The sequence below is a fragment of the Vibrio sp. E150_018 genome, assembly GCF_053544035.1.
Map to the genome: position 1 here is coordinate 1 of NZ_JBHGNY010000008.1, position 115,343 is coordinate 115,343.

Sequence of the window (115,343 nt, forward strand, 5' to 3'; positions counted from 1 at the left end):
TGGCTTCAGCGCAAGTGGCAAGCGCCCTGAGTTATAGAATTCCAAAACGATTCGACCAGACCAACCTGGATCAATACGGTGTGCAGTAACATGTACCATTAAACCTAAACGCGCTAATGAAGATCGTCCATCTAACCAGCCAACGATATTGGCAGGTAAATCAACCGACTCATAGGTTACGGCTAAAGCCAATTGCCCGGGATGTAAGTAAAATTCTTCATCATCGGAAATTTCAATTTCATCACTCATTACTTTTTCAAGTTGAGCAGTAACATCCGATTTTTTACCAGACAAATCGATATATGGAGCACTGTGATCATTAAAAACACGAAATTGATGTCCTAAACGAACGTCAACTGTCAAACCACTAATGCTTTCTTCTGACGGCGCTGGAGACATGGCAATCTTGCCTTCAGCTAAATACTTCTTTATATCCCTATCACACAATCTCACGGGCGTTTCTCCTAAAACCACCTTGGTGATTACCAGGTGGGGATTTCATATCAATACTTTAATTGTCTATTCTTACGATGTCAGCAATTTAGCAATATGCGCTTTTAGAACATCAATCGCAATACGGTTTTTACCACCACGAGGTACAATGATATCCGCATGTTGCTTTGATGGTTCAATAAACTGCATGAACATAGGGCGAACGGTTTTTTGATATTGCTTTAATACCGACTCCATCGTACGACCGCGTTCTTCAACATCACGTTTCACACGACGTAATAAGCAGATATCTAAAGGTGTGTCCATGAAGACAGATGCATGCATTAAATTACGTAAACGAGGCTCAGTTAATAGCAAAATACCCTCTAAAATGATCACCTTTTTCGGTGTCATCAAGGTAGTTTGTTTAGTGCGGGTATGCTCTGAGTAACTGTATTCAGGAATTTCAACAGATTCACCTTGAACCAGATTCTCTAATTGTTCGCATAATAAGTCATGGTCTAAGGCGTTTGGATGGTCATAGTTGGTTTTAACTCGATCTTCCATGCTCAAATGACTTTGGTCACGGTAGTAACAGTCTTCTGTAATAACGCCAATTTGATGATCACCAACTTTTGCACGTAACTCTTTATAAATGGTGCTTGCAATTAAGCTCTTCCCTGAAGCCGATGCGCCGGCAATTCCTACAATGACGCATTTGTTTTTTTCAGGCATGTTTTGTTGTTCTGACATGTAAAGCACCCAGCTTAATAGTGACAAGGAATTCCAAATATGACCAAGCGTCATGAAAGCATGATGACTTGGGGAAATTGAAGATTTAAACCGCTAGATTATATACCCAAACGCTTGCAAGGTGCGAGTTTCAAGAAGAAATTATTAACCTATAATACAAATGAAGATTGAAAAATAAGCAGCTTGAGATCAAGCGCTTATTTCTCAATCAATTCTTTTATCAGCTAACATCAACAAACATAATATTTTCTGCTCGCGGCTTACCTTGCCAGAATAAATTGGCTGCAACATGTGAAGCCAATTGGAGATAGATCTGAGTATGATCACTATCCGGTCTTGCAGCGACAGTTGGGCAACCATTATCAAGATCACTTCTTAGATTGATATGCAGTGGAATTTGGGCAAGTAAGGTTAAGTTGGCATCTTGCGCCATTTTTTGCGCCCCCCCCTCACCAAATATAGCTTCATGATGACCACACTGAGAGCAAATGTGGTAACTCATATTTTCAATAATACCAAGCACTGGTACATCAACTTTATCGAACATAGTAACACCTTTACGAGCATCTGCGAGAGCTAGATCTTGTGGCGTAGTAACTACTAGCGCAGCCGTAACAGGAACTTGCTGAGATAAGGTCAACTGAATATCGCCTGTACCCGGTGGCATATCGATCACTAGATAATCAAGATCCGGCCACAAGGTTTCATTCAATATTTGGGCTAATGCTTTTGAGGCCATCGGGCCTCGCCAGATTGCGGCATCTTGGTCGGCAATTAAATAGCCAATCGAATTGGTATATAAACCATGAGCTTCAACAGGAATCATCCACTTATTGTCACGGACGCCAGGCTTTTCACCTTGAGTACCTAACATTAAAGGAACCGATGGGCCATAAATATCAGCATCAAGCAAACCAACTTTGGCTCCTAAAGCTTGTAATGCAAGAGCAAAATTAACCGCTGTCGTCGATTTACCTACCCCACCTTTTGCCGAGGTCACTGCAATAATATTTTTCACCCCTTTCACTGCTTGTCCGTGAGGGGTTTGCAATGGCTTCACTCGTACTGAAACTTGTGTGCTAGGAAAACGTGCATCTTGTTGAGCTTGTAAATCACACCAACTCTGAAGATCCGCTTTTAAATCTTGATAATAAAAAGGCAAAGCAAGATTCACATAATCATCACTAAAGTGAACCAGGTTTGGCATATCTGCCCAGCCTTCAATCAACGCTTCGTGCTCAAACTGATTTAAGCGATGTAAATACTCATCTTTTGATAATAGTGAATGTGATGAAAAATCAGACATGAAACCTCTCTATCATATGGCGTCAATTCAATCCTAGCAGTTATATACTGAAATAACTTCAAAATGCATCAACGAATAGGCTTTTCTTAGTTATAGAAAAAATAAATCATTAGCAAGCTTATGCGTTCTTGAAGTTAGTTGGGTATCGGGTAGAATCAAAGGCAAAGTTTTATGATGATAATGCACTCTTTACTCCCTTACTTTATCTGTTCATCTCCAGCTAAAAATAATGAGTAATTGTGCTTTGTCTTTCTCCAAGAATAAGAAGCGAAAATATAATATGGCAACTGATCCAAGAAAAATTTTAGTAACCTGTGCACTTCCATACGCTAATGGTTCTATTCACCTCGGCCACATGCTTGAGCATATTCAAGCGGATATTTGGGTCCGTTACCAACGCTTACGTGGTAATACCGTAAACTTTATCTGTGCGGATGATGCCCATGGTACGCCGATCATGCTGAAAGCTCAGCAACTTGGTATCAAACCTGAAGAGATGATTGCAGAAGTTCAAAAAGAACATGAACAAGATTTCTCAGGTTTTAACATCAGCTTTGATAACTACCATAGCACTCATAGTGATGAAAACCGCGAATTAGCGTCAATGATTTATCTTCGCTTAAAAGAAAATGGCTTTATTACTAGCCGTACTATTTCTCAACTTTTCGATCCAGAAAAAGAAATGTTCCTACCAGACCGTTTCGTAAAAGGTACTTGCCCTAAGTGTAAAACTGAAGATCAATACGGTGATAACTGTGATGCTTGTGGCGAAACTTATAGCCCAACCGATCTTATCAATCCAAAGTCTGCGGTTTCTGGTGCGACTCCAATAATGAAAGATTCTGAGCATTTCTTCTTTGACTTGCCACAGTTCCAAAGCATGTTAAAAGAGTGGACACGTTCTGGCTCTCTGCAATCTGAAACTGCAAACAAAATGCAAGAATGGTTTGAATCCGGTCTACAACAATGGGATATCTCTCGTGATGCACCTTATTTTGGTTTTGAAATTCCAGGTGAGAAAAACAAATTCTTCTACGTATGGTTAGATGCGCCAATTGGCTACATGGGTTCATTCAAAAACCTATGCAACAAGCGTGATGATTTAAGCTTTGACGAATACTGGAAACAAGACAGTACCACTGAACTTTACCACTTCATTGGTAAAGATATTGTGTATTTCCACAGCTTATTCTGGCCAGCAATGCTTGATGGCGCAGGTTTCCGTAAACCAAATAACGTGTTTGTACATGGTTATGTCACAGTTAACGGCGCAAAAATGTCAAAATCAAAAGGCACATTTGTTAAAGCGAGCACTTACCTTAAACACTTAGATCCTGAATGTTTACGTTATTACTACGCCGCTAAACTAAACAGCCGTATTGATGATCTTGACTTGAATCTAGAAGATTTCACTCAACGTGTAAACTCAGATGTAGTAAACAAAATTGTTAACCTAGCTTCTCGTAACGCAGGTTTCATCACTAAGCGCTTTGAAGGCAAGCTTTCTAGCAACTTTACTGAAATGGCCCTATATCAAGAGTTTGTTGATGCAGCGGAGGGCATTGCAGAGCTTTATGAAACTCGTGAATTTGGTCGAGCCATTCGTGAAGTGACCGCACTTGCAGATAAAGCCAACCAATACGTTGATGAAAAAGCCCCTTGGGTGATCGCGAAACAAGAAGGCAAAGACCAAGAGCTACAAGATATTTGTACGGTTGGTATTAACCTATTCCGCGTATTAATGACTTACTTAAAGCCTGTTATGCCAGAACTTGCAGCACGTAGTGAAGCCTTCTTAAATGATACCTTGACATGGGAAACAATGACTTCGCCATTAACCGATCACGAAGTCACCAAGTTTAAAGCACTATTTAACCGTATCGATCCAAAGCATGTTGAAGCAATGATCGAAGCGTCAAAAGAAGATGCGGCTGCAGAAATGGCAGCGAAAGAGCAAGCGGAGGCGTCTGCACAATCAGAACTAGATAAAGAGCCGATTGAAGCTGAAATTGAGTTTGATGATTTTGCTAAAATTGATATGCGTATTGCTAAAATCGTTTCCTGTGAAGCGGTACCGAAAGCCAACAAACTACTTAAATTCCAGTTAGATATTGGTGGCGAAACTCGTCAGGTATTCTCGGGAATCAAGTCTGCTTATACACCAGAAGAACTAGAAGGGAAGTTAACCGTAATGGTTGCTAACTTGAAGCCACGTAAAATGAAGTTTGGCATGTCTGAAGGCATGATTTTAGCCGCTGGCCCTGGTGGTAAAGATCTTTGGATTTTAGAACCACACGAAGGTGCTCAACCTGGCATGCGTGTGATGTAATCACTTCATAGTAAGGATTTCCATCCAGAATCATATAACCCCCAATATTGGCGACCAGTATTGGGGGTTATTTCTATGTAGTTGTCTACATCTATCCTCTTCATACCTGTAAAACTACAGCTTTGTTGCTAGCACTCATTGCACCAATAAGTCGCAATATCGCTCCAATTTATACCAAGCAGAATAAATAAAGTGTCTAACTTTTATCATGGGAATAACGCTTCTCAACCTCCCTAATCTTGGTTCAGATCTTGCATAGTATTCCAATATAATATGAATCCAAAGGAGGTCGTTCATGTTTATCGGAATCAGTATATTACTGCTCATTGGTATTCTCGCCAGTTTGTTCTACTTCAACATTACACGAGAAAAAAGCCACCAGTATCGCTATCGTCTGATTAATCAGTTGCGTCAGCTCATTTATTTGACGCGCCAACATCGAGCCCTCACTCATGCGCATTTAGCTGCAGCGGTCTACTCTGTACAGACTCTAAAGCAAACCAACCTTTCTATTATCGAAATATTGCAGAATCTAAAACTCAGTGCGGGCGCGGATACTGGACCAGAAATTCGTGTGCTATACGATAAAACTCAATCTGTATTGTTAAATTGGACCGAATTTAATATCGCCAAAAATCAACTAGAGCATGGTAGGTTAATTCGTCAAATGATGTTTTTAACTGATGAGGTCATGATTGAATGGCTAATTGATACACATCATGATGATATTGCGGAAGAATATCACCACAGATGGCAAAAAATTCTCGATACCTTAGAAAGTTTGACTCGCTTTAGGATCAGTATTCAGGATATCGACACACCGATTGGACAACAACGTTTTCGTCATCATGCGGTTATGTTAAGTCGAAGAATGAATCAACTTTCATTAATTTGCCCATTAACCATGGCTGATAATGATCAAAATGGCGTGATTCAAACCTTAAAGCATTGGGAACAAGTAGATAACGTTGTAGCGACATCAAAGCAACTCTACTTATTGTCGCTAGAAGCCTCATATTTGATTTTTAACGTTTATGACCAAATACTTTCAGAAACTTGTGAAGAAATTTATTTACCATTAGAGACTATGAACCCAAATAACAGGAGTGACAGCAAGGCAACAAGCAAATGAGCCCCCAAACCTGCAACTTCAAGTACAAAAGAGATAAAAAAACCTGCTACTCAGTAACAGGTTTCTATGTATAACATTCAAAACGTAAATGAATTAGCTATCATCTTCGGTAAAGTTACTTGGAAGATTTTGCTTCATCTTCATCCAGATATGGCCACTTTCAATGCCATAACGACGGATCAAGTTGGGTAACTCTTGGCGATCGTCCTTTTCACACAACACTAATAATTCTTTGTAAAACTGAAGTGCTAACTTTCTCGCTTCGGGGTTGGAAAAGTAAAAGCTACCCACGCGATCATATAATTTCTTAATTCCATTAAATATCAATCCATAGATCTGATTTCCTGAATGGAAAGCTAAACGTTGGAATAACATGTAATCATAAAAATTAAATGTCTTCGCGATGAGAATATCACCTCGCTTTTCTTCATCTTTCTCGTTGTCTTCTTTTACTGACTGTTTTATTTTTTCAGCATAAGGCGACTCTTCAATAAAAGATTCCCATGAATGATGAGATAAAAGCGTTTCACATGAATCAATCACTCGATTTAACGTTTTGATACAAGCTTCAGGGTTAGACTTAAAAGCATACCCCATGAAAATTGGGCTAATACTAGTACGAGCAGCCAATAGATCTTCAACAATACTTGTTGCATTATCGGTATCGAGCGTCATGAGTGTATCAAGAATGTGTAAGCTCGATGTTTCCATGAAATTATTCACTTTGGTTGGTTTACCATGTTGAATAGTCAACCATCCATCACGAGCCAATCGCTGCAACACTTCACGTAACGTCGTTCGAGTAACACCGATCAGCTCAGATAATTCTCTCTCTGCCGGCAAAATAGAACCTGGGGGAAAACGCCCGTTCCAGATACTTTCAATAATATATTTTTCTGCGAATCCTGCAGGGCTCTTTGCCTTAATAACCATGTATTCACTTTACTTAGTTTTAGGAATTTAAATATCACTCATCATACCACTACTTCTAACTTCCTGAAAACCATGATTCCATATTGTATAGAAGACCTATCTCTCATAAATGTCTCAAAATGAGAGATCCCTCCGAAGCTTTATTCAATTGTAATGACAAAAATCTAACTCACTTCCATTTATTTTATTTTTGTCATTTTACTCTTTCTACTTTGCATGTATTCTCATTGCCACAGAAAGCAAACAAAACCACAACACTAGTAACAAAAACATAAACTTAATAGCAACTTTTCATCATAACGACGAAATAGTTTTATATTAACACGTGAAATATTGATCCGCTTCACATATTGATATATCAATCTCGTCATACTGTGCATAAGTTCAAATTTTTGGAGTGAAAAAAGTAAGTTCATGAGTATGTCTTTAGGAAACGCCTTCATTAAAAACTTCCTGGGCAAGGCTCCAGATTGGTATAAAGTTACCATTGTGGCCTTTTTAATCATTAATCCCATCGTATTCTTTTTTATTGACCCTTTTACCGCTGGTTGGTTATTAGTTGCTGAATTTATATTCACTTTAGCTATGGCTTTAAAATGCTACCCATTACAACCTGGTGGCCTATTAGCCATTGAAGCGGTAGCGATGGGAATGACGACAGCAGAACAAATTAAACATGAACTTGCATCTAATATCGAAGTATTGCTGCTATTAATGTTCATGGTAGCTGGCATCTACTTTATGAAGCAGTTGCTACTATTTTTGTTCACTAAAATTTTACTTGGTGTGCGTTCTAAAATTTTACTTTCCATTTCTTTTTGTGTGACCGCTGCTTTCTTATCTGCATTTTTAGATGCTCTAACGGTTATCGCCGTTATCATCAGTGTGGCTATTGGTTTTTACGCTATCTACCACAAAGTTGTTTCTAATCCAGATTCCGAAGCCCATCATGATCACACTACTGATGAACTTATCACTGAAATTACTCGTAATGATTTAGAAGATTACCGCGCATTTTTACGTTCTTTGTTAATGCACGCAGGTGTCGGTACTGCTCTTGGTGGCGTAATGACAATGGTAGGTGAACCACAAAACTTAATTATTGCAGATCAAGCAAGTTGGGAGTTTGGTGAATTTATCTTACGAATGGCCCCTATCACCTTCCCTGTTTTTATATGTGGGATTTTAACTTGTATCGCCGTCGAAAAATTCAAAGTTTTTGGTTATGGCGCAGAGCTACCTGATAATGTTCGAAAAATCTTATTAGAATTCGACTATCAACAACAACAAAAACGTACTAAACAAGATATCGCGAAGCTTTATGTGCAAGCGATTATTGCTATCTGGCTTATCGTAGGGCTGGCTTTCCACCTAGCCGCTGTAGGCCTTATTGGTCTATCCGTGATTATCTTAGCAACTTCATTTACTGGCATTACCGAAGAGCACTCACTAGGTAAAGCCTTTGAAGAAGCGCTACCATTTACTGCCTTACTAGCCGTTTTCTTCGCCGTTGTTGCCGTTATTATCGATCAACATTTATTTAAACCTATCATTGAATCCGTATTGGAATTTGAAGGCAATCAACAAATCACTATGTTCTATATCGCCAATGGATTGTTATCCATGGTCTCTGATAACGTTTTTGTCGGCACGGTTTATATCAATGAAGTAAAAACTGCACTTTTAGATGGTGCTATTACCCGAGATCAATTTGATTTACTGGCAGTAGCGATTAATACCGGAACCAACTTGCCATCTGTTGCAACACCAAATGGTCAAGCTGCTTTCCTATTCTTATTAACTTCAGCACTTGCCCCGTTAATTCGTTTATCTTACGGTCGCATGGTCGTAATGGCATTACCGTACACATTAGTATTAGCCGTCGTTGGCTACTTTGGTATTCAGTTCCTTTTAGAGCCTATGACAACCTATTTCCACTCGATGGGATGGATTACATCATCTACCATTGAAATTGCTACTCAAGGCAGCCCTATTATTGGTCACTAATAACCCATCAATTAAGATTAAGTGGGAATGTTTGTTTACAGACAGCATTTCCCACTTCATAATTTTGAACTATTGATCAATTTAACACTCTGATGCTACAAGTTTTATTTCTTTCATTGTATTTATCGCATTAGACATAAGGAAGTCATTGTGGCTTGGTTATCCTCTATTCATACATTTTCGCAAAAAAGACTCTCATGGATACTATTACTTTCTAGTGTTGTTTTTTTTGAATTATCCGCTTTATATTTCCAACACGTGATGATGCTAGCACCTTGTGTTATGTGTGTTTATGAGCGTGTTGCTTTTATCGGTATCGGTGCATCAGCCATTATCGGACTCTTAAACCCGATGAATAAATGGGTTCGCTGGACGGGACTCGCGTCATGGGGCTATACAAGCTTTCGCGGCTTACAGTTGGCTTTAGAACATGTTGGTTATCAATTTAACCCTTCACCTTTTGCTACTTGCGATATTTTCCCTCAGTTCCCGAGTTGGGCACCACTTAATCAATGGGTCCCTTGGATGTTTGAACCCACGGGTGATTGCTCTAAAATCATATGGCAATTTTTAGACCTTTCAATGCCACAATGGCTTGTGGTGATATTCAGCATTAATTTAGCGGTACTTGCTGTCATCGTGCTATCTCAATTCGTAAAATCCAAATAAAAATAGGGCGACTTTCGTTGCCCTATCTTCTATAGCTCTATAGCAATACGTTATTCACTTCTAGCACAACAATGTTTAAACTTTTTACCACTACCACATACACACGCATCATTACGGCCAACCTCTTTGTATGGATTGATACTTTGTGCTTTTGTGCCTTGCAGCGCTTCGTCGGCAGCTTTTGCTACTTCGTTAATCATGATATTAAGCTGAGGTAACAATGCAGATAAAGTCGGTGGCACTTTGATTCCTGCCTCTACCATTTGTTGCTGTGTTGACTCTTCATCAATCGCAAGCATCAAAGTCGTTAATAATCCTTGTAGCATACGTACTGTGCCATCAGGGATTTCAGCCACTTCATTCCAACCCGCTTCAATCACTGGCCACACCGTCATAAAGCCTTCGGCAAACTCAGCTAAATCTTGATGTTTATTTGGTTCAATGCTTAATAGTGCTAACACATCATATTCACAAGCCATCAAGTGAGCATATTGTAATTCAAAATGACGCGTTAAATTTGCTTCTGCTTGCTGTTTATCTAGCTCAACCAAAGGCGCAATCCAAACACCAGGCGGCAAAACTTTTGGCGTCATATTAGCGGCCAAAATAGCCCCTTCTATAAAAGCTGGCGTATATTCGGTGTTTTCTAAATTGATATGTTCAATTAGAGGCATTTAGATTTCTCATACTTTAAGTTTCCGCTTAGTGTAACGACTCATTAAAAAAGAACCAAATAAGTTTGTTTAGTTAACTCCCTTGGTAGCTAGGAACTTGGGAATATAGCAGTGACAATACGGATGGAACCCACTACAATCTGCAACCTATTTTTAAACTGTTCTGGAGAAAGCCATGCGAGTCGTATTAGGCCCGATGGAAGGTGTGCTTGACCATTTAATGCGTGAATTACTGACTGACATTAATGATTACGATCTTTGTGTCACTGAGTTTGTGCGTGTTGTCGATCAGTTATTACCCGAACATGTTTTTACTCGCTTGTGCCCAGAACTATTCCAAGGTTCAAAAACTCGCTCAGGGACACCTGTCCGACTACAACTGCTTGGGCAAAATCCTAACTGGATGGCCGAAAATGCCATACGGGCTGTTGAACTAGGCTCACAAGGCATTGATCTTAACTTTGGTTGCCCAGCAAAAATGGTTAACAAGAGTAAAGGTGGCGCAGCTTTATTACAGCATCCTGAATTGATATATCAAATTGTGAGCGCTTGTCGTAAAGCCGTACCAAGTAATATTGTGGTCTCGGCCAAAATTCGCTTAGGTTGGGAAGATCCACAGGATTGTTTTGAGATCGCAGATGCGATACAACAAGCTGGTGCCGATGAATTAACCGTACATGGCCGTACCAAAATGGGAGGCTATAAAGCCAGTGAAATCAAATGGGAATATATCGAGCAAATAAAACAGCATAGCCAGATACCGATTATTGCCAATGGTGAGATTTGGAGCTACCAAGATGGACAAGCTTGCCTTGAACAAACGAAAGCCGATGCTTTAATGGTATGCCGAGGCGCGTTTAATCTACCCAACTTGGGAAATGCAGTGAAATACAATGAAAGCGCGATGCCTTGGGAACAAGTTGTTGATTTGATGCTCAACTACTCTGAGTTTGAAATTGAAGGAGATAAAGGCCTATACTACCCAAATAGAATCAAACAGTGGCTTTCGTATCTACGTCATGAGTACACACAGGCTGATGACTTATTTCGCAATATTCGCCGCTACAATAAAGCACAGCCTATCGTGGACTATATTAAATCCATTCAATATTAATTTGTATAACCTTGTGGCTATTAATCAATGTCAAGACACCACTCCTCCTATCAATAATAAATACACATTGATAAGAGAAGTGAATCAAATTTCAGTTCTTAATTTAACCCAGTAACAAGCTATCGTCTGAAAGTTCTTCTCCCCTCACCTTGCTAAACATCTCAAGTAAATCTGATACTTGCATGCCTTGTCGTTTATCACTTTCGACATCAAGCACTATTTCACCTTGGTGCAGCATGATGGTTCTATCACCACAATCTAGAGCATCTTTCATCGAGTGAGTCACCATCATCGCAGTGAGATCAAATTCTTTAATCACCGTTTTGGTTAAATCAATAACAAAAGCCGCCATTCTTGGATCTAACGCCGCAGTATGCTCATCAAGAAGCAGCAATTTGCTATCAGATAACGTTGCCATGATAAGGCTGACTGCTTGACGTTGACCACCTGAAAGCAAACCAATATTGTCACCTAAGCGATCTTCAAGCCCCAAACCTAGAATACTGATTCGCTCTTGAAACAATTTACGGCGTTTATTGGTGAGCGCCATTGTCCAACCTCGACGCTTACCACGCATATAAGCAATGGCCATATTTTCTTCGATGGTTAGATCGCCACAAGTACCTGCAAGTGGATCCTGAAAGACTCGCGCGCACATGTTGGCTCTTTGATCAACAGAACGCTTTGTCACATCAACATTATCAATAATGACATTACCACCAATCATTGGAGTTTCACCGGTCACTGCACCTAATAAAGTCGATTTACCCGCACCATTGGAGCCTATTACTGTCAAAAATTGATGCTGAGGAACATTCAATGATACTTTTCTTAACGCTTTATTCTCTAGAACCGTACCCGGGTTAAATGTCACCTCAATATTTTTGAGTTCAATCATAAAGCCCCCTTAGCTGCGCGCTTGGCTTTCATATTACTTTTAATTTTCGGTGCAACTAGAGCCGCCGCAACCAAAATAGCCGTCACTAAATTTAAGTCTGATGCTTGCATACCAAACATGCCGGTATTGAGCGCAAACTGGATAGCAATACGATATAAAACCGAACCAACAATCACGGCAACGACTGCGACCCAAATTTTACGACTAGGGATCAATGTCTGACCAAGAATAACTGCAGCCAAGCCGACTACAATCGTTCCTACCCCAGAAGTCACATCCGCAAAGCCATTGGTTTGAGCCAACACTGCTCCTGCAAAACCAACTAATCCATTTGAAAGTGCCAAGCCAAAGTATGTGTAAAACCCCGTACTTGCACCTTGTGCCGCAACCATTCGCGCATTAACACCTGTCGCTCTCAGAGCAAGGCCAAAATCACTATTAAGCAAACGAATAATAATTAACGCAGAAATGATAACGATAATCGCCACTGCTAAAGGTCGAACAAACAAGGTGCCTGCAAAAGCATCTAATGGTGTAAATATTGTTTCTTCACCTAACAAGGATAAATTGGGTCTTCCCATAATACGAATATTAATCGAGAAAGCCGCTAACATAGTCAAAATGGAAGCAAGTAAATGCAAGATCCCACAACGTACCGCAAGAAAAGCCGTGACTAAGCCACTGATCCCACCCACAACAAATGCCATTGCTGTGGCGATCCACGGATTAACACCTGATACTAATGCCGCCGCCGCAACCGCAGCCCCCATTGGAAAACTGCCGTCTACCGTTAGATCAGGAAAGTCTAAAACTCGAAAAGTAAGGTAAACACCTAGTGCAACTAAACCATAGACTAGGCCTAGCTCTAAAGCGCCATAAAAGGCAAAAGCAGACATAAATACTCCCTCGCTGCTTATACCAATCGCACTAATTATATGATCATTCTTACTTGTTAAAAGCCTCGATAACTGCGTTATAAATTTTGATTGTAGAGCAACTACTTATCGAAAATTTACGCCTTGTTCTCAAGGCTTTTTCCTTCGCAATTTTTGATCACCTAATTAATTTGATTGGTATGAATATTACCGCTATTTAACGACTGGTAATAAAATCCCCCAATTCAATTTGGAGAATACAATCCAATATTAAAGGCAACTAACTGAAATTAGCTGCCTTATCACAACCTTACTTTTTATACACTTCAGCACGATCTAAAATCGATTGAGGAATCTCAATCCCTAGTTTATCCGCTGATTGCTGATTGATAATTAAATCGGAAGCTTTAGCTACCGTAACAGGCAGATCAGTCGGCTTCTTACCTTCAAAAATCGCAGCAACATAATCAGCCGTTTGTACACCAACTTGATAGTAATCTGCACCTAGAGCAATCACTGCACCACTTTCAATATAAGTAGTTGAAGCCGCAAAAACGGGTTTCTTCGCTTGATTCGCAGCCGCTACCATACCATCAATGGCACTCGCAACCGTGTTATCGATCATCGCGTAAATCACATCTGATTTTGCCACGATAGCTTGAGTCGCCGACTGAACATCCGCACTTTTCAATGCAGTACTTTCAACAATTTGAACATTACGCGTTTTTGCTTCAACTTTAAGCAAATTAATCAACGCAACTGCATTGGCTTCACCTGGGTTATACACCACACCAATCGTTTTAAGGTTAGGAAGCAACTCTTTCATTAAATCGATATGCTGGCCTATCGGAGATAGATCGGAAAGCCCAGTTACATTCCCAGAAGGGTTATCAAGGCTCTTAACTAACTTCGCTTCTACAGGGTCGGTCACTGCCGTAAAGACGATAGGAATATTCTTGGTGGTTGCTGCTAATGCTTGAGCAGAAGGTGTGGCGATACCAACTAATACATCAGCGCCTTCTCCGACAAATTGGCGGGCAATCTGAGAAGCGATGGCAGGATTACCCTGAGCGGTTCGATATTCAAACTCCAAATTCTTGCCTTCTTCGTATCCCTTTGCTTTTAGCCCATCAATTAATCCATTGCGGGATGCATCAAGTGCGGGATGTTCAACAATTTGTGATACTGATACTTTGTAAGTTTCAGCCATAGCACCTGTGGTAGTGAGTAATGCCGCACCTGCAAAAATTGCACTTGCGAAAAGTTGTTTTGCTTTCATCTTGACTCCTTGATTCAGCAATAAAATGTTGTGTTTATACCCTATTATCTGGGTAACTTTATTATTAATATCTAGACAGATCCGATCTGCCATGAACATATTCTTACCAGTTAATGTATATAAAAGGAAGTAACAGATAATAAAATAGCAACAAAGCCCTAATAACTAATTATTAGGGCTTTGTTTTTGTTGAACAGAAGCAAGGATTGATATTTAGAACCAACGCTCTAATGCACTTTCATCAAGTTGACGAAACGCTCTTTTAAGCATAGCGGCTAACTCTTTATAACGAGGCTTGGATTTTATAGGTTCTTGTGCCGCACCTGATTCCGCGACTTTTTGATATAATTCTCTATACCAATTAGCAAGACTAGGAGGCAATACGGTATTAGAGCGAGTACCAAGCCACCAAATTCCTTGCAAAGGTAAGCTAATCGCAAACAAAGCGATCACTATGGCTTGCGGCATTGCATTGTAATTCTGCAAGCTCATTTGTAGCAACACACTTATGGCCGCGACGGCAGGCATGGCTTTAATGCCAAACTTAGTGGCTTTTATTATACGTTGTTCAGGAAACATAGGTGCAAGCTCTTTACGAACAGGCCAAAGATCCATGTACTGTTGACCATCTTTAAAACGGTGAATAAACCCTGTTTGACTCATAATTCCTCCACCCACTAAAATAAAATAAAATAACAAAAAATCAACAAAAACTGCAATAAAATTGACTAAAGTTAATATTCATTAAAAATTTTTTGTTATCTTAGGATATAATCGTTATCCTTTGCGCGCTTTTATAATCTCAGTTGCTTTATTACAAAGAAAACCGAGAATTGTGTCGCATTAAATCAATTTTATCGCCTTTGTCTCTCATGCAATTAAGCATCAAAAGTAAGGGCATATTTAAAGAATAATACGTTGATCCCCGATTGTCGTCTATTCTTGAAATTGTTTTATTTCATTACAGTCATTTTTTGTACGAATACAGGTATTCACTCATGTCAAAGCTAGTCCTAGTTTTAAACTGTGGTAGTTCTTCACTAAAATTTGCAATCGTTGATGCGGAATCTGGCGATGAGCTTCTAACCGGCCTTTCCGAATGTTTAGGTCTTCCAGAAGCACGTATTAAATGGAAACTAGATGGAAAGCATGAAGCTCAATTAGGGAACGGTGCTGCGCACGCTGAAGCGTTAAAATTCATCGTTGACACTATTCTTGCTTCTAAACCAGAACTAGGTGAAGGCCTTGGCGCTATCGGTCACCGCGTGGTACACGGCGGTGAAAACTTCACATCATCTGTACTCATTACTGATGCTGTTATTCAAGAAATCAAAGATGTAACCACACTAGCACCACTTCATAACCCTGCTGCTATTGCTGGTATGGAAGCAGCTAAAGTTGCATTCCCTAGCCTTAAAAATGTTGCGGTATTCGATACAGCGTTCCACCAAACAATGCCAGAAGAAGCATTCTTATATGCGATCCCATACAACCTATATACTGAAAACAGCATTCGCCGTTACGGTATGCATGGTACTTCTCACCTATTTATTACCCGTGAAGTTGCTAACATCATGGATAAGCCAGTTGAAGACGTTAACATTATCAACTGTCATTTAGGGAATGGCGCATCAATTTGTGCGATTAAAAATGGTCAATCAGTTGATACTTCAATGGGGCTAACACCATTAGAAGGCTTAGTAATGGGTACACGTTGTGGTGATATCGATCCTGCAATCATCTTCCACATGCATGATGCACTTGGTTATTCGGTTGAACAAATCAACACTATCCTAACCAAAGAATCAGGATTACTAGGTCTAACTCAAGTGACTTCTGATTGCCGTTTTGTGGAAGACAACTACCAAGACAAACCAGAAGCAGCCCGTGCAATGAACGTATTCTGCCATCGTCTTGCTAAATACATTGCAGGCTACACAGCAACGCTTGATGGCCGTTTAGATGCAATCGTATTTACAGGTGGTATCGGTGAGAATTCTGGCCCTATCCGTCAGCTTGTTCTAGAGCGTCTTGCACTTCTAGGTGTTGAAGTTGATAGCGAGAAAAACCTTGCTGCTCGCTTCGGTGGTGAAGGTGTAATCACTTCAGACAACAGTCGTGTACCAGCGATGGTTATCTCAACCAATGAAGAATTGGTTATCGCTGAAGATACAGCACGTCTAGCGGGTCTTTAATAATTCACAGGCTAACCTCGCGTTAGCCTGTTTTCTTTTAAGCTGTGTATTTTCTACTCAGTTACTTTCAATAGTTAGAGGAAATAATTCTATGTCTCGTACTATTATGCTTGTTCCTATTAGCGCTGGTGTTGGTCTTACTAGCGTAAGCTTAGGCGTCTTACGTGCTATGGAACGTAAGGGTGTAAATGTTTCGTTTTTCAAACCTATCGCTCAACCTCGTAGTGGCGATGATATCCCAGATCTAACATCATCAATAATCTCAGCAAGTAGTGACCTCAAAATTGCTGAACCAACGATGATGTCAGAAGCTGAATCTATGATCAGTAATGAAAAAATGGATGTGCTTCTTGAGCAAATCGTTGAGCGTTATAACGCAATCAGCAATAGCTCTGAAGTCGTTCTTATCGAAGGTCTAGTTCCGACTCGTAAGCATCCTTTTGCTAACCAAGTAAATGCAGAAATTGCGAAAACACTTGGTGCTGAAATTGTATTTGTTGCCACTCCTGGTACTAACAACCCTACGCAATTAAAAGAGCGTATTGATGTTGCTTGTTCAAACTTTGGGGGCACCAAAAATAAATCAATTTCAGGTGTTATCATCAACAAGTTAAATGCACCGGTTGATGAAGCTGGTCGTACTCGTCCAGATCTTTCTGAGATTTTTGACGAAACCGATAACACAGTTCAAGCTAACATCGAAGTAATGCAAATTTTCAACTCTAGCCCAATTCGCGTGCTAGGTTGTGTACCTTGGAAAGTTGAGTTAATTGCAACTCGTGCTATCGATATGGCAAAACACTTAAATGCGGATATTATCAACGCGGGTGAAATTAACTCTCGTCGTATCAAGAGCATCACTTTCTGTGCACGCTCTCTACCAAATATGATTGAGCACTTTAAGCCAGGTTCATTACTGGTCACTTCAGCTGACCGTCCAGACGTTATCGTTGCGGCTGCTCTAGCATCAATGAATGGCGTAGAAATCGGTGCGATCTTGCTAACTGGTGGTTACGACATCCCTGCTTCTATTGCTGATTTATGTAAACCGGCATTTGACGCTGGCCTACCGATTTTCAAAGCGCAAGGTAACACATGGCAGACGTCATTAAACCTACAAAGTTTCAACCTAGAAGTTCCCGCTGATGATAAAGAACGTATCGAATTCATCAATGATCACGTAGCAAGCCACATTGATGGTCCTTGGATTGATTCTCTATCTGAAGGTACTCAAGGTATTCGTCGTCTAAGCCCACCAGCATTCCGTTACCAATTAACTGAGTTTGCTCGTCGTGCTGGCAAGCGTATCGTACTTCCTGAAGGTGATGAACCACGTACCGTTAAAGCAGCAGCAATCTGTGCTGAACGTGGTATTGCAGAATGTGTACTTCTAGGTAACCCTGATGAGATCAAACGCGTTGCAGCTCAACAAGGTGTTGAACTAGGCGCTGGTGTAACCATAATCAACTCTGATGAAGTTCGCGAAAACTACGTAGCGCGTCTAGTCGAACTACGTGGTGCGAAAGGCATGACTGAAGTTGTGGCTCGCGAGAAACTGGAAGATTCAGTATTCCTAGGCACTATGATGCTAGAAGCGGGTGAAGTTGATGGCCTAGTATCAGGCGCAGTTCACACTACAGCTAATACTATTGTACCTCCGTTCCAAATCATCAAAACGGCACCAGGTGCGTCAATCGTATCATCTGTATTCTTCATGCTATTACCTGACCAAGTATTGGTTTATGGTGACTGTGCGATCAACCCAGATCCAAACGCAGAGCAACTTGCAGAAATCGCAATTCAATCTGCTGATTCAGCCAAAGCATTCGGTATTGATCCACGCGTTGCTATGATCTCATACTCTACCGGTACATCTGGTAAAGGTGCAGACGTAGATAAAGTACGTGAAGCAACCAAAATCGCTCAAGAGAAACGTCCTGATCTCGTTATCGACGGCCCTCTACAATACGATGCAGCTATCATGGAAAATGTTGCCGCTTCTAAAGCGCCTAACTCTCCTGTAGCAGGTAAAGCAACCGTATTTGTATTCCCAGACCTAAACACTGGTAACACAACATACAAAGCGGTACAGCGTTCTGCAGACCTAGTATCTATCGGTCCAATGCTTCAAGGTATGCGTAAGCCTGTTAATGACTTGTCTCGTGGTGCTCTAGTAGACGATATCGTTTACACGGTTGCACTAACAGCAATTCAAGCGGATCAAGCAGCACAAGCTTAATAAGCTAAAAGCTAAAACGAGTCATCTCCGTTGATGAAAATCAGCGGGGATTTTTTATATATAAGTTAAACTAAGTTAAACTTATATAATAGTTCTGAATCTATTGTTGGAGACAAAATGGTGGAGATTATCATTAGGCTGGATAAACCAATATTTAGATGCCTTACAGATGAAGAAGTGTTCTTTCAACGGATACTCGAGCTTAAGGGACTAACTCAATATACTCAAAAAGCAGAGACATTATATTTGTCGTTTTTAAGCACCGATCATCATGCGGTCACTCAAGCCATACAACCAATATCTGATATGTGGAATACCTCATTTACCGTTCAAATTTCACCGTAGTATTCAAACAAAAAAAGCCAACGAATTTCTTCATTGACTCTCTCATATTACTTTGCTGGATTAAATTACGAGTTAGTTTGAATCCCGACAATCAACCAAGGAGCATTATTAGCGATTAAGTCACGTTCTAAATGCCAAACTTCATCGATGTCTTCTTCAAGGCCTTCCACAGCATCTCGGTAACGACCAGTAAATTGAATACTTAATTGTGCTTTTGAGACATCGTACTCGCCACGAACAATCTCTGCATCAACGTACATGACATCAGTATGTTGATCGCCTTGAAGTTGTGCGCGCTCCGCTTTTAGCTCTTCAAACAAACTTGGAGTAACGTACTCTTCAATCTTATCTAATTGATTAAAGTTCCAAGCCCCTTGTAGTGTGCGGTAATGTTCACGAGAACCTTCCACAAATGCTACACGGTCAAAACCTGGAGGGAAGTTATGAGGAACATCAGACTGCCCTGTTGCACCAAAACCACCTGAAGATTGAGGTTGCTCAAAATTTTGTACATTCGGTTGCTCGAATTGCTGACGATTCATCGCACCAGAATACGCTGCTTGAGGCCCTCGATTCATCGAACCTTGTTTTGCTCCCATCATACCGCGTAAGAATTTGAATGCGACAAAAGCGATCAGACCAAGAATTAAGATATCGAAGAATTGGATGCCTTCAAAACCGCCCCCCATAAATAAAGAAGCAAGTAGGCCGCCAGCCAACAAACCGCCTAGCATACCGCCCATCATACCACCACGACGAGTATTGGTTGCATCCGGTTTTTTATTTAACGTGTTAGTGTTTTGCACGTTCTGCTTTGGTGCTGGCGCAGTTTTAAAACTTTTACCGAAAGACTTACCACCACCAAAGCGTTTTGCTTCAGCGATTGGAGCTGTAACCATTGATACCATGATCAAGGCCACCATGACAAAAAGTCGATTCATACGATCCCTTTTATAATAATAAGTAAAACTGAATTCATCATAACGGTAATACGCAAGGTGTACACTACTGCTATGTTTCAGAATATTGCAATTGGTTAGAAGCGACACAATAAGTAACCTCAACGATGAATAACTACTAGTCAGAATCTAGTTGTAACAGTAACTCGAATCAAGCATATTGAAACTATTAACAAAGTAAACTCACCACCAAAGGTCAACAGATCTTAAGGGTTGTTTCAAGGATAACAATGAATAATCGACCAGCACCAATCTTTCTTTCAAGACGTTTCCTCCCCTATTTTGTCACTCAGTTTTTAGGTGCTTTTAACGATAATATTTATAAAAATGCTCTACTACTTTTTGTTGCCTTTGCTAGTGTCGATGATCTTCCTATGTCGAGCACCTTATTTATTAACCTCGCTGCGGGTCTATTTATCTTACCGTTTTTCCTTTTTTCGGCAAGTGCCGGTGTACTAACCGATCAATGTGAAAAGTCGACATTTATTCGCATAGTTAAACTGGCTGAAGTGGTGATAATGTTACTTGGCGCGATTAGCTTTCTTACTCAAAGTTATACTGCATTATTGTTTTTATTGTTTCTTATGGGCGCACAATCGGCGTTTTTTGGTCCGGTAAAATATGCCCTATTACCTCAACACTTAAAGCCAAAAGAGCTACTCAAAGGCAATGCTTGGGTCGAAACTGGCACATTTCTAGCGATTTTATTCGGCACGATAGGTGCAGGTTTTATTGTGGCTGCGCCTTCGGCATACTCGATTACGGCAATAGCGGTAGTCTCATTTGCCCTATTAGGTCTACTCTCTAGCTTATTTATCCCCAAAGCGGAAGCTAAAATTTCTACAGCCAAATTTGAATGGAAACCCATACGGCATACAAAGCAAACATTACTGCTGGTTAAACAACACAAAACTATTTATGTCGCCATCATCGCGATCAGTTGGTTTTGGTTTCTAGGTGCGAGTTATCTAACCCAGTTTCCAAATTTCACTAAACACTATTTAAATGGCGACGCCACCAGCGTGTCTTTTTTATTGGCATTATTTTCGGTCGGTATTGCAACCGGATCGCTACTATGTGCCAAACTATCTCATCAAAAAATCAATTTTAAATTAATGCTATTCGGTGGATTTGGGATGACCGCTTGCAGCTTAGCATTAGGATTAGCAACGCCTAAACCATCAGAGTCTCTAATTACCATTTCAACACTGTTCACTTCTAGTCAATTATACCCAGTGTTTATTGTGCTGTTATGTTTAGGAATTTGTGGTGGATTGTTCATTGTGCCTTTATATACTTTGATGCAAAGTTTAGCTTCTGACCAAACTCGTGCCCAAGTCATCGCAGCTAATAATATTTTCAATGCTCTATTTATGGTTGGTAGCGCCGTTATGGGAATTATTTTCTTAAGTATTATTCATATCTCGATGACTCACTTCTTTATCGTACTTGGACTATTAAACCTCGCTATGATGGCTTTTTTGAAGCCGTTCTTTTACTCACCAATAACTCTATCCTCACTATAAATTCTTATTATGTAATCAAACCAAACGTTGTTATAAAAAACCAAACAATACGTTTAAAATATTAAGACTTAATAAACCCCTATTTTCAGTTATCCTGAGTATTATTCTTTATACATTTTAGGTTTGTTATGCGCTCTTATATTCGCAATTATGGTGTATTTTCCCTTGCTGCTTTGGCTTGTTTTACACCTTGGATAAGTTCCCCTATTGCATTAACTCTTGGCTTTTTATTAACAAGCTTTGGTTTTGTTCCTCACACTATTCCTGTTACCAAAATCACTAAAAAACTCTTAGCTTATTCTATTGTTGGTTTAGGCTTTGGGATCAATATTGACCAAGCGATTCATGCAACAGAACAAGGTTTTGGCATTATTGTCACAAGCATTTTCTGTACGCTGTTTATCGGTACACTGCTTGCGAAAAAGATGAAGCTAGAGAGAGAAACCGGGCATTTAATTGCAGCCGGGACGGCTATTTGTGGGGGAAGTGCGATTGCAGCGGTAGCCCCAGCAATCAATGCAAAAGACCAACCTGTTGGCATGGCTTTAGCAGTAGTGTTTGTTCTTAACTCTGTGGCATTATTTTTATTCCCAGTAGTCGGTCATGCATTAGATATGAGCCAAGTACAGTTTGGAACTTGGGCTGCGATTGCGATTCACGACACATCATCCGTCGTTGGTGCGGCACAAGCTTATGGTGAACAATCATTACAAATCGCGACTACCTTAAAACTCGCTCGCGCATTATGGATTGTGCCTGTCGCTTTCCTTAGTGCAATGATGTTTAAAAGCGAAAGTAAAAAAATCACCATTCCTTTCTTTATTATCTTTTATTGTGCAGCAATTATTTTCTGTGACCAAGTACCACAATTCTCAACTACTTATCACGCCATCTACAGCATCGCCAAACAGACGCTAGTATTGTGTTTATTCTTAATTGGTTGCGGAATTTCTGTTGGAAAACTTAAAGAAGCAGGCCCTAAACCGATGCTATTTGGTGTGACATTGTGGGCGGTTATCTCTATAAGTTCGCTAACTTATATTATGACTCATATCCAATAAGCCTAAAAACATACTTGGTTATACATGAGGCTCAATACGAGTCTCTTTTCTTTTTACAGCTTGCTTACTTTTTAGAACCCAAGCAATCACTACAGCAAAAGCACCTAACTCGGCTAAAGCCGACACCAATCCACTGAAAATAATCGACACACCAACTAAAACGACCACTGCTGCCACGACAAGTAGCTTCATCATATTCATCCTTAAATAGGTTAACGATGAAATAAGTATGCCGAATTTGCGCTCAATCAATAAATTCTGTTTAGTGCTATTAAATAACTATTGCCACTATAGCTACTGTCACTATAGTCACGATCTCTAACCCAGACACTTATGACGCGATAACTTGTTGATAGTACTTTTTAAGATCTGCACGGGAAACCTTAATGCCAGAATTCATTAAGTGTGTTGGCAGCAAATAATAGGCATCTGGGCATTTAAATTTATCTAAATGAGATAATAAATACGCTTGGTAAACCTTAGGTTCTTGCAGCGTTTCTGCCTCAATAAACGCCACGGGTCTATGGCCATATTGCTTATCTTCAACAGGAATAATGAAGGCTTGCTTTATATCTGGGTGACGAACGAGCACCGCTTCAATTTCTTCACAATGAATATTTTCACCACCAGAAATAAACTGGTTATCGGCTCGACCTAAAATAATATATTCATCTGGCTTGCCTGCTTGTTGAGTGCATTTCCCAAGATCTTTGGTATAAAACCAAGGCTGCTCACTAGTCACGAGTGGCGTAAGTTGCCCTTGGTATAAATAGCCTGCAGCCAAGGTTTCCCCTGCCACATAAATTCGTCCATCTTGTAGCTTAATTTTTCGGAAAGGTAATAACGCACCTGCGGTTGGGCTCGCATCTACTGGCTTGGCAATCACGGTAGAAGCGGTTTCAGTCATGCCATAACCTAGCCAACATTCTATTCCCTGCTTGCTTGCTCTTTCAGTAAGCGATAGTGGAATATGAGATCCGCCGAGTAACACTCGTTTTAGTGGAATGGCGTGGCCTGAATCTAACAAACGTTGTAATTGAACTGGAACGAGTGAAGCATGAGTCACTTGCTGAATATCAGATTGTAAATCACCACTGCCAATGACTAGCTTGGCTCCTTTAGCAAGCCAACGCCAAATAATCGACAACCCTGACACATGGTAGATAGGTAGACTCAGCAACCAAGAATCATGTGCCTCAAACAAAAACTCTTGGGTAAGACCTTGCGCGCTAGCAATATGATGCTTCACCGCATGCACTACTGCCTTCGGAGTACCAGTCGAGCCCGAAGTAAAAACGATGCTGGCAAATTGTTCCGAGTTAAAGTGATAAGGTTGAGCAGTACCTATTGAAGCGGTGTTTATTGAAGCACGATCTAATGACGGCGATTGACCTAAAGCAAGTGAGAGGTTTGGAAGACTAAGTTCATTCTCATCAAGTGAATCAATGGCTTTAGACACCCAGACAAACTTAGCTTGAATGATATTGAGTTTTTGTTTGATCGCCACCATCGGCTGAGGTGGCATCAAGGCACATAACGCGCCAATCCTTAAGGCCGCTAAATATAAAAAGACCGCCTCTGGCTCATTTTTACTGATCACAGCAATGATATGACCACTACTCACCCCTTGAGCTTTTAACTGTAAACTCAACTGTGAGATTGCTTCATCTAGCTGCTGCCACGTATAAGAATTCGTTGGGGTGACTAACGCGGTCTTTTCGGCATGCACGACACACCATTGCTGTATTAAATCCACATTACTGCCTTTCGGTTATACCCGTCGTACTTGAAGCTGCAGCTTTGTTGTCGGCGTGCATTCGCCCCAATCATTTAGACAAGCTAAACTCATGGGGTCTCATTCACTTGTCGCCTCACTGCAACTCCAATTACCTTGGGTATATGATTAGTCGACAAAATGTTTAATCAAAGTCTGTTCAGTTAACGCTGAAACCGGCAGGTTGCTATCTGGCCAAGTGATTTCTAATTGGGCTTGAAAAAGCTGCAAAGTGTCTAAGCCAGGTGTTTGTTGCGGCGTTTTCCAAGCCGACAATCTTGCCAATTGAGTTAAGCCAATCGTCGACTCAATACTCGAGCTTATCACCGCTTGTAATCCATTCTGCTGTGCAAAATCAATCAAAGACAAGCAGCGTTCTACAGAGCCAATCAAGGTGGGTTTAATCACAATCGCTTCAATATGATTTCCTAGTAAAGAAGGTAGCTCGAAATCATTGAAATCCGCTTGTTGAATGGTTTCATCCCAAGCAATGTTGATATCAGTTTGCTGAGCAAAGTCTCGGCTTAATTCTGGGGTTTTACATGGCTCTTCAAGGAAAGTGATACGCTCACGATATTCAGGCGAAACATACTGAGCAAACTTAAGCGCTTTCTCTAAGGTCCAGCTACGATTCGCATCAAGACGTAATTGTAAATCAGGGATCGATTCTAAAAACAAATTGACTAACATACCGTCGCGAATTGGCTCATATAAACCCACTTTTACTTTAGCAACTTTTTGGCGACCATCTTTCGCCATGCTTTCAAACACTGGGATTAATTCGTCAGGATCGCCACTGCATAAAGGTGCGGCGCGGTATTCTCCCGGCTGAGGAAGTAAACCATCAAGCTCACATTGTGCCATCGATAGTGCAAAAGCAGCACTTGGGCTCATCGTATTCCAATCATGCCATTCACCGCTGTGCTGCCAAGCTTGAAGTGCTTCAATCAACTCAGATTCTACTTGCTGTAAACTTTCTTGGCTAAAACCCGGTAACGGCGCACATTCTCCATAAGCCATGTTGCCGCCTTGGGTAAGCTCGACAATGTAGCCTTCTCTTTGTAATAAGCGTTGATCGCGGACGATCACGCCGCTGTCCATTGGTAAATGATAGCGATACAGTTTCGCAGTGCGAATTTGAGGTTTGACAATAGACATGAGAATTACTTTAGTTGGTTAATAAAATCAGAAATTAATGCAGCAAATTCGGCCGGTTGTTCATGATGAACATTGTGACCGGCTTGTGGGACAGATTTAAATTGCAAGCCACTTTGCTCCGCCAATGTTTTAAATTTTTGGTCTTGTTCACCGCAAATATACAGCAACGGGATGGAGAGTTGCTTTAAGGTATCTAAAAGATAAGGCTGTTTTGATAGAGACGTAGCACGCAGCATGCAGCCTAATTGAGAACCTAGATTATCACTACGCAATTCAACTAACTCTTCTCGTTGATCAGGATTTAAAGACGCAAACACGCCTTGGTGATACCAATCAAACAACACATAATCGATCGCTTCTGTCGCAAAACGTTTTGACCAATGCTTATCATTTTCCCAGCGTAGTACTTTCTCTTCTTCAGTCTGCAGACCAAAGTTACCGCCTTCAAGAATTGCACCTTGAATATTGAGTCCTTCAAAGCATTTTTCTGCTAAGCCGTACATGGCAATACGTGCACCTAATGAATAGCCAACCAAAACCAGTGGCGTTGAGGCATACATATTTTCTTTTTTTAGTTTGGCAAGAACCGTTAGTTGAACTTGGTGGCAAGCTTGTTGAAAATCTTCCACTTCACAATATTTACTCAAACCATGGCATGGGAGATCGACACGAATCGACTGGGAAATATTAAGGTGGGAAAAACAACCATCCCAATCTCGGCTAGACCCCAAAAAACCATGCAAAAAAACAGGGATTGCTTGCTGTTTTTCATCCCCGCTTCCTTCTTGATTGTCGACAATATGACTATAAAGCATGAGATTTTCCCGCCTGTTCGGTAGTGTTAAGTAATTCGATCATCTTAGATACGATAGATTTTATCAGTTGTGAAGCTTGTTCGGGCGGTGTTACGACTTCAACCAATAATGCTGAGCGAGTCTCACCTTGTTCAAAATTGACTAGGTATTGCTGCACGAGCTCAAGTAAAACCGACCATGAATTAGGCGCAGCATAATTAAGTTTAAACTGATGCGCTATATATTCAAATTGATAGCCGTGCGGCATTTGGTATAAAAATTGTTTCTGCTCAGTAGGGACTGGCAAGAGATCAAAAATCGCCCCACCATCATTATTAGTTACAATCACGACATGAGGTTGTGACACCGCCGTCAATAATGCTAATGAATTCAAATCGTAAAGCAGTGATGTGTCGCCTAGTAGGGTGAATAGTGGGATATTTTTCGAACGCTGAACACCGGTCGCCGTCGCCACCAAACCATCGATACCAGAGGCGCCTCGATTGCTATAAACCTGAGTATATTCAATAGTCGATAACATATCCGCTAAACGCACAATTAAACTATTACCAATAAAGAGTTCAGCATTCACTAGTTGTGAAGTCAATTGAGCTAAATTCAGTGCCAATTGGCATTCGGTTAACTGATAACCTTGTTGAATTTCAGCAGCGGCTTGCTCAACTAGCACTTTGGCCTGTTGTAGGTTATCTGCCCATCCCGCCATTGGGTTAGCCCCAGCTATTTGGTTAACAGAAGCGAGCAAAGCATTTTCAAGCATCGCCACACAATCACCTATTGCTGCAACGGTTCTTTGTTGTGGTAATCGTTCAGGGTTAAACACGCTGATATTTGGCTCAAATACCCAATAATGGCATTGATGTTCTGTAACGGCTTGCTTTATAAATTGCCCAATACGCTTTGACACAAAACGCGCGCCAAACTGCAAAATACAATCGGCTTGTAATAATTGTTCAAAATAAGCCGGTTGTTGCAGCCATAAATCATAATGTGCCCATTCGCTACTAACACCAGATTGAGGATCAGAAAAAGCTGGCCATCCTAATGTTTTCGCCCACTGTGAGACTTTTTGCGCTTCATCCAACGGCATTTTACCAATCAAGATAACCCCTTTTAAATTAGGAAGCTGATTGATGATTTCTTGTTGAATGCCATTGGTCAATTCAGAGACGTTGTAACTTGGATACAATTTAGCCAATTCTAAATAATGACTCTGCGAAGCCATCGCTTGTACTAAGTCTGACTGATATTGGTGTTTTTCTTGTTCGCTTTGAATATACAAAGGCTCTGGATATGGGCAGTTAATATGTAACGAGCCAGATACAGTATATTGATAAGCTAAAGCATGATTAATATCGCTCAGTGCTTGAATCAATTTCTGTGGCATAGGTTGATTTGGATCTCGGCTCGGACTAGCAAGTTCAACGCTTTTTCTCACATGCGAAGAAAAGATCCCTTTTTGCACGATCGCTTGATTCGCACCAACCCCGATTAAACTCTGTGGACGATCAGAAGTTAACAAAATAAGTTTTTCGCCAGTTAAACCAGACTCCGCTACGCTGGGCAATAAGTTCGCTACCGCCGTACCCGAAGTGACTATCACCGCGACAGGATCTTGAGTCGCCTTAGCTATCCCTAATGCTAAGAAACCCAAACCCCGCTCATCAAAATGGGTATGTATAGTCAGTTCTGAGCGTTGAGCAAGTTCTAAAGCTTCAAGGCTCAAAGGGGTTGAACGAGAGCCCGGCGCGATACATATATGTTTTACACCAGATTGAGCTAGCGTTTCTAAAATAGCCTGTGCCCAAATTCGATTTAATCCAGCTTGGCTCATACACATTCACCACGTTCATTTTCAATCGGATAATCGGTAATCAGGTTTAATAACGTGGCCGTTTTACGGTTTAACTCTTGCCATTCAAACTCAGCCTCAGAACCAGGAATAATACCCGCACCCGCGTAAAGTTTAACTGTATTATCCGCTAATAAAGCACTTCGAATGGAAACACAAAACTCTGCTTGGTGATGACCAAAATAACCTAACGAGCCACTATACCAACCACGAGTAAAAGGTTCATTCATACGAATAAAATTGAGGGATGCTTCACGTGGCAAGCCAGCAATCGCTGCGGTTGGCTGTAGAGCAGATAAAAGTTGAATACCTTTAGTTTCTAATGATAGTGAACCACTAATATGGCGTTTTAAATGCTGAACTTTACGCAATTGAATTAATTGCACTTCAGGGGGTAACACTATATTTTCGGTATACGGGCCTAAGCGTTCAATAATATCATTCACCACAATTTGATTTTCACGCTGATTTTTATCATCGTTCATCAACCAATCAGACAACTTTTTATCTTCAACAGGATCATCATTGCGTCCTACCGTGCCAGCTAACGCTTCGGTCTCAACTTGATTTCCAGAGCGGCGATATAAGCGCTCAGGTGTCGAACCAACAAAGCTCCGATTAGGTTCCAGTGAAACTAAAAAATGAAAACTATTATGGTTTTGTTCTCGGCTCGACTTTAGTAATTGAGCAGCACGAATAGGCTTAGGCAATTCAACCAAGGTTTTTCTAGCTAACACTACTTTTTCGAATTTTCGATCTTCAATGGCGGTTAATGCCTTATTTAAAATATGTTTCCACTCATCAAATTGAGGTGAAAAGTAAACTTGGCTTGATTGGGGTACAAGAGCTTCTATCGGTTTGTAGTCTGCTTTCAGTTGTTGCAAAGCCTCAATCGTCAATTCCATCTCTAGGCCAATATTGGCATTGAGTGTCCATTGAGCATCTTGACGAATTAATTCGATTCTAGGTAAGAAAAAATAGCTGGTAAGCGCAGGCGTGTTGGAATGCTCGCTATCGAAAGCTTTACCGCCCCACACTCTTTGTTGCTCAGTAAGAATAGAGTAAGCATCTAGAGGGTTGGTAAAACTATTCACTTTTTCTAAAGCAATGACTTCTTCACGCGCATCACGAGATTGCCAATAAAAGCGAGGGTATAAGGATTGCCCTTCTAGCCAATCGATAGCACTAAAGTTTTCGGGTAGATTAACTACTTGAGAGATACGGTTTTCACTCGAAACTTGCCCACGTCTAATTCGTTCAATTATTAGCTCAATCACTTGGGGTAATTCAGACAAGTCGACCTCTCATTTTGATTTCTACAACCTTGATGGTTAAGTATAGCTTTATGGTTGATTATTATCTTATATTTTGCCGCATACTCTATGGTTTCAATTGATGCAAATCAAGCAGTAAGCGACTTTCTCTCTACGTTTACCATTAAATAATCGGCGACTTGTCACCATTGAAGATAACTCGGCATATCTCATCATAATCATTATAAAAACTCGTCATTTTTAGAAAGGAAACCGATACTTTTTATTCAATAACCATCAAACTCGCACAAATATACTGTTTACAATCAATCTGGATATGGTTTGCCCTGAAAAAATAGTGTAACTTGATGGGTCATTAACATATTAATAAGTGGATATAAGGCTATGAACAACATCGAGATGTCATCAAAACTCGATAATGTCTGTTACGACATTCGAGGGCCAATCCTAAAACATGCCAAACGCATGGAAGAGGAAGGGCAAAAGATTTTAAAACTGAATATTGGCAACCCTGCCCCATTTGGTTTTGACGCCCCTGATGAAATTCTTGTTGATGTCATTCGTAACCTACCGACGTCACAAGGCTATTGTGATTCGAAAGGGATTTATTCTGCCCGCAAAGCAGTCGTACAGCACTATCAAAAACTAGGCTTACGTGATCTAGAAGTGGAGGATGTGTATATCGGTAACGGTGCATCTGAGCTTATCGTGATGTCGATGCAGGCGTTGCTTAATAATGGCGATGAAATCTTAATCCCCGCACCTGACTACCCACTTTGGACTGCCGCAGCATCACTAGCTGGCGGTAACCCTGTTCACTATATTTGTGATGAGTCATCAGATTGGTATCCTGATCTTGATGACATAAAAAGCAAAATCACGCAACAAACACGCGGTATTGTGCTAATTAATCCAAACAACCCAACCGGTGCGGTATATAGCCGAGATTTCTTATTAGAAGTGGTTGAAATTGCCCGTCAGCATAACCTAATCATTTTTGCCGATGAAATTTACGACAAAGTGCTCTACGATGGCGCAATCCATACTTCGATTGCCTCACTTGCCGATGACGTATTAATGGCCACCTTTAATGGCTTATCGAAAGCCTACCGTGTATGTGGCTTCCGTGGCGGTTGGATGTTCTTAACCGGCCCGAAACATCTTGCTAAAGGTTATATAGATGGCTTAGATATGTTGGCTTCTATGCGTTTGTGTGCCAACGTACCCATGCAACATGCTATTCAAACCGCACTCGGTGGCTATCAAAGTATCAATGAACTTATTTTACCCGGTGGTCGTTTATTAGAGCAACGTAACCGTGCCTATGAGCTACTCACACAAATTCCTGGGATCACTTGTGTGAAGCCTAAAGGGGCCATGTATCTTTTCCCTAAAATTGATGTGAAGAAATTTAATATTAAAGATGATGCGAAGTTTGTGCTCGACTTTTTAATCCAAGAAAAAGTGTTATTAGTACAAGGAACTGGATTTAATTGGAAACAACCCGATCATTTCCGAATTGTTACTTTACCTCATGTAGAAGATCTTGAAATGGCAATTGGCCGACTTGAACGTTTCTTAACTACCTATTCTCAATAATTAACACGCAGGCTTCTCATCATGGGAAGCCTGTTTTGCATTCAAACTTAATTTACCCAATGTTCTCGGAAGTATCTCATGACCACACCTCAACCTAGTCATTTTTTCGCTCACCTTGCTCGCATGAAACTGATCCAACGTTGGCCTTTAATGCGCTCTATTTCAGCAGAAAATATTTCAGAGCATAGCCTTCAAGTGGCATTCGTTGGTCATGCCTTGGCGATCATTAAAAATAAAAAATTTGGCGGTAACGTAAACCCTGAGCGAATTGCATTACTCGGTATGTATCACGATACCAGTGAAGTGCTCACTGGCGATCTGCCGACTCCAGTCAAATACTACAACCCAGCGATAGCGAACGAATACAAAAAAATCGAACTCGCTGCAGAAAAAAAACTCGTTTCTATGTTACCGGAAGAGTTTCAACAAGATTTTGCCCCCTTCTTGATAAGCGAAGGCATTGATGCAGACGATAAAGCTATGGTAAAACAAGCTGATAGCTTATGTGCCTATTTAAAATGTTTGGAAGAACTCTCAGCGGGCAACCATGAATATGAGCTTGCAAAAAGCCGTTTAGAAACCACATTAAAAGAACGTGAAACCCCAGAAATGCGTTACTTTTTGGATGTATTTGCTCCGAGCTTTCAACTTACGCTCGATGAAATCAGTTAAGTAAGGTTTAACATCATGGATGATAATTCCAAAAAGATGACTAGCTCTATTGCTCCAATTAGTCAGCAAGAATGGCAAGCTCGCAATAATAATGAACAAAAATTAAGACGTAATGATCACCGTGATGTCTACCAACGAGATCGTGCTCGGGTACTACACTCGGCGGCATTTCGTCGTCTGCAAGCAAAAACTCAAGTTCATGGTACTGGCTTAAATGATTTTTACCGCACTCGATTAACTCACTCACTTGAAGTGTCACAAATTGGCAGTGGTATTCTCGAGCAGGTTAAACAAAAGCAGCCTGAATATAATAATTTACTACCTCCGGTAAGCTTAATTGAAACCTTATGTTTGGCGCATGATATTGGCCACCCACCTTTTGGTCATGGTGGCGAAGTAGCGCTCAATTATATGCTACGTAATCACGGTGGCTTTGAAGGCAATGCACAAACCTTTCGTATTATGACTCAATTAGAGCCCTACACTGAACATCACGGCATGAACTTAGCTAGGAGAACGCTACTCGGATTATTGAAGTACCCAGCGCTGATAAGCCAAGTACAAAGCAATCACCGACCAAAAGATGTGCCAACCCCAAGACAACTTAAAGCACAAGATTGGTTACCGGCAAAAGGCATCTACGATATCGATAGTCCATTTTTAGATTGGGTGCTGGCCCCATTATCTGAGCATGACAAAGTGTTATTAAGCACCAAACGTAGCCAACCTGAACCGAGTCCCTATAGCCATTATAAGACACGCTTTAAATCATTAGACTGCTCTATTATGGAATTAGCCGACGACATCGCATATGGCGTTCATGACTTAGAAGATGCCATTGTTTTGAACATGGTAAACCGTAAACAATGGCAAGAAGGTGCGGCGAGTAAACTTGCAGAGTGCGGTGATCAATGGTTTGAGAAAAACATCAACACTTTAAGTGATAAACTGTTCTCAGGCAAACACCATGAGCGTAAAGATGCGATTGGTGGCATTGTAAATGCGCTGCTTACCAGTATCGCCCTGAAACCAGTTTATTCCGAAACAGCTTTTGATGAGCCATTATTGAATGTTAATGCCTATTTAGATGCGCCGATGGCTTATGCATTAGACGTGTTTAAAAACTTTGTAAATCGATATGTGATTCATGTGCCGGAAGTTCAGCAATTTGAATATAAAGGGCAACAAATCATCATGGATATATTTGAAGCGCTCAATGCCGATCCTATGCGCTTATTACCAGAAGCCACCAAGCAAAAGTGGCAAGAAGCGGAACAAGATCACCAAGGTGGAACCCGAATTTTAGCCGACTATATTTCAGCAATGACTGATGGCTATGCACAAAAAGTTCATCAGCAGTTATTCTCGGCTCATGTGTCGTTTTAAAATTCTTCTTATTGAACTTAGGATTATGGTTTAAGGGTTGTAATTACGCTCAAAGACCCCTTCTGGCATTTGGGAGATCTGAAAATCGACCATATTGGTAAAAGCAGTAACTAATGGCGAGAAATCAACTTGCGGCTTGATAGCTGATAATGCATAAAAGCCAGCTTCAACGGTAGAAAGGTGCTGCTCTGTGGGTGCCTTTCTAATGCGGTAATTACCTTGCAAGTGATTCGGTAGCGCCACACACGGCAGTGAATGTAAGTTGCTCGAAAGTCGCCACATTTTATAGGCTTTCTTCCAGGTACCATCCAATAAAATCAAACATAAGCGTTTATTCTCAGCAGCAAGTTCAATGCATCTCAGAGCGACGCTGTCCAATGATTGACTATTGTCGTTTGGGTACAGAATTAGCGATTCCGTTTGCTCATCTTGTAGTAAAACGTTTAACTCTGAATGTTGCGAAAAGTCTTCACCAACCCAGATATCACAATGACTCAAGCTTAATTGCAGTATTTTTGCCGTGCCCACTGGCCTTTTAGATTCACTGGGATGTTGTAAGATCACTACTCGTACCGAGCAATCTATTGGTTTAATCCAATCACAAATACAGGCATTATTAGCCTTTCCACATTGTAAACAATATCGAGACATGGGAATGAGAGCGATCCTTTTACTTTTCAGCATTAGCGTACTAATGGGTCTATCCCAACTACCGAATTTACAAGGGTGGATGCAATGGGATCATAACGCCATTATGACGGGTCAATGGTGGCGGATCGTAACAGGAAACTTAACCCATACCAATCTCTATCACCTATCGATGAATGTACTGGGCTTATGGATTATCAACTTTATTTTTCGTGCTCACATCGAAGCGCGACAATTTTTACTGGTATTTATCGGTTTGTGTCTTAGCGTAGGTAGTCTACTTTTATTTACTTCAATGCAAATTTACGTTGGTTTATCGGGTGTGTTGCACGGCTTATTTGCATTTTATGCACTTGTTGAATATCGATTGGGTCGAAAAAGCAACGCGCTACTGTTAATCGGTTTAACTGCAAAGATTCTCTGGGAACAATGGTTCGGCTCAGCAACAGGCAGTGAAGCATTAATTGGTGCTAAAGTGGCCATTAATGCACATTTATTTGGCGCAATATCCGGTGCTGTACTTGCTGTTAGTATCAAACCTAAACAAGTAGAAGCAAATAAATAAAAGAGCCTCATTGCAATGAAAGGCTCTTAATTTAAGAGTCATAGATTAAACACTTCAAACAAAAGGGATCTAATCAGGCCGCATGCTCCAGCGATAAGAAGATTAAAGCAAAATCCGCTGTTTATTCTTCTCTACTGTGGTCTCACCAATTCCTTTTACTTGTGTTAACTCATCAAGCGACTTGAAGCTACCATTGGTTTTACGATATTCCACAATATCTTGAGCCTTTTTCTCACCAATGCCATTTAGCATAGTGGCAATTTCTTCTGCACTAGCGGTATTAATATTGACAGTGATCTCAATACCATCATGCGATGCTTCTGTATTCGCAAAAGCCATATTAGACACACTACCAACCGACAACAACATAACAAGACATAAACGTAATAACATCATTTGTTCTCTCCTTTTCGAGTACTAAAAGAAAAAGAGTAAATGAAACTAGAATGTCAGTCTGTCTTAAAAATGGACATGGGACTCATCACCAAATTGCAGATTACTCACAAACATATTAATTACATATTTAAGTGAGCTATAAATTTCAATGAGCTAACTATTAAGGACAGCCCCAAAAGAAAAAAGGCCACCTTAAGGCAGCCTTTATGGATATTATTCAATACCAATCAATATAGATTATTGCTCTTCAAAAGCATGATATTCCACTGATGTTGATTGACGTAGTGAATTTAAGATCATTTCTAAATCTTGTTGGTTATTCATACGTAGTAACTGAGAACCAATTTGTTGCTCAAACTGAGCATCGCTACTTGTTGTTACTTTATTTAGCTTAATAATCACAACATTACCTTGATCATCTTTAGTTTGGCCGTATGTCGCTGAGCCATCTTCAGGATGCGGCAAAGCAAATACGTCTTGAGCCAATGGTGAACGACGGTCAATATTCTGCTCATCAGCAAAACTTAATTGATTATCAGTTAACACACTCTCATCGCCTTTTTGTAATGATGTCACCACTTTAGAAGCTAAATCGAGGGCATTCTGCTCACCTTTAGTTGCAAGCAAATGTGCACTGACTTGATCTTTTACTTCTTCAAGAGGCAATAATGTTTCATCACGCACTTCATTAACACGCACGACAATGACATGTTCAGGCGCAATCTCTAACACGTCAGAATTCATGCCTTCTTTCTTAACATCAGCACTTTCTAATGCTTGAGCAACAGCAGGTACTTTTAAGACTTCAGGCGCATCGGCTTGAGAAATAAAATCTGTCGTTTGTATCTTCTGGCCAACAACCTTCGCTGATTCGTCTAATGAATCTGGAGATTCAAAAGCAACCGATTCTAGTTCAGTTTGAAGTTTGTAAAATTGATCAACGGCTTTTTCATCAAGCAACTCTGATTTTATTTCAGTAGCAACTTCTGAATACGGCTTAGCTTCTGGTGGATGTTCATCTTCTAGTTGAATGATGTGGTAACCAAAATCCGATTTCACGACATCTGAAATATCACCTTTCTCTGCTAAGGAAAACGCAGCTTCTTCAAATGCAGGATCCATCACGCCCTTTTCAATCCAACCTAAATCACCACCTTGTTTAGCGCTGCCAACATCTTCAGAGTTTTCTTTTGCAACGGTTGCAAAATCTTCACCGGCCTTCAATTTCGCTAATATTTCGTCCGCTTTTACTTGATCATCTTTAATCAAGATATGACGTACTTTACGCTGTTCTTTGGTTGAGTATTTATCTAGGTGTTCTTGATAGTAAGCTTGAGCATCTTCATCCGTCACTTGGATTGATTTTTTCAATTGTTCTGCAGACAGTTCAACATAAGCCACTTTCATCTGCTCAGGACGTTCGAAGTTATCTGAATGCATCTTATAGTACGATTGCAGCTCTTCATCGGTCACTTGTGCTTTATTCGCAAAATCACTTACGTTAAGAGTAATAGTTTGAATATCACGTGTTTGGGTTAGTAGTTTTGATTGCTGCTCAACTTCATTGTCCAGTGTAAATTCACTGTTTTGAACCGCTGATATCACTTGGTTTTTCAAAAGGTCTTTACGTAAATATTCCGCAAAGCTATCAGCACTAAAACCAGCGCGACGTAATGTAGCGGCATAGATATCTTGGTCAAACTTGCCATTACTTTGAAATTCCGGCATCGTCAAAATTAGTTGGCTAACTTGGTCATCGCTGACACGTAAGCCTAAAGACTGTGCATATTGCTCAAGTAGTACATCGTTGATCATGCGATCAAGTACGCTTTTACGGAAAGTTTGTACGTATTGCTGATCACCCATCAAAGTAGAGAAATAATCTCCCATTTGTGATTGCATGCGGTTACGTTCATTTTGATACGCTTGCTCAAAGGCACCACGGTCAATAGTAGTGTTGCCAACTTTTGCAGCGGTAGTGCTACCACCACCCACTAAGTAGCTGCCCACACCAGCAAATACAAAAGAAAGGATAATTAAAACAAGTATAATTTTAACTGCTATACCATTTACGCCTTCGCGTAGTCGATCCATCATAGTCTGACTGCTCTCTAAATACTGTCGGTTACCAATTACAGCGTCTTACGACTCTATACTTGATAGAATAAAATATGTGTCGATGATATCAGAAAAAGAAAAGCGCACCAGTAAGATGCGCTTTTTGATAAACAAAGATTGAGGTTCGACGTAAAAACCTCAAGAATTTTCGCCAAAAAGGGAAAAGACTTATTGGGACAAATTAGTTACACGCGTCTTTTAGTGCTTTGCCTGCTTTGAACGCTGGTACTTTTGCTTCAGCAATTTGGATCACATCACCAGTTTTAGGGTTACGACCTGTGCGAGCTGCACGAGTACGAACGCTAAAAGTACCAAAGCCAACTAGGGCAACTTGATCTTCTGATTTTAGTGTTTCCGTTACAGTTTCGATAAATGCATCTAATGCACGGCCTGCAGCTGCTTTAGAGATATCTGCGTCGCCTGCAATTTTTTCGATTAGTTGAGTTTTATTCACTTGTTGTTCCCCTTTTAACTATTAATGACATAAGCATTAATAGCAGTCGTTCCAATAAAAATTGTCGTTGTCGTAAAGATACAAATTAGACTGGCCTTTATTTAATTAGCTTTTAAGAGCCTTACGCTCTAATAACCCTTGGCTCAGGTCTATCGAAACTTAACTTAGCCTTGAAAAAAAACGCTGACAAGTATTTTCTGTCTTGTCAGCGTCAATCTTTTAACTAAACTTGTTGAATATCACTAGTTTGTGACCTCAATCACACAACCTGTAGGCTCACTTTCTAGTGCTAACGGTAAAACTTCGTCTAACCATTGTACTGGTCGAACATTTAAGTCACCAATAACATTCGCCGGGATGTCTTCTAAATCACGCTCATTCTCTTTGGGAATAATGACCGTTTTGATTCCACCACGATGTGCTGCCAATAGTTTTTCTTTCAAACCACCGATAGGAAGTACTTCACCACGTAGCGTAATTTCACCTGTCATCGCGACATCGGCTCGTACCGGATTCCCCGTTAAACTCGAAACTAATGCAGTACACATTGCGATACCGGCACTCGGACCATCTTTCGGAGTTGCGCCTTCTGGTACGTGAACATGAATATCACGCTTTTCGTAGAAATCAGTGTTAATACCCAGCTTTTCTGCACGAGAGCGAACTACCGTCATGGCTGCTTGGATAGACTCTTGCATCACATCACCCAGTGAACCGGTATAAGTTAATTTACCTTTGCCTATCATGGATTGTGTTTCAATTGTCAGTAAATCACCGCCCACTTCAGTCCAAGCAAGACCTGTCACTTGACCAACACGGTTACTTTCATCTGCTTTACCATAATCACAACGTTGCACCCCTAGATACTCTTTCAAATTATCCATAGTGACAGTTACTGATTTTAACTCACTATTTAATAATATATTTTTAACCGCTTTACGGCATATCTTAGAGATTTCACGCTCAAGACTACGGACACCTGCTTCGCGCGTGTAGTAGCGGATAATACCGATAATCGCTGAATCTTCGATCACAATCTCGTGAGGCTTCAGACCGTTGCGCTCAATTTGCTTTTCAACTAAATGACTTTTAGCAATGTTAAGTTTTTCATCTTCGGTATAACCCGACAAACGAATCACTTCCATTCGATCTAATAATGGACCTGGAATATTCATTGAGTTCGACGTCGCAACAAACATCACATCAGAAAGATCGAAATCGACCTCTAAGTAATGATCGTTAAATGAGTTGTTCTGCTCAGGGTCAAGCACTTCTAACAATGCTGATGATGGATCACCACGCATATCTGACGCCATTTTATCGATCTCATCCAAGAGGAATAATGGATTTTTCACGCCCACTTTCGACATTTTTTGAATCAGTTTACCTGGCATGGAACCGATATAAGTACGGCGGTGACCACGGATTTCCGCTTCATCACGCACACCACCTAGCGCCATACGAGTGTATTTACGCCCCGTAGCAGCAGCAATTGAGCGACCAAGAGAGGTTTTACCTACACCTGGAGGTCCAACTAGGCACAGAATCGGCCCTTTAAGCTTGTTGATACGGTTTTGTACCGCTAAGTACTCAAGAATACGTTCTTTCACCCGCTCTAGACCGTAGTGGTCTTCATTAAGCACTTCTTCAGCCTTCGCTAAATTCTTTTTCACTTTAGAGCGTTTCGCCCAAGGTACACCAACCATCCAGTCGATATAACCACGAACCACGGTTGCTTCTGCCGACATCGGCGACATCATTTTCAACTTTTGTAGCTCTTGCTCCGTTTTTTCACGAGCTTCTTTTGGCATTTTAGCGTCTTCGATTTTCTTTTGCAGAGCTTCGAATTCATCTGGAGCATCGTCCATGTCGCCAAGTTCTTTTTGAATGGCTTTCATTTGCTCATTCAAATAGTACTCACGCTGGGATTTCTCCATCTGCTTTTTAACACGGCCACGAATGCGTTTTTCGACTTGTAGCAAGTCAATTTCTGACTCCATCATACCCATTAAAAACTCTAGGCGCTCAATGACATCGGTGATTTCAAGCACACGTTGTTTATCATTGAGCTTTAATGGCATGTGAGCGGCGATGGTATCTGCAAGACGCGCAGCTTCATCAATACCATTAAGCGAAGTCAGCACCTCTGGTGGGATCTTTTTATTTAGCTTGATAAAACCTTCAAATTGATTAATTGCGCTACGAACAATCACTTCTTGTTCACGATCATCAATGTCAGGGGTTGATAAATATTCAGCATCGGCAGTGAAGAACTCTTCATTAGAAAAAGCATGCACTTTGGCACGCTGCTGCCCTTCAACCAATACTTTTACCGTACCATCCGGCAATTTCAATAACTGCAAAATAGTGGCAACTGTACCTGTTGAAAATAAATCATCGATGTTGGGTTCATCGGTTTCCGCATCTTTTTGTGCCACCAACAAAACTTGCTTATTGGTATCCATTGCGTTTTCTAAACATTGAATCGACTTTTCACGGCCAACAAAAAGTGGAATGACCATGTGTGGGTAAACCACAACATCACGTAAGGGTAATACGGGAATCTCGATACGCTCGGAACGCTCCAAGTTCATATTATTCTCTCTATTCCGTTTGCACATTCATTGAAAAGTATATGGGGGCTATCTTGCTAGTTTCAATAACAAAATAAAAAAAGGAGGCACAAAGCCTCCTTTAAATTCATATTTTGGTGATAACTCGAATTATTCAGAGCTAGCGAGCTGGTTTTCAGCGTTTTGATAAATCAGCAACGGCTCAGATTCGCCTTTGATTACAGATTCATCAATCACCACTTTGGTTACTTCCTTATTAGAAGGTAACTCATACATGGTTTCTAGCAGAACCGACTCCAAAATAGAACGTAGGCCACGAGCACCGGTTTTACGCTCCATTGCTTTTTTAGCAATCGCTTGAAGCGCATCTTCACGGAACTCAAGCTCAGCGCCTTCTAAATCGAATAAGGCACCGTATTGCTTAGTCAATGCGTTTTTCGGCTCACAAAGGATCTGAATCAAGGCTTCTTCATCAAGTTCAGTCAAAGTAGTCGTCACTGGTAGACGACCGATAAACTCAGGGATCAAACCATATTTCACCAAATCTTCTGGTTCAACTTGTTTGAATAACTCACCTGCACTTTTCGCTTCATCTTTACTGCGCACTTCCGCACCGAAACCAATACCAGTACCAACGGCAACACGCTGTTCAATCACTTTATCTAGGCCAGCAAATGCACCACCACAGATAAATAGGATCTTAGACGTATCAACCTGTAAAAACTCTTGTTGAGGATGCTTACGGCCACCTTGTGGTGGAACCGATGCAACGGTACCTTCAACGAGTTTCAGTAATGCTTGCTGCACACCTTCACCCGATACATCACGAGTGATCGATGGGTTTTCCGCTTTACGAGAAATTTTATCAATCTCATCGATATACACGATACCACGCTCTGCTTTCGCAACGTCGTAATCACATTTTTGCAGTAGCTTTTGAATGATGTTTTCTACATCTTCACCAACGTAACCGGCTTCGGTTAACGTAGTCGCATCTGCCATAGTGAACGGTACATCAAGAAAACGAGCCAAAGTCTCAGCTAGTAAAGTTTTACCGCTGCCGGTTGGACCGATAAGCAAGATATTACTTTTACCTAGTTCAACACCATCTTTAGTCTTATCGCCATTGCGCAAACGCTTATAGTGGTTGTAAACCGCAACAGACAGCACTTTCTTGGCATAGTCTTGACCAATAACATAGTCATCTAAGTGTGCACGAATTTCTTTCGGTGTCGGAAGTACTTCCGACTCTTTCTTTGGAACTACGTCTTTTACTTCTTCACGTATGATGTCGTTACATAAATCGACACATTCGTCACATACGTAAACGGAAGGACCTGCGATCAGCTTGCGAACCTCGTGCTGGCTTTTACCGCAGAAAGAGCAATACAGCAGTTTAGTACTACCACCCTCTTTGCTTTTATCTGTCATTCGCTAACCTCTTAGCCTTTAATTCTTCTTTTCAGTCTACAACAATTTGACTCACAATGCCTTATTGATAAAAAACAATGTACTAAGTTGAGACCAATAAACCTCACTCTATTTAGTGTACAAGACCGTATTTATTACTGCGATCTTTCACTCGATAAAGTGAGGATTGTTCATTTATGCTGGGCGTTTTTCCAATACTGCATCAACCAAGCCGTAATCCACTGATTGTTGAGCTGACATGAAGTTATCGCGGTCAGTATCACGCTCAATGATTTCAAGCGGTTGACCAGTATGTTCTGCTAATAAATTATTCAAACGTTGCTTGATTGTTAGAATTTCTTGCGCATGAATTTGAATATCAGAAGCCTGACCTTGGAAACCACCTAATGGTTGGTGAATCATCACGCGAGAATTCGGCAGGCAGAAACGCTTACCTTTTTCGCCACCAGCAAGTAAAAATGCACCCATAGAGCAAGCTTGCCCCATACATACCGTACTTACGTTTGGCTTAATAAATTGCATCGTATCGTAAATCGACATCCCTGCAGTCACAGAACCGCCAGGTGAGTTGATGTATAAGAAAATATCTTTATCTGGGCTTTCAGATTCTAAGAATAATAATTGTGCAACCACAAGGTTTGCCATGTGATCTTCAACTTGTCCAGTCAAAAAGATAATACGTTCTTTTAGTAGGCGAGAATAGATATCGTAAGAACGCTCACCACGAGAAGTTTGCTCTACCACCATTGGCACAAGCGCATCAACAATTGGAGACATTGTATTATTTTCTTGGTAGCTCATTTTCGCTTTCCCTGTAGTAGATAGGTTTACCAATATGATTGATTACTAATAATAAACAAAACTGAGTTAATCATAAACCTAGATGCTTACCAATACCATTTAGATAGCTTGAAAACTTGTAGATAGTTTGAAAACCCTAATAAATGGTTTGCAAGCCAAAATAAATAGCCTAAATAAGCGAATAAATAAAATGGCCCGAATGATTCACTCTAAACTTTAGAGTGTCATATCGAGCCATTGTTAGCAGAAGAATCGAAATGCTGTCAACTCTTCTACTCAGCGAAACCTGACTTCACTTAATAAATTGAGTGATTAAGCAGGTTGTTGCTGGTTCATTAACTCATTGAAGCTCACTTCTTTGTCAGAAACTTTTGCTTTAGCAATGATTGCATCAATAGCTTGATCTTCTAGTGCTACGTTACGGATGTTGTTCATCATCTGCTCGTTTTGCTCGTAGTATGCGATCACTTCTGATGGATCTTCGTAAGCGGTCGCCATTTCTTCGATGAGCGCTTTAACGCGATCATCGTCAGCTTTTAGCTCTTCAGACTTGATTACTTCGCCTAGAAGTAGGCCAACTTTTACGCGACGAGCAGCTTGCTCTTCAAATAGTTCACGTGGAAGTTGAGCAGCCGCTTCCGGGTTACCACCAAAACGTTGAGCCGCTTGTTGACGTAGCACTTCGATTTCTTGATCAATAAGTGCAGAAGGTACGTCCATCTCATTTTGTTCAACAAGACCATTGATCGCTTGCTCTTTAATACGGCCTTTAACCGCTTGCTTAAGCTCACGTTCCATATTTTTACGTACTTCAGTTTTCAGTGCTTCCACGCCACCTTCGTTCACGCCAAACTTAGCAACAAACTCATCCGTTAGCTCAGGAAGCTCACGAGTTTCAACTTTGCTTAGTTTAATGTCGAATTTAGCTGATTTACCTTTTAGGTTTTCAGCATGGTAATCTTCTGGGAAGTTTACGTCGATAGAGAATTCTTCTCCTGCTTTTTTGCCTAGAATTCCGTCTTCAAAACCAGGGATCATACGACCTTGGCCCATTTCTAGAGGGAATGCTTCTGCTTTACCACCTTCGAATTCTTCACCGTCGATAAAGCCTACAAAATCAATTGTTGCACGGCTATCAGCGCTTACTGCTTCTTCAACTTCAGTCCAAGTAGACTGTTGCTTACGAAGCGTTTCAAGCATTTCAGCTACATCTTCATCTTTTACTTCTACTGCTGGTTTCTCAACAGTGATGTTTTCAAGACCTTTCAGTTCAACTTCTGGGTAAACTTCAAAAGTTGCGTTGAAAACAAGATCTTTACCTTCTTCAGTTTCAACTGGAGCAAATGTTGGTGCGCCCGCTGGGTTGATTTTTTCTTTAACGATTGTTTCGATGAAATGACGCTGCATCACTTCACCCATCACGTCTTGACGTACTGCTTGGCCGTACATTTTTGCAACCATCTTCATCGGTACTTTACCTTTACGGAAACCATCGAAACGACGGTTTTTCGCGATGTTGCGCAATTCAGCTGTTACTGCATCTTCGATGTTAGCAGCAGGAACAGTAATAGTAAGACGGCGTTCTAGGCCTTCTAGAGTTTCAACAGTAGATTGCATTATTTATAAACCTCAAAACTGGCTCAATAATTATGAGCATATGAGCTAGACCTACCCTTTGGATAAGTGTTCGCCTCATTCCTTGTGTTGTGACCAATTTGGACACATAAAAATGGTGAGCATCAACCAACGTAGCTATGTAAACACGATTAAAGTCAACATAATTAAACCGATGATCGAACTAATGAGTGAAACCTTCTTCATTTTTATTAAAGATAGAGTCGATAATCAAAAACAAAGAAAAAGGCCTCTCCTATTAGTCTCAGGATAAATTTCAGACGCGCCATTCTAGCGGTATGAATTGAGCCTGTCGAGTCAAGTCCTAAATTCTCATGTGGTCATTTTACGCTTTTTTATTCAGAGCGGAGAATGATCACGTTTCAGAGATGGGGTCGTTCAATTCTTTTTCAAGGGAGTTGCGATTATTTTTGAATTAACTGGTCAAAAATATCGCAACTATCGACACGTTAAAGTTCTATATTACCGTTATGATGCTTTGAAAGTTTAATCAAATTCGCATCTCCGTTTTCACATCAAAAAACACCGCACTTGATAAATCAAAATATAGTGGCACAGTTTCACCTACCTTGGCCTCAAACTCTGCCGATAAACGACACGCAACATGCTCTTGATTGATTTCAACAATCGCGATGGTATCTGGCCCAGTCGGCTCTAATACATCAATTTGCATCAGGATTTCGGTAAAAGTACGATCTTCTTCGCTTGGCTGTTCCGTGATGTATTCTGGTCGTAAACCAATAATTACCGTCTCTCCATCAAACTTGCGCAAGCGATCTGGTAAATTGATTTTATGGACCATGCCATCTGCGGTCCAAATTTCACCTTGAGGTTTATCTTCTGAATCCAAATCCACTCGCGCTTTAATAAAATTCATTGATGGTGAGCCCATAAAGCCTGCAACAAACATATTATTGGGCTGGTTATAGATTTCTTTCGGCGTACCTAATTGCTGTAACTCTCCATCTTTCATCACCGCGATACGATCGGCGAGTGTCATCGCTTCAATTTGATCATGGGTAACATATACGATGGTGGTATTTAATTGTTGGTGCAGACGTTTAATTTGTGTGCGCATTTCCACTCGTAACTTCGCATCTAAGTTAGAAAGCGGCTCATCAAATAAATACAATTTAGGCTGACGAGCTAACGCACGCCCCATGGCAACACGCTGACGCTGACCACCAGAAAGTTGCGCTGGTTTTCGATCAAGTAAATGATCGATTTGCAACATTTCCGCTACGCGGTTCACTTCTGCATCGATTTTGACTTGCGGCATTTTGCGGATCTTCAAACCAAAAGCAATATTTCCTCGCACCGTCATATTGGGGTACAAGGCATAAGATTGGAACACCATTGCAATATCACGATCTTTTGGCTCGACATTAGAAACATCTACACCGTCGATCACAATCTCACCCGAGCTTATTGATTCCAATCCTGCGATGGTATTCATCAAGGTGGATTTGCCACAACCTGACGGCCCTACCAGAATTAAAAACTCGCCCGATTCTATTTGGATATTAATCCCTTTCAATGTTTCATTATCCGCATTGCGGTAGGTTTTACGAATTTGATTTAGTTCTAAAGCAGCCATTATTATTTTTCCTTTTAAGCCGATTCCATATTAAATTGCTTATTGAATCGATACTCAAAGTAATTGAAATTACAGCGCGGCGACAAATGAATGAGACCCCATGAGCTTAGCTCGTCTAAGTGATTGGGGCGAATGAATGCCGTCAACAAAGCTGTAGTTTCAAGTACGAAGAGTATCAACCTTTGACTGAGCCTGCGGTCAACCCTCTCACGAAATACTTCCCTGCCACGACATAGACCAACAAAGTCGGCAATGCAGCAATAATAGCGGCAGCCATATCAACGTTATATTCTTTAACTCCAGTACTGGTGTTGACTAAATTGTTAAGCGCCACAGTAATCGGCTGAGTTTCCGAACCGGAATACACCACACCAAACAAGAAATCATTCCAAATTGAAGTAAATTGCCAGATCACCGTCACCATGATGATAGGAGTAGAAAGCGGCAACATAATGCGGAAGAAAATAGTAAAGAATCCTGCCCCGTCTAACTTAGCAGCTTTGACCAACTCATCAGGAACTCCAACATAAAAGTTACGGAAAAATAGCGTGGTAAAGGCTAGTCCATAAATAACATGGACGAAAACTAAACCTGTTGTCGTGTTTGCTAAACCAAAGAAACCTAATGTTGCCGCCATTGGAAGCAACACCACTTGAAAAGGAATAAAGCATCCAAAGAGTAATAAGCTAAATAATAGGTTCGAACCTCTGAATTGCCATTTACTAATCACATAGCCATTAAAGGCCCCCATCAATGTTGAAATCGCTACCGCTGGAATCACCATTTGAAAGGAATTCCAGAAATAACTTTTGATCCCTTCACATTTCACGCCAGTACAAGATGTTGACCAAGCTTTGTGCCATGCATCGAAAACCCATTCAGTCGGCAGCGACATTAGGTTACCGGTACGAATATCGCCCAAGCTTTTAAATGAAGTGATCACCATGACAAACAGCGGCATTAAATACAGCACGCAGAAAAAAAACAACAAGCTGTAAATCGCGATGCGTCCGACTCGCTTAGAGTTAAAATAATGGGTTTTATTAGGTTGAGACTTTCGGTTTTGAAGATTCAGATTTTGGGTCATCATGACTTCTTCTCCCTTAATTCTGAATACAAGTACGGCACTAAAATGGCTAATATCCCAGCCAACATCATCATGGCACTCGCCGAACCTAGTGCAGTTTGACCACGGGTAAATGAATAGGCATACATAAATAATGCGGGTAAATCAGAAGAATAACCAGGACCACCAGCGGTCAATGCAGTGACCAAATCGAAACTTTTTATCGCGATATGTGAAGTAATGATTACCGCACTAAAAAACACTGGACGCAAACATGGCATCACAATGCTCCAGTAAATACGTGGCAGAGTGGCACCATCAATTTTGGCAGCTTTAATAATCGAAGAATCGATACCGCGAAGCCCTGCTAAGAACATCGCCATCACAAAGCCGGATGATTGCCAAACAGCAGCGATGACTAAGGTATAAACCACCATATCCGAATCAATAATCCAATCGAATTTGAATTCAGTAAAACCCCAATCTCGTACCATTTTTTCAATACCAAGCCCGGGGTTTAAAATCCATTTCCAAGCTGTACCTGTAACAATAAATGACAGTGCCATTGGGTAGAGGTAAATACTGCGAATCACCCCTTCATTACGGATGTTTTGATCGAGGAAAATTGCCAGCCCTACTCCTAATACAATCACGATGACTAGGAATAACAGTCCGAAAATGCCTAGATTAGTGATCGAAGTAATCCAGCGGTCATTTGCCATCAACTTGGCATATTGACCAAAACCAGTAAAATTAAAGCTAGGCAAAAAACGAGAATTGGTGAGCGATAAAGCCCCCGTCCAAATAATGTAGCCATAGATACACACCACGGTAATCACCAAGGTGGGTGTTAATACAATTTTAGGTAGCCAATGTTGCAACCTATCTGCCAGTGTCAATTTTGGTGCTGCTCGCCGAGTAGGCATGGCTGAGACTGATTGAGCACCATCCCTTTCATGAGACTGATGCTTAGTAACATCAAAAGCGTTGTCCATAACCGTTCCTTTATTTACATTCATACCCAAAACGCAATTGAATAAATTTTAGGTAAAAGTTATCTAGGCTACGTGAATGAACTCGTAACCTACGTTTAGTAAGATTTATATTAAGAAAGGTTATTGGGCCGCTTTAACCGCTTTCGCTAATTTTTCAGCCGCCGCCTTTGGATCAGCATCTTTATCGTTAAAGAAGTTAGTAACCACATCAAACATCGCACCCTGTACATAGCTGGTTGTGGACATTCCATGCGCCATACTTGGTACTAAACCACCTGTATCCGCCGTTGCTTTAAATGCAGCCATTGAATCCAAGGCACATTTATCAAACTTCGACATATCCATATCTAGACGAACGGGAATCGAGCCCTTATTCAGGTTAAAGACTTCTTGGAAAGGTTTAGATAAGATGGTTTTCGCTAAATCTTGCTGCGCTTTTTGATTCTCTTTATCTTTAATGCGGAAGAAAGCAAAACTATCCACGTTAAAGGTGAATGAATCAGCAGTGCCCGGTGTTGGAGAACAAGTATAATCAATACCCGGTTGTTTATTAGCCGCACTGAATTCGCCTTTTGCCCAGTCGCCCATCACTTGCATTGCTGCTTGACCATTAATCACCATTGATGTTGCGACGTTCCAATCTCGACCTGGAGAATTGCTATCGATATAGTCACGAACCTTTTTAAAGGTAGTAAAGGTCTCAACCATTTTATCGCCGGATAATACATCTTGGTCTAACTCGACAAAGGCTTTGTTGTAATCTGCATTACCAAGTTTTTCAAGTGCGATCGCTTCAAACAATGTTGCATCTTGCCAAGGCTGACCACCATGTGCTAAAGGAATAATACCGTCCGCTTTTAACTTATCACCCACTTTAAAAAATTCATCCCAAGAAGCCGGTACTTTTAAGCCTTCTTTATCAAAAATCGCTTTATTCGCCCATAGCCAATTTACACGGTGTACATTGACAGGTACCGCGACATAATGACCTTCATATTTCGCAGTATCTGCAACGACTTTCGGTAAAATCCCATCCCAATCACCTTGCTTAGCCACATCATCAAGATTGGTTAAAAAGCCTAAATCAGCCCATTCTTGAATGTTATGGCCTTTCATTTGCGCCGCGGCCGGTGGGTTGCCCGATACCGCACGAGTTTTCAGCACTGTCATGGCACTTTCACCACCACCACCGGCTACCGCGAAATCTTTCCAAGAGTGGCCATCTTTTTCCATCATATCCTTAAGTACCGCGACCGATTTCGCTTCACCACCTGAAGTCCACCAGTGAAGGACTTCAACTTCCCCCGCCTGAGATAATTGTGATGTAGAAAGCAGGGCAAAGGTAAGAAGACTTTTTTTCATTGTATTCATCGTCATCGTCCATGTTGGTTATTGGTTGTAAGTTACTACTTATTGGATTAGAGCCAAAACACCGTAAAACATCCTATTTGGCTTAGCAGTGGTTTGGCTTAACATCACTATATGCAAAGAGTGGTAGAAATATCGGCACGAAAAGTAACACCACTGTAACAAAAGTGTTACATGTGAGTTTTATCACTTAAATCGGCAATTATTATTGAGGTCGATGAGTATTAAACGGCAAGATCACTTGAACATGTAAACCAGCATTAAAGACATTTCGAATATGGATGGTACCGCCATGAGCATGCAAAATATTACGGCAAATCCCCAGACCAAGCCCGTGTCCTTCTTTATCTTTAGCTAGCCGCACATAGGGTTCAAATACCGATTCCAATTGTGATTCGGGGATTCCAGAACCTTGGTCGATAAAATTGAGTTCGACATAATCTTGAGTTTGCTGACAAGTAACATTAAGGCTATTACCATATTTAACCCCGTTATCGACTAGGTTGGTCATCACGCGCTTTAAGGCTAACGGCTTGCCTAATACTGGTGCAATAGTCTCTTTTGGTAAGGTAACTTTAATGTGATGAACATTATGAGTCTCTGCTGCTGCAAGCAATAGTTCATTGAGATAGACGAGATTTGAGTTTTCATGTAACTCAGTATCATGCACACACTGTAGCGCCCCTTTAACCATCATTTCTAGCTCGTCTAAATCTTGATTAAACTTGGCTCGTTTAACATCATTTTCTAGTAATTCAGCTCTTAAACGTAAGCGAGTAATCGGGGTTTTAAGATCATGAGAAATCGCTGAAAACAGCTGCTCTCGATCCATCACATAATGACGAATACGTTGCTGCATACGATTAAACGCAAGGGTCGCGGTCACTACCTCATTTGCCCCTTCTTCTGGTAAAGGTGATTGCTCCCCATCAATACTCATCTGATTAGCCGCTCTGGCCAAGTTACGTAAAGGCCGCACTTGACGACGGATCATAAAGTAGCTAAAAAGCAGCAATAAGGCAGTAGAAAGAAATAAATACAACCATTGAGATGGCGGTAAAATAGTGTCTTCTAACGTATTGTAAGGTGGTGGTAATAATGCGGCAATATAGATCCATTCATCCGATTCAAGCTCAATTTGCACCACCATAATCGGTGGATCCAATGGCTCTAACGTCAGAGTATAGTGCGCCCAGGATCTAGGAAGATCACTTAAATAAATGTCGTTTTTTAAAATCTTCAGCTGTTCCGGCTTAGAAAATTCAACATGAATAGAACGAACATTATTCAGCTTATCGTCAAGCGCTTCAGCCATTGAATCTATCGCCACTTGTTTTAAGCGCGAATCAGGGATTGGTCGAATATTCAAATATTCATGATTAAATGAAACAAAGAAGCGGGTGCCCCCCATTTTACGCAGTTGCTCCATAATCACATGTCGATAATTCACAGGTAAGGCTTGAAAATAAGAGACAGTAGAAGCAAACAACGACGCCATACTGACTGTTGTCGTTTTAATACCGGCTTCTTCTTGTTGTCGGGAATTAGTATACCAAATTGAGGTAGAGATACCTTGAGCAATGACAACTGTTAACAAGGTCAGCAACAGTGTACGTGCAACTAATGATTGGGATTTCCAAAAATATCGCATACCACTACTACTCTCTAAAACAGCACATTGATCATCAAATCAATGACCATAGTGAACAGGAGCAGTAAAAATATAGCCATTACCTCGCATGGTTTTGATGTATTTATGCTGCTTACCAGTGTCACCTAAACGTTGACGCAGACGGCTTAATTGCACATCAATTCCACGTTCAAGTGGCAACGCTTCTCGCCCTTTGATTTCATAAGAAATAGTATCGCGATCAAGCACTTCATTTGGACGAGATAAAAACAACATCAACAAAGAAAAATCACTGCCTGATAATTCAATTTTTTCACCTGTCTCTATGTGATAAGTGGTATGAGATAAGGTGTCTAGCTTCCAGTCGCCGAATGAAATAACACTAGGGTTAGCTTGTTCATCAATATGAGTTCGACGTAACAGCGCTTTAATTCTCGCCATTAATTGTCTAGGGCTAAACGGCTTGGCAATATAGTCATCAGCGCCAATTTCAAGGCCGACAATTTGGTCAGCTTCCTCGGAAACGGCAGTTAGCATAATAATAGGGACGTTCGAGTGCTTTCGAATATACTGACAAAGGCTGAAGCCATCTTCACCAGGTAACATCACATCGAGTAAAAGTAAGTCAGGGTAGCTATGCTGGTTGATATACTCTCGCATCGCCTCACCATCACTCACAGTAGAGACAACAAACCCCATCTTACTTAAATACTCATCAAGTAACACGCTAATTTCCTCGTCATCATCTACGACTAATATTTGCTTATATTTTTGTGTCATTTCCTTACAACCTAAGTGTTTATACTTTGCTTATTCCATTGGCAAAGGTGTTTGTTAACACAATAATAACAATCACTTCTCAAGGCGAGGAATTCCTCAAGATAGGTTGTAATAACTTGACCTAAGTCTAGGGTAGCAATTAACGCCTTGCGCCTCCTAGCCTTCCCCCACCAGTTCTTCCTCCAAAATTACCACCTCTAATATTAGGTCGTATTGCTGGTCGAGTGGTTGGTCTTGTTGCAGGTCGAGTAACCGGCTTATTCGGCGCACGATCTAAAGTGGGTCTTTGTTTACTGTTCCATTTGGTTTGCAGCGTTTGCTTTTGTTCAGTGGTAAGCTGAGTATCAGACACTTTTTGACGTATCGCTTCCCGCTTATCCATTATCGCTTGCTGCTTATCTTCCGGCAGTGACTCAAACTTCTGATTAAAATCGTTTTTCAATGCGAGAATATCTGGGCCATCATCCTCTTTCCAGCCATCAATCTTATCTTTTATTTGATCTTGTTTTTCAGGATCGAGTGTATGCCACCAATTTTCGACAACTTGCTTAAATTCACCATCAGTATTACAACAATCAGGATAAACATGATCTTGATAAAACCAGAAATCATCATGCCACCAGCTATCGGTGTAATAGTAATTAGTTGAAGTAGAAGGAACCGATGAAGAGGAACAGCCAGCTAATATAGCAACAAGCAAGCTAACTAAAATACACTGACTTGTTTTGAAGGCTGTTTTTTTGAAGACTATTTTTTTGATGACCGATAGCATAATAACTCTCCTAGAATACCTCTTCACTGTACCTTAATTATACCCAATTAAAAATCCCACCTAATCGGAACTAGGTGGGATCTTGTCATGGTATCTTTCACTATTACCTACCAATGTAACAAGGCAAGTACATTATTTATTTTCTACTCGAGATTTAATATCGCTCCCGGTATCTTTTAATAAGGCTATCGGAGGAAAAATCACCCTACCTAAGTGATCTTAAAGTGATGAATACAAACTCATGTCTCACATATTGTTTACTCACAAAAAAGCCCTCAGAACTTTCACTCTGAGGGCTAATATCAATCAAATAAAAGCTACGTTTAACCTTTAAATACGGGTAAAACATCCATCATGGTCAAAAAGTGAAATACCGCGGTCGCCACACCAAATAATAGCACTGCGTATGGGAGCACTTTACCACCTGCAACCACAAAGCCCTGCTCTGCCCCTTTGCGCTGACGAGCTTTCAGTACAAGTAGTGCTGGAATGATACAAGTCCACACCGTTGCTGCCGCGCCTGCATAACCAATGGCTAAGATGAAGCCAAATGGGAACAATAACGATAGTACTAACGGTGGCATGAAAGTGACCGCCCAAGTTTTAGTACGGCCTGATTTACTACGGTTATCAAAACGGAATAAGTCAGCAATGTAATCAAACACCCCTAAACCAACCCCAATAAATGACGATAAAATCGCAGACACTGAGAAAATATTAATCGCTTGAGAGACTTTATCGGATGCCACCACGGTACCCAGGGCCCCCAATAGCACATCGACATTGCCATCTTGCTCAATCACTGGGCCAAACGAATCACGAGATAAGTGCCCAAAAATGCTCAGCAACCAAATCACATATAAGAACAAAGCAATTGAAGTCCCACCTAAAATCGCATATTTGGCTTTACGTTCTTCGCCATAATAAGCACGCATTGAAGCAACAGAGTGATGATAACCAAATGAGGTTAAAGCTATCGGCAGCAATGCCATAGCATATTTAGCGTATTCACCTTGTTGGTTTGTCGCATCCATCAATAAAGAGAAATCGATATGAACAGTTAAACCAAACACACCAAAGATAAAACTTAATAACATAGTGCCAATTAGCACAACTGAAATACGGTCAACTGCGCGAGTTGAATGCCACACTACGCTAGAAGCAATAAATACAAAGAGCACCGATGCGGTTTTACTTTCTAGCCCAAGTGAGCCTTGTAGAATCAAACCAAACGATGTGGTGTAGGCATAAAGTAAAATTCCACCCACGAAATACACCGTTAAGTTATTAAAGGCGTTCACCCTTTCACCTAATAAGTCCGATGTCACCGTATTAAACGACACATTCAAATCGTAATGCTTAAATGCTTCTAGCAATAACCAACCCGACACCGTCATTACCGCCATGGTTAAAGCAATCGCCAACACAGACCAAACCGTCCATGCGCCAGCCCCTGCACTTGGCAGCCCAAGCATGCCTGCACCAACACAGACACTTGCAATAATACAAGCGCCACCCACCAATGAAGGCTGTTTCGTTGTTGTCGTCGTTGTAACGGTAGTCATAATAGATTCTCTTTACGCTAAATTAAGCAAGTACATCCTGTACCCCTTAAAAACAAACAAGCATCAAGCGAAGAAGATAGGAAGTTGGCCGAAAACGGTATTCAAAAAGAAAGGCAACCAAGTTCTGTGCTGATGTATGCGCTCATCATAGCGATAACAACCAGACTAGTAAACTAGTTAGCTGATACAATATCGAACTTTTGTGATTTGGCAGAGGATCTGTTCTATTTTTAAACAAGGCATTATTTGAATACACGGGCGCTAATCACTACATTCCAATTGATCTAAATCAACAAAACTTAAGTTGCATTTAAAATACCACTTAATATCGATGGCCATGTTTCATTGAAGCGTTATGATGAACACTGCACTGATTAATGGAGCATATTATGAGCTTACAATGTGGAAAAACAAACCTAACTCAAGATCAATTAAGCCAACTAGAATCGATGCCAGCAGATCAACTTGCTGATTTGATTGAATCTACTCACCACCAATATATTCGAGAAACCGGGCCACAATTAATTGAAATGGCGGATAAACTGCTACGAGTGCATGGCGAAGAATCTGAGACCATTCAAAAGCTAACCCCATTAATTCACGCTCTAGTAGACGACCTCACCCCTCACTTATTTAAAGAAGAACGTATTCTCTTTCCTGCGATTCGTGGCCTTGCCACACAAACACCTCAACAAACCTGTTTTGGTCACATAGGCAACCCAATCCGTGTTATGACCCATGAGCATAATGAAGCTGATCAAATTGTAGTGGCATTGCAACAAGTAACTCAGAACTTCCAAGCTCCAGAAGAAGCCTGTCAAACCTGGCAACGTTGCTATAAAGTCTGCGAAGAGTTTTGCCAAGATTTAATCAATCACATACATATAGAAGATACGATTCTCTTTCCAGCTGCGATAGAAATGGCTGATTAAACTGCAAAAACTTATAGATAGAATGCAAAAACCCCAGACAACTGATTAAGTTATCTGGGGTTTCTTTGTATATGGCACGCCCTACAGGTTTCTAAGAGATCTTTTAACTCGGCTTAACTCACATTAATTTTTCTTAATAATCATATCGTTACAATGCATTCTTCGTTACCTTAGATTTAACGAAAATTGACCAAAATAGCCTATTTTTAACGTCATCGGCACGGCATAGGCACGGCAGGAAATGAGTATTAAGAGAGTTCAAATATGGTTTACAGCTTCAATTTTACAAAAAATTCACTCGTAAACATCGAGCCAGCATCAACAAGGAAAAGATATAGTGATTCAGGAGGCTCTAGCAGCGTTCAAGGATTAGGGCTAGAAGTAACAAAAAGTGGCACTAAAACCTTTAATTTTATTCAAAAGGTAAACGGGAAAAACCTGCAAATCACATTAGGCCGATTTCCTGAAATTACTGTTGAACAAGCAAGGAAGTTAGCTAGAGAGGCCGCTCATAAAATAGCATCAGGCGTTAATCCGAATGAAGAAAAACGTACAGCCCGTAATTACACAACTTTTGATCAGCTATTTGAATATTATGAAGCGTCATTTCGTCTCGATATCAAAGCAGGTAAACGCAGAGAAAGCAGCCTAAAAGGCCATGAGACTTTATACAGACTTCATATCAAACCTAAGCTTGGCAAGCGTACCATTGATAATTTTGCCAAAGATGAAGCAAAGTCCTTCCTTCAAAAAATATTAGCCAAGAAAGGCTATAGCTTGCACAACCATTCGTTAACCTTGCTTAAGTCGATGTTCAACCGTGCTGATATTGAGAAAAACCCTTTTGCAACCTTAAAGAAAATTGATGAAAGTGTCTTTAGGCGTGAGCGTACCCTATCAAAAGAGGAACTTTGTCGCCTACTCGATTCACTAGAACAAGAAGAACCCATTTATCAAGACTGTATATTATTGTTGCTATTAACAGGCCAACGTAAGTCCAATGTATTAGCGATGGAATGGAGCGAAATAAACCAAGATGCTCGAACATGGATCATTCCCGTCCATAAAATCAAAACCAAGAAACCGCATGTAGTTCCCCTCTCTCATGAAGCAATGAAGATCTTAGAAAGGCGCTCACTCGAAGCGGAAAAAGGCCAACAATATGTTTTTCCGAGTACTCGAAGTGCGACAGGTCATATTGCGGATAAAAGCGGAATGGGCGGATTCTGGAATAGAATAACCAAACGGGCTGGTTTATATGATCCGAATGATGCGAGTAAAAATTTACAGGTACACGATTTAAGGCGAACCTTAGCCACATATCAGGTTACCTCTGGCGGTTCACTTCAAGCAACAAGCCGACTTTTAGGCCACTCGAATATTGGCGTTACCGCTAGTGTTTACGCACATCTTTCGGTTGATCACATCCGAACAGAGCTAGAACACACCACTCGTTATATGCTGAGCTCGCCTTCCGAAACCGAATTAAACCGAATCAAGGCGGAAATATCTAGGTTAACCCAAACCGAACAAGCCGAATTGTTTCGGTTTATGCAGGAGTCTATTGGGTTAAATTAAGGCTATAGATTTGACATTTTCGAGTTACGAGCAAAATCAACAATAAGTTTATTCAGATAAATTTAAGCAAGGGAAAGTTCGATATCGAAGGAAAATTTCAATGAACCGTACATGTCTATTGGGTGCCGTCTCCCCCCTATCGTGTGTGTGGCTGTAATTACTTACACCCCATACAAAACCCGAAAAATTCCATATAAAACTTCGTGTCAAGACACGGGTCAAACATTTAATTCCTAAGGTGATGCAGAAACCTACGGAGGCAGACGACATAAATTAGCTATACGAGAAAATATACTCTTTTTTCTTTAGGCTATCTTTCAAATAATCAGGATCGCGCCAAGCTACTACAAAGTCATTCTTTAAGACTATGTTTCTCTGACTGACAGAATTGAATCCTACAGGTTTTTGTTTGCTATCGAAAGTTAATTTTTTAACTTCCTCCATAGTTGATATTCTGACAGACTCATCAATGTGAGGACATGCAAGATAATCGAAATAGAATATAAAATACTCTGTATCTATAAACATATCTTCGTGATTAAGTAAATATTCCGTTGCTAATTGCACCAATCTATTGTGAATTACTTTATATTGGGGGTTTGGTCCAACATAAAGCATAAAAGTAATCCAACGAAAGTAAAAATCGTTAGCTCCCGAGTTAGAGTTCAAAGAGTCAATGTATTCCTCGAGCTTACCTGAAGGAAGTTGATACTCCTCAGGCAACATAGTTAATATCATCAACAAATTAAGCGTTTCAAGACCGATAATATCATTAGCATAATCAATATAAATATTTATAGCTTGCTTTACTTGATCAAATATTTTCTTATATATGATATCAAGATGAACTTGTGGCCAATCGGATAACTTATGTATGATTTCGCTTATGAGTCTAGCTAACCTATCTGTTGGTCTAATTCTGATATCCATGGCGTGAATAAAAAACAAAACATCTAAATCGACAAGAATCCAGTTTATATGGTGATCACTCAACAAGTGAATACTGGATAGTTTTGATATATAAGAATGAGTTTTTTTAGTAACAGCACTAAATAAATAGTTGGAAATCGAGCTATACTCCACCTTATAAGTAGCCAATGCTATTTTTATATCAGATATTGCTCTATTAGCTTTTGAATCAGGTCTAAATAACTTAACAACAACGTCACCATCTTCTAATAGAGCATTATATCTCGATAAATAAAATTCATTTACAGTATTTCTTAAAGAATGTTTAGCTAATGAGATATCTGTGGAAAATGGTCTAGAAGCTATAGTTGTTTTCGCTTCATTTAAATACATTTTATAATTTAGCAAGCAAACTTCAAGATGCTTTACAATGCTAACCTTAACTTCATCCGAACGATAAAAAATAAAATAATCGTCAACATACCTTCTGAAATCATAATCCTTTGAAAGAGCATAGCCACTCTCTTGCATTCTATCTATCAAGTCCAGGTCTATTCTCTGCAATATAACTTCAGAAAATATTCTGCTGACTTCAGGTCCAATAATAATACCATTAGTTTCTCGATAATTTGTCAATTGCATCAAATTGTCGAATTCACCATCAAAGCTACCTTTAGATTTTGCTTTAGCTAAGCGTTTACTTTTTGTAGCCCAACCAATCGAATGAGTGTAAATACTTGGAAAACATTTCGATACATCAACCTGTAACATACTATGAAATTTTTTTTCAAGTCTATGATATTCATACGATTCGAAAAAACGATATAAAAACGGGTAAGTTTTATACTTAAAGTATGAGCTTGAGACAATACGATCTTCATGCTCTGCTTCCACTCCATTGGTAATCTTAGAACCCTGTTGAGTTTTGCCATAAAACTTAGTGGTTTTTCTATATGGGTGCCTTAAAGAGTGTTTAGATTTATTACAGTAGTACTCTATAAGATCCCCGTATGTCTCATAAAATTCACATACCTTTAACTGGGCTGCCGGATGCATTATTGATATTGAGCGAGGGGTTTTATTCCCACCACGACTAACCATATAATCTAATGGTATATAATAACCAGTGTCATTATCGAAATTAAGACCAGATATGGTACAATAAGAATTACGATGAGCATCATTATTAAATCGTTTATACATCGTAAAATTAGAGTACCACAAAGGCAGTTCATAAGGCAGAACATCTGTTAATAACGCTCTATACTCATCTTTAGTATTAACTTTAATTATCTTAGGCATTTTTCCAAATCTGCATTATTTTTGCGGTTTGCTTTCTAGAGAATTTACCAACATTCCTTTTCCTAACATTACCATAGAATGATATTTTCTTCATTTTTTCTATCTCTATTGGTGTTAAATTGAACCTTGTCTTATGCAATTGATTTAGAAGGAATCCATCAACAGATTTCAAACATTCAAAATCATCCGTAGAGTACTGATAATTATGAGCTATTCCAGCCAAAAGGTGACCATTACCCCCTTTTTTAACCACTTTTAATAAACTTAAAAACTCAACTCTTCGCTTTAATAATTTTATGTTTTTACTTTTTTTATTTTCACATAGCGACTTAAGTATTCTAAATTTTATTTTATTTATTTTTGAATTAGAAATGGAAACATTAACCTTGTTCGATTTTCCCCTCCTCTCCGTAACCTTAATCGAATAACCCAGATAATCAAAGTGTGCACTTTTAGTAGGACCAGAATATTTTTTACTATCATTCTGATTCAACTTTAGCCCCAAATCGAAAAGAGCATCATCAATATCTCTTTTTATTTTTTCTTTCTTACCATCTGTTGTAATCAATATTATATCATCAACATACCTAGCACTATAAATGACATCATTATTTAATGCTACTCTTCTATCAAGTTGTTCTAAATATAGTTCTGCAAGTGTCGGGCTTATTGACAAACCTCGTGGTAACCCAGAAAATCCAGATCCTAACTTAAGCTGTTGGTTAATTTTATTTAATAATTCAATACAATCTGGAGCTAAAATAAGATCATCCTGAAACTTTGTAATTATTTTATCAAAACTGATGCTTTCGTAACAGTTTTTAATATCTAGTCTAATTACATGATAATCCCCGGAATCTTTTAGCAATGTTATAATTTGCTTTACAATTCGGCTACGATCAGATTGTCTCACTTTATATATTCGCCTTATGAACCTATCAACAAGTTTAATGGCAAATGCATCCTCAGCTCGGCTAGGTGTAAAAACAGTTTTTCCATTCACTACTTTTTTTTTCATAGGAGACAGATTCAGACCATTTCTTTTCCAGTACTCAACTGTCTGCTCCAATGCAGCATCTACATCGCCAAATTTGGACAATAAGTTCCATCCCCACACATCGGTAGATGAAATAACTTTAGATAACTGTTCTTTATTAAAGACTTGTTTCAACATTATTATTTTAATCCAAAATAAAATAAATATTATAGCAATACCAGTAGACTTTGCATTTTTGTATTGGGGTTATGGTAAACAACAGATACTTTCCACATAGCACTCAATACCTAACTCATAACATAATCAACTATTAGGTATAATAGGTCAATTAATGGTGAAAGAAGTGCAGCTTAAAGTTTCTACGAACAAACAATTGGACCATATTTTAGCTACCACACTCCATTCCTGATAAATAGCACTTCGGGCAACAGTTCGTCTCACCATAACTGACATACCAAGCATAATCACAACGAGGACAATAGCGATTACCATTTCTTTCTCGATTCTTAATCATATCCTCAAGAACTCTATTTTTTTGTCCTACATTTAAGACGGATTTTGTGGGCTCCATTACTTGCTCTATACCAACTTGATTAACCTTATTTTGTTCAAATTGTTCAAACTTAGAAACTCTCTCCTCAAGTTCCTCATTTGCCCAACTTTCCGCCCATTGCTCTCTCGGGTGGTAAAGCCATTCTCTATCTCCTTCACACAAAACATACTTAACTATTTCATCTTGAAAAGATGCCCCTGCCTTAAAAACAAACTCTCTATAGCTCTCCGTCAAATCTTCAAGATCAATCCCTAACACGCCATAATTCTTGTGCTTTTCTATCTCGGGATATGGGCGACTTGAATAAGTGAAAAATATCCCTATCTTAACCCCTTTCACCTCGGCAACTATATCCATCTCAATGCTATCTAATGGAGCTTCTATTTGATAATTTTCTAAATTAAGCTTTTGTTCTTCGGTAACTACTATTGGGATTTTTAGGTGTCTATACTCTTGTTGCTCAGGCTCATAAGTTTGCTTTAAACGTGGTAATAGCCATTCATCACTTTGTTTTTCAGAAAAAATCTGCTTGATGACTAGGCGAGCTGCAACATAAAATGAATATTTACATTCAACCTTTTCATCAATATCTTCATCCACATTCTTATTGTGAGCAAAGTGATGAACGCGTTCAGAGTTACCTTTTCGAGCAACCAGTGATTGACCACAACTAGGACAAGTGCAATTGCACGCCTTACCACTGACAACTTGGGTAATATCTACTAACCGACCATTTTGTTCCGCAAAAGGTATTAATACCGACTTTCCCATGATCCACCTAAGCCAACTCCATATATTGATAAAATACAATATGTTGATTACCAGTTCCCTTACGCCTGATAAGTTTTGAGAGTGATATCAGCTTTGCGTTTATACAAATATCCATATTTCCATTAACCTGTTTAACCAATAACTAAAATGGTTAAACAGGTTAATGACTTAAAGCAAAACAGCCTTGCGACATGGCAAGGCTGTTGTTCAAAATGGTGTAACAGTTGGGATTTTATAAAAGGTTTTATTCGCCCTACCCCGCTTGCTTTCGATTAGGTTATCTTCAAACAATTTCTTAAGTGCTTTACCAATGGCTCTCACTTGGTTTTTACCTATATCGCAATAACTGCACACATCAGTTGCGGTCATCCATTCAAAGTCTCAGCTTTCCATTTCTACATCGATAAACTTATCATATAAAAGTTCGTACCAATTGCCTTTGAAATCGTGCACTTTGTTTACCTCGGCTACTCTGGCTCTTTCGGCATCGGTTAGCTCCCACGACTCACCATTCGCATACTTAAACCGAATCTCTAACCAAAACTGCTTAAGTTTTTCGGTTTCGATTTGGTTTAATCGTCCGTTGTTATATTGCCAACCTAATATTCGGTTAATTTCATCTAGGTTTATTTGGTTTAACAGCTCAATAACTGCGTATCGGCTTGAACCTGTATCATCCCGTAAAAATTCGGTTCCGTTTACGGTTGCAATGTAAACGGTTTGCCTTTTCTTTTTGATATCAGACCGACCATAAGGCGGCCTAACCGTATCGACTTCTCTGGTTAAAAAAGCTTTCAATGCGCCTTGGTTATTTTTTGAGGTTCGTTCTAACTCTCCTAGCTCAACAATCACGCTTCGAATGCAGGTTAAAACCGAATCTTTATTATCAGGATTAAGCTCTGCCCCTTCGAGAAACGAACCTGTAAACACATCGGCAAACCGCTTTATAAAGGCGGTTTTTCTAAATGACTGCCCACCTTGCAGCACTGGTACTAATTTTGAGCTAAATCTCGGTTCATAAACCGCAGCGACAACCGAAATAAAAAACTTAGTCATCACTATTTCGGCTAACTCCGGATCTTTACTGTTCATTGCGGCAATAACAGGGTTAACCCTTTCAATACCATCCCATTCACTATGGTTTAAATATTGCTTAAAAGGATGATATTCGTTGTTCTCTGCTAACGCTGTTAAATGATCATCAATCGTTGATTTAGGTAAGCCAGCTTTTAAACATTCACTTAAAAGCATACTGCGCTTTCTTTCAAAACTGATATCTAAAGGTGAGCCATCTTTCAATAGTTCAATTTCATTATTCATTTGGTTAACAGAAGGCGTTATTCCTAATGATTTGGTTAAAACAGCAAAGTTATCAAGTGTGCTGATCGGTTTGCCATTCAACGCTAAATCAGGGAAATAACATTGCGACTGTACGTTTGGTTTCAGTTCGAAAACTTGTTCACTCATTTCCATCATTATCTATCTCCATCTTTACCTATGAATTAAGCGGTATGAGTGAAAATTCGACCTTCAATAAAGGTATCGAGATCTTTTAAGGTGTAATAAACCTTACGACCTACTTTGATGAAAGGTAAATGATAACGGCCAGTGCTCGCCCAAACGGCTAACGTGCCTTCTGTTACTCCTAGATATTCCGCCGCCTTTTTACGGTTAAGTTTGTTACCAAAGCGACCTAAGTTAATGTTTGTATTTTCCATGTTTAATCTTCCTTAATAGTGTTATCCCGAATTGGATGAAACAAAATTAAGTTCTATGGACCTTACAGACAATCAATTGAGGGGTACGGTTTTTTAAAGTAATGATGAACCAATGAATCGTAACTCACTGTAAAATGGTATTTTTAATCAGGTACGGATGGAAATTTATGCTTTTACTAAAAGCTAAAAGCAACCATACATATGTTTGCTTTTAGCTGAATATTATCGCTCTAGACGACTTTAAAGTTAGTCACCATGCTCTGAACTCGCCCACCTAAAAATGAACCACTTACATCTAGCTCTAGCAAGCAAGGGAATCTGAGTTTTTCCAATTCTGGTATTAACTCCTCATTGAATGCTATTTGGGTTAATTCATAGCCTCCACAAGAACGAATTGTATAATTACTTGAGCCAGTGGATTGTATTGGCTTCGCTACCAACAAAGTCGAAAAATCAAAATCTCGATTATTCTTTTTTGAATAGCCATAAGCTGAGTTATACCCTAAAACAATCAGTTCACTATTTGTCTTTGGTTTTAGCAATTCTGATTTAGAAACTAGCCCTAATTTATTTGAAACAACGGAGATAATCTTTTCATCAAGTATTGAAACTTCAAATCTAAGGTCATTTTCTAAGTGTACTTTCATTGCTTCATGATCAGGGTGATATGCCCAGTATCTTGGGGCATCATAAATGACTCCTTGCTTTAAAGTATCAAGCGTATCCATTGCTGAATAGTCAGACATATCAATGACCAACATTGGAGTGCCGTCTAACTTTACTTTCTCTAGCTTTTCCTCTGAGACATCATTACTCACCACAATTTCTATATACAACTTTTTACCTAATGCATTACATGTCACATCAGGAATAAACCCGATAGAAGCTAATTCTAGTGAAACACTTTCCACGGTTAACACTTTCGATTCTTCGATATGTGACTTTTTATGGACTTGATCGCTAATATCATAATCTTCAACATTAATCTCTAAGTTAGGTGTCGAAACTAAGCACTCCCATTCAATAATTTGCTTACTAAGTTGATGTAATACAGACTCGTTACAACTCTCTCCATCTCCATTATGATGAGCAAAGTGATGGACTTTCACATCACCTTTTTTCGCAATTAATGCTCCCCCACAACTTATACATTTTGCTTCACACTCTAGCCCCCTCTGAACCTCATCAATGTAAACAACATTTTCATCTTTTAGCCCATATGCCATTGTATTTAATTCGTTCATTTTGCTTTCCTCAAGTTGATTGATTTTATGCAAAGTCACATTCTTTGCGGTCAACTTGAAGATGCTCTCAAAACACTGATAGATATAGGGTATAAAGGGGGATTACCCTGTATTATCCCTTTTGGACGGAGGATGGAGTCGACAAATGAATACGGATATTAAACAACTAAATGAAGCGATCAAAGTCGCTGAAATATTTTGGGATGAATACAACAATAAGGATAAAAGCAATAATTGCTGGAGTGTATTTACAGGCTTATTACAGTTAACTCAAACCTGTCCAGCCTTAGAAGCAGAGAAAATTGATGAGTGTTTCTTTTCAACAAAAGAACTAGCGGAAAAACTCAGTGAATTAAACCAGAAACAATCTAACTTTTATCAAGGTAAAGAAATAAACCGACTTTACAATGAGGTCACAAAACGCCTTAATGAAGTAAACCGCCGATTAGTTGAAATTGCACACGATACAGGTGTAGCCGTCATTCCTTCAATAGAGAAAACGCAAACAAGTGGCGGTAAAGGAAATCAATCCTCATACCGTTTTATAGCTCGGCCTATTGACGATATAGAATTAAAGAAGCCCGATTTATCTCTAAATGATGAAAATAAGCTAAATTCAACAGTAGTTAGTTACCATATCGAGTCCACACCTAAGTTACCTATTTGGTCTCGTTGGCTTAATGATATCGATATGCAGAGATATCGTTTACCTATATTACTTTTAACCATTAGCCCCGTATTAGCGGTGATAATTTCAGTCATCTTATTCTGGCTTAGTTTAAGTTATGACATTCCTTATAACTCCAGCATCATTATAGGATTGCTTATCTATAGCTTTATATTTTGCCTCTGCTTTCATTACTTATTCTCACTGATTAATTTCAATATAGCTTTATTGCCTGATTGGATGCTTCCGCTTCGTCTTAAAGCAGCAACCTTACGCTATGAACTACATGAACCAAATAGTGAACATATAAGTACGATCAGAAAGTTATGTGTGAGGGTTTATACTGGTAAGTGTCCTATTTGCTCACATCGAATTTATCTCCAAGCAAAAGGGATACCGTTTAATAAACGAATCATTGGTGTGTGCAGTAACAACCCAATTGAGCATCAATTTAGTTTTGATTACACCACGCTCAAAGGTGAAAAACTTACATGTTAATTTCGCTGTTTTTTAAGCTTATTGATTTGCTCGTTTAAAGCTGATTTTTCGAGATTTGGAAAAGTCGTTTTTCGAGTTTCTACTCTCGGCTTTTCACCGTTCACAGACTTGTAAGTGATCTTTAATTCAAGGTCATTGAATGGTTGGTTTGAATCTAATACATCCTCTACTGCAATCGACTTACCTTGGTAATAACGTTTGTAGTTGGTATAGACCCGATTTGCTGCTTTTTCTGAATAGCTGCCTTCTAAGCAGACGGTAAGAAATAGAATAAACTCACTAGAGCGAGAAAGCTTAATCTCTTTCGACCAATCCTTCCAAAGCTTAGTTAGCACTTCATAACGGTAATAATTGCGGCTTTCTGGCGTTGTCACGTTTAAAGACTGGTTTCCAGTATGCAAATCACTCTCGAATACATAAACGCCCTTCTGGTGCTCAATAAACGCTTTTAATTGTTTTTGAATTCTCTCAACTGGTTTGTCATCTAACGGATAGCTATCGTTTAGAAGATCGGCCATCTCAAAATAAGAACGGGGATCTTTGTCTTGAACGTCATCAAGTAGGCTTTGAACTTTACCGAGTAATTGAATTGCAGTCTTAATTGATTTTAATTCAGGGGTAGCAGGAACTTGTTTTAGTAGACTTTCGCACTCTTCAACTTGAAGAACGGATAAACCTAAACTTTTCAATTCATGCTGTTGAGATTTAGATAAAAACTTCGCCATATCAATCATTGCTATATTCCAAGTGATAACAACAAATTACCGAATAATGATGGTATTGAGTAATGAGCAGGCTAAATTTGTGAAAAGGTGCTCATTTGTAATAGTTATTGTGGAATTAACAAAGATTTTTTAGGATGGGTGCGTTCGTATGATTATTTAACGAAACTTAATTTGAGCGGCACGGCATAGGCACGGCACAAAAAGAAAAAGCCTCGTAAATACATGATTTACAAGGCTTCTCTTTGAATAATGGCACGCCCTACAGGATTCGAACCTGTGACCACCTGCTTAGAAGGCAGGTGCTCTATCCAGCTGAGCTAAGGGCGCTTTGAGTGGGGAATTATACGAGATGAATGCGTTAGGTCAATGGCTTTATGGTTGATTATGGCTTAAGTGCTGAAAAAAAAGGCATTGTTCATTTCTGCCAATTGTTAGAATGAGTTTCCCTTTTGTGAAAAATGAAAATAAACCTCATTAGCAAACGTTTGCGTTATGGATATTGATCACATTATTTGCGACAATACGCCGCGTTGTCTACTGCTGCTAGTCTAATGAGGATAGTAAGGAAAACCATGACTGCTCAAATTATTGATGGAAAGTTAATATCTCAAACCGTTCGTTCGGAAGTAAAAGCTCGTGTCCAGGCTCGTGTTGAAGCGGGTTTACGTGCTCCAGGTCTTGCTGTGGTACTAGTCGGCAGCGATCCAGCTTCGCAAGTGTATGTGGGAAGTAAGCGTCGCGCTTGTGAAGAAGTTGGCTTTGTTTCTAAATCTTATGATTTACCGACTACCACCACAGAAGCTGAGTTACTTGAAATAGTTGAGCAACTTAACAATGATCCTGAAATTGATGGTATCCTTGTTCAACTGCCTCTGCCTGCTGGCATTGATAGCACCAAAGTTTTAGAAACTATCCATCCTGAAAAAGATGTCGATGGTTTCCACCCATACAACGTAGGCCGTTTATCTCAACGTATTCCTAAACTACGTTCTTGCACCCCAAAAGGTATTATCACTCTACTAGAACGTTACAATATTGATACTCGCGGCAAACATGCTGTTGTGGTTGGCGCTTCAAATATCGTTGGTCGTCCAATGACGCTTGAATTATTGCTAGCGGGTTGCACTACCACTACCTGTCACCGCTTTACTAAAGATCTTGAAGGCCATGTTCGCCAAGCGGATCTACTGGTTGTAGCGGTAGGTAAACCAAACTTTATTCCAGGTGCTTGGATTAAAAAAGGCGCGATTGTGATCGATGTCGGTATCAACCGCATGGAAAACGGCAAACTTATTGGCGATGTGGAATACGATGTTGCAAAAGACAATGCCAGCCATATTACGCCTGTCCCAGGTGGTGTTGGCCCTATGACGGTAGCAAGCCTAATTGAAAACACTATGTATGCGTGTGAGAACTACACCAAATAAGCAAACATATAATGAATAAAAAATACCCCAGCTCATGATGATGAACTGGGGTATTTTATTTTGATATAATTTTTCTTTACTCAACAATCTTATCGGCCAAAGTACTTACAGCCAATGCAAAATAATATGAACGATTCCAATGCATTAGTACATTATAATTGTTGTATACTAAGTAGCTGCGACCCGCTTCATCATCCGGCATGATCAGCCATGCTTTAATGTCTTCGTTTAACTTAGGTAATGGCGAGCCATCTAAGTTAGTAATGCCTAATTTTTGCCATTCTTGTAAGTATTTACCCTTTTCAGAATCACGGCCTTGTAGATCAGAATCGATACCATGTGGCACTTGAATCTGACGTCCCCATGTATATTTATCATCCCAACCTTCGGTTTTTAGATAGTTGGCAGTCGAGGCAAACACATCAGCAGTAGTCGTCCAGATATCTTTTTTACCATCGTTATTCCCATCTTGCGCATAAGCTAAGAACGAAGTAGGCATAAACTGACATTGACCCATCGCACCCGCCCATGAGCCTTTCATATCTTCCGCGCTAATATGGCCTTCATCGATAATTTGTAGAGCCGCCATAGTTTGCTTACGGAATAACGCCTCACGACGTCCATCAAAGGCTAAGGTAGATAAAGCACCAACCACATTATGATTACCGGTATAACGGCCAAAATTACTTTCTACGCCCCATAGCGCGACAATAAAGCGTGGTTGCACACCGTAAGTTTCACCAATACGCTTCAGGTCATCGAAATGCTCATGATACAAACGCTTTGCTTGTTTGATTTTCCAAACAGGCACTGCGCGGGGAATATACTCATCGAGCGTCAGTTTCTTCTCAGGTTGATTATTATCCGCTTTCACTGAATGTGGCTTAAAAACTACATCTTTAAACGCCGCTTGAATCGTTGCGTCGGTAATGCCGTTCTCTTTTGCTTCTTGTTTTAATGTCTCAAGGTAAGCATTAAATTTCATTTCTTGCGTAGCAGTATCATCCACCGTCGCCGCTACTTCAGTGGTAGCCATCGCCGAAAAGCTCACTAAACCGGCTAACAATATTGCGGAAATGCTGAGTGGCTTGATATTCATACCTATCCTTTTTTATTTTACTGCTCTGATTTACGAGCTTTATATTCATCCAATAAATTCACTGGCGGTGGTGGCAATTGTAGAAAATAGCCATCATCTTTTAGTGATTGTTTTACTTTCTCAATATCCACTAAAGCAAGCTTACGACCTTCCATTTTCATTACCATTACAAAAGTTGGCTTACCAAACATTTCAAGTAGAGTACTTGGCACATCTGAAAAATCATCTTTTTTCAGAATGTAGAGGTACATGCCTTCTTTCTTGCTGCTTTTATAAACAAAACACAACATAGTGGATCCTTTTTTAATGCTTATTGTCTATATCCAAATAACCTAAAGTACGGGGTTGAGCATATACTAATCAAACACCGATATCACAACGACTTTCACTTGGATTTAGCCTCATTTTTTATCATTATGACAGGCAATTAACCTAATGATACTTTAAATAGACTATAACATTGTCAGTCTTGATATAGTTACTGTTTCCAATGCTCATTTTAGCATTTTCAGTAATGACTATTTTTTCGTGCATTCAACACTCAGAGTAATCATGTCTATGGCGACCAAACCAAATTTAAAAGGCAGTAGTTTTGCTTTATCTGTTCTTCATATCACCGAAGATAATGTCGAAGATAGCTTACAATTTTTATATAACAAAGTTGAACAAGCTCCTGCATTTTTCACCCATGCCCCATTGGTGGTCAATATTGAGAAAGCACCACAACTTGACATAGATTTCACCCGATTACGTCAAGGTATTGTGAAAGCTGGAATGGTACCCGTCGGCGTGACAGGTAGCCAAAGTAACGTAGTTAAAAACCATGCTGCTGACGCTGGTTTTGCTGTGATGTCGACCAGTAAATCAGGTTACGAAGCTCCAGCAGAAATGGTACCAACCAAAGTCATTAGAACGCCTATTCGTTCAGGACAACAGGTCTATGCTAAAGATGGTGATCTCGTGATCTTAAATCATGTCAGTGCCGGAGCCGAAGTGATTGCTGATGGCAGCATCCATATCCATGGGACTTGTCGAGGAAAAGTAATGGCTGGGGCCAGTGGCCAAAAAGGCGCGATGATTTTATGCGATGATCTACAAGCAGAATTAGTCTCCATTGCTGGCCACTATTATTTAAGTGACCAAATCGTACCGGAACATTGGCAGCAAAAAATGCTCGTCACACTACAAGATGAACAATTAAATTTCGATAAAATCAAATAAAAATAACTGTTTATCTATATAAAAATTAAGCATTTGATGTGAAAATAGCATCAAACACTCAGTCTAAGATTCAACATAAAGGGAAATGAAATGGCACGTACTATCGTCGTGACGTCTGGTAAAGGGGGTGTAGGCAAAACTACATCTAGCGCAGCGATTGCCTCCGGTCTTGCATTAAGAGGAAAGAAAACCGCTGTTATCGATTTTGATATTGGTTTACGTAACCTCGACCTTATTATGGGATGTGAGCGTCGTGTGGTTTACGATTTTGTTAATGTTATCAATGGTGAAGCGACACTTAATCAAGCGCTCATCAAAGACAAACGTTGTGATAACCTTTACATTCTTCCAGCCTCACAAACCCGTGATAAAGATGCTTTGACACATCTAGGTGTAAAACGTGTATTGACTGAATTACATGATATGGGTTTTGATTTCATTATCTGTGACTCTCCTGCGGGCATCGAACAAGGTGCATTAATGTCTTTGTACTTTGCTGATGAAGCCGTGATCACCACCAACCCTGAAGTGTCTTCTGTGCGTGATTCTGACCGTATCCTAGGCTTGTTAGATTCTAAATCACTACGTGCCGAGCAAGGTTTAGAGCCAGTGAAGCAGCACCTTTTACTCACTCGTTATAATCCAGGACGTGTTAATGCTGGTGAAATGCTGAGTGTGACTGATGTAGAAGATATTTTGCACATCCCTTTACTTGGCGTGATACCGGAAAGCCAAGCGGTATTGAATGCGTCAAACAAAGGTGTGCCAGTTATTCACGATAATGAATCAGATGCGGGCCTTGCTTATAGTGACGCAGTTGACCGACTACTGGGTGAAGAAAAAGAATTTCGCTTCCTAACCGAAGAGAAGAAAGGCATCTTTAAACGTTTATTTGGAGGCTAACATGTCATTACTGCAATTCTTCCGACCGAAGAAAAAAGATACCGCTAACCTTGCCAAAGAACGTTTACAAATCATTGTTGCTGAGCGTCGTAATCAAGGTAGCGCCAATCCTTCTTACCTTCCTCAACTAAAAGAAGATATTCTGCAAGTATTGAGCAAATACGTTTCAGTTGATCCTTCAATGGTTAACGTCAGCCTAGAGCAAGGCGATGATGATCTTTCGGTGCTAGAGTTGAATATTCAATTGCCGGAAAAAGATTAACAGCCGAATCTTGTTTCTCGAGTCTCGTTTCTCGAAAAAGAAAACCCACTTCACCATAAATGAAGTGGGTTTTATTCTTTTTGGGTTAACTTCTTTTGGCTAACAAAGTCGCTCAGGTTGCTCCTTATCACATGACTTTCAACATCAAAGCCGAGATACGGGCAACGAAACCCGAGCCGCCGCTAACTCATCTTTTTATCCAACGCCTCACCCACTATCTCCTTACGCCAACCTTGCATGACATCCGGTAGTTGCTCTGGATTACGATCTTTATTCCATACCCAAGAAATAAATTGGTTAAGTTGCTTTTTCGATGCTAGGAACTCGGTGGCTAGGCCTGATGACTCTGAAGATAATTTCACTTCATCTTTTAGCACTTTGAATAATTGCTTATAGGCTGGGTTATCCATTAAACGCGTGATCTTAGCAGGCCATTCGCTTTCTGGTGTTGCTTGGCCTTGCTTCACCATGGCAATCAAAGTATTACCATGACGACGAACTTCACGATGGTCAAAGCCTGCTTCATTCATCTCTTTTAAACTGGTCATTTCATTGCGACACACTTCCACCATATTGGCTTCTTTCACAATAAAATTTAACGCCAAATCTCGTTTTTGAGCTTCTAACAAACGCCACTGAGCAATGATTTTTAAGATGGCTAATTGTTGCGGCTTTAATATCCACGCGCCTTTCACCGATAAATACGCTTGCTCAGGTTTCACTTGCTTCAATCGTTTTTCAACCAGTAGTTGTGATTCTTGTTTCACCGCGTCTAACCAGCCTTTAGCTTCTACTTGCTCTAACAACTGTTGATACAGTGGCAATAAGTAGAAAACATCCGCAGCGGCGTAATCAAGTTGTTTATCGGTTAATGGGCGTGCTAACCAATCCGCGCGTGATTCACTCTTATCAAGCTCAACGCCTAGGTAGTCATTCACTAACGTGGCAAAGCCTGTTGATAGACCATAACCTAAAAAGGCAGCCATCAATTGAGTATCAATCATTGGGGTTGGCGTGCAACCAAACACATGCTGAAAGACTTCTAAATCTTCACCACAAGCATGCAAAATCTTGGTCACTGAGGTATCACTCAGTAACTCAGAGAAAGCCTGCATATCATCAATCTCAAGCGGATCAATCAATACCAGTTGCTCGCCGTCATACAGCTGAATAAGCCCAAGTTGTGGGTGATAAGTACGTGTTCGTACAAATTCAGTATCAAGCATCACAACACTAGCTAAACGTGCTTTTTGGCATACCTCTGTAAGTTGTTGGCTATCTTTAATGGTGGTGTAATTCACGTCAATCCTTAAATGAAATGCCAGAACGTAATGTCTGGCATTTGAGGGTATATTTCAAAAGCAAAAGAAATTACGCCGTTGCTTCTGGCGAGGCTTTGCTTTTCGATAAGTTAGCAATATTTTCTTCTCTTAGCTCACGTCGTAAGATTTTACCAACATTGCTCTTAGGAAGTTCTTCACGAAATTCAACTACTTTCGGAATTTTATAACCGGTTAAGTGTTCTCGGCAATGGGCAATAAGCTCTTCTTTGGTTAAGCTGTTGTCATTCTTCACTACGTAAATCTTAACGATTTCTCCTGAAGTATCATGTGGTTGTCCAATCGCTGCCACTTCTAATACTTTACTATGTAGCGCAACCACATCTTCAATTTCATTCGGATAAACATTGAAGCCTGACACTAAGATCATATCTTTCTTACGATCTACAATGTACATAAAACCTTCGTCATCAAAGCGTACGATATCGCCGGTTGATAACCAACCATCTTGCGTGATCACTTCTTTGCTGGCTTCCGCACGGTTCCAGTAGCCTTCCATCACTTGAGGGCCACGCACTTGCAGCTCACCAGTTTGATCGAAGCCGAGCACCTTACCTTCATCATCAATAATACGGACTTCGGTCGATGGCATCGCAAGACCAATTGAACCATTGTATTCTTTTAAATCATACGGGTAGGCGGCAACCAAAGGAGAACACTCAGTCAAGCCGTAACCTTCTAATAAGTAACATTTAGTAATGTTAATCCACTTATCTGCCACTGCGCGTTGAACCGCCATACCACCACCGACAGATAAACGTAAGTGGCTAAAATCAAGCTCTTTAAAGTCTTCATTATTGACTAACGCATTAAATAATGTATTCACCCCTGTAATGGCAGTAAATGGTACTTTTTTCAGCTCTTTAACGAAAGTTGGAATGTCTCGTGGGTTGGTAATCAGTAAGTTAGCGCCACCAATTTCCATAAATAATAAACAGTTAATGGTAAGAGCAAATACATGATAAAGCGGTAGTGCGGTCACAACCGTTTCACGACCATCACACAATAAAGAACCGTAAGCACCTTTGGCTTGCAGTACATTCGCCACCATATTGCGATGTGTTAAAATCGCCCCTTTTGCCACACCAGTCGTGCCACCAGTGTATTGTAAGAACGCAATATCATCCCCTTCAAGGAAAGGTTTGACGTATTGTAGACGGCGACCTTTATACAACGCTTTACGAAATGAGATAGCGCCCGGCAAATGATATTTAGGTACTAAGCCTTTAACGTATTTAACAATAAAATCAACCGCAGTACCTTTCACTTTCGGCAGCATTTGACCAAGACTAGTTAAAATAACGTGTTTGATTGGCGTATTGTCCACCGCTTTTTCTAAGGTGTGAGCAAAGTTAGACACAATCACAATCGCTTTAACATCGGCATCATTTAACTGATGTTCTAACTCACGCGGGGTATAAAGTGGATTAACGTTAACCGCAATCATACCAGCACGTAAAATGCCAAATAAAGCAATTGGGTATTGCAATACGTTCGGCATCATCAAAGCAACGCGGTCGCCTTTTTTCAATTTCAAATCATTTTGTAAGTAGGCGGCAAAAGCACGGCTACGCTCTTCTAACTTACGGAAAGTCATTACTGAGCCCATATTCATAAACGCTGGCTGATCGGCAAACTTTTGCACCGATTGCTCAAACATTTCAATTAATGAGCTGTATTGGTCTGGGTTAATAGTTTCTGGAACGTTCTCTGGGTAACGCTTTAACCACGGTTTTTCCACGGTACTTTCCTTTATTCTGTATTACATGTAGTTTCAATACTTACATTATGAATAAACTACTATGCATTTTTATTATAAATTTGATTTCACAAAGTCATACTTATACCCAAGTAACTTGAAGTTACTTGGGTATATAGTAACGACAATCACTTTTCAGGTTAATTATTTAAATCACACTTTCCGTTGTTTTTGGCTACAAAAGTGGCGATCAAGTCACTAACTTGCGTAAAAGATTCAATATGGCAATGATGTCCACCTTGTACGATCACTTCATGGCAATGCTTTAAAGCCATCTTTCTCATCACCGCACCGGTAAATTGTGGGAAACCATTGTCCCCGAAAATCAATAAATTTGGACATTCGATCGCCTGTAAATAAACCAAACTTTGCGCTTCCGTCATGCGATAAATTGACTGACATTTTAGCTTTGCATCATAACGCCAATACCAATGCCCATCGTCAAGATAAGTGCCTCTTTCGATTAAAGGCTTTAATTGTTTATCCGTTAGCTGGTTGGCATGCATCCGATGTAAACAGGCATCATGTTGCGACTTATAACGTCGAATGGGTTTAGCCTGGATGCGTTGTCGACTCAATACACCTTTACGCAGGCGATCAACGCTACTTTCAGCCGATTCACTCAGCGGCCCCAAACCTTCAATTTGAATAAGCCCCTGCACTTTGTCAGGAAAGGCCGCACTATAGCAACTTGCAATTAAAGCACCAAGAGAATGGCCGATTAAAATACATTTATTTGGGGCGATATTCATTAATAGATCGTGAATATCGGCGATGTAGTCGTGAAATGGATAAAAACTATCCGAACTTCTATGTTGAGATAAACCATGTCCAGCTAAATCAATAGACAATAAATGCCAATTTTTTTGTTGTGCGATGGGAATTAAGGTTTCCAAAATTGGCGTAAAACTGGCTGCGTTATCCAACCAACCGTGCAAAAACAAAAGAGTCACACTGGCGTGACTCTCTTGTCCAAATTCAAGACCGGATAATCGCAAATGAGATAACTGAATCTCTCTTTCTCGCAACATAATTTTGATGCCCTATTTCACTTCTTGGATCACTCTAGCCCGAGTTGGCCCATAATTATGGCAAAAAGTAGAACCTCGTAAACAACCTCTCATCCACCAATCATCATTTTCAATATACGTTGATTTTTCGATAGTCCACAAACGTTGACCATTGGCTTTTAATGTCGGGAAAGTATAAGAATATTCACCAACTTTCCCTTTTTCTGGTTCTGTACTTTGTCCGACGACAGTGATCAAGCGTCCTGGTTTATAATTGACCGGCTCCAAGAAACCATCAACATAGGCGACAAAACGTCCTTTCGGATCACTTTCTAAGCTCGGCTTACCATTTGAAGAAATTGGCAAATTTACTATTTCAATTCGAGTTTGATCTGAAAGATTAGTAACTTTCGTTATGATGCCACCTAAGCGAACTTCAACCGATTTATCTGGATTAGAATTAACCCATTGTTGATAGTCAGTAATTGGCTGTTCTGAGGTCGCTTCTAGCTCAGGAGGCAAAGAAGAACATGCAGATAATCCAATAAGAATTAAAAACAACAAACCATACTTTTTCATGCTTTCACTCCTTATTGATAATAGGCGTGTGATTACGAATATTTCCTATGACTGTAATAAACCCGCTCTAGTTCCACAGCAAATTATGGGAAATTATTCGCGACCTGGCAGTTTTTTCCACGTCACTTTATCGCGTAGATAGGTTGGGCTCGCTTGTTCAGCGTCAACTGTATTGCCTTTTTTCCATTCAAATTGTGCTAGCACGGCAATATCTTGCGCTTCAGGATACAAAACTTCACCTTTTGTCATCGATAAAGGTAGGTTCACTAATGACTCTTCATACGCATCCCAACCAGTGCCGGCTTGACTCCAAACGCCTTCTTTCGATGTTAGATGTTCAGCCAGTTCTTGTGGCGGGATCACGCATTCTAATTGGCCATCTGGTAGCGCGACAGCTTGCCATTCACCATTGGTTTGACGTTGATATTGACCCCAATAGATTTCACTCATACGTGCATCAATCGCCGCCACAACATTTTCAGACTGCTGGGTACGGTAGGTTGCTTGCGCCATCGCGGTTAATGTAGAAATACCAATCATTGGCAACTCAGCACCAAAGGCTAAACCTTGCGCAATACCGATACCAATACGCACGCCGGTAAAACTACCCGGACCACGACCAAAGGCTAGCGCATCAAGATCTTGTAATGTGACACCGCCTTCTTTTAATACTTCATCGACCATTGGCAGAATTTTTTTGGTGTGATCACGAGGTGCCACTTCACTGCGTGCGATGATGCGATCATCAATCATTAAGGCAACAGAACAGTTTTCTGTTGATGTATCTAAGGCTAGGATTTTTGCGCTCATTAAGGCCTCAAGCTAGTTGTTGTCTATCATGGCTCTAAGATTTATTCACTATAGAGCATGATTGAGATAAGAATTCCGATACTTTATTTAAATCCCGAGTTCGTGGGATTGGCGGTAGGCTCTGTAAGAAGATCCCACCATACTCACGTGTTACTAAACGATTATCACAAATGATTAGCACACCTTTATCTTTTTGATCTCGAATCAAACGACCTACTCCTTGCTTTAAAGTAATCACCGCATCCGGCAATTGTACTTCGGCAAAGGCATCACCTTGTTTGAGTCGGCAATCTTCAATTCGCGCTTTAAGCAATGGATCATCTGGAGCAGTAAAAGGTAGTTTGTCGATGATAACACAGCTTAACGCGTCGCCTCTAACATCTATCCCCTCCCAGAAAGCGCCAGTGGCGACTAAAACTGCATTACCATGTTCGATAAATTCATTCAGCAGTTTTTGCTTACTGGTTTCACCTTGTACGAGTACCGATAAATCAAGTTGCTCACGAAATAAATCCGCCAAACGACGCATCATGTGGTGAGAGGTACATAAAAAGAAACAGCGTCCATTATTCGCTTCAATCACCGGCCCTAGCATTTGAGCCAATTTTTCTGCCATGCCGACACTGTTCGGTTCTGGTAAATATCGAGGTACGCACAATAGCGCTTGAGATTGATAATCAAACGGACTCGGCAGAGTAAATTGTTGAGCTGGTTCAATACCTAGTCGTTCAGTAAAATGTTTAAAGTCATCACGCACCGCAAGAGTTGCTGAAGTAAAAATCCAACTGCCCTGCTTGGTAGCGATTTGTTCTTTAAACTTATCCGATACCGAGAGCGGCGTAATGTGCAACACAAAGTGGCGTGGGCTGCATTCAAACCAATAGGAATAGCCGGTAATTGAAGTATCACACACCCGAGTGAGACGGCTTTTAATCATGTGAGTACGCTCATAGGCCGCATCTAATAACTCACTACGCCCTAGTGCGATTTTTAAAACTTCTAGTGCTAAATCTAGCGCTTCATGTAACCGTTCAATTTCACGCATTACCGCTTGAGATTTGATCGCTTCTCGCCAATTACCGCGAATACTTTTACCGGAGGAATTGGAGCCTTGATAGTTGATATCACCAAGAATGATCCGTAAATCCATAAAGGTTTGCACGAGCTTAGTGGCAATTTTTTGCAACTGACGCATATCTTTCGCTTCGGTGCGGTAACCTATTTCAATATCTTTAGCCAGTTCTTGAATTTGGCGACTTGAAATCGATTGTCCGAAATATTGGCTGGCAATATCAGGTAATTGGTGGGCTTCATCAAAGATAAATACGTCAGCGTCAGGAATTAACTCACCAAAGCCGGTTTCTTTTATTGCTAGATCAGCCAAGAATAAATGGTGGTTAACCACGACTAGATCGGAATCCATCGCCTTTTTTCGTGCTTTCAACACAAAGCAATCTTGATAACTTGGGCATTCTTTCCCCAGACAATTATCGTTGGTTGAGGTGATATTGCTAATAATTGGTGAATCTTCAGCTATCGCTTCACAATCTCCCAAATCGCCAGTTTTACTTTCAGATGACCAAGAGCGCACCTTGACTAATTGCGATAACAACTCCGGATCCGCTTCATTAGTATGACTTTCAATTAATTGACGACTTAATCGGTCTAAGCACAGGTAGTTGGAGCGACCTTTTAATAACGAAACATGGCCAGTAAAACCTAGTGCATTCACCATTAATGGTAAATCTCGGTGGAATAATTGCTCTTGCAGGTTTTTCGACCCCGTACTGATGATGACTTTTTTGCCACTCAATAACGCAGGAACTAGATAGGCAAAGGTTTTACCGGTTCCAGTTCCGGCTTCAACCACCAGTTGCTGATCGTTTTTAATCGCTTGATGTACCGCTTCGGCCATATCTATCTGAGGCGGACGCGGCTGAAACCCTGGAATGGCTTTACCTAGAGCGCCAGAAGAAGAAAATGTTTTTGAAATCATCAGATATCATTGCCTGAAACGTTAAAGCGAGAGTGCAATTATGGCAGTTTTAATGAAGCAGTGGAATGATGTTCTCAAACTCAAGTTATAATGAAGCGAACCAACCAAGTATTAAATACGCTTGCTAAATGATTTACAGATCGTTAGATTGTTGAATCACTTTTGATTGCGACCTTCAGCTCTCATGCTTATTTGGTAAGTTTATCGATTGGCACTTTTTATGTCGCCATTCGATTTTGTCACTTTGGATTTTGGTATGGAAAAATTGGAAAGAAAAACGCTGCTGACTCATTGCAGCGATGAACGTGGATTGATTGCTAAAATCACCAACATCTGTTTTAAACACCAGCTAAACATTATTCACAATAATGAATTTGTAGATAATGTTAGCGGTCACTTTTTCATGAGAACTGAGCTTGAAGGGACGTTTAATGATGAAGCGTTACTTGCAGATTTAGATCTAGCTTTACCAGCAAGCAGCAAACGCTCGCTAATCAGCTCATCACGCAAAAAAATCGTCATCATGGTGACCAAAGAAGCCCATTGCCTTGGTGATATTTTGATGAAAGCCTACGATGGTAGCTTAGATGTTGAAATTGTCGCAGTGGTGGGTAACTACGATAAATTACAAACCTTAACCGAGCGTTTTGATATTCCTTATCACCACATTTCACATGAAGGTTTAAGCCGTGAAGAGCATGAAGAAAAAATGCTTGAGGTGATCAAAAGCTATGATCCACGTTACGTGGTATTAGCAAAATACATGCGAGTTTTAACGCCTAACTTTGTGGCACAATTCCCGCATAAAATCATTAATATTCACCATAGCTTCTTACCAGCCTTTATTGGTGCAAAACCCTACCAGCAAGCGTTTGATCGCGGCGTAAAAATCATTGGGGCAACTGCGCACTTCGTAACTAATGACTTAGATGAAGGTCCAATCATTAAGCAAGATGTGATCCCAGTGGATCATAACTTCAGTGCAGCAGATATGGCTCAAGCAGGTCGTGATGTTGAGAAGAATGTCTTGAGTAAGGCATTAAATAAAGTGGTGAATGACCATGTGTTTGTTTATGGTAACAAGACTGTGATTTTATAAATTCAGAATAAAAAATAGGGGCGCTCAGTTTTTCGCTGAGCGCCCCTGTTTATTTTCAAAAGGTTAAAAACTTACGCTTGTTCACTCGCTATCACTTCTTTTAACGTATGTGGATGTAGCTTAATACACACACCATTTTTCTTGAAAGCCACGGTCGGGTTTGCCAAACGCTCGCCTTCACCTTGTGGGCTAGATAATTTCACCTTGATTCCTTTTTCACCCAAGCTATCCCAATTGGCTTCTAATTGTGGAAATACGGCTTTTACCTCTTCGGCAAATTGCGGTGCAGTTTGCGCGGAACTAGGCACAACAAACTCCACGTGCTCCCAGCCTTCATTCGGATAAGTTTTATCACTTGGATAAGGAAGCTCTAGACATTCAATACTATGGTTTTCAATCTGTAACGGCTGAGAAAATTCAATCACAATAATTGGGCGGCCGTTAATCATCGTATTGGAAATTTGTTTGCCCTGAGTTAGCCACTCTTGGTGGGCATTTTGGGCCACATCCAGCGCATTGATTCGCATCGCAACATGATCAGCTATAAGGGGTTGAGTATCGATTCCCAACTCATCTGCCAAGGTTAAAATATCTCGCCAGAAACGAGGTAGATCCGCTAGCAAAGTTTTCGGGAATAATGAGTGAGGCGATAAAGAAGTTGGTGCTGAGGCAGTCATCGTCGTGGATATCCAAAATATGAAATTATAACGGAAGTGTATCTGAAATATTTCGGCAACCAAAGCAATTGAAATAGCCAATACACTCAAGTGAAGTGAGTATAAAGCGATGGTTTAAGCGTTAGTACGAATAAATCCAATAAAATCACTTTAAATTGCAGATTAGGTTTTTCATGTCCCCGTAAATATTGGTATCATAGATCACATTTTCTAATTAAAAATTTTGACTGGTTGTCGACCAACAGTACAACCACTCTTACAGCTACTACATAGGAAGCACACGTGAATATTGCAGCCCTCATTAATGACAAAGTATCGAAAGCTCTCGAAGCCGCTGGCGCACCCGCTGGAAGCCCAGCAGCAGTTCGACAATCAGCCAAAGCACAATTTGGTGATTACCAAGCAAACGGTGTTATGGGTGTGGCAAAAAAATTGGGAATGAACCCTCGTGAGTTTGCGCAAAAAGTGATTGATGTTTTAGACCTAGACGGTATCGCGATCAAAGCTGAAATTGCTGGCCCAGGTTTCATTAACATTTTCCTCGACCCTGCTTTCTTAGCCAAACAAGCTTCTGCTGCACTATCAGATGAGCGTTTAGGCGTTGCCACTCAAGAACAACAAACCATCGTTGCCGATTACTCTGCGCCAAACGTTGCTAAAGAAATGCACGTTGGTCACCTACGTTCAACCATCATCGGTGATGCAGTAGTTCGTACTCTTGAGTTTTTAGGCCACAAAGTCATTCGCGCCAACCACATTGGTGACTGGGGTACGCAATTTGGTATGTTGATTGCCAACCTTGAGCGTGTCGAAAAAGAACAAGGCGAAGTGTCAATGGAACTGGCCGATCTTGAAGGCTTCTACCGCGAATCGAAAAAATTATACGATGAAGATGAAGCGTTTGCAGAACGTGCTCGTGGCTACGTAGTAAAACTACAAGGCGGTGATGAGCATTGCGCGAAAATGTGGAAGAAATTGGTCGATGTCACCATGATCCAAAACCAGCGTAACTATGATCGTCTCAATGTTTCTCTATCTCGTGATAACGTGATGGGTGAAAGCATGTACAACGATATGTTGCCAGCTATCGTCGCTGACCTAAAAGCTCAAAGCCTAGCGGTTGAAGATGATGGCGCGCAAGTCGTCTTCCTAAATGAGTACAAAAACAAAGATGGCGAACCTATGGGTGTTATCGTGCAAAAACGTGATGGTGGTTACCTATACACCACGACCGACATTGCTTGTGCGAAATATCGTTATGAAACACTAGGTGCGGATCGCGTACTGTACTTCATCGATTCACGTCAGCATCAGCATCTAATGCAAGCTTGGACTATCGTGCGTAAAGCTGGTTATGTTCCTGAGTCTGTCTCTCTTGAGCACCATGCTTTCGGTATGATGCTAGGTAAAGATGGCCGTCCATTCAAAACGCGCGCTGGTGGTACCGTTCGTTTGGCTGATCTTCTTGATGAAGCGACCGAACGTGCACAAAAGCTAATTGAAGATAAAAACCCAGAGCTTTCGACAGAAGAAAAAGCCAATATTGCGAATACTGTTGCAATGGCAGCAGTAAAATACTCAGACCTTTCTAAGCACCGTACCACCGATTACATCTTCGATTGGGACAACATGCTAGCGTTCGAAGGTAACACAGCTCCTTACATGCAATATGCTTACACTCGTGTCGCGTCTATCTTTGCTAAAGCTGGCATCGATATGAATAGCCTATCAGGTGATATCATGGTAGGTGATGATAAAGAAACAGCACTGATTTCTAAACTTCTTCAATTTGATGAAGCCGTGACATCAGTTGCTCGTGAAGGTCAACCTCACCTAATGTGTAGCTACCTATTTGAGCTAGCAGGTCAGTTCTCTAGTTTCTATGAAGCTTGCCCTATCTTGAGCGCTGAAGATGAAGCTGTGAAACAAAGCCGCTTGAAACTGGCTGCTCTAACGGCTAAGACCATCAAACAAGGTCTTGACCTATTAGGAATTGAAACCTTAGAGCGCATGTAATCAATACGCGTTAGTTATCTATAAATTATCCCCTTGAGTAATCGAGGGGATATTTTTATCCATTTGGTGATATGCTTTTCTCATACTAATACCAATCAAATTCATTAGGTGATCAGAAATTGCGAAGGAAAAAGCCTTGAGGACAAGGCATAAATTTTCGATAAGTAGTTGCTCTACAATCAACTTCTTTACAAACGAAAAGGATAATGCAGTTATCGAGGCCTTTAACAAACGAGAATGATCAGATAATTAATGCGATTGGTATAAATCCAACAACAATATGAAGGTTAATCATGAGCTTTACACTGCACCCACAATTGCAAAAAGACACGGATGTAATCGGTGAATTCCCTCTGTGTTTGGCGTTACTGCATAAAGAAAATATCGGACCTTGGGTGATCTTAGTGCCTAAAATTGACGGCCTTCAAGAGTTGCATCATTTGCCGATGGAACAACAGCAACAATTTCTAGTTGAATCTCAAACGGTATTTGAAAACCTAGAAACGTTATTTAACCCTAAGAAGCTCAATTTAGGCGCACTCGGAAACATGGTGCCGCAATTGCATATTCATCATATTGCGCGTTTTGAAACTGATGTCGCTTGGCCAGGCCCGGTTTGGGGAAATACCGAAGGGAAACAACGTTCGGTACAAGAAACTGAAACCTTAATTCAAACTCTTGCTGATGCCTTTAAGAATCAATTCCCGCAATTTAGCCGCTAAGCTGATACCAATAAAAAGATTGGCCTCCATAAAAAAGGCTCAGAACCTTCACATTCTGAGCCTTTCTGCTATTCACCAGTCAACTAGTTAATGTTAACCACATCAATTCGTAGTGCTTGTTCTTTTTGACCTATCTGCTTTAAGCGAATATAAACCATCACAAAAGCAATGAGCATCAAACCAATCCACAAGCTGCTCGATAATGGATGTACAGCAAAGCTAGTCGCTTGATAATAAATGACCGCAGAAGCATAAGCTAAGAACATAGTCCACAAGCCAATAAAGCGAGCAAACTTAGGCCCAAATTCACGAACATATGCCCCCATTGCTGCGACACATGGTGTGTATAGCAATATAAACAATAAGTAAGCAAAGGCAGCACCACCCGTTACAAAATAGGCTTGTAAATTACCAAAGATACCTGAGCTTACGCCTTGCTCTTCTGCGGCAGCACTTGAATCACCTAAATCGCCAACTTCAATACCAAGAGGATCACTAAAGCTTAAGCCTGCAAGGTTGTCAGGGATGGTTTGTAGCGCTTCTTTAAGGCTATCCACTAAGTTAAATTCTGTGTCTTCTTCTTGTGGATCTGAATATAGATTATTCAATGTTCCTACTACCGCTTCTTTAGCAAAAATGCCAGTAATAATACCAACCGTCGCTGGCCAGTTATTTTGATCTACCCCCATAGGCGCAAATACAGGTGTAACCACTTGTGCTGCTTTCGATAACACAGAATTCTGGCTATCTTCATTACCAAACGAACCATCCGTGCCGAGTGAATTAAAGAAACTTAATACTGCAACCACGAAAACAATCGTCTTACCTGCACCAAGTACGAAACGTTTTAATTTCTGCCATGTTTTAATAATCACATTACGCACCGTTGGGATTTCGTAATCTGAGATTTCCATGATGAAACTACTGCTATTACCTGGATAAAGCGTTTTCTTAAGTAGCATACCGGTAAATACCGCCGCCAAAATACCAAGTAAATAAAGAGCAAACACTACATTTTGGCCACTATGTGGAAAGAATGCTGCCGCAAATAGCGTATAAACTGGTAATCGAGCCCCACAAGACATAAATGGAGCCATTGTCGCCGATAACTTACGCTCACGCTCTTGGTCCATGGTACGAGTTGCCATAATCGCTGGCACATTACAACCAAATCCCAAAATCAATGGCACAAACGCTTTACCCGGCAAGCCAATTTTTTGCATCACTTTATCTAATACGAAAGCTGCACGAGACATATAGCCAGAGCTTTCCAGTAACGATAAAAACAAGTACAAACAAGCAATCACGGGAATAAACGTAGCAACCGTTTGAATACCCCCACCAATACCATCAGCAATAACCGTAACTAACCAAACCGGTAGATGTCCATCAAGTAAGTAATGCCCGCCATCAACCAATATTGCCCCAACACCGATATCGAAAAAATCGATAAAAGCACTACCAATATTGATAGAAAACATAAACATTAAATACATAACAAAAAAGAAAAATGGAATGCCAAACCATTTATTCAAAACAACCTGATCAATTTTTTGAGTGACGTTTTTACTTAAGGCAGAGTCAAGAATGCGAACTTGCTTACACACTTCATGTAGATAACTATATTTGGTATTCGTGATGGCTAGATCGATATCAAAATCTGCCGCTAACCTTTCTGATAAGGCTTTATGTAGTTCTAGATCATGTTCAGAAAGATGAGATAATATTAAACCATCTTGCTCTAACGCACGAATAGACATAGCACGAGGAGAAACGATACGCTCAGCAGGCCATAGCGGGTTTAATTCAGCAATCGCTGATTCAATTTGATAACCGTAATCAAGATGCAGGCTTTCAAGCTCAATAGGCGTTTGAGATAGTTTATGAATGTCATCTTTAAATTTGGTAACTTGTTGCATATTGATCGCAGAAAGAATATAAACCGGACAACCAAGTTCTTTCGATAGCGCCTCAACATCAATTTCTTGGTGTTCACGGTGCAATGCATCAAGCTTATTGAGCACTACGATCATTGGACGACCTAATTCACGCAATTGCAGAGTCATATATAAGCTGCGTTCAAGGCTAGTGGCGTCCACTACATTAATAATAAGATCAGCTTGCATAGCCGAAACAGCTGAAGAGGCAATCGACTCATCAATACTATTGGCATCATTGGCACTATCTAATGAATAAATACCCGGCAAATCAGTTAAGTTAAATTCTTTTTGCTTATGGTTAAAATAACCCGTTTTTTTCTCAACAGTAACACCAGCCCAGTTACCAACATGTTGCTTAGCACCTGTTAAGCCATTAAATAATGTTGTTTTACCACTATTTGGGTTACCAACGGTTAAAATATTAAAGCTCATTGGCCCACCTCAATTTCAATGTCTTCGGCTACTTTATTCCTTATAGCTAAAGACACTCCGCGCACTTCAACTTGTAATGGATCACCTAAAGGGGCTTTACGAATTAAAGTCACTGGAGTATTTGGCAACATACCCATGATCATTAGCTTTTTTCTAATATCATTTGGTAGTGCGTTTAAATGCACAATATTGGCACTTTGACCCATTTTCAATTCATTTAACTTCATATCGTAACAAAACCCTTAATGAGAACCATTTGCATTTATATTTGCGTATATAATACATTTTATTACATTTTATTTATTGCGTCAGGTCAATTTATCATTGCATCAGAATGGTAATTTCTCACTTCTATTTTTTATGTAAACGAAAGTATTTAGATTTACTGTCAAAATCGTCAGTTCTGTTTTTCTATTTACGTCAAAAACGTTAATTTTAAATATTATCATTGAAAATGCTTCACCAAGAAAAACACACCTAACCAACTGATATTTAAAGGATATAAAGATGAATTGTTAACTTGTCGCTAATTTCATATATCGATGTCGTTATTTTTATACGGAAAACAAGTCTGTTCCAGTATAAATAAACCTATCGATAGCTTGTAGTTATCTAACCATTTTATTCCTGATGTGTATTGTCTATCAATACACTCTAGCAGCAAGCGAAGGTGTCATTACACCCGTGACATAATCCCCCCGGTTATGTCACGCTTTTTTTATTCATAAATAAAGGCGTGTTGTTTCAAGCAACACGCCTTTATTGGATCTGTATTGTATGATGAGCTGACTTTAGCTCTGCTGGCATTAAAACTATTTGATTACCAAACACATCACTCTATTGAATTTTCAATAAACTTAGATGGTGACAGGCCAAAGTAATGCTTAAACCTTTGACTGAAGTATGATGGATCATTAAACCCGGTTTCAAAAGCAGTATCTGATATTTTCTCACCTGAAATTAATAATTCGCAAGCTTTCTCTAAACGAACTTTGGTCACATAATCCATAAAAGATCCACCAGATAAAGATTTAAACTTTCTCTGTAAACTTCTCTCCGATAAAAACAGCATCTTGGCTGCATGACATGTACTAAAATCAGGATCGGGATAATGCTTTTCAACCAGTTGATAAACTTTATCAAGCCAGTCATTTTGAACTTTACTATTCGTTGATTTATTTACGTTGTGAGTTTCCTGCTGGGAAGTGGGCGTTTCGGTAGTGCAGGCATCTCCATCAATATCAATCGAGGAAAGAGACTTTTCGACAGACCATGAAATAGATAAGCGCGTTCTATGTATCAATTGATTATAATGAAAATCAAAATGCCCTCCACTGTAATCAGCCATTTGGGCAATAGCAGATAGAGAGGTATCTGATAAGGTAAATTTATGTTTAATTTCTGCTCGACCAAACTCTTGCGCTTCAAAAGCTTGTATTTCTTCTTCTGAGATACCTTCTCCCGTATCTTCGATAGAAATATGGAGTCGACCATCGGCAAGTTTCGCTGAGAGGTGAATAATTTGATTGGCATCTGAACGGATCAAAGCACTCGCCATCAAGGTATTTAAGATCATATCAAGATTGAAGTGTTTCACCTTAACCAAACAGCCTTGGCTATTGTCTTCAACAAGCAAAGTGATCCCAACTTTATCCGCTTCTTGTTGCCAACCTTTCACTACAGCTTTTACAACAAAGGACACTACTTGCCCATCAAATACCGTACACTCTGGAGTCTTATTATCATATAACACCAAAATTTGCTCTAAAGGTTCTAGTGCTTGCTCTGTATGACTTAAAGCTAGCGTATTTTTGAGGTCATTCTTGTGTAGGTAATCTTTCAGGTCATCAAGGTTTGATTTAGCTTTAGTAACTCGCTCCCCAACCAATATACGTCGAGTCTGGGCTTGTTTACGTAGCTGCATATTGCTGCTAACCAATAATTGACTTTGATGCCTTAATTGCTGGGTTTTCAAGTTAATCAAACGCCTTAACCTTACATTGGTTTTCAACATAATTTTGGAGCGCCATGTAATCAACAATACAATGCTACCAATCAGCAATACCACAAAAATAGCCACACTACTCGGAAGTAAATACCAAGGTTTGCTCACGATAAAACTATACTTCGCACCAGAATGACTGGTTCCCACCTGAGACATAGTCTTTAATTTTAAAGTGTAATGACCTGGTTCTAAATGTTCAAAGGTTAACTGTGAGCCTTGAAAGTCCACCCAATTTTCTTTTTCGCTACCGAGCAAACGATACTGCACTTGCGGCACTTCAAAATTTGGCAAAATACCAAAAAGTACACTGACCGAGCGACCATAACTAACATGAATATCTCTACTGGTTTGCGGTGCTACCATTATCACTGAATGGTCGACCTGAAACTCACCGACCAACACATCATTGGTGGGTAATTCAGTTTTAATGAGTGTTTCCGTTGAAGCAAAAATAAGACCAAGACGTGTAGTGAGTACTAAGGTTTTGCCATTCGGTGATACGCTACAACCATTAGGAAGAAACTCATTAGCAACGATACCAAATGGTGTCGGGAAATAACGAGAAAGCGCAGCAGTTTGATCATAATAATGGATACCTTTGGTAGTGGTAACCCAAGTACCTAATTCGGAACCAATAGTACAAAGAGGAATGCTATTTGAATGAGGTAAGCGAACTTTAGTTGCGTTGAGATCGCCATCTTGCATATACAATAAACCGTAGCTGCTCGCACTCCAAACCTGATTATTAACCGACTCAGCAATAGAGGCTACATCGCCATAATCAGCACTTCTCGAGTCAAACCTTATCGCTTGGTTATTATATTGATAGACCCCATGATCCGTACCAATCCACAGCTTTCCACTGTCCCCCGGATATAGACTAGTAATCGTTGATGGACTATATTTATCTACCATCCATTCGAGCCCTAATTCATCGGTCCTTTGTTGTTGCCATGAATAACGATAAAGCCCACGCTCATTCGAGATCCAGACATCGCCATGGTGATCAACCACCAAATGAGAAATGTGGTTTCCAGACCATTTATTTTGTTTGCGAATAACATTTGAGACACCAGAATCCGTATCATAACGTATCAGTTTATCACCTTGGCTTAGCCATAATATGTGATCAAACTGGCTGATATGAGAGACGTTGTAGTCTAATAACTTTTCGACTTTATTTTCTCTAGCATCAGCACGGCTTGCCGTTACCTTGAATAAACCTAAGTTACTTGCCAACCATGCCATTCGATCATTAATAGCAACTACATCATTAATATGTAGGTAAGGTAGATTATACTTTTCACGCCCAAAGCGAACTCGTTTAAATAAACCGCTAGTTTGTGAGTAATAATTGATTCCTTTAGCGGTGGCAATCCAAACCCCACCTTTATTATCAGCACTTAGCCCTCTGATATTGTTATTTATTAGGGCTAAATCATCCTGATAACTACTATAAATATACTTCGTCAATTGAGTGTCTAATTGATGAACAAATAAGCCTTTTTTAGTGCCAATCCAGTAATCACTTGGGGTGATTAAGAGAGTTTGAACCTGCCCTGCAGCAATCATCTCCACTTCTGGTTTGATAGTTGCCATATTTAGGCTAAAAGCCCCACTTTGCGTTCCAACCAGTAGGCGTAGATTTTTTTTATCAAAAGCTAATTGATTAATATTGGAGAAATACTTAGGTAGCACTCGCCGAATACCTGTTTTATCTAAATAGAAAAGCGATTGACTGGTCGCCACCACCCACTTTCCGGCAACTAAAGTGGCACTAACAATACCATTATTGTCTCGGGTTGAGCCTTGAGTAATTTGTGATACAGGGATAGTGTGATGCTCACCAGTGTGAGTATCAAAAGTATGAAAGTGATGACTACCATACAACCACACGACTTGTTCAGATTGCCCTATCGCTTGGAATAACTCTTTCTTTGGGCTTTCAAATACCACTTCCTTGTGGCCGGTATTATCAACTTTAAGTAAGCGCCCACTATCAATATACCAAAAGTGTTCTGAAGCATAAGTGACATGGTTAGTATCATGATTAAATGCGCGACCAGGAAGAAGTGAAAAGTGTTGACCATCAAAATAATAAATTTGATTCTGAATATCTTGAACCCAAACGCCGCCTTTTTCATTCGAAAACAATGCCTTTGCCGTCAAGAAATGACCTTGTGCTTGGCTTGGCAAAGAATAAAAAATGGAATCAGTTTCTATCGCATTGACGGAAAAAGAGAACATTAGCAACACTAAAAACCGAAAAATACGCAACGTCACAAACTACCTTAATAATTACCAAGCGGAACACTGCAAAATTATGGCATACTAACCATCAATTTAAACAGATATTTTGCGACAATTAATATGTTGGTGATCCAATTCATGTTAATGATGGATGACACTGAATAAAATGAGATCTGGAAATATATCCAAGCCACTTGAGGATGAACAATCGACCTAATTTAACACTGTACTAGTGTAATAACGACATCCTAGCTTTCACTTGCTCAGTAAACTCAGCTCGCTGCTCAGGTGGTATACTCTTTTGCCCAGGTAGAGGTGCTAACATTACGTTAAGTGGTTGGCCATTTTTGCGTAGTTCATAATGTAAATGAGGCCCCGTAGAACGTCCAGTATTGCCTGTTAAAGCAATTTTTTGTCCTCTTTTCACCCTATCTCCTACTTTCACAAACGTTTGGCTCAAGTGAAAAAAGTGCGTGCTGTAAACCCGACCATTGCTAATCACAACATATTGACCAGCTAACGGATGGTGGCCGACTTTTTTAACTACCCCCTCTCCTGTTGCAAATACTGGAGTGCCAATAGGCATCGCTAAATCAGTCCCATAGTGCGGCGCATATTGATGAGTGACAGGGTTTAAGCGATGAGGATTAAACTCAGAGCTCACCGGATAAGTACTCCGTACAGGTAGTCTATCTAGCGTTTTTTCAACACTCATACCATCGGGATAATAAAAATGTTCATCATTAAAACGAACGACTTGAATATCTTTTCCTCGATGTTGATACCAAATTGCCATCACCTTACTGGCTCCAACACTTTGCCCACCAATAACACTCTGTTCTAATTCAACGGAAAACTCATCTCCTATCGTCACCGGAGAAGTCACATCAACTTGCCAGTACAACGCTGTCGCGATAGTTTGAATATGCTCTTTAGTTAAACCAATAGCTCGTGCGCTTTGATAAAAATTACGATCAACAACCCCAACTTTAACCAAGGATTGTTTTTCAGCAGAAGTGACTAGAGGTCTAAATAAAAATTGGTTATTTACTTTGGTATATACACTACTTAAGCGAGGACTTCGGTGAATCTGTACCGAAAGTAAACTACCAGCATCATCCTGCATCCACTCGACTACCTGACCATTAAGTAAAGTAATCGCTTGAGGGCGCACCTTAATCATCGATAGTAAATCATCATGACTTAAACCGTACAGCTTAAAAATATCGGCAAGAGTTTCACCTGACTGAACTTTGTGGCTATAGCTACGTTGCGTTTGTTGCTGATCAATAGCATCTTTTTCTAGTGTCAGACTAGGATCATTTTTTTCTAATACAGCTTCTGATAAAACACTGTCTGCATGATTGAATGAAAATGGTGAGGACTTGAATCGCGGAGAATAGCTAGTTGGGAAGATAAAATAATAGCTAATTACACTTATTACGGGCAGCAATAGCAAAAGCAGCCACGCCCATAAGCGAAGCTGCTTTTTATAACTTATCTTTTGGTACTTGTTGTACAAAAATATTCCTTAACGAGTAAGGCACTGACTAAAGCTGGTTCCGAGATCCTGTAAGTATTGGAAATAAGCGCCAGGTGTTGCTTCATATTCAGTTGCCAGTGGATCCAACACTCCGTGATTAACATCCGTGCCACGGGTTACGGAATCAATCACTGCTGGCGTAAATTGTGGCTCGGCAAATACACAATACACTTGATCCGTTTGAAGAGCGTTACGAATAGCAATTAAGCTTTTTGCTCCCGGTCGACGATCCGGTGATACAGTAAAAGCACCTAAATGGTTTAAACCAAAGTAATGTTCATAGTAGCTGTAGGCATCGTGGAAAACATAATAACCATGCTTTTTAACGGGGGCGATTTTTTTCTTAACTTGCTCAATAGCAACATTCAAGTTTTGAGTAAATTCTGCATAATTTTGTGCGTATTGCTCACTATGATTTGGATCTAGAGTAATAAGCTTATCTGAAATCACTTTCGCCATTTGCTGCGCTTGCACAGGGCCTAACCACAAGTGCGGATTGTAGTTACCGTGATGGTGATGTCCATCGTCATGTGCTTCATGATCGTGATCTTCATGGCCGTGTTCATCATGCTGATCGTAAACAATTTTATCTATTTTCTCAGACTGATCCAGTTGTAGAGTATTGGTACTCCCCTCCAGCACGCCTTCCAAAAATGATTCTAGACCCGGTCCAATCCACACAAATAAATCAACTGATTTTAATTTACGTACATCTGATGGTTTTAAAGCATAATCATGAGGAGAGGTATTATTGGCAAGCAATACCTCAGTATCCGTAACCCCTTTCGTTATCTCTTGAGTTATCAATTGTAATGGCTTAATAGATGTCAGTACTGATATTGGTTGTTCTTCACTCTTTGACCAAGCGGCATGTGAGACAAAACCAAATATCATTACAACCACGATCCATGCTTGTGATAAAATGCGTTGCATTCGTTTCTCCAAATAGAATGTTTTATCAATTGCTATTGGTATGCTGATTCATAGTAACAATTGATAGTTATGGTAATTATTTTACATAATGTTACTATATAACATTACATGTCATCAAGCTGGTTAACAATGTTTGAATTAATTCGTCTCGACAACATCACTGTAACGTTCAACGACAAGTCGGTGCTCGATAATATTAGCCTGACCATCAATAAAGGTGAAATCACCACTATCATTGGGCCTAATGGTGCAGGAAAATCTACACTCATTAAAATTATGCTCGGATTAATTAAAGCGACTTCCGGCACCATTACCAAAAAAAATAAATTACGTATTGGTTATGTTCCACAAAAATTGCGCTTAAATGACAGCTTGCCTTTGACCGTCGACCGCTTCCTCAAGCTTGCAGGACGCTATAGTGCCAATGAACGGATGGAAGCTTTACGTTTAGTCGGTGCTGAAAGTTTATATAAAAATGATATGCATAAGCTATCTGGAGGGGAAAACCAGCGAGTACTGCTTGCTCGTGCATTGCTCCAGCGCCCAGACTTATTGGTTCTTGATGAACCAGCTCAAGGTGTTGATGTTCAAGGACAAATTGATTTATACACTTTAATTAACTCATTAAGGCAACGCTTTCGTTGCGCCGTCTTGATGGTATCTCATGACTTACATTTAGTTATGGCTCAAACCGACGAAGTCATTTGTTTGCATCACCATATTTGTTGTTCTGGTGCACCGGAAGCGATTACCAAGCACCCTTCTTATATCGCTATGTTTGGCCAGACCGCCAAAGATACATTAGCTTTTTATCATCATAACCATCGACATCATCACGATCTCGCTGGTGATGCTATCGAAGGTGAACCAGAAGTTTGCTCACATATCAACTGTGCTCATTCTTCAACTCAGCAGAAAAAACGTGGACATTAACCCATGCTTGATATTTTATTACCTTCTATTTTAGCCGGACTAGGTATCGCAATTATTTCTGGGCCACTTGGCTCACTAGTAGTATGGCGAAAAATGGCTTACTTTGGTGACACCTTAGCCCACGCTTCCCTGCTTGGTTTAGCGCTCGGCTTTTTATTAGACATCAATTTATATTTAGCTTTAGTTGTATGCTGCCTTGGGTTAGCGGTATTACTTGCCGCATTACAAGAACAAAAAGTGATCGCCACTGATACTTTACTCGGTATTCTCGCCCATAGTGCTTTATCTTTAGGCTTAGTAGCTGTGAGCTTCTTAGATAATGTACGAGTTGATTTAATGAGCTATTTATTTGGTGACTTATTAGCGATCAGTCCATCCGATCTCACCTTTATCTATCTCGGTGGTGCAATCATCATGGCTTTACTTGTCACCTTTTGGCGCGCTTTACTCTCTACTTCGATAAGCGAAGAGCTAGCGAGTGTGGAAGGAATTAATGTTCCATTTATGCGAATGGTTTTAATGTTACTCGTCGGACTCGTGATCGCGGTAGGAATGAAATTTGTTGGCGCGTTAATTATTACTTCGTTATTAATTATCCCAGCAGCTACCGCAAGACGTTTTTCAAATACACCCGAGCAAATGGCAATTGGTGCTTCTTGTATTGGCATGGTAGCTGTTCTATGCGGATTATCACTTTCTTGGTTTTATGATACGCCAGCTGGACCTTCTGTGGTGATTTCAGCAGCCGCGATGTTTATGCTTAGTCAACTGAAACCTGCACGATAAAACTTCCGCTAGTAGATATAAATCAATAACGCCCCAAGGCTTTGCTAGCTCTGGGACGTTATTGTTTATTATTAGGCCATCAATTTGGTATTAAACAGAATAGATTAAGCGAAGCGATGTGTACCGCATAGTTTATTGCCCGCCGGATCACGCAAGTAAGCCAGATACAAACGGCCCGCCATTCCATTTCGCTCACCCGGAGGCTCTTCACAAGTGATACCACCATTCGCTACCCCAGCATCATGCCATGCATGTACAAGTTCAGGCGTTGCAATCGAAAATCCGAAAGTCGAACCATTACCATGAGTGGCAGGTTCACCATTCAATGGCTTCTTGATAATGAAGATTCCGGTTGGTGTAGCATAAATACAACTATCGCCTTTAATGATCCCTGGCTCGTAACCCAGAGTACCTAATATGGCATCGTAGAACTTTTTTGATGCTTCAAGATCCGTAGCACCAAGCATGATATGACTAAACATAGTTATTCCTTTCAATGAGTGAATAATCTATCCGCTTCACTGTATCTATTTATATTAAAAAAACCAATAAAAAAGGCCATCCGAAGATGACCTTTCATACTAAAAAATTGATGATAAAAAACTTACCAGCCTGTCACTTCTTTTAGTGCATCGCCAATCTCTGCCAATGACTTCGTTGTTTTTACACCAGCGGCTTCAAGTGCTGCAAATTTATCTTCAGCAGTACCTTTACCACCAGAGATAATCGCACCAGCATGGCCCATACGTTTACCCGGAGGAGCCGTCACACCCGCAATGTAAGAGACGACAGGCTTAGTAACATTCGCTTTAATATAAGCCGCTGCTTCTTCTTCTGCCGTACCACCGATTTCACCAATCATTACGATTGCTTCTGTCGCGGGATCGTTTTGGAACATTTCCAATACATCGATAAAGTTCGTGCCTGGAATTGGGTCACCACCGATACCAACACAAGTCGATTGACCAAAACCAGCATCCGTTGTTTGCTTAACTGCTTCGTACGTTAGTGTACCTGAACGAGAAACGATACCTACGCGGCCTGGCTGATGAATATGACCTGGCATGATACCAATCTTACATTCACCTGGAGTGATCACGCCTGGGCAGTTAGGACCAATCATACGAACGCCGGTTTCTTCTAGCTTCACTTTTACGTCAAGCATATCAAGCGTTGGGATGCCTTCTGTAATGGTAACGATTAACTCGATACCAGCATCAATTGCTTCTAAAATCGCGTCTTTACAAAATGCAGCCGGTACATAAATAACCGTTGCCGTTGCACCCGTTGCTTCAACGGCTTCACGAACAGTATTAAACACAGGAAGACCTAGATGCTCAGTACCTCCTTTACCTGGAGATACACCACCTACCATTTGTGTTCCATAAGCAATAGCTTGCTCTGAGTGGAACGTACCTTGACCGCCAGTGAAACCTTGGCAAATAACTTTGGTATCTTTATTAATTAGTACTGACATTATTTGCCCTCCGCCGCTTTAACTACTTGAACTGCTGCATCTTTAAGAGATGTTGCCGCAATGATATCTAAACCAGATTTCGCCAATACGTCACGGCCAAGCTCTGCGTTTGTGCCTTCAAGACGAACCACTACTGGTACTTCAACGCCGACTTCTTTCACTGCGCCAATGATACCTTCTGCAATCATGTCACAACGAACGATACCACCAAAGATATTCACTAGAACCGCTTTAACATTGGTATCAGATAAAATGATCTTAAATGCTTCAGCAACACGTTCTTTGGTTGCGCCGCCACCTACATCAAGGAAGTTCGCAGGCTTACCACCGTGTAGGTTAACGATGTCCATCGTCCCCATCGCAAGACCAGCGCCGTTGACCATGCAACCAACATTGCCATCTAAAGCAACGTAGTTAAGTTCATATTGTGCCGCATGTGCTTCACGCTCATCTTCTTGAGATGGATCGTGCATTTCACGTAATTTTGGTTGACGATACATCGCATTTGAATCAATGTTAATTTTACCATCTAGGCACAATAAATCGCCTGAACCTGTAATAACCAATGGGTTAATTTCAAGTAGTGCTAAATCGTATTGCGCAAACATAGTACCTAGACCCATGAAGATCTGAGTAAATTGTTTGATTTGATTGCCTTTAAGGCCAAGTTTGAATGCAAGTTCACGTCCTTGGTATGCTTGAGGGCCAACCAATGGATCGATCGCTGCTTTATGAATCAATTCTGGCGTTTCTTCTGCCACTTTTTCGATTTCAACACCACCTTCCGTTGATGCCATGAACACGATACGACGTGTGCCACGGTCAACCACTGCACCTAGGTACAATTCATTAGCGATGTCTGATGCTTCTTCCACCAAAATTTTAGTCACTGGTTGACCGTTAGCATCTGTTTGATAAGTCACTAAGTTTTTACCTAGCCACTTTTGAGCAAATTCTTTGACACCATCTTTGGTATCATGTAGTTCCACACCGCCCGCTTTACCACGACCGCCAGCATGTACCTGACATTTAACCACTTTCTTCGCGGTATTAATGCGACCTGCGGCTTCATAAGCTTCAAGAGGTGTATTGCAAGCGTAACCTTCCGGTACTGGCAATCCGAATTCAGCGAACAGCTGTTTAGCTTGATATTCATGCAAATTCATTGTGCTATTTCCATTTCATTATCCGTGAGGATTTATTATTTCCATTGGCATTTAATGTAAGTAAGGGAATGCCATGATTTATGTAGGTGTACTTTTTTATTTGATTGGGTAGCTATAGACCAGCAGCTACCCAATTTATTGCTCATTTCAATATCGAGATTAGATATCAAGTAACAAGCGAGCTGGATCTTCTAGTAACTCTTTGATGGTTACTAAAAATCCAACTGATTCACGGCCATCAATCAAACGGTGGTCGTAAGACAGAGCAAGGTACATCATTGGTAAAATTTCCACTTTACCATTTATCGCCATTGGACGATCTTGGATTTTGTGCATACCCAAGATTGCCGCTTGTGGTGGGTTGATGATTGGTGTAGACATTAATGAACCAAATACACCACCATTTGTAATAGTGAAGTTACCGCCCATTAAATCTTCAACTTGCAATTTGCCATCACGCCCTTTGATCGCGAGATCTTTAATGCCTTTCTCAATATCAGCGAAACTTAGCGTGTCACAGTCTTTTAGTACTGGAGTAACAAGGCCACGTGGCGTAGAAACCGCCATGCTGATATCAAAATAGTTGTGATAAACGATATCATCGCCATCGATAGAAGCATTCACTTCAGGATAACGCTTCAACGCTTCTGTTACCGCTTTAACATAGAAAGACATAAAGCCTAAGCGCGTATCATGACGCTTCTCAAACTGATCTTTGTATTGAGCACGAAGATCCATAATTGGCTTCATGTTCACTTCATTAAAGGTTGTCAGCATGGCAGTCGAGTTTTTCGCCTCAAGCAGACGATTCGCTACCGTTTTACGCAAACGAGTCATTGGTACACGCTTTTCAGTACGAGCAGCGGTAGGCGCTTCAACTTGAGCCTCTTTATCTTCTTTCGTTGGTGCTGCCGATTTCTTAGCTAGATGCGCGTCAACATCTTCACGAGTAATGCGACCACCAACACCAGTACCTTTCACATCTGACGCTTCAAGACTGTGTTCCGCTAATAAACGACGAACCGCAGGACTTAGTGCATCATTAGATTCTTCGCTTAAAACTGCTTTATGGCGTTTATCCGGCGATGCTTCGCTTGATTCTGCTTTATCTTTAGTTGGCTCTCCTGCGATGGCTCCCGCTTTCAATTTAGCGATTAGCTGCTTTGAAAGAACCGTTGCACCTTCTTCTTCCACAATAGCTTCTAATACACCATCATCAGGAGCAGGTACTTCTAACACTACTTTGTCAGTTTCAATTTCAACCAACACTTCATCACGTTGTACCGAATCACCCGGTTGTTTGTGCCATGTAGCAATAGTCGCATCTGCTACGGATTCAGGTAAATCTGGAACCAGAATTTCAATTGTCATATCTGTAAAGTCCTTATCTCTAGTTCATTCAACTAGGAGTAATAATCCACTGCACTAAAAGTCTAAATTCAAAGCATCATCCACTAACGCTTTCTGTTGCTTTAAGTGTACCGACATATAACCAACCGCTGGAGAAGCTGAAGCTGGTCGACCTGCATATTTTAATGTTGCACCATTTGGCAATGCGAAACGCATATTGTGTTGGCTGCTATACCATGCGCCTTGGTTCTGCGGCTCTTCTTGACACCATACAAAATCTACAACATTAGTATATTGCTCAATCGCTTTGCTCACATCGTCGTATGGGAATGGATAAAGCTGCTCCACACGAATAATTGCCACATCGTCTTGCTCATTCTTACGGCGTTGCTCAAGTAAGTCGTAATAAACTTTACCTGAACACATCACAACACGTTTCACTTTGCTTGCTTCTAGCTCATCCGTTTCTGGAATCGCAGCTTGGAACGTGCCTTGTGCTAACTCTTCTAGCGTTGAAGTGCACAAAGGATGACGTAATAAAGATTTTGGCGACATTACAATCAGTGGGCGACGCATTGGACGTACAACCTGGCGGCGAATCATGTGATAAACCTGGGCTGGCGTTGAAGGTACAACCACCTGCATATTTTGCTCAGCACACAATTGAAGGTAACGCTCTAAGCGAGCCGATGAGTGCTCTGGACCTTGACCTTCATAACCATGAGGCAGCAACATCGTTAGGCCACATAAACGACCCCACTTTTGCTCACCCGATGAAATAAATTGATCAATCACAACTTGGGCACCATTGGCAAAGTCACCAAACTGCGCTTCCCAAATAGTTAAACCACTAGGCTCAGCCGTTGCATAGCCATATTCAAAAGCCAATACTGCTTCTTCTGATAAGACAGAATCAAACACTTGGAATGAACCTTGGCTATCGTGAATATGTGCAAGTGGCATATAAGTGCTGGCGGTTTCTTGATCATGTAATACTGCATGACGGTGGAAGAAAGTACCACGACCTGAATCTTGACCTGTGATACGAATACGTTTTCCATCATCGACAAGAGTGGCATAAGCTAAAGTTTCAGCCATACCCCAGTCAATCATCTTCTCTCCACTCACCATAGAACGGCGATCGTTGTACAGTTTCGCAACTCGGCTTTGCAGCTTATGACTTTCAGGGAACTGACAAACCTTGCTACCTAGCTCTGACAAACGAGTGAAATCAACTTGATCATCCCAATCTTCATTCCACTCATGACCTAAGTAAGGGGTCCAGTCAACAGAGTGTAATGCCATCGGGCGCCATTCTTTCACTACGACCTCACCACGATCAAGTGCATCACGGTATTCGTTGACCATTTGCGTTGCATCTTCCAACTCAATATCTTTACGGTCAACCAGTACATCTGCGTACAATTTACGTGGTGTTGGATGTTTCTTGATCTTTTGATACATCAAAGGCTGAGTTGCATTTGGTTCATCGGCTTCGTTATGGCCGTGACGACGATAACATACCAAATCAATCACAACGTCGCGTTTAAATGTATTACGGTAGTCTAATGCGATGCGAGTAATAAAGGCCACCGCCTCAGGATCATCAGCATTCACATGGAAAATCGGTGCCTGTACCATCTTAGCGATATCAGTACAGTACATTGTTGAACGCATATCGCGTGGGTTTGAGGTAGTAAAACCAATTTGGTTATTTACCACGATACGAACGGTACCACCAACTTGATAACCTCGGGCTTGTGACATGTTAAAGGTTTCAGCAACCACACCTTGACCCGCGATCGCCGAGTCACCATGAATAGTAATTGGTAAAACTTTACTGCCATCTTTATCACCTAAGCGATCTTGACGAGCACGTACCGAACCAATAACTACAGGGTTGACGATCTCTAAGTGAGATGGGTTAAACGCTAAGGCTAAATGCACATCTCCACCTGGTGTAGAGAAATCAGCAGAGAAACCTTGGTGATATTTCACATCACCGGTACCCCATGAATCACCGTGTTTACCAGCAAATTCATCAAATAGATCTTGTGGTTTTTTACCCAATACGTTGACTAACATATTTAAGCGACCACGGTGAGCCATACCAATAACCACTTCGCGCATGCCATTTGAGCCAGCATGACGAATCAATTCTTTTGTCATTGGAATTAATGCATCCCCCCCTTCCAATGAAAAACGTTTTGCACCTGGGAATTTTGCGCCTAAGTAACGCTCAAGGCCTTCCGCTGCCGTTAATTCATGTAGAAAAGTGGATTTCTCTTCTGCAGTAAAAGTACCTTCACCTACCACTGATTCTAAACGGTCTTGGATCCAACGCTTTTCTTCAGTGTTAGTGATGTGCATATATTCTGCACCAATCGAACCACAGTAGATTTTATTTAGGGCTTCGTAAATATCTTTCAACGGCATAGTGTCTTTGCCTACCGCAAAAGAACCGACGTTAAATGACTCTTGGAAGTCTTCAGGAGAGAGGTTATGAAACGCAGGATCAAGTTCAGCAACTGATTCACGTTTCCAAATATTGAGAGGATCTAGATTTGCAGATTGATGCCCACGGAAACGGTAAGCATTGATTAACTGCAAGACTTTTACTTGTTTAGCATCGACATCAGGATCACTAACTTGGACATTGTAATGCTTTGTCTCTTTCGCTAATCGTCTGAAGTAGTCACGAACACGGGAATGTGGTTGTTCACCTGCTACAGAAGCTTCTGCTGGTAGGCTTTCAAACACTTCTTTCCATTCGTCACCGACTAAATCGGGGTCACTAAGATACAGTTCGTAGAGATCTTCTACGTAAGTTGCATTGGCGCCAGCCAAGTGTGAAGACTCGAGCCATGCCTTCATCACGCCGTTGTGCATATTTTCCCTTAACCTTTTTTGGTTTCAAATTATGCTTCGACACTTACTCAGCTATAAATGGTTACGATAAGTAAATGCCTAATTGTAAGTCGGCCTAGCGTAAGGCTGGGCCGACTTTCCTTGCCCTAGAGCAATTTTTATACTGAGCGATTGATAAGCATTGTCTTAATGTGACCAATCGCTTTGGTTGGGTTTAACCCCTTAGGACAAACACTGACACAGTTCATTATCTCATGACAACGAAAAACGCTAAATGCATCGTCAAGATTTGACAAACGTTCATCTGTCGCCGTATCTCGGCTATCAATTAACCAACGATAGGCAGCTAATAAACCCGCTGGGCCAATAAATTTATCCGGGTTCCACCAAAATGAGGGACAAGATGTCGTACAGCATGCACACATAATGCAATCATACAAACCATCTAGATGCGCACGATCTTCTGGTGATTGTAAATTTTCACGTGATGGTGGTAGCTCAGCATCATTGATCAAATAAGGTTTAACCTTGGCATAGTTATCATAAAACTGAGCCATATCAACAATAAGGTCACGCACTACCGGTAAGCCTGGCAGTGGACGAATAACCACTTTACTTTTACCTAATAATGCCGACAAAGGCGTAATACACGCAAGGCCATTCTTGCCATTCATGTTTAAACCATCTGAACCACATACACCTTCACGACATGAGCGACGGAAAGAAATGGTCGGATCTTGTTCTTTCAATAAGATAAGTGCATCAAGCACCATCATATCTGAACCTTCTTCCACTTCTAACTCATAATCCTTCATGTAAGGTTTTTTGTCAGCATCTGGATTATAACGATACAAAGAGAAATTGACTTTCATTTACTTAATCTCCCTTAGTAGACACGGGCTTTAGGTGGAAAGGCTTCACGCAGTACAGGCTGCATATTCACATCGCGCTTAGACATATCTTCCGTTTCAGGATTATAAATCGAGTGACATAACCAATTCGCATCATCACGATCAGGGTAGTCAAATCGAGCATGTGCACCACGACTTTCAGTACGATAGTTCGCTGCAACCGCGGTTGCATAAGCTGTTTCCATTAAGTTGTCTAATTCTAAACATTCGATACGTTGAGTATTAAACTCGGTAGACTTATCTGATAAATAAGCATTTTTCAAACGCTCACGAATCGCTTTTAGCTCTTCCAAACCTTTTGCCATCGCATCACCTTCACGGAATACTGAGAAGTTATTTTGCATGCAGCTTTGTAAGTCTTTACGAATTTGTACAGGATCTTCACCGCCAGTACTGTTTTCCCAACGATTATAACGAGCTAACGAAGCTTCAATATCAGCTTCAGTTGCTTCAGGTGTTTCAGCTTGAAGTGCTAACGTTTCACCTAAATGAAGCCCCGTCGCACGACCAAATACAACCAAATCAAGTAGCGAGTTGCCACCTAAGCGATTTGCGCCATGTACGGATACAGAAGCAATTTCACCACAGGCAAATAGACCTTGAACTTCTTGGTCCTGACCGTTGGCATCTTGTTTAATCGCTTGCCCTGAAACCTGAGTCGGCACCCCACCCATCATATAGTGACAGGTTGGGATAACTGGAATCGGCTCTTTAACAGGATCAACGTGAGCAAAGGTACGAGATAATTCAAGAATACCCGGCAGGCGAGCATCTAAAACTTCTTTACCTAAGTGATCCAGTTTCAATTTAATATGTGGACCCCAAGGACCGTCGCAACCACGACCTTCACGAATTTCAATCATCATTGAACGCGCTACTACGTCACGACCGGCTAAATCTTTCGCATTCGGTGCATAACGTTCCATGAAACGTTCGCCATCTTTATTTAGAAGATAGCCACCTTCACCACGACAACCTTCAGTGACTAGTACACCTGCGCCAGCAATGCCGGTTGGGTGGAACTGCCACATTTCAATATCTTGCATTGGAACGCCCGCACGCAGTGCCATGCCAACACCATCACCAGTGTTAATATGCGCATTAGTAGTCGATTGATAAATACGACCTGCACCACCGGTTGCCAATACCGTTGCTTTGGCTTTGAAGTAGCAAATCTCACCGGTTTCCATGCAAAGCGCGGTGGTACCTAATACCGCACCTTCTTCATTTTTCACTAAATCAAGCGCGTACCACTCAGAGAAAATAGTGGTTTTATGTTTGATGTTTTGCTGATAAAGCGTATGAAGCAATGCATGTCCTGTACGGTCAGCAGCAGCAGCAGTTCGAGCAGCTTGCTCACCGCCAAAATCTTTTGATTGGCCGCCAAATGGGCGTTGATAAATAGAACCATCTTCAAAACGAGAAAATGGTAGACCCATTTTTTCTAATTCGATAACAGATTCTGGACCATTTTTACACATATATTCGATAGCATTTTGGTCACCAATATAATCCGACCCTTTTACAGTATCGTACATGTGCCATTGCCAATCATCTTTATGTGAATTTCCTAATGCTACTGTAATGCCACCTTGAGCAGAAACAGTATGAGAACGAGTTGGAAATACCTTTGAAAGCAACGCACAAGATAGGCCTTGCTCTGAAATTTGTAATGCAGCGCGCATACCGGCGCCACCAGCGCCGATCACAACGGCGTCAAATTCACGAACGGGAATACTCACTTACACACCCCACAAAATAAATAGACCAGAGAAGAAGTACGCAATCAATGTCACTATGACCACTAATTGTAATACCACGCGTACTGCGGTTGGTTTAATATAATCAGTCAACACTTGCCACATGCCAATCCATGCATGGATCAGAACACATAATAGCGCCACCATAGTGAACACTTTAGTAAAAGTACCACTAAAAAATGATTGCCATGACAAGTAATTAATATCAGGGCCACAGGCTAAAAAGCCCACCATGTACACGGTATAAAGTGTCATGATGATGCCTGTTGCACGGATCAGGAGGTAATCATGAACTCCATTGCGCCCAAAGGAAGAAATGTGCTTTACCATACAAGAACTCCTGCTAATACCGATAATACAGCGGTGACCACGAAAACAGCTTTAGCGCTTAACGCACCGCTTTCTTTCTCTTCAAAATATTTCATATCCATAAGTAAATGACGAACCCCACCACAAATATGGTAAGCAAGAGCAGTCAAAATACCCCACAAAATAAATTTCACAACAAAGCTATCAATGACACTCGATGCTTGAGAAAAACCTATTGGAGATGATAAAGAGGTGGCAAGTAGCCATAATAAGATACCAACAGAAACAAACATAATGACACCAGAAACACGGTGCACAATGGATGCAATGGCAGAAATTGGGAAGTGTATTGTTTGTAAATCTAAGTTTACTGGTCTGGACTTTCTTTTATTCACGGGTGTGCTCACTCAGCTCCATTTAGAGCATTTATAGTTATTGACATAAATCGATTAAACACCCTGTAACTATTTAATTAACATTTCCATTCCAAAACACCCAGTCAATCTATGGATTTTTTGTTAATTAAACATCTACCTCATCGAGAGCAGCTTCCGAAACCCCTGATAAAATAAGGCGTTAACCAAAATTTTCACTAGCACTATACGACCGTAAACAAACAAATTCAATTCATGTAACAAAATATGCTACATAGAACATATTTTTAACTTTTTCCAACTAAAAAATCATAAGCAGCACACAGTTCGAAGTAGAATAATTGACTTTATGTATGAATCTAAGTACAAAAAGCACACACAAAATATCCTGGATGGATTAATAATTTACAAAGGAGAATGTCATGGCGGATAAGAAAGCGACCCTTCATATTGAAGGTCAAGCACCTATTGAACTCCCTATTTTAAGCGGCACAAATGGCCCAGATGTAGTGGATGTCCGCAAATTAGGTGCAAGCGGTTATTTTACTTTTGACCCAGGTTTTCTTGCTACTGCGTCTTGCGAATCCCAAATCACTTACATTGATGGTAGTAAAGGTATTTTACTTCACCGTGGTTTCCCAATCGACCAACTTGCCAACAATGCTGACTATTTAGAAGTGTGTTACATCTTACTTTATGGCGAAGCCCCAACACGCCCTGAATATGAAAAATTCAAACAAATCGTTGCTAATCACACGATGGTTCATGAGCAAATTGCGAGCTTCTTCCATGGTTTCCGACGTGATGCTCACCCAATGGCAGTAATGTGTGGCGTGGTTGGTGCATTAGCCGCGTTTTATCACGACTCGTTAGATATTAATAATTCAACTCACCGTGAAATTACCGCATTCCGCTTATTGTCTAAAATGCCGACATTAGCTGCAATGTGTTATAAGTACTCAATTGGGCAACCATTCATCTACCCTCGTAATGACTTAGATTATGCGAGCAACTTCTTACATATGATGTTTGCTAACCCTTGCGAAGAGTACAACGTCAACCCTGTTGTTGCTCGTGCGATGGATAAAATATTCACACTTCACGCTGATCACGAACAAAATGCGTCAACGTCAACCGTTCGTCTTGCTGGTTCTTCTGGTGCAAACCCATTTGCTTGTATTGCAGCGGGTATCGCTTCATTATGGGGCCCTGCTCACGGTGGTGCGAACGAAGCATGCTTGAAAATGTTGGAAGAAATTGGCAGTGTTGAAAATATTCCTGAATATATTGAACGCGCTAAAGATAAAGAAGACCCATTCCGTCTCATGGGCTTTGGTCATCGTGTTTACAAAAACCATGATCCACGCGCTAAAGTAATGCGTGATTCATGTCATGAGGTTTTATCTGAACTTAACATTCAAGATCCACTGCTTGATGTAGCGATGGAACTAGAGCGTATTGCACTTTCAGATCCATACTTTGTTGAGAAAAAACTGTACCCTAACGTCGATTTCTATTCAGGTATCATTCTAAAAGCAATTGGTATTCCTGTATCGATGTTTACGGTAATTTTTGCACTTTCTCGTACTATCGGTTGGATTGCTCATTGGAATGAAATGCATGATGATCCACACAACCGTATCGGTCGTCCTCGTCAACTTTACACCGGTAAATTAAGCCGAGATTTCAAACCTCTACAAGATCGCGAATAGTATAATTTAAGACAATAAACTTAATAAAAAAGCGAGCTCTCACAGCTCGCTTTCTCGTTTCTCGTTTCTCGTTTCTCGTTTCTCGTTTCTCGTTTCTCGAACAAGTATTTATACTTATACGGGATTGTCGATATCAATAAACGTCACATCAAATCCGTGTTCCTTTGCTAACCATTCACCTAGTGCTTTTACGCCATATCGCTCAGTCGCATGATGACCAGCAGCAAAATAATGTATGCCTAACTCACGTGCAATATAGGTAGTACGCTCAGAAACCTCACCAGAAATAAACGCATCGAGACCTGATTGCGCTGCTAATTCTAGGTAATCTTGCCCACCACCGGTACACCACCCAATGGTTTTAATTTCTTTATCTTGATCATCAGGGGCAATATGTAGTGGTATACGTTTCAGTACTGCCTCAATGTTTTGACTTAATTCTTGTCCTGATAGAGGATCTTTAAACGTACCGTACATGGCAATAGATTGCGGATGCCCTTCTAGTCCACCTTGAGTTTCAATATCTAACAACTGAGCAAATTGCGCGTTATTACCTAATTGAGGATGAATATCGAGCGGTAAATGATAAGCATATAAATTAATATTATTTTGAATCAGTGAACGAATACGCTTACCTTTCATTCCGGTAATCGGTTGAGACTCACCTTTCCAAAAATAACCATGATGCACCAAAATCGCATCGGCTTTAGCTTCAACTGCCGCTTCAATTAACGCTTGAGACGCAGTCACACCCGTCACAATTTTTTTAACGACTTGTTTCCCTTCAACCTGTAGGCCATTGGGACAATAGTCTTTTATTAAATGAGGTGATAGAGTTTGATTGAGTAACGTCTCTAATTGTAGGTTATTCATTATATAAACCTTTTGATGATGTTCTTATTCAAATGTCAGCGTTTATATCATGTTATAGCAGCCAATCGTCAGTCACTTCAACCCCAATACCACAAGGATAGATCTTAAGTGTCGATGAAATATGCCATTTCCCCGCAGGAACAACAGAATCTATTTGTAAAAATCAGCGACTGGATGTCACATCACTCGCCGTTACTGCAAGCCAATCAAGCAGAGTTAGCTGACAATCCATTCAGCAAAAGTTTATCACCTCAGCCATTGCCCTATTCAGGTAATTCGCGTCTTGGTTTTTGGTACCAACATTTATGTCACCAGTATTTCGCCGCTCACCCTAACTATCAAATAATAGCCGAAGAAATTCAGCTCAACCATCAAGGGAAAACCATTGGCGCTTTAGATTTTGCACTCAAAAATACGGTGACTGATATTGTGGAACATTGGGAAGTTGCCATTAAATTTTATCTTTTATTTGATGGTCTATGGTATGGGCCAAATAGTCGCGACCGATTGGATTTAAAGCTTTCGCACATGTTGAACCACCAGCTTGCCATGTCTCAACATCAATGCTTTCAGCAGCAATACCCAGATCTAGGTGATATTAAACCTAAATTACTGATACAAGGGCGTTTATACATTAATCCGTTTCGTGACGAAGTAACACCAACAAGTTGCTTAGGCTATCCGATTGACCCATCTCAAAGCTACGGTTATTGGTGCTACGTCGATGACTTCAATAACATCAAGGAACCATTGTATATATTGAAAAAAGGCCAATGGCTAACCGGAAAAGAAGTGGATTCACCAGTGTTAAAAAAAGTTGGACACGAGTTTGTACATTGTCAAAGTCAATCGGGTGATTTTTGGTTTATTCTACCCAACGGATGGCCGCATGCTTGATTTTACGACATAAAAAAAGCGAGACCATAGAGCCTCGCTATTTCTTAATTACCGACCAACAGTATGGCTAGGTAAGATTGCCATACCAAGCAAAAATTATCAGATAATTAGTACGATTGGTATTACAAACCCGCGTTAGCAAAGACTTGATTCACAATTTCTTGAGCTTCTTGTTCGATCAGCTTTAAGTGCTCTTTGCCTTTAAAGCTTTCGCAGTAAATTTTATAGATATCTTCCGTACCTGATGGACGAGCTGCAAACCAACCATTTTCGGTAGTCACTTTAAGACCACCAATTGCTGCGCCATTACCTTGAGCGTGAGTTAAGCGTGCTGTGATTTTTTCACCAGCTAACTCATCTGCACTCACCATTTCAGCAGACATACTTTTGAGAACATTTTTTTGCTCTGTATTCGCCACAGCTTGAATACGATTGTATTGCGACGCGCCATGTTTTGCGGCTAATTTATCGTAATATTGTTGTGGGTTCATGCCTGTAACTGCGGTAATTTCCGCTGCGAGCAAGCACAGAATAATGCCATCTTTATCCGTCGACCAAGGCGTACCATCTTTACGTAAGAATGATGCTCCAGCACTTTCTTCGCCACCAAAGCCGAAACGACCTTCATGTAGGCCATCAACAAACCACTTAAAGCCAACAGGCACTTCACATAGGTCACGGCCTAAATCGGTAACCACACGATCAATTATCGCGCTTGATACAAGAGTTTTCCCTACTTGAACATCCGCTTTCCACTCACAACGATGACGGAATAAGTAATCAATACAAACTGCTAAATAATGGTTCGGATCCATTAAGCCTTGTGGCGTCACAATACCATGACGGTCATAATCTGGATCATTACCAAAAGCTAAGTCATAGTCATCTTTTAACTCAAGCAAGCTCGCCATCGCATAAGATGATGAACAATCCATACGAATCACGCCATCTTTATCAAGTGTCATAAACTGAAAAGAAGGATCAACGGTTTCATTCACTAACGTCATATCTAGCTGATACGTTTTCGCTATACGTCGCCAGTATTCAATCCCCGCCCCACCAAGTGGATCAATACCAATCTTAATATTCGCTTTTTGGATCGACTCAATATCAATCACGTTCACTAGGTCATCAACATAAGGTTGTACCAAATCAAGTGCTTTCACTTTATCTAGAGAATTGGCACAACGTTTAACGCCTTCTAGTCTTGCTGCAATATATTGATTTGCTTTATCTTCAATGCGCTGAGTAATTTCTGCTTCGGCTGGACCGCCGTGACTTGGATTATATTTGATACCACCATCTTGCGGTGGGTTATGCGATGGCGTGATCACAATGCCATCCGATTTATCTTGATGGGCAAGGTTATAAGTTAAGATCGCATGAGAAATGCCAGGCGTAGGAGTAAAGCCATTATCTTGCTGAACAATCACTTCGACACCATTTGCGACCAACACTTCGACTACCGAACGACAAGCTGGCTCAGATAGAGCATGGGTATCTTTACCGATAAACATTGGCCCTGTCAGCCCAGCAGCAACGCGTTCATCCACTACTGCTTGAGCAATCGCAAGGATATGCGCTTGGTTAAACGTGGCTTTACTTGAACAACCACGGTGACCTGAAGTACCAAATAATACTTTATGATCAACATTTGACGCATCAGGCTCGATAGAGAAGTAATCGCTCACTAGAGCGGGAATATTAACTAAGTCTTCAGGTAACGTTTTAGTACCTGCTCTAGGATGCAGAGACATTCAATAATCCTTTTTAGTGCTACTAAGATATAAAATCGAAAAAACCTCATAATACGTGATGAGTCAAATATTATGAGGCTCTTATTAAATCATTCTAATTAACGTTAGATGGCGTTACATACTTTATCAATCAAGTCTGCTTGAAAGCCCATTTGCGTCATTAGTTGCTGAACCATTTGGCGCTTACGGTTGGTATTATTATTAGTAATGACCCAAAACGGCGTATTTGGGATCGAGCGAGGCTTGGTCGTTTTACCGCTCGCTAACAAGGTTTCTTCATTATCAGCAAAGTAAACACGTGTACGACCTTTCACTTTTGCCGCTTCAGCAAAACTGGATGCTTCAATATGATACAAAGAAGATAAGATCAGCATAAAACGATCAATCGCTTTATCTTTCTCTGCAAACTCATCAGAAATAAGCAAAGATCGCATCACCTTGACGCCATCTGGCTTTTCTTGCTTAGCCGGCTTAGTTGATTCCACTGTATCAACGGTAACAGGATTCGTCATTGTTGCATTTGCTTGTGATCCTTGCTGCTCACCGATTAAAAGTCGACGTAAAATATCCGAGGCACTTTCACCAATATGCTGGGTTTGGCTCGCAATATAACGATAAAGTTCTTCATCTACTTCAATGGTTTTCATTGGCTTTTCACAATCTCAATCTGTTTAAACTCTAGAATGATTATACCTATAACTTACCGGATACTCTATGTTAAATACTCAGTGTTAGTAATAAAAAAGATCGTTTTGATCACTGAATGTTTTATTTTTTCATTACCGCACGGATAAAGTGCACAAATAATCAGCATTAAAAAACTAGTACGCCTTTCGACTCTAGTCTGAATTTATCTGGTGCTGATGGCATGATGTAAAATGAATATTTAGAATTTCAACGACCAATTTACTAAAGCGAGGATCTTGTAGACGTTTGTGGCTATTTCGCTTAGTTCTATCTCGAGATGGCATTTTACCAGGCTAAATGATTACTTTCGCATTATGACTGTATTATGATGTTTATTCGTACTTTCAGTTACAGGATTATTATGACTTCCCCACAACTTAACCATACAATTCAAGGTCAAGGCCCAGCAATCCTGCTCATTCATGGGCTTTTTGGCAGCTTAAGCAATCTAGGCTTATTAGCGAGAGACTTAGTTCAAGACCATACGGTTATTAGTGTTGATTTACGTAATCATGGGCATTCTTTTCATAGTGACACCATGAATTACGCTGTTATGGCGGATGATATCAATCACCTGTTAGTTGATTTAAATATTTCATCCGCCATAGTTATCGGCCACTCCATGGGCGGGAAAGTAGCAATGGCTCTTTGCAATATTGCCGCTGACAAAATCAGTAAACTCATCGTATTAGATATGGCACCCGTCGCCTATCAGCAAAGACGCCATGATAATGTTTTTTCAGGTTTAAAAGCCGTTATCAATGAAAAGCCTCAAAGCCGAAAACAAGCCTTAGACTGTTTGGCACGATATATTGAAATAGAGGGTGTGCGCCAATTCCTCGCTAAATCGTTACATACTAAAGATGGATACTTACAGTGGTTGTTCAATGTTGAGGGGATCATTAATAGCTATCAGCACATTCAAGACTGGGCCGAAATTTCTCCTTTCCACGGCGAAACTTTATTTTTAAAAGGCGCTGAATCTGACTACTTAATGCCAGAGAATCAAGCTGATATTCAAAAACAATTCCCAAATAGTAAAGCTCATATTATTGCTAATACTGGTCACTGGCTACATGCAGAAAAACCACTAGAGGTCATCCGTTCTATCCGTCGATTCATTAATAAATAATTCGCATTTCACTTATTCAGCGAGCGACTTCGCATTAACTTTCAATTGTATTAATGCTATAGTTCTGGGATAAAAAAACAACGGTGATCAAACGTATGCTTTACGAACATATCAATACTATAGAATCTCTAGGCTTAGATCTGTTTTTTGCATCGTTATTTTTATTGATTGGTTTAGCCATCAAAGATGTTTTAAAACAAGGTAATGTCCCGGTGTTTGGCCGTCGTATAGTATGGCTTGTTCTATTTTTAGGTTGTGCAGGCTTTATCGCCAAAGGATTAATCCAAATGAGCTGGGAAGGTACCGGCTTAGGCTAGCCACCGTACAACTGTAACGTATTCTTTTTAATTATATTGATACCGGCTTTTCCGGTAGTAGATAAATAGGTAATATTTCTATGGCAAGTGTAGGACTCTTCTTTGGTAGCGACACAGGTAATACTGAAGCAGTTGCTAAAATGATACAAAAAGAACTTGGCAAACAACTTGTGCACGTACAAGACATTGCGAAGAGCAGCAAGGAAGATATTGATAATTTTGATCTATTACTGCTTGGCATTCCAACTTGGTACTATGGTGAATCTCAATGTGACTGGGATGACTTTTTCCCTGAGCTTGAAGCAATAGATTTCTCAACTAAGCTCGTTGCTATTTTTGGTTGCGGTGACCAAGAAGATTATGCTGAGTACTTCTGTGATGCGATGGGAACCATTCGTGATATCGTCGAAGCGAAAGGCGGCACGATTATTGGTTACTGGCCAACAGAAGGTTATGAATTTGAAGCATCAAAAGCATTAGTTGATGACGATAACTTCATTGGCTTATGTATTGATGAAGACCGTCAACCAGAACTAACAGATGATCGCGTTAAAACTTGGTCAAAGCAGATTTATGATGAAATGTGTCTAGCAGAATTAGCTGATTAATCAAAATTTTGTGACATATCAAGATACCTCCTCTGTGAGGTATTTTGTTATCCTCACTCTAATGCTATAGTCATTTTAGATACATTTTTACAACATATAATGAAACGCAGTGAACTTGGTCGGTTAGTTCGAGTCATATTTACTGATGTCATTCATACCTTCTGTTTTTAACGCAGAATCTCACAGGAAAGTACAATGCCAGATAACAACCAAGCTCTAAAGGAAGCAGGTCTTAAAGTCACCTTACCTCGATTAAAAATTCTCGAGGTACTGCAACAACCAGACTGCCAACATATCAGTGCCGAGGATTTATATAAGAAACTGATCGATCTTGGTGAAGAAATTGGCCTTGCAACGGTTTATCGTGTTTTGAACCAATTTGATGACGCAGGTATCGTAACTCGTCACCATTTTGAAGGTGGAAAGTCTGTTTTCGAACTATCAACTCAACATCACCATGACCACCTTGTTTGCCTTGATTGCGGTGAAGTGATTGAATTTACCGATGACCTTATTGAAGAGCGACAAAAAGAAATTGCTGCTAAATATAATGTCGTGCTAACAAACCATAGTTTGTACCTGTACGGTCGCTGTGCTAGCGGCAATTGTAAAACAGAGACTAACGCACACAAAACTAAGTAAATTTTATAGTTCACTTGCTGCTTATTTTAGTTTGATACAAATAAAAACGCACCTCATATGAGGTGCGTTTTTTATCGGCCAATCAAACTAATAAGGCGAGAAAGCTCTCACCTTACATGGATATATTGGCATAAATATATTGCTTATTGAGCGTCGATTTTAGCCCAGGTATCGCGTAAGCCAACTGTACGGTTAAATACTAACGATTCTGGAATAGAATCTTTAGCATCAACACAGAAGTAGCCAGTACGCTCAAACTGAAAACCAACTCCTGCTTCAGCATTGGCCAAGCTGGGCTCCACATAAGCTTTCTTAACAACTAAAGACTCAGGGTTAATCGTCGCTGCAAAGTCATCCGCCGCTGCAGGGTTTGGTACAGTGAAAAGACGATCATATAAACGAACGTCAGCCTCTAGGCCTTTTTCAGCTGAAACCCAATGGATAACACCTTTTACTTTACGGCCATCACTTGGATTTTTACCCAAAGTTTCTGGATCGTAAGTACAGTAAATCGTCGTTACGTTACCTTGCTCATCTTTTTCAATACGATTCGCTTGGATCACATAAGCTCCGCGTAGACGAACTTCTTTACCAAGAACTAAGCGTTTATATTTCTTGTTTGCTTCTTCACGAAAATCATCCGCTTCAATCCACACTTCACGTGTAAAAGGAACCTCACGACTCCCCATTTCAGGTTTATTCGGGTGATTTGCGATCGTCAATACTTCTTCACCTTCAAAGTTTTCAATTACCACTTTGACCGGATCAAGTACCGCCATTGCACGAGGTGCATTTTCATTTAGATCTTCACGAATACACGCTTCCAGTGAACCAAACTCAATCATGTTATCTTGCTTAGTCACACCAATACGTGAACAAAACTCGCGAATAGAGCCCGGAGTAAATCCTCGACGGCGTAAACCAGAAATCGTTGGCATACGTGGGTCATCCCAACCAGTCACTAATTTCTCAGTGACTAATTGGTTGAGTTTACGCTTAGACATAACCGTATATTCTAAGTTTAAGCGGCTAAATTCGTACTGATGTGGTTGTGATTCAATCGTAATATTGTCTAAAACCCAGTCATATAAACGGCGGTTGTCTTGAAATTCCAGCGTACATAATGAGTGAGTAATACCTTCTAACGCATCAGAAATACAATGAGTAAAGTCATACATTGGGTAAATGCACCACTTATCCCCTGTTTGATGGTGATTGATAAAACGCACACGATAAATCACAGGATCGCGCATAACGATAAACGAAGATGCCATATCAATCTTAGCACGCAGACAAGCCTTACCTTCTTCAAATCCACCATTACGCATTTTCTCAAATAACGCTAAGTTTTCTTCCACACTGCGGTCGCGGTATGGGCTATTTTTTCCTGGCTCTTTTAACGTGCCACGATATTCACGAATTTCATCAGGGGTCAGCTCATCAACATAGGCTAAACCTTTTTCAATCAACTCTACAGCGTAACCATATAGCGCATCAAAATAGTTAGATGAGTAGCAGATCTCGCCATCCCAATTAAAACCTAACCAATTCACGTCTTGCTTGATTGACTCAACGTACTCAATGTCTTCTTTCGCTGGGTTAGTATCATCAAAGCGAAGGTTACACTTTCCCTGGTAATCTTGTGCCAAACCAAAGTTTAAACAAATAGACTTAGCATGCCCAATATGCAGATAGCCATTAGGTTCTGGTGGGAAACGGGTATGAATCCCTGTGTGTTTGCCATCCGCTAAATCCTTATCAATAATTTGACGGATAAAGTTAGATGGTCGAGCCTCAGCTTCACTCATCGATAGTACCTCAATAAATATAAGAGTCTTTTTATAATTAGGGCTAATGATCCACAATTCTAGCCCTTTACACAACTAGAAGTGATATTTTCTTTATTAAAAAGACCAAAAGTCTTCCAAGCCGTCAAAATTCACGCTTTTACTATTGGCCACATTTTGCAACAGGATAAAAAAAGGCTCCACAATAGGAGCCTTTATCTGGACAAGTTGATTACCAATTACGGTAGGACAACATCCGATAAATCATCAGAAGCCGGGATAGCTTTCATCTCACCTGCAACGATTTCAGCAAGTGGACCAAGAATAACTTGAAGGTTATTTTCACCCAATTTCACAACACCTTTTGCGCCAAGCTTTTTCAATACCGCTTCATCTACGATTGAGCGATCCTTCAATGTTAAGCGTAAGCGAGTGATACAAGCATCAATCGTCGTCACATTACTGTGACCACCTAACGCTTTTAAGTATTGGCGAGCAACCGCACCTGAAGGTTTCTCTGTCTTGTCAGCAGAAGCAGACACTTCTTCATCTTCACGACCTGGCGTTTTCATGTTGAAAACTCGGATTAAGAAGCTGAAGATAAAGAAGTAAGCAACACCAAAACATAAACCAATAACGAGTAGAGTCCAAGGTTTAGTTGCTAGACCCCAGTTCAATCCAAAGTCGATTAGACCCGCAGAAAAACCAAAGCCATGTAACGTGCCAAACATGTTAGCAACCACTAAAGATAGACCCGTTAATACTGCGTGTACTGCATACAAACCAGGTGCTAGGAACATGAACATGAACTCTAGAGGCTCTGTAATACCTGTTAGGAATGAACAGAAAGCAACTGAGAACAATGCACCAGCAACTTGGCTACGGCGCTCAGATGGAGCCGCTAGATACATAGCTAAAGCACCAGCAGGTAGACCAAACATCATGATAGGGAAGAAACCATTCATGAATACCCCAGCCGATTTGTCACCGCCGAAGTAACGGTTCAAGTCACCGGTTTTAACAATATCTTTCACGCTATCAACAACCGCTGTAATTTCTGGTGTTACTGCATTTTTAAAGGTAAATGTGTGTTCTTGGCCTACTATTAGCGTTTTAGCAACCGCAGGATCAACACATAATTGGTGAATATTAGAGAACGCACCAGAAGCCGTTACCATGATTTCTTGACATGAACCCATGCCAAACCAGAAGTAAGAATTAAGTACATGGTGAAGACCCACAGGAATTAAGGCACGGTTCAATGTACCGTAAATAAATTGACCAATTGCGCCAGACGTTGAAATGCTATGAGCTAAAGCATCAAGACCATGTTGAACTGCTGGCCAAACCACACCAAAAATAGCGCCAGCAACTAATGCGACTAAACCTGACATAATTGGTACTAAACGACGACCAGAGAAAAAAGCTAACCA

General features: G+C 40.4%; 97 protein-coding genes, 1 tRNA gene and 1 pseudogene (1 of these 99 running past the window's edge). 31 read left to right on the plus strand and 68 right to left on the minus strand.

Annotation, left to right across the window (positions count from 1 at the left end):
- From dcd to apbC, 3 genes are all read right to left on the minus strand, one after another.
- Nucleotides 1–453 (minus strand): dCTP deaminase (gene dcd, locus ACE3G9_RS09445; RefSeq protein WP_449218997.1); only part of this gene is annotated, 453 nt, incomplete at its 3' end.
- A gap of 72 nt (nt 454–525) precedes the next feature.
- A complete protein-coding gene (udk, locus tag ACE3G9_RS09450) occupies nt 526–1,167 on the minus strand; it encodes a uridine kinase (RefSeq protein ID WP_417879487.1) in 642 nt (213 codons plus the stop codon).
- 238 nt (nt 1,168–1,405) lie between these two features.
- Nucleotides 1,406–2,491: an iron-sulfur cluster carrier protein ApbC gene (gene apbC / locus ACE3G9_RS09455; protein WP_449218998.1), complete on the minus strand. Its 1,086-nt coding sequence runs from the start codon at nt 2,489–2,491 to the stop codon at nt 1,406–1,408.
- A 280-nt stretch (nt 2,492–2,771) separates the two neighbouring features.
- On the opposite strand from apbC, the gene metG reads away from it, so the two are divergent.
- Together metG and ACE3G9_RS09465 are read left to right on the plus strand one after the other, a co-directional pair.
- Nucleotides 2,772–4,820: a methionine--tRNA ligase gene (metG, locus tag ACE3G9_RS09460; protein WP_449218999.1), complete on the plus strand. Its 2,049-nt coding sequence runs from the start codon at nt 2,772–2,774 to the stop codon at nt 4,818–4,820.
- Nucleotides 4,821–5,115: 295 nt separating this feature from the next.
- Nucleotides 5,116–5,952 carry a hypothetical protein gene (locus ACE3G9_RS09465; RefSeq protein WP_449219000.1) on the plus strand — a complete coding sequence of 279 codons (837 nt, stop codon included), beginning with the start codon at nt 5,116–5,118 and terminating at the stop codon, nt 5,950–5,952.
- A gap of 93 nt (nt 5,953–6,045) precedes the next feature.
- Here ACE3G9_RS09465 and fadR read toward each other — a convergent pair whose 3' ends face one another.
- Nucleotides 6,046–6,885: a fatty acid metabolism transcriptional regulator FadR gene (gene fadR / locus ACE3G9_RS09470; RefSeq protein ID WP_417879155.1), complete on the minus strand. Its 840-nt coding sequence runs from the start codon at nt 6,883–6,885 to the stop codon at nt 6,046–6,048.
- Between the two features lie 414 nt (nt 6,886–7,299).
- Between fadR and nhaB the strand changes: the two genes are divergently transcribed.
- Both nhaB and dsbB read left to right on the plus strand, forming a co-directional pair.
- Nucleotides 7,300–8,892, plus strand: a complete 1,593-nt coding sequence (nhaB, locus tag ACE3G9_RS09475; RefSeq protein WP_417879156.1) for a Na(+)/H(+) antiporter NhaB — start codon at nt 7,300–7,302, stop codon at nt 8,890–8,892.
- A gap of 150 nt (nt 8,893–9,042) precedes the next feature.
- The gene (gene dsbB, locus ACE3G9_RS09480; protein ID WP_449219001.1) at nt 9,043–9,561 is read left to right on the plus strand and encodes a disulfide bond formation protein DsbB; all 519 of its coding nucleotides are present in this window, start codon (nt 9,043–9,045) and stop codon (nt 9,559–9,561) included.
- 50 nt (nt 9,562–9,611) lie between these two features.
- Here dsbB and ACE3G9_RS09485 read toward each other — a convergent pair whose 3' ends face one another.
- Nucleotides 9,612–10,235, minus strand: a complete 624-nt coding sequence (locus ACE3G9_RS09485) for an SEC-C metal-binding domain-containing protein (protein ID WP_449219002.1) — start codon at nt 10,233–10,235, stop codon at nt 9,612–9,614.
- 175 nt (nt 10,236–10,410) lie between these two features.
- Here ACE3G9_RS09485 and dusC point away from each other — a divergent pair, with 175 nt between their 5' ends.
- Nucleotides 10,411–11,349, plus strand: a complete 939-nt coding sequence (gene dusC, locus ACE3G9_RS09490) for a tRNA dihydrouridine(16) synthase DusC (RefSeq protein ID WP_417879159.1) — start codon at nt 10,411–10,413, stop codon at nt 11,347–11,349.
- Between the two features lie 103 nt (nt 11,350–11,452).
- On the opposite strand, the gene ACE3G9_RS09495 is transcribed toward dusC, so the two are convergent.
- From ACE3G9_RS09495 to yfbV, 4 genes are all read right to left on the minus strand, one after another.
- Complete coding sequence (locus ACE3G9_RS09495) at nt 11,453–12,247, minus strand: ABC transporter ATP-binding protein (RefSeq protein ID WP_089123220.1); 795 nt, start codon at nt 12,245–12,247, stop codon at nt 11,453–11,455.
- Nucleotides 12,244–13,143: an ABC transporter permease gene (locus tag ACE3G9_RS09500; protein ID WP_417879160.1), complete on the minus strand. Its 900-nt coding sequence runs from the start codon at nt 13,141–13,143 to the stop codon at nt 12,244–12,246. The genes ACE3G9_RS09495 and ACE3G9_RS09500 overlap by 4 nt, the downstream gene beginning before the upstream one ends.
- 289 nt (nt 13,144–13,432) lie before the next feature.
- Entirely contained in the window at nt 13,433–14,401 is a 969-nt protein-coding gene (locus ACE3G9_RS09505) for an ABC transporter substrate-binding protein (RefSeq protein WP_449219003.1), read from the minus strand.
- A 213-nt stretch (nt 14,402–14,614) separates the two neighbouring features.
- Nucleotides 14,615–15,064: a terminus macrodomain insulation protein YfbV gene (gene yfbV, locus ACE3G9_RS09510; protein ID WP_417879162.1), complete on the minus strand. Its 450-nt coding sequence runs from the start codon at nt 15,062–15,064 to the stop codon at nt 14,615–14,617.
- Between the two features lie 335 nt (nt 15,065–15,399).
- On the opposite strand from yfbV, the gene ACE3G9_RS09515 reads away from it, so the two are divergent.
- Together ACE3G9_RS09515 and pta are read left to right on the plus strand one after the other, a co-directional pair.
- On the plus strand, nt 15,400–16,596 hold the full coding sequence (locus ACE3G9_RS09515) for an acetate kinase (protein WP_417879163.1): 1,197 nt from the start codon (nt 15,400–15,402) through the stop codon (nt 16,594–16,596).
- Nucleotides 16,597–16,687: 91 nt separating this feature from the next.
- Entirely contained in the window at nt 16,688–18,835 is a 2,148-nt protein-coding gene (gene pta, locus ACE3G9_RS09520) for a phosphate acetyltransferase (RefSeq protein WP_417879164.1), read from the plus strand.
- A gap of 410 nt (nt 18,836–19,245) precedes the next feature.
- Here the strand turns inward: pta and ACE3G9_RS09525 are convergent, their stop codons facing one another.
- A complete protein-coding gene (locus ACE3G9_RS09525; protein WP_449219004.1) occupies nt 19,246–20,121 on the minus strand; it encodes a Tim44 domain-containing protein in 876 nt (291 codons plus the stop codon).
- A 248-nt stretch (nt 20,122–20,369) separates the two neighbouring features.
- On the opposite strand from ACE3G9_RS09525, the pseudogene ACE3G9_RS09530 reads away from it, so the two are divergent.
- A pseudogene (locus ACE3G9_RS09530) lies at nt 20,370–21,623 on the plus strand (MFS transporter); the annotation flags it as partial.
- A 170-nt stretch (nt 21,624–21,793) separates the two neighbouring features.
- Nucleotides 21,794–22,726 carry a YeiH family protein gene (locus tag ACE3G9_RS09535; protein WP_449219005.1) on the plus strand — a complete coding sequence of 311 codons (933 nt, stop codon included), beginning with the start codon at nt 21,794–21,796 and terminating at the stop codon, nt 22,724–22,726.
- A gap of 18 nt (nt 22,727–22,744) precedes the next feature.
- On the opposite strand, the gene ACE3G9_RS09540 is transcribed toward ACE3G9_RS09535, so the two are convergent.
- The 6 genes from ACE3G9_RS09540 to ACE3G9_RS09565 all read right to left on the minus strand — a co-directional run bounded on the left by ACE3G9_RS09540 (nt 22,745) and on the right by ACE3G9_RS09565 (nt 29,617).
- Nucleotides 22,745–22,921, minus strand: a complete 177-nt coding sequence (locus ACE3G9_RS09540; RefSeq protein WP_417879167.1) for a hypothetical protein — start codon at nt 22,919–22,921, stop codon at nt 22,745–22,747.
- A gap of 136 nt (nt 22,922–23,057) precedes the next feature.
- On the minus strand, nt 23,058–24,482 hold the full coding sequence (gene menE / locus ACE3G9_RS09545; RefSeq protein WP_449219006.1) for an o-succinylbenzoate--CoA ligase: 1,425 nt from the start codon (nt 24,480–24,482) through the stop codon (nt 23,058–23,060).
- A gap of 147 nt (nt 24,483–24,629) precedes the next feature.
- The gene (gene menC, locus ACE3G9_RS09550) at nt 24,630–25,637 is read right to left on the minus strand and encodes an o-succinylbenzoate synthase (protein WP_417879488.1); all 1,008 of its coding nucleotides are present in this window, start codon (nt 25,635–25,637) and stop codon (nt 24,630–24,632) included.
- A gap of 26 nt (nt 25,638–25,663) precedes the next feature.
- Complete coding sequence (gene menH / locus ACE3G9_RS09555; RefSeq protein WP_449219007.1) at nt 25,664–26,473, minus strand: 2-succinyl-6-hydroxy-2,4-cyclohexadiene-1-carboxylate synthase; 810 nt, start codon at nt 26,471–26,473, stop codon at nt 25,664–25,666.
- On the minus strand, nt 26,463–28,310 hold the full coding sequence (menD, locus tag ACE3G9_RS09560) for a 2-succinyl-5-enolpyruvyl-6-hydroxy-3-cyclohexene-1-carboxylic-acid synthase (protein ID WP_449219008.1): 1,848 nt from the start codon (nt 28,308–28,310) through the stop codon (nt 26,463–26,465). The genes menH and menD overlap by 11 nt, the downstream gene beginning before the upstream one ends.
- Nucleotides 28,301–29,617, minus strand: coding sequence for an isochorismate synthase (locus tag ACE3G9_RS09565; RefSeq protein WP_449219009.1), 1,317 nt, complete (start codon nt 29,615–29,617; stop codon nt 28,301–28,303). Before ACE3G9_RS09565 ends, menD begins: the two co-directional genes overlap by 10 nt.
- A gap of 363 nt (nt 29,618–29,980) precedes the next feature.
- On the opposite strand from ACE3G9_RS09565, the gene ACE3G9_RS09570 reads away from it, so the two are divergent.
- The 3 genes from ACE3G9_RS09570 (at nt 29,981) to ACE3G9_RS09580 (ending at nt 33,253) form a co-directional block, all read left to right on the plus strand.
- Complete coding sequence (locus tag ACE3G9_RS09570; RefSeq protein WP_417879172.1) at nt 29,981–31,195, plus strand: pyridoxal phosphate-dependent aminotransferase; 1,215 nt, start codon at nt 29,981–29,983, stop codon at nt 31,193–31,195.
- Nucleotides 31,196–31,273: 78 nt separating this feature from the next.
- Nucleotides 31,274–31,867 (plus strand): 5'-deoxynucleotidase, encoded by a 594-nt coding sequence (gene yfbR, locus ACE3G9_RS09575; protein ID WP_417879173.1) that lies wholly within the window; start codon nt 31,274–31,276, stop codon nt 31,865–31,867.
- Nucleotides 31,868–31,903: 36 nt separating this feature from the next.
- Nucleotides 31,904–33,253, plus strand: a complete 1,350-nt coding sequence (locus ACE3G9_RS09580) for an anti-phage deoxyguanosine triphosphatase (RefSeq protein WP_449219055.1) — start codon at nt 31,904–31,906, stop codon at nt 33,251–33,253.
- 30 nt (nt 33,254–33,283) lie between these two features.
- Here the strand turns inward: ACE3G9_RS09580 and ACE3G9_RS09585 are convergent, their stop codons facing one another.
- On the minus strand, nt 33,284–33,904 hold the full coding sequence (locus tag ACE3G9_RS09585; protein ID WP_417879174.1) for a tRNA-uridine aminocarboxypropyltransferase: 621 nt from the start codon (nt 33,902–33,904) through the stop codon (nt 33,284–33,286).
- A gap of 4 nt (nt 33,905–33,908) precedes the next feature.
- On the opposite strand from ACE3G9_RS09585, the gene rrtA reads away from it, so the two are divergent.
- The gene (gene rrtA, locus ACE3G9_RS09590; RefSeq protein ID WP_417879175.1) at nt 33,909–34,466 is read left to right on the plus strand and encodes a rhombosortase; all 558 of its coding nucleotides are present in this window, start codon (nt 33,909–33,911) and stop codon (nt 34,464–34,466) included.
- Nucleotides 34,467–34,568: 102 nt separating this feature from the next.
- Here the strand turns inward: rrtA and ACE3G9_RS09595 are convergent, their stop codons facing one another.
- The 15 genes from ACE3G9_RS09595 to ACE3G9_RS09665 form a co-directional block, all read right to left on the minus strand.
- A complete protein-coding gene (locus ACE3G9_RS09595) occupies nt 34,569–34,862 on the minus strand; it encodes a ComEA family DNA-binding protein (protein ID WP_417879176.1) in 294 nt (97 codons plus the stop codon).
- A gap of 237 nt (nt 34,863–35,099) precedes the next feature.
- Complete coding sequence (gene ppiD / locus ACE3G9_RS09600; protein WP_449219010.1) at nt 35,100–36,959, minus strand: peptidylprolyl isomerase; 1,860 nt, start codon at nt 36,957–36,959, stop codon at nt 35,100–35,102.
- A 202-nt stretch (nt 36,960–37,161) separates the two neighbouring features.
- Nucleotides 37,162–37,434 carry an HU family DNA-binding protein gene (locus tag ACE3G9_RS09605; RefSeq protein WP_417879178.1) on the minus strand — a complete coding sequence of 91 codons (273 nt, stop codon included), beginning with the start codon at nt 37,432–37,434 and terminating at the stop codon, nt 37,162–37,164.
- Between the two features lie 242 nt (nt 37,435–37,676).
- Nucleotides 37,677–40,028 carry an endopeptidase La gene (lon, locus tag ACE3G9_RS09610; RefSeq protein WP_449219011.1) on the minus strand — a complete coding sequence of 784 codons (2,352 nt, stop codon included), beginning with the start codon at nt 40,026–40,028 and terminating at the stop codon, nt 37,677–37,679.
- A 129-nt stretch (nt 40,029–40,157) separates the two neighbouring features.
- A complete protein-coding gene (clpX, locus tag ACE3G9_RS09615) occupies nt 40,158–41,438 on the minus strand; it encodes an ATP-dependent protease ATP-binding subunit ClpX (RefSeq protein ID WP_417879180.1) in 1,281 nt (426 codons plus the stop codon).
- A 174-nt stretch (nt 41,439–41,612) separates the two neighbouring features.
- Nucleotides 41,613–42,239 carry an ATP-dependent Clp endopeptidase proteolytic subunit ClpP gene (gene clpP, locus ACE3G9_RS09620; RefSeq protein WP_027697062.1) on the minus strand — a complete coding sequence of 209 codons (627 nt, stop codon included), beginning with the start codon at nt 42,237–42,239 and terminating at the stop codon, nt 41,613–41,615.
- A gap of 312 nt (nt 42,240–42,551) precedes the next feature.
- Nucleotides 42,552–43,856: a trigger factor gene (gene tig / locus ACE3G9_RS09625; RefSeq protein ID WP_417879181.1), complete on the minus strand. Its 1,305-nt coding sequence runs from the start codon at nt 43,854–43,856 to the stop codon at nt 42,552–42,554.
- A gap of 508 nt (nt 43,857–44,364) precedes the next feature.
- Complete coding sequence (locus tag ACE3G9_RS09630; protein WP_417879182.1) at nt 44,365–45,471, minus strand: ABC transporter ATP-binding protein; 1,107 nt, start codon at nt 45,469–45,471, stop codon at nt 44,365–44,367.
- Between the two features lie 175 nt (nt 45,472–45,646).
- Nucleotides 45,647–46,558, minus strand: coding sequence for a carbohydrate ABC transporter permease (locus tag ACE3G9_RS09635; protein WP_449219056.1), 912 nt, complete (start codon nt 46,556–46,558; stop codon nt 45,647–45,649).
- A complete protein-coding gene (locus tag ACE3G9_RS09640; protein WP_417879491.1) occupies nt 46,558–47,463 on the minus strand; it encodes a carbohydrate ABC transporter permease in 906 nt (301 codons plus the stop codon). Before ACE3G9_RS09640 ends, ACE3G9_RS09635 begins: the two co-directional genes overlap by 1 nt.
- A gap of 189 nt (nt 47,464–47,652) precedes the next feature.
- Entirely contained in the window at nt 47,653–48,903 is a 1,251-nt protein-coding gene (locus ACE3G9_RS09645; protein ID WP_449219012.1) for an ABC transporter substrate-binding protein, read from the minus strand.
- Nucleotides 48,904–49,105: 202 nt separating this feature from the next.
- Nucleotides 49,106–50,551 (minus strand): ATP-binding protein, encoded by a 1,446-nt coding sequence (locus ACE3G9_RS09650; protein WP_449219013.1) that lies wholly within the window; start codon nt 50,549–50,551, stop codon nt 49,106–49,108.
- A 39-nt stretch (nt 50,552–50,590) separates the two neighbouring features.
- Nucleotides 50,591–51,310, minus strand: a complete 720-nt coding sequence (locus tag ACE3G9_RS09655) for a response regulator (RefSeq protein ID WP_449219014.1) — start codon at nt 51,308–51,310, stop codon at nt 50,591–50,593.
- Between the two features lie 139 nt (nt 51,311–51,449).
- Complete coding sequence (locus tag ACE3G9_RS09660) at nt 51,450–52,082, minus strand: hypothetical protein (RefSeq protein WP_449219015.1); 633 nt, start codon at nt 52,080–52,082, stop codon at nt 51,450–51,452.
- 323 nt (nt 52,083–52,405) lie between these two features.
- Nucleotides 52,406–53,647, minus strand: coding sequence for an aromatic amino acid transporter (locus ACE3G9_RS09665; protein ID WP_417879187.1), 1,242 nt, complete (start codon nt 53,645–53,647; stop codon nt 52,406–52,408).
- Between the two features lie 389 nt (nt 53,648–54,036).
- On the opposite strand from ACE3G9_RS09665, the gene ACE3G9_RS09670 reads away from it, so the two are divergent.
- Together ACE3G9_RS09670 and ACE3G9_RS09675 are read left to right on the plus strand one after the other, a co-directional pair.
- A complete protein-coding gene (locus tag ACE3G9_RS09670; RefSeq protein ID WP_417879188.1) occupies nt 54,037–54,579 on the plus strand; it encodes a hemerythrin domain-containing protein in 543 nt (180 codons plus the stop codon).
- A gap of 264 nt (nt 54,580–54,843) precedes the next feature.
- Nucleotides 54,844–56,157, plus strand: coding sequence for a tyrosine-type recombinase/integrase (locus ACE3G9_RS09675; protein ID WP_449219016.1), 1,314 nt, complete (start codon nt 54,844–54,846; stop codon nt 56,155–56,157).
- A 273-nt stretch (nt 56,158–56,430) separates the two neighbouring features.
- On the opposite strand, the gene drt3b is transcribed toward ACE3G9_RS09675, so the two are convergent.
- From drt3b to ACE3G9_RS09705, 6 genes are all read right to left on the minus strand, one after another.
- Nucleotides 56,431–58,368 carry an antiviral reverse transcriptase Drt3b gene (gene drt3b, locus ACE3G9_RS09680; protein WP_449219017.1) on the minus strand — a complete coding sequence of 646 codons (1,938 nt, stop codon included), beginning with the start codon at nt 58,366–58,368 and terminating at the stop codon, nt 56,431–56,433.
- Nucleotides 58,361–59,542, minus strand: coding sequence for an antiviral reverse transcriptase Drt3a (gene drt3a / locus ACE3G9_RS09685; RefSeq protein WP_449219018.1), 1,182 nt, complete (start codon nt 59,540–59,542; stop codon nt 58,361–58,363). The genes drt3b and drt3a overlap by 8 nt, the downstream gene beginning before the upstream one ends.
- A 208-nt stretch (nt 59,543–59,750) precedes the next feature.
- Nucleotides 59,751–60,689 carry a hypothetical protein gene (locus ACE3G9_RS09690; RefSeq protein ID WP_449219019.1) on the minus strand — a complete coding sequence of 313 codons (939 nt, stop codon included), beginning with the start codon at nt 60,687–60,689 and terminating at the stop codon, nt 59,751–59,753.
- Between the two features lie 381 nt (nt 60,690–61,070).
- Nucleotides 61,071–62,165 carry a VapE domain-containing protein gene (locus tag ACE3G9_RS09695; RefSeq protein WP_449219020.1) on the minus strand — a complete coding sequence of 365 codons (1,095 nt, stop codon included), beginning with the start codon at nt 62,163–62,165 and terminating at the stop codon, nt 61,071–61,073.
- Between the two features lie 26 nt (nt 62,166–62,191).
- A complete protein-coding gene (locus ACE3G9_RS09700) occupies nt 62,192–62,407 on the minus strand; it encodes a helix-turn-helix domain-containing protein (RefSeq protein ID WP_017026015.1) in 216 nt (71 codons plus the stop codon).
- A gap of 230 nt (nt 62,408–62,637) precedes the next feature.
- Nucleotides 62,638–63,651 (minus strand): hypothetical protein, encoded by a 1,014-nt coding sequence (locus ACE3G9_RS09705; protein WP_449219021.1) that lies wholly within the window; start codon nt 63,649–63,651, stop codon nt 62,638–62,640.
- Between the two features lie 145 nt (nt 63,652–63,796).
- On the opposite strand from ACE3G9_RS09705, the gene ACE3G9_RS09710 reads away from it, so the two are divergent.
- Entirely contained in the window at nt 63,797–64,816 is a 1,020-nt protein-coding gene (locus tag ACE3G9_RS09710) for a hypothetical protein (protein ID WP_449219022.1), read from the plus strand.
- Here the strand turns inward: ACE3G9_RS09710 and ACE3G9_RS09715 are convergent.
- Complete coding sequence (locus ACE3G9_RS09715) at nt 64,813–65,541, minus strand: hypothetical protein (RefSeq protein ID WP_449219023.1); 729 nt, start codon at nt 65,539–65,541, stop codon at nt 64,813–64,815. The two genes, ACE3G9_RS09710 and ACE3G9_RS09715, sit on opposite strands and share 4 nt — an antisense overlap.
- Nucleotides 65,542–65,791: 250 nt before the next feature.
- A tRNA-Arg gene (locus ACE3G9_RS09720) sits at nt 65,792–65,868 on the minus strand.
- Nucleotides 65,869–66,113: 245 nt separating this feature from the next.
- Here ACE3G9_RS09720 and folD point away from each other — a divergent pair.
- Complete coding sequence (gene folD / locus ACE3G9_RS09725; protein ID WP_417879196.1) at nt 66,114–66,968, plus strand: bifunctional methylenetetrahydrofolate dehydrogenase/methenyltetrahydrofolate cyclohydrolase FolD; 855 nt, start codon at nt 66,114–66,116, stop codon at nt 66,966–66,968.
- 76 nt (nt 66,969–67,044) lie between these two features.
- On the opposite strand, the gene ACE3G9_RS09730 is transcribed toward folD, so the two are convergent.
- Nucleotides 67,045–68,004: a lytic murein transglycosylase gene (locus ACE3G9_RS09730; RefSeq protein ID WP_449219057.1), complete on the minus strand. Its 960-nt coding sequence runs from the start codon at nt 68,002–68,004 to the stop codon at nt 67,045–67,047.
- Nucleotides 68,005–68,084: 80 nt separating this feature from the next.
- A complete protein-coding gene (locus ACE3G9_RS09735) occupies nt 68,085–68,357 on the minus strand; it encodes a YcgL domain-containing protein (protein ID WP_417879197.1) in 273 nt (90 codons plus the stop codon).
- A 268-nt stretch (nt 68,358–68,625) separates the two neighbouring features.
- On the opposite strand from ACE3G9_RS09735, the gene minC reads away from it, so the two are divergent.
- The 3 genes from minC (at nt 68,626) to minE (ending at nt 70,453) form a co-directional block, all read left to right on the plus strand.
- On the plus strand, nt 68,626–69,288 hold the full coding sequence (minC, locus tag ACE3G9_RS09740; protein ID WP_417879493.1) for a septum site-determining protein MinC: 663 nt from the start codon (nt 68,626–68,628) through the stop codon (nt 69,286–69,288).
- A 90-nt stretch (nt 69,289–69,378) separates the two neighbouring features.
- Nucleotides 69,379–70,191, plus strand: a complete 813-nt coding sequence (gene minD, locus ACE3G9_RS09745; protein WP_417879198.1) for a septum site-determining protein MinD — start codon at nt 69,379–69,381, stop codon at nt 70,189–70,191.
- A 1-nt stretch (nt 70,192) separates the two neighbouring features.
- Nucleotides 70,193–70,453 (plus strand): cell division topological specificity factor MinE, encoded by a 261-nt coding sequence (gene minE, locus ACE3G9_RS09750; RefSeq protein WP_086982809.1) that lies wholly within the window; start codon nt 70,193–70,195, stop codon nt 70,451–70,453.
- Between the two features lie 182 nt (nt 70,454–70,635).
- Here minE and rnd read toward each other — a convergent pair whose 3' ends face one another.
- The 6 genes from rnd to ACE3G9_RS09780 all read right to left on the minus strand — a co-directional run bounded on the left by rnd (nt 70,636) and on the right by ACE3G9_RS09780 (nt 77,947).
- Nucleotides 70,636–71,754: a ribonuclease D gene (rnd, locus tag ACE3G9_RS09755; protein ID WP_449219024.1), complete on the minus strand. Its 1,119-nt coding sequence runs from the start codon at nt 71,752–71,754 to the stop codon at nt 70,636–70,638.
- Nucleotides 71,755–71,824: 70 nt separating this feature from the next.
- The gene (gene fadD, locus ACE3G9_RS09760; RefSeq protein WP_417879200.1) at nt 71,825–73,534 is read right to left on the minus strand and encodes a long-chain-fatty-acid--CoA ligase FadD; all 1,710 of its coding nucleotides are present in this window, start codon (nt 73,532–73,534) and stop codon (nt 71,825–71,827) included.
- A 158-nt stretch (nt 73,535–73,692) separates the two neighbouring features.
- Complete coding sequence (locus ACE3G9_RS09765) at nt 73,693–74,583, minus strand: alpha/beta fold hydrolase (RefSeq protein WP_449219025.1); 891 nt, start codon at nt 74,581–74,583, stop codon at nt 73,693–73,695.
- A gap of 12 nt (nt 74,584–74,595) precedes the next feature.
- Nucleotides 74,596–75,141: a Slp family lipoprotein gene (locus tag ACE3G9_RS09770; protein ID WP_449219026.1), complete on the minus strand. Its 546-nt coding sequence runs from the start codon at nt 75,139–75,141 to the stop codon at nt 74,596–74,598.
- 93 nt (nt 75,142–75,234) lie between these two features.
- Entirely contained in the window at nt 75,235–75,951 is a 717-nt protein-coding gene (gene tsaB / locus ACE3G9_RS09775; protein WP_417879203.1) for a tRNA (adenosine(37)-N6)-threonylcarbamoyltransferase complex dimerization subunit type 1 TsaB, read from the minus strand.
- Between the two features lie 34 nt (nt 75,952–75,985).
- A complete protein-coding gene (locus tag ACE3G9_RS09780) occupies nt 75,986–77,947 on the minus strand; it encodes an ATP-dependent DNA helicase (protein WP_449219027.1) in 1,962 nt (653 codons plus the stop codon).
- Nucleotides 77,948–78,203: 256 nt separating this feature from the next.
- On the opposite strand from ACE3G9_RS09780, the gene purU reads away from it, so the two are divergent.
- Nucleotides 78,204–79,046 (plus strand): formyltetrahydrofolate deformylase, encoded by an 843-nt coding sequence (purU, locus tag ACE3G9_RS09785; protein WP_417879494.1) that lies wholly within the window; start codon nt 78,204–78,206, stop codon nt 79,044–79,046.
- A gap of 71 nt (nt 79,047–79,117) precedes the next feature.
- Here the strand turns inward: purU and ACE3G9_RS09790 are convergent, their stop codons facing one another.
- Nucleotides 79,118–79,723, minus strand: coding sequence for a VOC family protein (locus tag ACE3G9_RS09790; RefSeq protein ID WP_417879205.1), 606 nt, complete (start codon nt 79,721–79,723; stop codon nt 79,118–79,120).
- 282 nt (nt 79,724–80,005) lie between these two features.
- Here ACE3G9_RS09790 and argS point away from each other — a divergent pair, with 282 nt between their 5' ends.
- Both argS and ACE3G9_RS09800 read left to right on the plus strand, forming a co-directional pair.
- Nucleotides 80,006–81,739, plus strand: coding sequence for an arginine--tRNA ligase (gene argS / locus ACE3G9_RS09795; protein ID WP_449219028.1), 1,734 nt, complete (start codon nt 80,006–80,008; stop codon nt 81,737–81,739).
- Between the two features lie 290 nt (nt 81,740–82,029).
- Nucleotides 82,030–82,461, plus strand: a complete 432-nt coding sequence (locus ACE3G9_RS09800) for an HIT domain-containing protein (RefSeq protein ID WP_417879495.1) — start codon at nt 82,030–82,032, stop codon at nt 82,459–82,461.
- A gap of 83 nt (nt 82,462–82,544) precedes the next feature.
- Here ACE3G9_RS09800 and feoB read toward each other — a convergent pair whose 3' ends face one another.
- The 5 genes from feoB to znuA form a co-directional block, all read right to left on the minus strand.
- A complete protein-coding gene (gene feoB, locus ACE3G9_RS09805; RefSeq protein ID WP_449219029.1) occupies nt 82,545–84,833 on the minus strand; it encodes a Fe(2+) transporter permease subunit FeoB in 2,289 nt (762 codons plus the stop codon).
- Nucleotides 84,830–85,060 (minus strand): FeoA family protein, encoded by a 231-nt coding sequence (locus ACE3G9_RS09810; RefSeq protein WP_417879208.1) that lies wholly within the window; start codon nt 85,058–85,060, stop codon nt 84,830–84,832. Before ACE3G9_RS09810 ends, feoB begins: the two co-directional genes overlap by 4 nt.
- Before the next feature lie 605 nt (nt 85,061–85,665).
- Complete coding sequence (locus tag ACE3G9_RS09815; RefSeq protein WP_449219030.1) at nt 85,666–89,121, minus strand: helix-turn-helix domain-containing protein; 3,456 nt, start codon at nt 89,119–89,121, stop codon at nt 85,666–85,668.
- A gap of 196 nt (nt 89,122–89,317) precedes the next feature.
- The gene (locus ACE3G9_RS09820; protein ID WP_449219031.1) at nt 89,318–90,610 is read right to left on the minus strand and encodes a peptidoglycan DD-metalloendopeptidase family protein; all 1,293 of its coding nucleotides are present in this window, start codon (nt 90,608–90,610) and stop codon (nt 89,318–89,320) included.
- A 9-nt stretch (nt 90,611–90,619) separates the two neighbouring features.
- Nucleotides 90,620–91,525 (minus strand): zinc ABC transporter substrate-binding protein ZnuA, encoded by a 906-nt coding sequence (znuA, locus tag ACE3G9_RS09825; RefSeq protein ID WP_417879496.1) that lies wholly within the window; start codon nt 91,523–91,525, stop codon nt 90,620–90,622.
- Between the two features lie 168 nt (nt 91,526–91,693).
- On the opposite strand from znuA, the gene znuC reads away from it, so the two are divergent.
- Together znuC and znuB are read left to right on the plus strand one after the other, a co-directional pair.
- Complete coding sequence (znuC, locus tag ACE3G9_RS09830) at nt 91,694–92,497, plus strand: zinc ABC transporter ATP-binding protein ZnuC (protein ID WP_417879211.1); 804 nt, start codon at nt 91,694–91,696, stop codon at nt 92,495–92,497.
- Between the two features lie 3 nt (nt 92,498–92,500).
- Nucleotides 92,501–93,283, plus strand: coding sequence for a zinc ABC transporter permease subunit ZnuB (znuB, locus tag ACE3G9_RS09835; RefSeq protein ID WP_449219032.1), 783 nt, complete (start codon nt 92,501–92,503; stop codon nt 93,281–93,283).
- Between the two features lie 104 nt (nt 93,284–93,387).
- Here znuB and ACE3G9_RS09840 read toward each other — a convergent pair whose 3' ends face one another.
- From ACE3G9_RS09840 to sdhC, 9 genes are all read right to left on the minus strand, one after another.
- Nucleotides 93,388–93,765 (minus strand): VOC family protein, encoded by a 378-nt coding sequence (locus ACE3G9_RS09840; RefSeq protein ID WP_417879213.1) that lies wholly within the window; start codon nt 93,763–93,765, stop codon nt 93,388–93,390.
- Nucleotides 93,766–93,887: 122 nt separating this feature from the next.
- Entirely contained in the window at nt 93,888–94,760 is an 873-nt protein-coding gene (gene sucD / locus ACE3G9_RS09845; protein ID WP_449219033.1) for a succinate--CoA ligase subunit alpha, read from the minus strand.
- Entirely contained in the window at nt 94,760–95,926 is a 1,167-nt protein-coding gene (gene sucC, locus ACE3G9_RS09850) for an ADP-forming succinate--CoA ligase subunit beta (RefSeq protein ID WP_449219034.1), read from the minus strand. The genes sucD and sucC overlap by 1 nt, the downstream gene beginning before the upstream one ends.
- 159 nt (nt 95,927–96,085) lie before the next feature.
- Complete coding sequence (gene odhB, locus ACE3G9_RS09855; RefSeq protein ID WP_417879216.1) at nt 96,086–97,297, minus strand: 2-oxoglutarate dehydrogenase complex dihydrolipoyllysine-residue succinyltransferase; 1,212 nt, start codon at nt 97,295–97,297, stop codon at nt 96,086–96,088.
- Nucleotides 97,298–97,351: 54 nt separating this feature from the next.
- Nucleotides 97,352–100,165: a 2-oxoglutarate dehydrogenase E1 component gene (gene sucA / locus ACE3G9_RS09860; protein ID WP_449219035.1), complete on the minus strand. Its 2,814-nt coding sequence runs from the start codon at nt 100,163–100,165 to the stop codon at nt 97,352–97,354.
- A 137-nt stretch (nt 100,166–100,302) separates the two neighbouring features.
- The gene (locus ACE3G9_RS09865; RefSeq protein ID WP_417879218.1) at nt 100,303–101,016 is read right to left on the minus strand and encodes a succinate dehydrogenase iron-sulfur subunit; all 714 of its coding nucleotides are present in this window, start codon (nt 101,014–101,016) and stop codon (nt 100,303–100,305) included.
- Between the two features lie 14 nt (nt 101,017–101,030).
- Nucleotides 101,031–102,797, minus strand: a complete 1,767-nt coding sequence (gene sdhA, locus ACE3G9_RS09870; protein ID WP_417879219.1) for a succinate dehydrogenase flavoprotein subunit — start codon at nt 102,795–102,797, stop codon at nt 101,031–101,033.
- Nucleotides 102,798–103,145, minus strand: coding sequence for a succinate dehydrogenase, hydrophobic membrane anchor protein (gene sdhD, locus ACE3G9_RS09875; RefSeq protein WP_417879220.1), 348 nt, complete (start codon nt 103,143–103,145; stop codon nt 102,798–102,800).
- Nucleotides 103,139–103,531: a succinate dehydrogenase cytochrome b556 subunit gene (gene sdhC / locus ACE3G9_RS09880; protein WP_417879221.1), complete on the minus strand. Its 393-nt coding sequence runs from the start codon at nt 103,529–103,531 to the stop codon at nt 103,139–103,141. The genes sdhD and sdhC overlap by 7 nt, the downstream gene beginning before the upstream one ends.
- A 389-nt stretch (nt 103,532–103,920) precedes the next feature.
- Between sdhC and ACE3G9_RS09885 the strand changes: the two genes are divergently transcribed.
- The gene (locus ACE3G9_RS09885; protein ID WP_417879222.1) at nt 103,921–105,210 is read left to right on the plus strand and encodes a citrate synthase; all 1,290 of its coding nucleotides are present in this window, start codon (nt 103,921–103,923) and stop codon (nt 105,208–105,210) included.
- Nucleotides 105,211–105,324: 114 nt separating this feature from the next.
- On the opposite strand, the gene ACE3G9_RS09890 is transcribed toward ACE3G9_RS09885, so the two are convergent.
- The gene (locus tag ACE3G9_RS09890; protein WP_449219036.1) at nt 105,325–106,083 is read right to left on the minus strand and encodes a Nif3-like dinuclear metal center hexameric protein; all 759 of its coding nucleotides are present in this window, start codon (nt 106,081–106,083) and stop codon (nt 105,325–105,327) included.
- Between the two features lie 114 nt (nt 106,084–106,197).
- Here ACE3G9_RS09890 and ACE3G9_RS09895 point away from each other — a divergent pair, with 114 nt between their 5' ends.
- Nucleotides 106,198–106,980 (plus strand): DUF1853 family protein, encoded by a 783-nt coding sequence (locus ACE3G9_RS09895; protein ID WP_449219058.1) that lies wholly within the window; start codon nt 106,198–106,200, stop codon nt 106,978–106,980.
- Nucleotides 106,981–107,102: 122 nt separating this feature from the next.
- Here the strand turns inward: ACE3G9_RS09895 and pgm are convergent, their stop codons facing one another.
- Nucleotides 107,103–108,737, minus strand: a complete 1,635-nt coding sequence (pgm, locus tag ACE3G9_RS09900; RefSeq protein ID WP_449219037.1) for a phosphoglucomutase (alpha-D-glucose-1,6-bisphosphate-dependent) — start codon at nt 108,735–108,737, stop codon at nt 107,103–107,105.
- Nucleotides 108,738–108,841: 104 nt separating this feature from the next.
- The gene (seqA, locus tag ACE3G9_RS09905) at nt 108,842–109,384 is read right to left on the minus strand and encodes a replication initiation negative regulator SeqA (RefSeq protein WP_417879225.1); all 543 of its coding nucleotides are present in this window, start codon (nt 109,382–109,384) and stop codon (nt 108,842–108,844) included.
- A gap of 401 nt (nt 109,385–109,785) precedes the next feature.
- On the opposite strand from seqA, the gene ACE3G9_RS09910 reads away from it, so the two are divergent.
- The 4 genes from ACE3G9_RS09910 (at nt 109,786) to fcrX (ending at nt 112,123) form a co-directional block, all read left to right on the plus strand.
- Nucleotides 109,786–110,556, plus strand: a complete 771-nt coding sequence (locus ACE3G9_RS09910) for an alpha/beta fold hydrolase (protein WP_417879226.1) — start codon at nt 109,786–109,788, stop codon at nt 110,554–110,556.
- A 95-nt stretch (nt 110,557–110,651) separates the two neighbouring features.
- Nucleotides 110,652–110,873: a DUF2788 domain-containing protein gene (locus ACE3G9_RS09915; RefSeq protein WP_027696997.1), complete on the plus strand. Its 222-nt coding sequence runs from the start codon at nt 110,652–110,654 to the stop codon at nt 110,871–110,873.
- Nucleotides 110,874–110,953: 80 nt separating this feature from the next.
- Nucleotides 110,954–111,481 (plus strand): flavodoxin FldA, encoded by a 528-nt coding sequence (gene fldA / locus ACE3G9_RS09920; protein WP_417879227.1) that lies wholly within the window; start codon nt 110,954–110,956, stop codon nt 111,479–111,481.
- Nucleotides 111,482–111,676: 195 nt separating this feature from the next.
- A complete protein-coding gene (gene fcrX / locus ACE3G9_RS09925) occupies nt 111,677–112,123 on the plus strand; it encodes a ferric iron uptake transcriptional regulator FcrX (RefSeq protein WP_417879228.1) in 447 nt (148 codons plus the stop codon).
- Nucleotides 112,124–112,266: 143 nt separating this feature from the next.
- On the opposite strand, the gene glnS is transcribed toward fcrX, so the two are convergent.
- Complete coding sequence (glnS, locus tag ACE3G9_RS09930; RefSeq protein WP_449219038.1) at nt 112,267–113,931, minus strand: glutamine--tRNA ligase; 1,665 nt, start codon at nt 113,929–113,931, stop codon at nt 112,267–112,269.
- Between the two features lie 218 nt (nt 113,932–114,149).
- Nucleotides 114,150–115,343, minus strand: partial view of an N-acetylglucosamine-specific PTS transporter subunit IIBC gene (gene nagE / locus ACE3G9_RS09935; RefSeq protein ID WP_449219039.1) — the 3' portion only. 366 nt of this gene lie beyond the right edge of the window; the window shows 1,194 of its 1,560 coding nt (coding positions 367–1,560); its start codon lies beyond the right edge, outside the window — the gene reads right to left on this strand; the stop codon is at nt 114,150–114,152.

What these genes read in the sequence shown, in the direction of transcription:
- drt3b (WP_449219017.1), bottom strand. Translation starts at nt 58,368, where the DNA reads ATGCCTAAGATAATTAAAGTTAATACTAAAGATGAGTATAGAGCGTTA.
- ACE3G9_RS09895 (WP_449219058.1), top strand. Translation starts at nt 106,198, where the DNA reads ATGAAATATGCCATTTCCCCGCAGGAACAACAGAATCTATTTGTAAAA.
- ACE3G9_RS09515 (WP_417879163.1), top strand. Translation starts at nt 15,400, where the DNA reads ATGTCAAAGCTAGTCCTAGTTTTAAACTGTGGTAGTTCTTCACTAAAA.
- nhaB (WP_417879156.1), top strand. Translation starts at nt 7,300, where the DNA reads ATGAGTATGTCTTTAGGAAACGCCTTCATTAAAAACTTCCTGGGCAAG.
- ACE3G9_RS09700 (WP_017026015.1), bottom strand. Translation starts at nt 62,407, where the DNA reads ATGGAAAATACAAACATTAACTTAGGTCGCTTTGGTAACAAACTTAAC.
- ACE3G9_RS09670 (WP_417879188.1), top strand. Translation starts at nt 54,037, where the DNA reads ATGAGCTTACAATGTGGAAAAACAAACCTAACTCAAGATCAATTAAGC.
- yfbV (WP_417879162.1), bottom strand. Translation starts at nt 15,064, where the DNA reads ATGAGTCAAACAGGGTTTATTCACCGTTTTAAAGATGGTCAACAGTAC.
- dusC (WP_417879159.1), top strand. Translation starts at nt 10,411, where the DNA reads ATGCGAGTCGTATTAGGCCCGATGGAAGGTGTGCTTGACCATTTAATG.
- tig (WP_417879181.1), bottom strand. Translation starts at nt 43,856, where the DNA reads ATGCAATCTACTGTTGAAACTCTAGAAGGCCTAGAACGCCGTCTTACT.
- ACE3G9_RS09485 (WP_449219002.1), bottom strand. Translation starts at nt 10,235, where the DNA reads ATGCCTCTAATTGAACATATCAATTTAGAAAACACCGAATATACGCCA.
- minE (WP_086982809.1), top strand. Translation starts at nt 70,193, where the DNA reads ATGTCATTACTGCAATTCTTCCGACCGAAGAAAAAAGATACCGCTAAC.
- fadR (WP_417879155.1), bottom strand. Translation starts at nt 6,885, where the DNA reads ATGGTTATTAAGGCAAAGAGCCCTGCAGGATTCGCAGAAAAATATATT.
- metG (WP_449218999.1), top strand. Translation starts at nt 2,772, where the DNA reads ATGGCAACTGATCCAAGAAAAATTTTAGTAACCTGTGCACTTCCATAC.
- ACE3G9_RS09635 (WP_449219056.1), bottom strand. Translation starts at nt 46,558, where the DNA reads ATGACCCAAAATCTGAATCTTCAAAACCGAAAGTCTCAACCTAATAAA.
- znuA (WP_417879496.1), bottom strand. Translation starts at nt 91,525, where the DNA reads ATGATATTTGGTTTTGTCTCACATGCCGCTTGGTCAAAGAGTGAAGAA.
- ACE3G9_RS09730 (WP_449219057.1), bottom strand. Translation starts at nt 68,004, where the DNA reads ATGGCTACCACTGAAGTAGCGGCGACGGTGGATGATACTGCTACGCAA.
- sucD (WP_449219033.1), bottom strand. Translation starts at nt 94,760, where the DNA reads ATGTCAGTACTAATTAATAAAGATACCAAAGTTATTTGCCAAGGTTTC.
- znuB (WP_449219032.1), top strand. Translation starts at nt 92,501, where the DNA reads ATGCTTGATATTTTATTACCTTCTATTTTAGCCGGACTAGGTATCGCA.
- seqA (WP_417879225.1), bottom strand. Translation starts at nt 109,384, where the DNA reads ATGAAAACCATTGAAGTAGATGAAGAACTTTATCGTTATATTGCGAGC.
- ACE3G9_RS09690 (WP_449219019.1), bottom strand. Translation starts at nt 60,689, where the DNA reads ATGGGAAAGTCGGTATTAATACCTTTTGCGGAACAAAATGGTCGGTTA.
- ACE3G9_RS09525 (WP_449219004.1), bottom strand. Translation starts at nt 20,121, where the DNA reads ATGAATCGACTTTTTGTCATGGTGGCCTTGATCATGGTATCAATGGTT.
- ACE3G9_RS09890 (WP_449219036.1), bottom strand. Translation starts at nt 106,083, where the DNA reads ATGAATAACCTACAATTAGAGACGTTACTCAATCAAACTCTATCACCT.
- ACE3G9_RS09630 (WP_417879182.1), bottom strand. Translation starts at nt 45,471, where the DNA reads ATGGCTGCTTTAGAACTAAATCAAATTCGTAAAACCTACCGCAATGCG.
- ACE3G9_RS09765 (WP_449219025.1), bottom strand. Translation starts at nt 74,583, where the DNA reads ATGTTGCGAGAAAGAGAGATTCAGTTATCTCATTTGCGATTATCCGGT.
- ACE3G9_RS09580 (WP_449219055.1), top strand. Translation starts at nt 31,904, where the DNA reads ATGACTAGCTCTATTGCTCCAATTAGTCAGCAAGAATGGCAAGCTCGC.
- tsaB (WP_417879203.1), bottom strand. Translation starts at nt 75,951, where the DNA reads ATGAGCGCAAAAATCCTAGCCTTAGATACATCAACAGAAAACTGTTCT.
- minD (WP_417879198.1), top strand. Translation starts at nt 69,379, where the DNA reads ATGGCACGTACTATCGTCGTGACGTCTGGTAAAGGGGGTGTAGGCAAA.
- folD (WP_417879196.1), top strand. Translation starts at nt 66,114, where the DNA reads ATGACTGCTCAAATTATTGATGGAAAGTTAATATCTCAAACCGTTCGT.
- udk (WP_417879487.1), bottom strand. Translation starts at nt 1,167, where the DNA reads ATGCCTGAAAAAAACAAATGCGTCATTGTAGGAATTGCCGGCGCATCG.
- ACE3G9_RS09665 (WP_417879187.1), bottom strand. Translation starts at nt 53,647, where the DNA reads ATGACTACCGTTACAACGACGACAACAACGAAACAGCCTTCATTGGTG.
- feoB (WP_449219029.1), bottom strand. Translation starts at nt 84,833, where the DNA reads ATGAGCTTTAATATTTTAACCGTTGGTAACCCAAATAGTGGTAAAACA.
- pgm (WP_449219037.1), bottom strand. Translation starts at nt 108,737, where the DNA reads ATGTCTCTGCATCCTAGAGCAGGTACTAAAACGTTACCTGAAGACTTA.
- ACE3G9_RS09840 (WP_417879213.1), bottom strand. Translation starts at nt 93,765, where the DNA reads ATGTTTAGTCATATCATGCTTGGTGCTACGGATCTTGAAGCATCAAAA.
- ACE3G9_RS09810 (WP_417879208.1), bottom strand. Translation starts at nt 85,060, where the DNA reads ATGAAGTTAAATGAATTGAAAATGGGTCAAAGTGCCAATATTGTGCAT.
- ACE3G9_RS09705 (WP_449219021.1), bottom strand. Translation starts at nt 63,651, where the DNA reads ATGAACGAATTAAATACAATGGCATATGGGCTAAAAGATGAAAATGTT.
- ACE3G9_RS09540 (WP_417879167.1), bottom strand. Translation starts at nt 22,921, where the DNA reads ATGATGAAGCTACTTGTCGTGGCAGCAGTGGTCGTTTTAGTTGGTGTG.
- yfbR (WP_417879173.1), top strand. Translation starts at nt 31,274, where the DNA reads ATGACCACACCTCAACCTAGTCATTTTTTCGCTCACCTTGCTCGCATG.
- fcrX (WP_417879228.1), top strand. Translation starts at nt 111,677, where the DNA reads ATGCCAGATAACAACCAAGCTCTAAAGGAAGCAGGTCTTAAAGTCACC.
- ACE3G9_RS09660 (WP_449219015.1), bottom strand. Translation starts at nt 52,082, where the DNA reads ATGCTATCGGTCATCAAAAAAATAGTCTTCAAAAAAACAGCCTTCAAA.
- ACE3G9_RS09500 (WP_417879160.1), bottom strand. Translation starts at nt 13,143, where the DNA reads ATGTCTGCTTTTGCCTTTTATGGCGCTTTAGAGCTAGGCCTAGTCTAT.
- ACE3G9_RS09595 (WP_417879176.1), bottom strand. Translation starts at nt 34,862, where the DNA reads ATGATGTTATTACGTTTATGTCTTGTTATGTTGTTGTCGGTTGGTAGT.
- ACE3G9_RS09640 (WP_417879491.1), bottom strand. Translation starts at nt 47,463, where the DNA reads ATGCCTACTCGGCGAGCAGCACCAAAATTGACACTGGCAGATAGGTTG.
- rrtA (WP_417879175.1), top strand. Translation starts at nt 33,909, where the DNA reads ATGAGAGCGATCCTTTTACTTTTCAGCATTAGCGTACTAATGGGTCTA.
- ACE3G9_RS09865 (WP_417879218.1), bottom strand. Translation starts at nt 101,016, where the DNA reads ATGAAAGTCAATTTCTCTTTGTATCGTTATAATCCAGATGCTGACAAA.
- ACE3G9_RS09915 (WP_027696997.1), top strand. Translation starts at nt 110,652, where the DNA reads ATGCTTTACGAACATATCAATACTATAGAATCTCTAGGCTTAGATCTG.
- ACE3G9_RS09505 (WP_449219003.1), bottom strand. Translation starts at nt 14,401, where the DNA reads ATGAAAGCAAAACAACTTTTCGCAAGTGCAATTTTTGCAGGTGCGGCA.
- ACE3G9_RS09675 (WP_449219016.1), top strand. Translation starts at nt 54,844, where the DNA reads ATGGTTTACAGCTTCAATTTTACAAAAAATTCACTCGTAAACATCGAG.
- ACE3G9_RS09495 (WP_089123220.1), bottom strand. Translation starts at nt 12,247, where the DNA reads ATGATTGAACTCAAAAATATTGAGGTGACATTTAACCCGGGTACGGTT.
- znuC (WP_417879211.1), top strand. Translation starts at nt 91,694, where the DNA reads ATGTTTGAATTAATTCGTCTCGACAACATCACTGTAACGTTCAACGAC.
- ACE3G9_RS09570 (WP_417879172.1), top strand. Translation starts at nt 29,981, where the DNA reads ATGAACAACATCGAGATGTCATCAAAACTCGATAATGTCTGTTACGAC.
- fldA (WP_417879227.1), top strand. Translation starts at nt 110,954, where the DNA reads ATGGCAAGTGTAGGACTCTTCTTTGGTAGCGACACAGGTAATACTGAA.
- ACE3G9_RS09735 (WP_417879197.1), bottom strand. Translation starts at nt 68,357, where the DNA reads ATGTTGTGTTTTGTTTATAAAAGCAGCAAGAAAGAAGGCATGTACCTC.
- odhB (WP_417879216.1), bottom strand. Translation starts at nt 97,297, where the DNA reads ATGACAATTGAAATTCTGGTTCCAGATTTACCTGAATCCGTAGCAGAT.
- pta (WP_417879164.1), top strand. Translation starts at nt 16,688, where the DNA reads ATGTCTCGTACTATTATGCTTGTTCCTATTAGCGCTGGTGTTGGTCTT.
- clpP (WP_027697062.1), bottom strand. Translation starts at nt 42,239, where the DNA reads ATGAGCTACCAAGAAAATAATACAATGTCTCCAATTGTTGATGCGCTT.
- lon (WP_449219011.1), bottom strand. Translation starts at nt 40,028, where the DNA reads ATGAACTTGGAGCGTTCCGAGCGTATCGAGATTCCCGTATTACCCTTA.
- glnS (WP_449219038.1), bottom strand. Translation starts at nt 113,931, where the DNA reads ATGAGTGAAGCTGAGGCTCGACCATCTAACTTTATCCGTCAAATTATT.
- ACE3G9_RS09790 (WP_417879205.1), bottom strand. Translation starts at nt 79,723, where the DNA reads ATGACTGCCTCAGCACCAACTTCTTTATCGCCTCACTCATTATTCCCG.
- ACE3G9_RS09645 (WP_449219012.1), bottom strand. Translation starts at nt 48,903, where the DNA reads ATGAATACAATGAAAAAAAGTCTTCTTACCTTTGCCCTGCTTTCTACA.
- drt3a (WP_449219018.1), bottom strand. Translation starts at nt 59,542, where the DNA reads ATGTTGAAACAAGTCTTTAATAAAGAACAGTTATCTAAAGTTATTTCA.
- ACE3G9_RS09910 (WP_417879226.1), top strand. Translation starts at nt 109,786, where the DNA reads ATGACTTCCCCACAACTTAACCATACAATTCAAGGTCAAGGCCCAGCA.
- ACE3G9_RS09695 (WP_449219020.1), bottom strand. Translation starts at nt 62,165, where the DNA reads ATGATGGAAATGAGTGAACAAGTTTTCGAACTGAAACCAAACGTACAG.
- ACE3G9_RS09655 (WP_449219014.1), bottom strand. Translation starts at nt 51,310, where the DNA reads ATGACACAAAAATATAAGCAAATATTAGTCGTAGATGATGACGAGGAA.
- ACE3G9_RS09780 (WP_449219027.1), bottom strand. Translation starts at nt 77,947, where the DNA reads ATGATTTCAAAAACATTTTCTTCTTCTGGCGCTCTAGGTAAAGCCATT.
- sdhD (WP_417879220.1), bottom strand. Translation starts at nt 103,145, where the DNA reads ATGGTAAAGCACATTTCTTCCTTTGGGCGCAATGGAGTTCATGATTAC.
- ACE3G9_RS09885 (WP_417879222.1), top strand. Translation starts at nt 103,921, where the DNA reads ATGGCGGATAAGAAAGCGACCCTTCATATTGAAGGTCAAGCACCTATT.
- menD (WP_449219008.1), bottom strand. Translation starts at nt 28,310, where the DNA reads ATGTGTATGAGCCAAGCTGGATTAAATCGAATTTGGGCACAGGCTATT.
- clpX (WP_417879180.1), bottom strand. Translation starts at nt 41,438, where the DNA reads ATGACAGATAAAAGCAAAGAGGGTGGTAGTACTAAACTGCTGTATTGC.
- ACE3G9_RS09650 (WP_449219013.1), bottom strand. Translation starts at nt 50,551, where the DNA reads ATGCGATATTTTTGGAAATCCCAATCATTAGTTGCACGTACACTGTTG.
- apbC (WP_449218998.1), bottom strand. Translation starts at nt 2,491, where the DNA reads ATGTCTGATTTTTCATCACATTCACTATTATCAAAAGATGAGTATTTA.
- sucC (WP_449219034.1), bottom strand. Translation starts at nt 95,926, where the DNA reads ATGAATTTGCATGAATATCAAGCTAAACAGCTGTTCGCTGAATTCGGA.
- purU (WP_417879494.1), top strand. Translation starts at nt 78,204, where the DNA reads ATGGAAAAATTGGAAAGAAAAACGCTGCTGACTCATTGCAGCGATGAA.
- ACE3G9_RS09710 (WP_449219022.1), top strand. Translation starts at nt 63,797, where the DNA reads ATGAATACGGATATTAAACAACTAAATGAAGCGATCAAAGTCGCTGAA.
- menH (WP_449219007.1), bottom strand. Translation starts at nt 26,473, where the DNA reads ATGCTTTATAGTCATATTGTCGACAATCAAGAAGGAAGCGGGGATGAA.
- minC (WP_417879493.1), top strand. Translation starts at nt 68,626, where the DNA reads ATGGCGACCAAACCAAATTTAAAAGGCAGTAGTTTTGCTTTATCTGTT.
- ACE3G9_RS09465 (WP_449219000.1), top strand. Translation starts at nt 5,116, where the DNA reads ATGTTTATCGGAATCAGTATATTACTGCTCATTGGTATTCTCGCCAGT.
- ACE3G9_RS09770 (WP_449219026.1), bottom strand. Translation starts at nt 75,141, where the DNA reads ATGAAAAAGTATGGTTTGTTGTTTTTAATTCTTATTGGATTATCTGCA.
- ACE3G9_RS09585 (WP_417879174.1), bottom strand. Translation starts at nt 33,904, where the DNA reads ATGTCTCGATATTGTTTACAATGTGGAAAGGCTAATAATGCCTGTATT.
- ppiD (WP_449219010.1), bottom strand. Translation starts at nt 36,959, where the DNA reads ATGATGGATCGACTACGCGAAGGCGTAAATGGTATAGCAGTTAAAATT.
- ACE3G9_RS09535 (WP_449219005.1), top strand. Translation starts at nt 21,794, where the DNA reads ATGCGCTCTTATATTCGCAATTATGGTGTATTTTCCCTTGCTGCTTTG.
- ACE3G9_RS09715 (WP_449219023.1), bottom strand. Translation starts at nt 65,541, where the DNA reads ATGGCGAAGTTTTTATCTAAATCTCAACAGCATGAATTGAAAAGTTTA.
- sucA (WP_449219035.1), bottom strand. Translation starts at nt 100,165, where the DNA reads ATGCACAACGGCGTGATGAAGGCATGGCTCGAGTCTTCACACTTGGCT.